Genomic DNA, 114651 nt, shown 5'->3' on the forward strand with positions numbered 1-114651 from the left:
CTGATGGGGTGGCCGAGCACACACCTCCGCGACATGTTTCGATTGTTCGCCAGCGGGTATCGAGTGAGACTAGGCTCGACTGCGGCTTCTCGACGGCAGCCACGCGCGAGCGACCCCGACGAACCGACCTCCCTTAGGAAAGGGGCACGAGTTTTCATGTCCGACGTGTCCATCGGCCTCTCTCCGGATTCGATACCGGCGGGTCCGGTCGAGAATCTCCTGCCGCAACTGGTCGAACATCTGCGCCAGAATCGCACTGAGCTACGTGAGGAATGGGCACGTCGTATCGGGGATGCCGCACTGCTGACCGCGATGACCCCGGAGGAGATCTTCTCCGAGGCCACCTCCATCTACGACAACTACGTCGAGGCACTGCAGACCGGTAGCGTCGAGGCGCTACAGGCTTACGCCCGCGACCTGTCCGAACGCATCATCCCGCGAGGCGTCGAAACCGACGAGGTCGTGGGTATCGTGCTGTTGCTGCGAGATGTGCTCGCGCGCAGCCTGTTCGAGAAGTACCAGTCCGACTTCGAACTGCTCAAGCGGGTGCTCGACGCCTACGAGCCCGCGGCCAACCGGATCGCCAACACCGTGGCCATCTCGTTCGTGCAGGAGCGCGAGCGCGTCATCCGCCAGCAGCAGGAAGCCATCCGCGAGCTGTCGACGCCGGTGCTGCAGGTGCGCGAGCAGCTGCTGATTCTGCCGATCATCGGCGTGCTGGACAGCCAGCGGGCCCGCCAGCTCACCGAACAGCTCCTGCGCGCGATCCGCGCCAACCGCGCCAAGGTGGTCGTCATCGACATCACCGGTGTCCCGATGATCGACTCCACGGTCGCCAACCACTTGGTACAGACCGTTGACGCGTCGAATCTGATGGGTGCCAACGTCATCATCACCGGCCTCTCGTCGGAGATCGCGCTCGCGCTGGTCACCATCGGCCTCGACCTGACGAAGATGAACGCGGTCGGTGACCTACAGGGTGGTATCGAGGAGGCGGAGCGATTGCTCGGCTACGAGATCTCGAGACTCACCGACCGCGACGGACGGTAGTCAAGGCGCCTCATGCCGGTACCCATTCTGAAGCAGGGCACCTACCTGATCGCGTCCGTGCAATCGGCTCTCACCGACGCCGATACCGAACGCCTGCAGGACGACTTGATGACCTACGTCAGCAAGTACCGTGCCCAGGGAATCATCGTCGACGTCACGGCCATCGACGTCATGGACTCCTTCGCCGCGCGCTCCCTGCGTACCATCGCGCACATGACCAAGCTGCGGGGTGCGGAGACGGTGATCGTCGGTCTGCAGCCCGAAGTGGCGTTCGCGATGGTCCAGCTGGGTCTGACCTTCGAAGGCATGCACACGGCTCTGGACCTCGAGGAGGGGCTGGCCTGGCTCAACAGACAGCTGCCCAACGGCCGGCGAAGCGGTCGGTGATCGTGGCCTCCGACAACGTGGTGATAGCGGTGAAGGTGTCGGGCGACATCGTGACCGCGCGACAGGCAGGGCGGGAGCTGGCTACCGAGCTGGGTTTCACGTTGACCGACATCACCATGATTTCCACGGCCATCTCCGAAATCGCCCGCAATATCACGAGTTACGCCGGAACCGGTGAGATCCGGGTCGCGGTGCAGGAGCGCGACGGCCGCCGGGCACTGGTCGTGCAGGCCCAGGACCAGGGGCCGGGTATCCGGGACATCCCCCGGGCGCTGGAGGACGGCTACTCCACCGGCCGCGGACTCGGGCTGGGATTACCCGGCGCGCGACGGCTGATGGACGGATTGATCGTGGAGTCGGCGCCCGGACAGGGAACGCTGGTGGAGATGTGGAAGTGGGTACCCACCGGTGCATGAGGACGGATCCGTCGGCACTGTCGAATGGGCGGTGGCGGGCCGCGCACTGCCGGGACAGCGCGTCTCCGGTGATCGGTCGGTCGTACTCGACGCCGGCGACGGTTCGGTGCTGTTCGCGGTGCTCGACGGGCTGGGGCACGGGGCCGCGGCCGCCGACGCCGCCGACCGGGCCGCGCAGGTCCTCGCCGACAATCGCGCCGAACCGCTCGACGTGCTGATGGTGCTGTGTCATCGCGCGATGGCCGACACCCGGGGTGCGGCGGTCTCGCTGGTGCTGTTCACCGGCGACGACGAACTGCAGTGGCTCGGGGTCGGCAACGTCGAATCCCGGGTGGTCGCCATCGGCCCCGGCAAACCCGCGGTGCGGGCGACAGCGCTGCTGACCGGGGGCATCGTCGGCTATCTGCTGCCGCCGAATCTGCAGACCCAAACCGTGGCGATCCGGCCCGGCGATGTGCTGGTGATGTCGACCGACGGGATCGTCAGCGATTTCGTCGACACCCTGGATCTGGCGCGGCCGACCACCGATATCGCCGACGACATCCTGCGCCATCACGTCAAGGACACCGACGACGCGCTGGTCTTGGCCGCGCGCCACCGCGGTCCGATCGCGGGTGCGTCGTGAGCCGGCCGAGCCGGCCGACGAGCGCACCACGGGTGCGGCCATGAGCGCGGTGCTGGCCGCATTCCGCGAGGCGTATGCGAATGCGCTTCGGCTGCACATGGATTCACCCACCCAGAACACCCTCGCCGAAGGGTACGAACTCGGCCGGCGCGCACTCGTCGAGGGCGTGAGCATTCTGGATCTGACCGAGCACCACTTCCGGTTGCTCGACGAACAAGGTCTGATCGCCGGCCCCGCGGCGCAGCACCTCGACGGTGATGCCGCGCAGCGCGCGCAGGCGGCGCTGGAATTCCTGCTACAAACTCTCGCCGCGCTCGATGTCGCGACCCGCGGATTTCTCGACAGCACCCGCAGCTACGAATTGCAGCGGTTGCGGGCCGAGGATCTCGAGGGCCGCGATGCCTTCCGCACCGCACTGGTGGAGTCGCTGCAGGACGGCTTCTTCGTCGCCGCCGACGACGGAACCATCACCGAGGTCAACTCGTCCTTCGGCGCGCTGACCGGATACGGGCCCGACTCCGCCCCCTATCCGCTGCCGCATCCATGGACCGACGACGATTCCGCGGCGGACCATCCTGCGCTGGGCACCGAGGCCGCGCGCTTCGTGATGCCGGCGCGCCACCGCGACGGGCGGCGGGTGTGGCTGGCGGTCAGCACCAACTCGTTGCGCAATCCGGAAGACGACGAGCGACTCTTCGTGGGCACCATCCGCGATGTGACCGCCGAACACGACGCACAGGCCCGCGACCAGGCGGTCTCGCGGCTGGCCACCGCCGTCGGCGCCGCCACCACGGTCGCCGAAGTGCTGTCGGTGGGTCTCGAGGAACTGCGCCGGGCCATCGGCGCGGAGACCGCCGTGGTGTCGATGTGGGCGAATCGCCAGACCGCGCCGGAGTTGTACGTCTCGGGCCCGGTGGCCGGCGGTGACGCCGTCTCCCGGCAGGTGATCGACGCGCGGCGCGGGCGCTGCTGGACCGGACCCGGATGCGGCCGCATCGCGCCATGTTCGCCATCCCCGAGGGCGCGGCGAGTTCCGAGGGCATCGTGGCGCCGCTGGGCGAAACCGGCGATGCCGCACTGTGGGTGCGCTTCGCCGCGCCGCGGGCGATCAGTTCCGGTGACTGGGCGCTGTTCTCACTGCTCGTCGGCCATCTCAGCCTGGCGGTGCAGCGCGCTCGCAACTTCGATCAGGCCCGCTCGACCTCGCTGACGCTGCAGCGCGCCATGCTGGGGCCGATCGAATTGCCGCCCGGTTTCGCGGTGCACTACGAACCGGCGCTGCCCCCGCTCGAGATCGGCGGCGACTGGTACGACGTGGTGCAGTTGCGCGACGGCACCCTGGGCATCGTGGTCGGCGACTGCGTCGGCCGCGGTCTGTCCGCGGCGGTGGTAATGGGCCAATTGCGCACCGCCGCACAGGCTTTGCTGCTGCGCGGCGCCGGGCCCGCTCAGTTGCTGGCCGAACTGGACGCGGTGGCCGCCCGCATTCCCGGCGGCATGTGCACGACAGTCTGCGCCGCCATCATCGATCCGGTGCGCGGCCTGGTGCGGTACTCGAGCGCCGGGCATATGCCGCCCGTGCTGGCGGCGCCCGGTCACACCGGCCGACTGCTCGAAGGCGGCCGCGCGGTACCGCTGGCCACCTTCGACATCCCGAACCGGCCCGAGGCGACCACCGCGCTCGAACCCGGCTCGACGCTGGTGTTGTTCACCGACGGCCTGGTCGAGCAGCGCGGCATCGATATCGACATCCGGTTCGACCAGATCGCCGACGAATTGTCCGGCGCCGCATCACAACTGCCGCGCGAGGTGGCCGACGCGGTGCTGTCGCGGCTGCGCCCCGACGCGGGCTACGACGACGATATCGCGATGGTGGTCTACCGCCAGCCGCCCCGGCCACTGCACCTGGACATACCCGCCGAACCCGCACGGCTCTCGGGTGCGCGCCGCGCGCTGACGTCGTGGCTGTCCGCAGCCGCCGTCGGTCACGACCTCGCCGCCGATCTGGTCGCCGCCGCCAACGAGGCCTGCACCAACAGCATCGAGCACGCCTATCCCCCGGGCACCTCCGGCCACGTGACAGTCACCGCCGCCCATGTGCGCGGCGCGGTCTGCCTGGAGATCGTCGATTCCGGGGCGTGGCGGCCGCAGCCCGAGGATCCGGGCACCCGCGGACGCGGCCTGTCGATGATGCGCGCTCTCGCCGACGACGTGGAGATCGAGCAGACCGAGTCGGGCACGCGAGTGCGGCTGACCGCGAAATTGCCCCTGGTGACGTTCTCGGCGGCGAGCAGGGTCTGAGCAGGCCGGTCCGCGGGCACCGACCGTGGCCGATCAGCCCATGGACCGCACCGCGTTCCACGTCTCGATACCGAGCAGGCCGAGGGCGAAATCCGCGTACTCGGTGGCGATCTGCTCGGGAGTGGCGGGCCCTTCGAGCCGGAACCATTGCGGCAGTGACGTACACATCGTGGCGATGGCGCGCCCGGCCACACGCGCGTGGGCGGCGGTCAGGTTCGCCTCCGCCAGCGCGGTATCGATGTCCTCGTCGAGGCGATACTGAATCTCGTTGCGGGAGGCGGCGATTCGACGGCGATTGTCCGGTGTGAGGCTGCGCATCTCGCTGGCACCGATGAAGGCCAGCTCGCGGCGATGGGTGTGGAACAGGGCGAGAGCCTCGACCACGCGGATCAGCCGCTCGCGGCCACCGATCGCCTCGCCGCGCGCCGCCCGTGTGCGCCAATGCAATTCGTCCATGGTGAGGTCGAGGGCGCGGACGAGAAGCTCCTGTTTGTCCCGGTAGTGGTGATAGACGCCGGGCACACTCATCCCGGCGCGGTGGGCGATCGACCGCATGGTCGCGCCGTGATATCCGGTCTCGACGAAGGAATCGATCGCGGCGGCCAAGACGGGATCGATGTCCAGCGGCGGGAACTCACGCCAGGCGCGAGGCGCATCCGTTTCGGAAACGCCGGCCGTGCGAACACGCGGGCGTGGCGGCGGCGCGGGAGTTTCGCCGATCAGCCACCCGACGGTGGTGTCGAGCGCCGCGGCCAGCGCGCGCAGCCGGGCGATCGAGACGCCCGTCTTGTCGTTTTCGACGGCGCTGAGCGTGGCCGGACTGACGCCGATCCGTTCCGCTGTCGCGCGCAACGAGAGCCCGGCAGCGGTTCTCGCCTGCCGCACGCGGCTGCCCACACCCTGTCGATCCTGCTCGGCACTATCCATGATGTTCAGGATATCTGAACATAGCGAGCGGGCGCAGAACACCGAATTGACAGGCTTTATCGTGTCATGCGAGTCTGCATGACAGGTGATTGCCGAGCGATCGTTCGGCGACTGAGATCGAGGAGTGGACCGTGGCGATCGAGCTGTCCCTGCCGCCCGAGGTACACGAGCTGGCCGAACGTACCCGCGCCTTCATCCGCGACCGGGTGCTGCCGCTCGAGGATGGGCACGACGGCGACATCACCGCCGCCGGTGGCGACACCTTCCGCGTCGAACTACAGAAAGCCGCCCGCGAGGCGGGTGTGTTCGCGCCGCACGCGCCGATCGAATACGGCGGCCACGGCCTCGGGATGTCGGACCGCGCACCGGTCTTCGAGGAGGCCGGCTATTCGCTGTTCGGCCCGACGGCGCTGAATATCGCCGCCCCCGACGAGGGCAATGTGCACATGCTCGCGCATATCGCGAACCCCGAGCAGAAGCAGCAGTACCTCGCGCCGCTCGCGCACGGCGACGTGCGCTCCGCCTTCGCGATGACCGAACCGGCGCCCGGCGCGGGCTCCGATCCGTCCGCGCTGGCCACCCGCGCGGTCCGCGCCGACGGCGGATGGCGGATCAACGGCCGCAAATGGTTCATCACAGGCGCCGACGGCGCGGGCTTCTTCATCATCATGGCCCGCACCTCGGGAGAGCCGGGCCAACGCGGCGGCGCGACCATGTTCCTGGCGCCGGCCGAGACTCCCGGCATCCGGGTCGGACGCCATCTCGACACACTGGATCGGTCGATGGTCGGCGGGCACTGCGAGGTGTTCTTCGACGATCTGCTGGTTCCCGAGGAGGCCGTCCTCGGCGAGGTCGACCGCGGCTTCGAATACGCTCAGGTCCGCCTCGGCCCGGCCCGCATGACGCATGTGATGCGCTGGCTCGGCGCCGCCCGCCGCGGACACGACGTCGCGGTAACGCACGTGGCCCGGCGCGAGGGCTTCGGCTCGCGACTGGGTGATCTCGGCATGGTACAGAAGATGATCGCCGACAACGAGATCGATATCGCCGCCACCCGCGCACTGCTCACCCGCGCGTGCTGGGAACTCGACCGCGGCGAACCGGCCGCCAACGCCACCTCGATCGCGAAAACCTTTGCGGCCGAGGCCATTTTCCGGATCGTCGACCGCAGTATGCAGATGTGCGGCGGTCTCGGCGTGTCGGGTGATCTCCCGCTGGCGCGGCTCTCGCGTGAGGTGCGTCCCTTCCGCATCTACGACGGACCATCCGAGGTCCACCGGTGGGCGATCGCGAAACGTGCGGTCGGCGCCGCGAAGCGGGCATTGCGAGCAGCCGAATGAGCCTGCCCGGAATGGATGTCGCCGCGCTCGACCGGTTCCTGCGCGAGCAGGGCGTCGACGTGCGCGGTGAGCTGCGTGTGGAGCTGATCAGCGGCGGCCGTTCGAATCTGACCTTCGTCGCCGCCGACGAGGCGTCGCGGTGGGTGGTGCGCCGCCCGCCGGTCGCGGGCCTCACCCCGTCCGCGCACGATATGGCCCGCGAGTTCACGGTGACCCACGCCCTGCGCGAATCGGCTGTGCCCGTGGCGAAGACGGTCGCCTTCGACGCCGACGGCGCCACACTCGGCGCGCCCATGACCGTCGTGGAATTCGTCGACGGCACCGTCATCCGCGATCAGGACGACCTCGCCGCCCTCACCGACACCCAGATCGACGCCGCCGTCGACGAGCTGGTGCGTGTACTGGCCGAGCTGCACGCCGTGGATCCGAACGCGGTCGGACTCGAGAAATTCGGTCGCCCGGACGGATTCGTCACCCGGCAGGTGAATCTGTGGGCCTCGCAGTGGGAACGGGTGAAGACCCGCGAACTTCCCGACGTCGCGGCCCTGCACACCGCGCTGGCCGCGGCGGTGCCCGGCCGGTCGGCGGCCTCGATCGTGCACGGCGACTTCCGCATCGACAACACCATTCTCGATATGCGGGATCCCGGGCGGGTCCGCGCCGTCGTCGACTGGGAGCTGTCCACCCTCGGCGATCCGCTGACCGATGTGGCGTTGATGTGCGTGTACCGGGCGCCGATCTTCGATCTGGTGCTCGGTTCGCCGGCCGCGTGGACCAGCGACCGTATGCCCGGCGCCGACGATCTCGCCCATGCCTATGCCCTCGCGTCGGGCCGCGATCTCGGGGACTGGGGCTTCTATCTCGCCCTGGCCAATTTCAAGCTCGGCGTTATCGGCGAAGGCATCACCCACCGCGCGCTGCGGGGCTCGGACGCCGGCTCCGCCGCCGAACGCGCGGCCGAGGCGACACCGGAATTCATGGCCGCCGGCCTGCGCGCACTGAAAGGAGTCCGGAAGTGACCGGAAATCGGAAGTCCGCCCTGATCAGCGGGGCGTCCCGCGGTATCGGGCTCGGCATCGCGAACAGGCTTGCCGAACAAGGCTATTCGCTCACCGTCACCGCGCGTGACGCCTCGCGCCTCGACGAGGTTGCCGCGCAGCTGCGGGCGGCCGGCGCCACCGACGTCGTCGCCGTGGCCGCCGATATGTCCGACACCGACGGCGTCGAGCGGGTGCTGGCCGAGCATGCGCACCGATTCGGCACCCTGTCGGCGCTGATTCTCAACGCGGGGGTCGGCACCGCCGGTCCGGTCGCCGACACGTCCATGCGGCGTTTCGACAAAACCCTCGCGGTCAATCTGCGTGCGCCGCTGCAACTCATCCAAGGCGCGTTGCCGATGCTGCGCGCCGCCGCCGCGGCCGCGCCCGACCGCGGCGCGAAAGTGATTGCGCTGTCGTCGATCACGGGTGTCTACGCCGAAGCCGGACTCGCCGTCTACGGCGCGGCCAAGGCGGCACTCATCTCCCTGATCGCCACCCTCAACGCCGAGGAATCGGGTAACGGCATCAGCGCTACCACCCTCGCCCCCGGCTATGTCGACACCGATATGAGCGCGTGGATCCACGACCGCATCCCGCCGGAGCGGATGCTCGCCGTCAGCGACATCGTCGAAATGGTCGATGCCCTGCTGCGGTTGTCGTCGCGAGCGGTGGTCCCGAACATCGTTGTGTCCCGCGCGGGAACCGACGCCTACCGCGCATAGCGACCTCGCTGCCGCCGGATTCCGGTCCGGCGGCAGAATCCGCGACTGCGGGTGGAAATCTTCGATATCGGCGCGGTCGTCTACTTTCTACGCAAGGTGATCTGGATCGTTCCGGATTCACCTCGCTCGTTCGCCGAGAATTAGCTGCCGCTACCCCCGCAAATCTCGACATTCCAGCGAGCAACGCGCCGACGATCGCCCTCAGAAGTGAGTACTCACTTCGCCTCGGGGGCGGACATGATGCGGCGATGTGGATGACCTCATCGCCCCTCTCGCGGGAACACGACAGACATCAAGATCATCTGAAAACCACCGACGACGTCGCCGAATCCCCCGCCGCACCCAGCAAACACCACCGGACGAGCGCGCCTGTCAACCCTCGGACACGGGTTTGCCCGCCCCGGAGTTCGGGAAATATCTTCTGAGTTTGCTAGGTATTCGCGGGTCTGTCCGCGAGAGGTACAGCGGCGGAACTAACCGGCACCAGCTCGCCGGTGGTTCCGATTGCGGACGACGCGAGGAGGACCGCCATGAGATTTCTGGCCCTCGGCTTTCTGCGCACGGAGGTGTCCCACCTGCAGCAGGAGTGGGATGCGGCGCAGATACGTTGTCTGGCAAGACGTTTGGGTTACACGCTGTCGGAAACGGTCGCTTTCGGCGATCGCACCGACAATCCGGTGCAGTTCCTGATCGGCGCGGCGATCTCCCACGATGCCGAAGCGGTGATCGTGCCCAGTCTCGAGCACTTTCCCGACGGCATCGTGCCCGCCGAACTCGTCGAGGTCACCGATGTGATCACCGTCAGGCCCGAGCGCACCTACGCGCGCCGGCCCCTCGGGGAGACGCCCGGCGCCGGCGGTGCGAACTGACTCGTCACGACCGCTTGCGCCGCATCAGCCAGACCGCGGCCACCGCGCCCGCCGCCGTCACGCCGATCGCCGGTAGCGGGATCTGCTTGACGACCTGCGCGGCCCGGTCCGCATTGTCCTGAGCGGACCGGGCACCGCGGTGCAGCCGCTCGCGGGTGCGACCGGGCACGTCGAGCTTGTCGCTCAGCGCCTGCACCGTTCGGCCCAGTTCCTCGCGCGTCAGATCCCGGTCGTAACGCAACGCTTCCGGATCGGAAGGGATGTTCATCGCCGAGTCCTCTCCTTGATGACGGCAACATCTTCCCGGACATTCGCGGCGGCATCCTCCGGTATCGGCGGACTCCCCTTGCGGATGCTCGTCCGCCCGAGGAGACCGAGGACGCCGGCGACCACGGCCAGCGCGCCGGCCACGATCAACGCGGCCGCCCATGCGGGCAACACCAGCGCCAGACCCAAGATCGCCGCCGCGACCAGCGCGCCGATGACCGCGAGCCCCAGCACCGCGGCGGCACCGACGAGTCCGGCGCCGGCTCCCAGCCGTTTGGCCTTGCCCTGCGCCTCGACGACGGCGAGTTTCGCCTCCTCACGGACCAGCCGGCTCAGTTGCTCCGAGGTGGTGCCGACCAATTCGGCCACCGACGCCGTCTCCGGCGCTCGGCCGTTCTCGATATGCGCCATGACCAACCACTCCTCCGGGCGCCGATCGAATCGGGCGACCTCGCTCCGCCCGCGAGCGAACCGCCTCTCCGGTTGTGCTCGCGATACCCGGGAAATCCGCGATGACACCTCCGGCGGGGCGCACGGGCGCGGGATTCCGCGTGCGTCGCGCGGTTAACTCCTTGCGCCGGAAAGCAATTGCCCGGCCGGAGAGAGCCTCGGGTACCCAGCAGGTAGATTGACAACCGTGACCAATACTTCCGGAGACGCGTATCCCCTCGCCGACGCGATGACCACCTCGGTCAGCGTGCACGACGATGCGACCGTGCTCACGGTGGCCGGCGAGGTCGACCTGGCGACCGCTCCCGCACTGGAGAGTGCGATCGAGGCGACCCTCGGCGGTAAACCCGCGGCGCTGATCATCGACCTGTTGCAGGTGAGTTTCCTGGCCTCGGCCGGTATGGCCGCGCTGGTGGCCGCTCATCAGCGGGCCGGCTCCGCCACGAGCATCGTCCTGGTCGCCGAGGGACCGGCCACCAGCAGACAGCTCAAACTGACCAATCTCGATCAGGTATTCGCCCTGCACCCCACCCTCGACGCCGCGCTCGCGGCGCTGCACCAGGGCTGATCCGGAGACCGAGTGCCCAGGGACCGAGTGCCCAGGGACCGAGTGCCCAGGGACCGAGTGCACAGGGACTGAGCGGCCAGGGCCGGCAGCCCGGAAGCGGACTGCCGGCCACGCCGGTCAGACCAGCTCGCGCAGCTGTTCGATCAGCTTCACCCGTTCCGGCGCGGTCGCGGCGAGCGGAACCACGTTCAGCACCGTGACCCCGGCCTCCCGGAACGCCGCCACCCGCTCCTTGACGAAGCCCGCCGAACCGATCAGCGAGATGTCGCGCACCAGATCGTCGGGCACGACCTTGGCGGCCTCGTCCTTCTTCCCGGCCAGATACAGCTCCTGGATGCGGTCGGCCTCGGCGCCGTAACCGTACTGAGTGGCCAGCGAGTGGTAGAAGTTCTTACTCTTGGCGCCCATCCCGCCGATGTAGAGGGCCAGATGCGGTTTGACGAACTCCCGCAGCGGCTCCACGTTGTCGCCGATCGCCAGCGCCGGTCCGGCATAGACGTCGAGGTCGCCGAGTTCCGGATCCCGTTTGGCCTTTCCGGCCGCCAGCGCCTCACCCCACACGTCGCCGGCCTTCTCCGGTAGGAAGAAGATCGGCTGCCAGCCCTCGGCCAGTTCGGCGGCCAACTGCACGTTCTTCGGGCCGAGCGCGGCCAGCAGCACCGGGATACGGTCGCGCACCGGGTGGTTGATCAGCTTCAGCGGCTTGCCCAGTCCGGTGCCGCGTTCGGCGGGCAGCGGGATCGTGTAGTACTTGCCCTGGTATTCCAGGCGTTCGCGCCGCCACACCTTGCGGCAGATCTCCACGACCTCGCGGGTGCGGCCGATCGGCGCGTCGTAGGGCACACCGTGGAACCCCTCGATGACCTGCGGTCCGGAGGCGCCCAGACCGAGGACGTAGCGGCCGTCGGAGACGTAGTCCAGACCCGCGGCGGTCATCGCGGTGAGCGTGGGCGTGCGGGTGTAGAGCTGCAGAATGCCCGAGGCCAGCTGCACCCGCTCGGTCTTGGCCGCCAGATATCCCAATCCGCTCACCGCGTCGTAGGAGTAGGCCTCGGGCACGAACACGATGTCCAGGCCGGCCCGTTCCAGATCGGCGACCTCGGCCGCGACCTCTTTGAAGCCCCCCGCATAGTTGATGCCCAACCCGATTCGCATCGTATGCAACTCCGTTCATATGCAACCAGTTGCAGTGAGGTTATCGCACTGCACCACCCGTCACAAACCGCGATCCGCCGCCGCGGCCGGGGTGGCCTCGGGCTCCATCCTGCACACCGCCCGTACGCCGTCCGCGACAGGGCGGTGCGGCCCGGTCGATGATCGGGCGCGCGGCCCGGTACGGTTATCGGCGTACCGCACGCCGATTCCTCGAAACGGGAGGCCCCGCAGCATGTCTCAGGACACCGCGTCGTCGCCGGACACCACGACGTTCGGAGAGTCGACGATCGGCCACTACCTGGACGATCTCGCCGCCAAGATCCCCGCGCCCGGCGGCGGTGCGGTCGCGGCGCTGCACGCCGCCCAGGGAGCCGCCCTGGTGGCGATGGTGGCCCGCTACACCACCCGCGCCAAGGACGCCGACAACCGCCCGGCGATCGATCGGATCATCGCGGCGGCCGACGCCGCCCGTGAGCGCGCGCTGGCCCTGGCCGACGCCGACGCCACCGCCTTCACCGCGGTCGGCGCCGCCTACAAGCTGCCCAAGGACACCGACGAGCAGGTCGCGGCCCGCAAGGAGGCGATCGCCTCGGCACTGCTGCAGGCCGCGCGGGTGCCCGCCGCGGTGGTCACCGAAGCCGACGAGGTGCTCTCCCTGGCCGCGGATCTGCTGCCGATCGGCAATCCGAACGTGGTCACCGACATCGGCGCCGCCGCCGACGCCGCGCGGGCCGCGGCCGCCAGTTCACAGTTGAATATCGCCATCAACGTCGGCTCGCTCGGCGACCACGAGACCGAGGAGTTCGCGCCCGCGCTGCAGCGCATCGAGGAGATCTTCGCTCGTGCGGATGCACTGCACACGGACGTTCTCGCTGCCGTCGTCGGCTGATCGCATTACCACACCCCTCGGCTAAACCTCGGTTTGCCACACCGTAACTGTCGTTACGAAGCGAAAACTATTCCGGCGACCATGATCATCCGGAACTAGGATCGAGGTCCTGATCCACACACCACCTGAGGGGGTGGAGCCATGAGGAACATGATGCGTCATGTATTCCTGGCGACAGTCATAGCAGTACTGGCCGCAGTCACCACGGGCACAGCGGCAGCGGTGCTGGTAACACCACAAACCACATCCGTGGCCTCGATTTCACCGAGCAACGGCGCCGTCGTCGGAATCGCCCATCCGGTCACCGTCCGGTTCACCGCACCCGTCACCGATCGCGCCCGCGCCGAACGATCCGTGCACGTCGGCGACCGGGCCGGGACGTTCTCCTGGGCCGACGACAAGGAACTGGTCTGGAACTCCCCCGGATACCTGCCGGCCGATGCGCGATTCACCGTGACCGCCGGCAACGTTCGATCCGAATTCCGGACCGACGGCGGGACCAGTGCCGATGCCGACATGTCGGCGCATACGTTCACCGTGTTCATTCCCGGGCAGGCGCCACGGGTCATGCCCGCCTCGATGGGTAAGCCCGGACGCGAGACTCCGGTGGGCACCTTCCCCGTGATGGAGAAGGACCGCACCATCATCTTCGATTCCCGCACCATCGGTATTCCGCTCGACGATCCGGAGGGCTACTACCTGACCGGCGAGTTCGCCGAACGGCTCACCTCGGGCGGCGTCTTCGTACATTCGGCGCCGTGGTCGGTCGGGCAGCAGGGTAATTCGAATGTCAGCCACGGCTGCATCAACCTGGCCCCCGCCGATGCCGAGTGGTACTACGACAACGTGAGTGTGGGCGATCCGGTGACCACCCACTGGTGATCAGCGTGCCGCTTCGGCCGCCTCCACGACGTGCCGCATCAGCAGCGCGGTGGTGACGGGTCCGACACCACCGGGAACCGGACTCAGTGCGGCCGCCCGGCCCTCGACCGAAGCGGCGTCCACATCGCCGACGATGCCACCGTCGGGTCCCTCGTTGGTACCCACGTCGATGACCACAGCGCCCTCGCGCACGTGGTCGCCACCGATCAGCCCGGCCCGCCCGGCCGCCGCGACCACGATATCGGCGGCCGAGGTGACCGCCGGCAGGTCCGTGGTGCGCGAATGGCACACCGTCACCGTGGCATTCTCGGCCAGCAGCAGCTGTGCCAGAGGTTTGCCCACCACATTCGACCGGCCGACGACCGCGACGTGCCGGCCCGCCAGCGCGATGTCGTGATGTTTGGCCAGCTCCACCACCGCCTGTGAGGTGGCGGGCGGGAATCCGGGCAGTCCGGCGGCGAGCAGTCCCAGCGACAGCGGGCTGACGCCGTCGACATCCTTGGCTGCGGCGATGGCCGAGCTGACGTCGTTGAGTTCCACGCCCGCGGGCAGCGGCGTCTGCAACATCACCGCGTGCACCGCCGGGTCCTCGCTGAGCTTCGCCAGCGCCTCGCGAATCTCCGCGGCACTCGCTTGCGCTCCGAGATCGATTGTCTCACAGTCGATTCCGAGTCGTCCGGCCGCGCGCTGCAACGAGTTGACATACCACCCGCTGGCCGGATCGTCGTTGGCCACCACCAGCACCAGGCGGGGGGCGGCCCCGCCTTCGGCCAGTGCGGCGGCGCGGTTCTTCGTCTCGGCGTTGAGGTCGGCTGCGAGTTGTTTGCCGGTCAGCGGTATGGTGTCCACCCGGCCACCTTATCGGGCCGCGTACCAGCGCCCACGGCCGCCGTCACCCGCGCGAATACCGACTCGAGCGGGAGTAAATCCGGGGCCCTCACCGATTCCGGTCGTATGGTGGGCACGGCTGTGCCCATGCCCCACCCACCCAAGCGGGATCCCGCTCGCCCGGAAAGGTGTCGACTGCAGTGAACATCGCCAGACGTGTCAAACATCTTCTCGTCGCGGCCTCGGCGGCCGCGCTGCTGGCCGGACCACTCACCACGACGGCCACGGCCGCCGACGGACCGGCGCCGCTCTACAACTCGGCTCAGGAGAACTTCGTCAACGGCAACGACGCCGCGGGTCTGGCCGACCTGCGCTCGCTGCTGGACGCCACACCCGACGACGCGCAGGCGCTGGCCCTGCAGGGTATCTGGTCGGACTACACCGGCGATCTGCTCACTCGCGAAGCCGCGTTCAACCGGCTGGCGGCCATCGACCCCGGCATGGCCCAGGGGGCCCGCAATCTCATCGGCGCCATCGGCGCGGCCGTGGGCACCCTGCCCAATCCGCTGCCGGCGCTGGTCGGCCCGCAGACCGGCATCGTGGTGCTCGGCTACGGGCTGCTGCCCGACGGCAGCCTGCGCCCCGAACTGGTCAACCGGCTCACCGCCGCGTGGTTGCAGGCGATCGCGGCGCCGATGTCGCCGATCGTGGTGACCGGCGGCAACCCGCAGAACGGAGTACCCGAAGCCGCCGCGATGGCGGGCTGGCTGATCGGCCACGGCATTCCGGCCTCCCGGGTGCTGGTCGAGGACCGCGCCACGTCGACCGTGCAGAACGCGCTGTTCAGCACCCGGATGCTTCAGGACGCCGGTGCGACCAGCGCGGTTGTGGTGACCTCGCCGAATCACATCCGCCGCGCGGTGGCCGATTTCATCGTCGCCGGCACCCGCGTGGTGGGGGCGATGACCTCGCTCGATCAGCTGGTGTCTCAACTGCCGCCGCCGAGCAAGGCCGCCCAGCGCGGCATCTATCTCGACGCCACCCGCACCTTCCTGCTGCCGTCGGCCCGCTAGCCGGCGCACGGAAGATTGTGGTTGACGCCGCGCCGACAATGATGGGGTGATCGACCCCGAATCCGACGAGTCCGCCACCGATACGATCGTGGCCGACCTGCGCCGCGCCGGATGCGTCTTCGCCGAGGAGGAAGCGGCCCTGCTCCGGCAGGCCGCCTCCTCCCCCCGCGAGCTCTCCGCACTCGTCGCACGCCGCGTCGACGGCATACCGCTCGAATATCTCCTGGGCTGGGCCGACTTTCGCGGCGTGCGGGTGGCGCTCGACGCCGGCGTATTCGTGCCCCGGCAACGCACCGCGTTTCTGATCGACGAGGCCCTCGAACGCACCGCCGCCCGGCCGGGCGATCGGCGCACCGTCGTCGACATGTGTTGCGGCTCGGGCGCGTTGGGCCTGGCCGCGACGACCGCGTTGCGCGCCGGCGGGGTGGAGGTCGAACTGGTCGCCGCCGATATCGACACCGCCGCGGTGGCGTGCGCGCGGCGCAATCTGGAACCGCTGGGCGCGCGGGTCTTCCGAGGTGACCTGTTCGCCGCGCTGCCCGGCGGACTGATCGGGCGCGTGGATCTGATTCTGGCCAACACCCCGTACGTGCCGACCGCGATGATCGCCCGGATGCCGCCGGAAGCCCGCGACCACGAACCCCGCACCGCCCTCGACGGCGGCGCCGACGGACTCGACGTGCTGCGCCGCGTGGCCGATGCCGCCGGGCGGTGGCTGACGGTCGGCGGCTGGGTACTGGTCGAGATCGGCACCGCCCAGATCGACACCGCCACAGCGATCGTCGCGGCCGCCGGACTGCGCCCCGCGATCGCGGAATCGTCCGACTACGGCGCTACGGTGGTATGCGGAACCCGGACGAGCGCCGGGGGCTAGCCGCCGATGCCGCGGCGGAGGTCGTCGGCCGTGCGCAACCGTTCCCGCACCCCCGCCAGGTCGGCCTCGAGTGCGCTGAGATCCGGTTGTGTTGCCGCCGTGGCATAGTCGGCGACTCCCGCTTCGACCGCCGCGACCGCGCGTTCGGCCTGTGCCAGCTGTGCCGTCCGCGCGTCGGAATGCAGCATCGAGATCGCGACCAGGTGGTCGTCGAGAGCCAGGGCGGACTGTTCCAGATCCGCGCGCAGAGTCACCGTTGCCGCCGTGTCGTAGGCCGTCACCGCGCGCAACGCCGTCATCGCATCGCGCAGGCGGCGGTGCAGGCGAGCCTCGGGGTCGTGGGAACGCGCCCAGGCGGTCGGCGCGCGAGTGGCCGTACCCGGGACCACCTGATTCTCGGCGGCGATGCGGCGGCGCTGATGGGCCAGGGCCACCGCCCCGATTGCGACGATCCCGCCCACGATCACCACGAGGGCGAGCACGAGCAGTAGCAGCACGATCATGTCATCTCCCGTGGTGGACGACGGTTGTGTGGCCGGTGCTGTGATGGTGGGTTCCGCCGCCGTGCCACATCGACAGCGCGACCACCGCGCCGATGATCAGCAGCGTGACGACCGTGACGAACGCGGCGAGTTTGACCTTGCTCCACGGCCGCTGCCCGACGACCTCACCGGTCAGGCCGTTGATGTAGACCCGGAACGGGGTGTTCGCGTAGACCACGGTCAACAGCCAGATCGGCAGCAGAATGTGCTTGTACGCCAGCGAGTTCCAGGTCGAACGCAGGTCGTGGATGTGCTGGCGGTCGCCGCCGATGTCCTCGCGCACGGTCTGCTCGATGACCTGTTCCATCCGCGTCCGGGCGACCGGGAACATCTCCTCGGCGTCGCGATCGTAGGTGCGGGCCAGGTGGCCGGCGACGTACTCGGGCGAATAACCGGTGGCCTCCGCGACCGGCCACGGTTCGAGTTCGGCGACGCGGGCGCTGTCGTCGATGTCGTTGGCGAGGATCGGCAGATCGTCGAAGCGGTTGCCGACCTCGCCCATCGCCGGATACCAGCGAATTTCGGTGCGGCTCTTCAGTTCCCCGTCGTCCCAGTACCGTTCCGTGTACTCCTCCCCGCGTTCGCCGCGGTACCACGTGTGCACGTCGGCGTCGTAGGTGAAGTAGGCGTGGTAGACGCTCGCCAGCGAACCGAGCCGCTTGTACTTCTTGAACGCGGTCGGCGCGAACCACCGTCCCGCGACCCACTTCTCGACGCGTTCGCGCGCCGCCTTCTCGTCGATGCGGAACGGGACCACACCGTCCACCGGCAACCGGGCCGGAGCGTTGTGCACATCGTCGCGCTGGATCGGCGTGGTGCAGTAGGGACAGCGTGTCGCGGTCAGACTGCCGACGAATGTGGTTGTGCCACCGCAATTCTGACACTTCACCTCGCGATCGCCGGTGATCTGCGGTCCGGCGGTCACGGCCTGCAGCGCGCGCAACTCCCCCATCGCCTGCCGCAGATCACGCGCGACGACCGGTGCCCGCGGCGCCGACAGCGGCGAGTAGTTTCCGCAACTGGGACACCGCAACTGCTGCGAGGCGATGTCGAACACAAGCTGGCCGCCGCACGCCGTACACGGATAGGTCCGGGTGAGCTCGGTCCGATGCAGCATGGCCGGATCCGCGGAACCGTGCGGGTTCGCAGGAGGTGGCGCCCCAGATTCGGAGCCGCCGGGTATGTCGTTCCCGCGACCGAACGGCGTCGTGCCCGGCGGCGGATGAAGCGCCGGGCCGCCGCCCACTCCCGGCCCGCGATTCGCGACCGGCGGCGGCCCGGGACGTCCGGCGACCGGCGCAGGATATTTCGCACCGACGCCCACCGGTGGCGGTGTCGTGCCGTCCTGCAGGCGGTAACCACCCGGCACGGGCGGCCGCAACGGAGGCGGCGTCATACCCTCCGCCTGGTGATAGCCGTCCAGCGCGGGTGGGCGCAGCGCAGGCGGCGTTACGCCCTCTGGTGCGCTATGGCTGCCCGGGATCGGCGGCACCGGATACGAGTTCGGTTGTGGGCGTGGGTCGTTCATCGGTCCCCCGGTTCGGCTGAGGTGGGGCTAGCCGGCGGGAGGTGGCGGGGGCGGGGTGCCGGGCAGCGGCGGCGGACCACCGAACAACGACTGCAGCGCGGGGACGGTCGAGGCCGCGGCCCATGCGGACATGCCGGTGGTCCAGACGTTGGTCTGCGGTGTGAGGCGCCCGGCGGCGACGAACTGGCGCAGCTGATCCACCGGGAACGGACCCGCCGCCTGCCCGTCCAGATCGATGTGGAACTGCTGCTGCACCGGAAGCGGCGGCGGCTGCTGCCCGTAACCCGGCTGGGCATAACCGGCGGCGGGCTGGGCGAAGGCGCCCTGCATCGCGCCCGCCATCTGCCCGCCGAGGGCCACGCCCATCCCGGCCTGCATCGCCGCGCCCATCGCCCCGCCGCCGGGATTCTGCGCGGCGGCGAGCATCGCGTCGGCCGCCTGGACCTGCTGATACCGGTTCGGATCGCGCACGTTGTCGGCGAAACCGCCGGCCTCGACACCGCGGGCCACGCCGCGGGTCATCGCCTGCTGGATCTCCTCCGGCAGCGAGATCGTCATGGTGACCGCGTCGACACCCAGTCCGAACGACGCCACCCGCTGCGCCACGAATTCGCGCAGCTTGTCGGACAATTCCACCTGACGACCCTGCAGATCGATCGCGCCGAGGCCGGTGGCGAGCACCATGTCGGAGAAGGCCAGCGCGACGGTGCGCCGCAGCAGATCGGTGATCTGCTCCATGTCGACCACGCTCTCGGTGCCGATCACCTGGCGCAGGAAGACGGCCGGGTCGACCACCTTCACGATGGTGGTGCCGTTGGCGCGGACCTGCACCATGCGGAAGTCGGGATCACGGACGGTCACCGGTTGCGGTGTGCCCCAGCGGAAATCGGTGACCGGCCGGGTGTTGACGAAGTACACCTCCGACCGGAACGGGCTGTTGAAGCCGTGTTTCCACCCCTGCAGGGTGGACATGATCGGCATGTTCTCCGTGGTCAGCGCGTAATGGCCGGGCTCGTAGCGGTCGGCGAGCTGCCCCCGGTAGACGAAGACGGCCTGCTGGCCCTCGCGCACGATCAGTTCGGCGCCGTTCTTGATCTCGTTGTCGTAGCGCGGGAACCGCCACGCCAGCGTGGAATTCGTATCGTCGAGCCATTCGATGATGTCGACGAATTCGCCACGGATCTTGTCCATCAGGCCCATGCGTACTTCCGTCCTCCCTCGGCGCATTCCGCCGCGCAGAGTATGGCACAAACGGATTCGCTTCGGCCGCTAGCATGGGGCGTTGTGGAGCAGCGATACGTGCGCAGGTCGGGACGGGTGATCCTCGCGGACGCCGACGACCGGATCCTGCTCATCGCCTATCGCGGCACGCTGGATCCGCTGTACTGGATCACGCCCGGCGGCGGCATCGACGCGGCGGAATCGCCGGCCGAGGCGGCGGCCCGGGAACTGGGTGAGGAGACCGGATTGCGAATCAGCGCAGCCGATCTCGGGCCGCAGGTGGCGGTGGCCACCGGGCATCTGGACATCCCGGGATGGCTGTCGGGTTTGTTCCGTGAGGACTATTTCTTCTACCGGCTGCCCAGCGGCGGCACCGATCCGGACACCAGCGGGCTGCTGAGCTACGAAAGCACCGCCATCGACGAATTCCGCTGGTGGAGTGCCGGCGAGCTCGCGAGCACCGACCAGCAGGTGTATCCGCTGGGTCTCGCCGGGCTCCTCGGCGAGCTGCTGGCGGGGCGGGTTCCGCCCGAGCCGGTCGCGCTGCCGTGGCGTGACCGGCGCGACGAAGCCTCGTGAATCGGCCGCGTCTCAGGACTTGCGACCGGTGAATTCGTCCATCGAGTGGTAGACGCCCACCTTGTTCAGGTAGAAGTCGCGCACCTTCAGCGGCAGCAGACCGGAGATGGCGCGGTTGAGCCGCGAGGTCCACGGCAGCACGACCAGCGCCGCACCGTTCTTCATCTCCCGCCACGCGGTGTCGACGACCTCTTCCTGCTCGAGGATCGGCGTGAACCAGAAACCCTTGGCGCCGTTGAACATTCCGGTGTTGATGTAGGTCGGGCACACCGTGGTGACCTTCACGTGCTCGTTGCCGGACTGCTCGAGTTCCAGGCGCACCGAATCCGACCAGCCCAGCGCCGCCCACTTGGACGCGGCGTAGACGCTCATGCGCGGATTGGACACCAGCGCCGCCGAGGAGGCGATGTTCAACACCCGCGCGGGGGTTTTACGCTGCACCATCGCGGGCAGGAATTCCAGCGCGATGTACATCGGCGCCAGCGAATTGATCGCCATCGTCTTGTCGATGTCGGCACGGTTCTCGGTTTCCCAGAAGTAGCCGTTGCCGCGCACGATGCCGGCGTTGTTGACCAGCACGTCGATATCGCCGACCTCCGAGCGCACCGCGGCCGCGGCGTCGATGATCGACTGCTGGTCGGAGACGTCGACCACGTAGTGGTGCACCCGGCTCACCGATCCGGAGGACAGTTCGGCCGCGGTCTGCTTCAGCGCGGTCTCGTTGACATCCCACAGCACCACGTCGGCGGCCTGTTCTCGCACCGCGCGCTGGGCGAAGGATTTGCCCAGGCCCATCGCCGCGCCGGTGATCAGTACCCGCTTGCCCGCGACCGTATCCATATCCGTTCCTCTTCCTGCGTACCCGAGTCCCTCGTGCCCGAAGTCCCCTCTGCCCGAATTCCCCTGTGCCCGAGGTCCTCTGTGCCCGAGCGGGCGAGATCATTTCTGCCGCAACGCCTTCATCACGCCGAAGTAGAGCGTCATGGTCTTCGCCCACAGCGCTTCCGACATGCCCGGCAGCGGCGCGAGCGGCAGCGCGCGCTGGACCGCGATGGTTTGGGTGTCGACGTATTTGAGCAGCCCCTCGGGACCGTGGCGGCGGCCGCTGCCGGAGATGCCGAGCCCGCCGGAGGGGGCCGCGACACTGCCCCACGCCGCGATGAAGCCTTCGTTCACGTTGACCGACCCGGCGTGGATGCGGGCGGCGATCTCGCGGGCGCGTGCGGTATCGCGGCTCCACACACTGGCATTGAGGCCGTAGGCGGTGTCGTTGGCCTGGTCGACGGCCTCGTCGTCGCTGTGCACGCGGTAGATCGAGACGACCGGACCGAAGGTCTCCTCGCGGTAGACCGTCATACCCGGGCGCACCCCGGCCAGCACCGTCGGCTCGTAGAAGTACGGGCCGAGGTCCGGGCGCGCGCGGCCGCCGGCCAGCACGGTCGCACCCTTGGCGACGGCGTCCTGCACGTGTTCGGTGACCGTGTCGAGCTGGCGCGCGAAGGTCAGCGACCCCATCTCGTAGGAGTAGTCCAGCGCCGAGCCCAGCCGCAAAGACTGTGTGGCGGAGGTGAATTCGCTGGCGAACCGGTCGTAGACACGGTCGTGCACATAGATGCGCTCGATGGATTCGCACAGCTGCCCGGCCGAGGCGAAACAGGCGCGCACCGCGATCTTGGCGGCCGCGCTCACGTCGGCGTCGGCGAGCACCAGCAGCGGATTCTTACCGCCCAGTTCGAGCGAGTAGCCGATCAGCCGCTCCCCCGCCTGCCGGGCGATGGTGCGGCCGGTGGCGCTGGAACCGGTGTAGTCGACGTAGTCGGCGCGCGCGATCACCTCGCCGCCGATCACCGAACCGCGGCCGAGCACCGCCTGCCACAGGCCCGCGGGCAGTCCGGCGCGTTCGGCGGCGTCGATCGCCCACAGGGCGGTGAGCGCGGTCTGGTTGTCCGGGCGCGCGACGACCGCGTTACCGGCCATCAGCGCGGGCAGTGCGTCGGAGGCCGCGAGAGCCAGCGGGTAGTTCCACGGCGAGATCACCGCGACCACACCCTTGGGCCGGTTGCGGACCTCGACCTTGGTCAGCACCGGCAGCACACCGCGCGGGGTGCGCGAGGCCAGCAGCCGTTCGGCCGCGGCGGCGTAGTAGCGGGCGTTGACCGCCACGTCACCCACCTCGTCGAAGGCGTGCACGCGGGACTTGCCGGCCTCGGTCTGGACGATGTCGAGGATGGTGTCCTGTTCGGCCAGGACCAGGTCGTGGAACCGGCGCAGCACCGCGGCGCGTTCGCGCACCGGAACCCGCGCCCACTGCTGCTGGGCGCTGCGGGCGGTCGCGAAGGCGGCGTCGATATCGGCGGTCGACGACTGCGGCAGATCGGCGATCTTCACGCCGGTGGCCGGGGCGAAGACCGCCACCGAGGGGGCGCCACCCGCGGTGGCGTGCGCGAGCAGGCGGTCCACCAGCTCCTGCGGCAGGGCCGGGGCGGCGGCGAGGTCTGGGGCGGTCGTCATTGTCGGCCCTCTCGGTCGGCAGGCGCTCAACAATTTGTTGAACACCAGTGTTAGATTAACACCGATGTTAGATTAATCGGGCGATGCCGGGCCATGTCAAGTCCGCACGACCGATCAGGGAGGTACCACGGGATGCCGCAGGACGGGGTGGTCACCACTCACAACGGCGCCGCTCGCCGGGGCCGGCCGCCACAGACGCGCGCGCAGGCCGACGAGGTCCGCTCTCGCATCGTCACCGCCACCGCAGCGGTGTTCACCGAATTCGGTTCGCGCGGACTGAGTGTCGCGCGGATCATCGACCAGGCCGGAATCTCGCGGCCCACCTTCTACCGCTATTTCGCCAACGCCACCGCGCCGCTCGATGTGGTACTCACGCAGTCCAACGAGGGCCTCGTGGGTGGCATCCGCAAGGCGTTGGAAGAGTCCGACGAGCCGGTGGCGCTCGGCATCGGCATCATCGACGCGTACCTGGACTGGGCCCGCGGACACGGGCCGATGCTGCGGCCGGTGTTCGCGGAACTGCACGATCCGGCCTCACCGGTCTCGGCATACCGGGAGCAGGCCTTCGACGACATCCGCGCGCTGGTGCGGGAGAAGTTCGCGGTGCTCGACCGGCAACTGCCGGCGCCGCTGGACCTCGACACCGCGCTGCAGGTCTGCGCATTCGTGGTCTACCAGGTGTCGCTGGCCACCGCGCCGGGCGCGGACCCGGATCCCGATGCGGTCGCCGAGGCCCGGCTGACGATGATTCGCACCGTTCTGGTCACCCTGGGGCGGCGCGAGGATGTCGAACTCGCCCTGACGATTCCGGGGATCTTCCTCCCCGTGCAGGGCTGACACCGGCAGGAGAGATCAGCCGCGCAACCCGCTCGCCCGCAGCACCCGCCGCGAGATCCCGGCCTCCAATGCCTCCGCCGTGCCGATGATGCGCACCCGCTGCCGGGCGCGAGTGATCGCGGTATAGAGCAGTTCACGGGTCAGCAGCGTCGACTCCGGGCCCGGCAGCACGATCGTCACCGCACCGTACTGGCTGCCCTGGCTGCGGTGGATGGTCATCGCGTACACCGTTGTCACACCCGGGAATTGGGTGGGATGCACCAGATACGGTTCGCTGCCGCGCTGCAGCGCGGCGCGCAGGCCACCGTCGGCGGACCGCACGATGACACCGGTGTCGCCGTTGTAGATGCGGGCCTCGTGGTCGTTGGCGGTCACCAGCAAAGGCTGGCCGGGAAACCATTGTCCGGCAGCGGATTCCGTCCCGATTCCGGCCGCGGCGACCCAGCCGCCGGCCATCCGGTCCCACCGTTCGACACCGAACGGCCCCTGCCGGTGCGCGCACAGCAGGCGATGCGATTCCATCGCCTGCAGCGCGGCCGCGGCGTCGCCCGCCTCGGCGGCGGTGGTGGATTCGCGGGCGGCGCGCACCACGTCGGCACGCACCTCGGCGATGTCGTCGGGTTCGTGCAGGGACAGTTCGGTACCGCCGTCGTGCAGCAGCGCCAGCGCCGTCTCGGCGTCCCCGGCGCGCACCGCCACCGCCAGATCGGCGATCCGGCCACCGAACCGGCGGCCACGGGTGAGTCGGATCATGCCGCCGCGCAAGCGGTTTCGTTCCCGTTCACCGAGATCTTCGGCGCCGGCCACCGGACCGGAACCGGTGTCCAGGATCCGCTCGAGGATCGGATTCGGCGGGCCGGCCACCGGTCCCGCGACCAGATCGGCGAGGACGGCACCGGCGTCGACCGAGGCCAGCTGGTCCGGGTCGCCGACGAGCACCAGCCGCGCGTCCGGGCGCACGGCGGGCAGCAGCCTGCTCATCATGGTCAGCGACACCATGGAGGTTTCGTCGACGACGATGACGTCGTAGGGCAGCCGGTTGTGGGCGTGGTGACGGAAGCGGGTGGTGCCGCCGCGCTGCCAGCCCAGCAGCCGGTGCACGGTCGCCGCGGTCAGTTCCGGGAGGTCGAGGTCGCCGGCCTGTTCGCGCACCGATTCCTGCAGGCGCGCAGCGGCTTTGCCGGTCGGGGCGGCCAGCGCGATGCGCAGGGGCGCGGTGTCGGCGACCGCGCGCTGGTGCGCGACCAGCAGGGCCAGGATGCGGGCGATGGTGTGGGTCTTACCGGTGCCGGGACCACCGGCGACCACCGTGGTCCAACTGGTGGCGGCGACGGCGGCGGCGATGCGCTGGCGGTCCGGGGCGGCGCCGGGTCCGCCCGTCCCCGGGAACAGCCGGTCCAGTTCGCGGCGCACGGTGTCCGGGTCGACGAGCGGATGCCTGTGCGCACGGTCCGCCAGCACCTCGCGGATCGTCTGCTCCTGCCGGTAGTAGCGGTCCAGATACAGCAGCGGCCCGCCCTCGGATTCGACCAGCCGCAGGGGGCACAGCGGGCCGGCGGGACTGCCGCACACCAGCGGGCTCGCGCGCAACTGACCGCACAGGCTGTCGACGTCCGGCCAGGGGAGCAAAGCGGGATCGACCGGTTCCGCCTCGCCGAGATCGAAACCCTCGCCGTCGACACCAATTTCGTGCATACGCCGCAATTCCAGGCACACCGATCCCGACCGCACCGCACGCACCGCGAGCGCGGCGGCCAGCAGGACCTGCTCCCCGGATTCACCGCCGAGCCGGCCCAGCCGCAGTGCCACGTGCACGTCGGCCGCCGACAACACCCCGGCGGTGTTGAAGGTCCGCAGCAGTCCGGTGGCGCGCTGCGCCACAGCGATCGCCGTCACCTGCTGTCCTTTCCGGCCAGCAGATCCGACAGCGCCACGATCAGCTCCGCCGGTGGGTCCCAGTCGAAGACGCCGTGGCCGGGCGGGGTCGCCGGGCCGATCATGCCGCGCACGAACAGATAGCGCACTCCTCCGAGGTGGCGAGCCGGATCGTAACCGGGCAACCGCCAGCGCAGATAGCGGTGCAGCGCCGCCGAATACAGCAGGGCCTGCAGCGGATAGTGCGAGCGCATCATCTCTTCGGCCATCCGGTCGCGCCGATAGTGCGCGACGGTCAGTTCACCGGTGCCGAGCCGGTTGGTCTTGTAGTCGACGACGAGGAAGCGGGGGCCGCCGGTCCGCAACACCGCGTCGATACTTCCGGTCAGATACCCGCGCAGCGGAACGTCGTCGAGCAGGTCGAGGGCATCGGCGTAGGTGGCGAACGGATCGTCGGACCGCAGATGTTCCCGCAGGAGAGCTCCGATGCGCCGGACGGTCACCCGCTGCGCCACCGGGTCGTCACCACCCGCGAGCGGCAGTTCGAATTCCAGTTCGTTCAACCGATCCCGGGAGCGGATATCGGCCAGCGCGACCGGATCGCACGGGGTGCGCAGCACCGCGACGAGCGCGTGGGCGAGTGCGCCGGGATCGATGTCGGCCATGAGTTGCTCGACGGCCTGTTCGCAGCGCAGCCGGACCTCGGCGGCCAGATCCGGCGCGTCGGTATCGACCAGCTCGAGCACACCGTGCACGAGGGTGCCGAATTCGGCGCCGTAGGGCAGATCGTTCATCAACGACGATGCCGCGCCGGCGAACTCGTCCTCGGCCCCGAGGCCGGGACCGAGTTCCGGCGCGGGCGTCAGCGGCTCGTCGGCGCCGCCCTCGGCTACCTCCGTAGCCACGAAATCCGTTGCACCATGGGCTGTTTCATGCGCCGACGCGGTGAGCGCCGAGTACGAGGTGCGGCGCCAGTCGTGGTCGACGGAGCGGGTGAATCGCGCGGCCTCGAGTGCCTTGTCACCGGTGTGGTCACGTTCGATGCGCAGCTGCGCCTCGACCGCCGCGCGGACGGGCTCGATCTCGATCAGGCCCGGACCGGCGGCCGCGGCCCAATCCCGCAACTGCTGCAGCACGATCGGATCCGCGGGCACCTCACTGCGCGCCGGCACGTCGGCGCTGCCAGGGACGCGGCCCAGGATCATCCGATGCAGCGGTGCGGCGGCCGTACCGTAGGCCGGCGCCCACCAGGCCACCACCTGGCACTGCGCCCGGGTCACCGCGACATACAGCAGCCGCAGCTCCTCCCCGGCTTCCTCGGCCTCGCAGCGGCGGCGGTGCTCGGCGTAACCGGGCGCTTCGGGGCCGCCGACGTCCAGGACCCGTTCGCCGCCGTCGTGGAACAACAGCGTCGACGGATTGGGGTTCTTCGCGCCGTCCCACGCGAAAGGCAAGTAGACGACAGGGAATTCCAGGCCCTTGCTGGCGTGCACCGTGGCGATCTGCACCGCGGCCGCGTCGCGGTCGAGGCGGCGGCTGCGTCCCGCGACCGCGCCCGAGGCCGGATCGCGCACCCGGTCGGCCAGCCAGCGGGTGAGCGCGGTAAGCCCGAGCGATTCCCGCGCGGCGACCTCGTCGAGCAGTTGCGCGATATGCCGCAGATCGGTCAGGCGCCGTTCGCCACCGCTCTGGGCCAGCAGTCGCGGCGCGGGCTGGGCCTGGGCGGACAGCCGGTCGAACACGGCCGCGAAACCCGAGCGTGCGAACAGCCGGGCCGCGTCGCGCAGCTGAGTGCTGAGCCGGCCCACCAGATCCGCGCCACCGGCGTCGATATCCGCGGCGGACAGGCCGAGCAGCGGGGTCGTTGCCGCCAGCCGCACTCGGTCGCCGCGATGCGGTTGTTCCAGCGCCCGCAGCACCCACAGCCAGTCGGTGGCGCTGCGGGTGGCGAAAACGCTGGCGCCGCCGGCGAGGACGGAGGCGACACCGGCGCGGTCCAGCTCCGCGCGCACCAGGTCGATCTGCGCGCGGGTGCGGACCAGCACGGCGATATCACCGGGGCCGAGCGCGCGGTCGCCGATCCGCGCCCCGGATTCGAGGGTCCGGACGATATCGGCGGCGAGGTCGGTGGCCACGCGATCGCGCTGGCGGCCCACCACCGGGAATCCGCTGCCGTTCAACGCTCCGGCGCCCTGGCGGGGAAAACACCTGAGCCGCAACGGAACCGCCGCACCCTCGGGCCCGGTGAGCCGGCTCTGCGGCCGGACCGCCGTGACCGGCGGCACCGTGATCTGCGCATGTCCCAGGGCCGCGCCGCCCAGCAGGTGATGCAGCGCCGCCAGCAGACCGGCATCGCTGCGGCGGTTGGTGTCCAGTTCGCGACGGGTCTCGGCGTGGGCGACCGCGTCCAGATAACTGAGGACCTCGGCGCCCCGGAAGGCGTAGATCGCCTGTTTCGGATCGCCGACCAGCACCAGGGTGGTGTGGTCGTGGAAGACGCGCCGCAGAATGTCCCACTGCAGTGGGTCGGTGTCCTGGAATTCGTCCACCAGCGTCACCCGGAAGCGGTCGCGGATGCGGCGGCAGGCACGCTCGCCGTGGACCGGGTCGGCGAGCACGTCGTGCAGCAACACCAGCTGATCGTCGAAGTCGCGGATGCCCGAAAGCCGTTTGCGCCGATCGACTTCCGCGCGTACCGCGGCCGCGAACGCCGCCGCCTCGGCCGCGGGGTGATCGCCGAGCTCCTCTCCTGGAACCAGCCGCGCGCGCCGGTCCGCCACCGCGGCCGCCGCCAGCGACAGCGCCTGCCGCACCGGCATCGGGGCACCGCCACGGGCGTAGCGGGCCAGATACAGATCCTCGGCGACCGTGCTCACCAGTTCCTCGATGCCCTCGACCAGCCGCACCCGCGGATCGTGTTCGCCCGCGATGCCGAGTTCGTCGAGCATGCGCTGACAGAACCCGTGCGTGGTGGAGATGGTGCCGGCATCGAAATCCGACAGCGCGGCGACCAGCCGCCGGCGCCGCCGCGCCACCTCGGCCGGGTCGGCATCGGCCAGATGCGCGATCAGCTCGTCGGCTCCGGCGCGCGCGGCCGCCGGATCGTCGAGGGCCGCCGCGACCGTGACGAACCGCTCCCGCGTGCGTTCCCGCAACTCCTGGGTCGCCGCCCGGCTGAAGGTCACCAGCAGCAACTGCGAGATGTCGACCAGCCCCTCGGCGACGAACCGCACCGCCAGCCCGACGATGGCGTAGGTCTTCCCGGTCCCCGCGCTCGCCTCGAGCACGGTTGTCCCCGTGGGCAGGTCACCGCACAGGTCGAATTGGCCGAACGGTGCGGAGCCACCTGGACGGACGCCCCTCGAACGCAGAGCGTCGCCGATGCGCCCGGGATCGGAGGATGCACCGTCTCCGCGGTTGGACGACGCGTGGACGGGCGCCGGTTCGGATTCCACGCCGGCGAAGCGCGCGGCCACACGTCCGTCCGCATGTCGGGCCTCATCCGCCTGAGGCGCAGGACTGTGATTCTCCGCCCCGTCGCCGGACTGCACCTCATCCACGGCGAAAAGCTCTCCGGCGTCGACTGTTTCGTTCGGGGTACGAGTGTGCCGGCGGTGGGTGGCGGCGTGCGCCGCCGCTTCCGGGGTGCGCAGATCGGCGACGGGGAACAGTTCCTCGGTCATGGCTGCCCCTGGGATTCGTTGGCCAGCAGCGGATTCCACAGTCGCCGGGCCACCGAACCGAATGTGGTGGTTTCGCCGTACCGGTCCGGTTCGGGCAGCGAGGTTTCCAGTTGCTCGAAGGCCGGTTCGGGTCCCCAGATGTAGGTCAGGTAGCGGTCGGTGTGGTCGCCGAACGGGCGCGGCCCCTTCGGTCCGCCGTAGAACTCCTCCTCCGCGGCGGCGCGGGCAGAGTCGAGATCGGCTCCGCGGCAGCGGCGTTCGGCATAGACCGCCGATGCCGACGGCGCGAACGACAGCGGTTCGGCCAGGCCCTCCTCGCGCAGATCGGCCAGCTCGCGCAGCAGGTCCGCCGCGAGCGCGGGGGCCGGTGCGGTCAGCGACGAACGCCAGGCCGGGCGGCCGAATTTACCGCGCCCGATGCTCACGGCCTGCCAGCTCTGATGGCGTTCGGTGGCGGCCAGCGCCAGCAGCCGCACCCACGCCGCCATCCGATGTTTGGGCGCGAGGCGGGAATAGGTGGCGCGCACGACCGCGTCGTCGTGCACATCGGCGACCGTCCCGGTGAGCCGCCGCCCCGATCCCAGATCCACCGCGATATCGATGGTGCGTGCCGGCGCCTGCTGCAGTGGCGCGGCGACCTGCACCAGCCGGTCGACCGTGGATTCCACCTCGGCCAGCACCGCCGCGCCGAGGCCGAAGGGCGGCAGGGTTCCGCGCCGCCATTCCGCGGCGCGCAGGGCAGCCGGATCCGCGCCGGTGAGCCGGGCCGCCAGCATGCGCTCGCCGATATTCCAGGTGGCCAGCCCGGTCAGTTCGATGGGCAGGCGTTCGTCGATGTCCTCGTCCTCCTCCGGCACCCGGATGCCCAGGCGCTGCCACAGGAAGGCCCGGATCGGATGTTCGGCGAACGAGACCAGTTCCGCCAGTTCGACATCCGTGCGCGCCACGGCGGGCAGCGGGCCGGGCAGCCACGGCGGACTCGGTTGCGCGGGGCGCGCCGCGGCGCGGGCGGCGGCCAGCGCGAGAGTGTCGAAACCGAACGGGGCGCGCGCGTCGAAGTTGCTGCCGTCGTAAGCCTGCAGCGGATGACGGCGCACCACGTCGCCGGTGCCGCGGTGAGCGCGCACCACATCGATCAGTTCCGCGAGCGGCGTGACCGGCGGCCGGGGCGTTCCGGTCACCGGATCGGCCCCGGTGTAGAGCACGACGAGACGGTCTTCGGCGGCGAGGACGGCATCGAGTAGCAGTCCGCGGTCCTCGCTGCGCGAATCGCGTTCGCCGACAAGCGGTTCCCGCGCGGTGACGTCGTCGCCGTCGATGCCGCCGGTGCGCGGGAACACCTCGTCGTCGAGCCCGAGCAGCACCACCACCCGGTGCGGGACCGACCGCATCGGCGCCAGGCCGCAGACGGTGAGCTCGCCGGTGCGGTAGTTCGAGCGCGGAGCCCGGGCCCGCGACCGCGCCCGCAGGGCGGCGATCACATCGGGCAGCCGCAATTCGGCCGCGTCCGCGTGTTCGAAGGCGGCGGCGAGTTCGCGCCGCGCCTGCACGCCCTGCCAGCCCGCGGCGACCGGCAGATCGGTGAGCAGATCGAGCGCGCGGTGCAGGATCTGCAACCACTGCCGCGCGGGTCGCGGTGTGCCGGCGGGTTCGGCCGGGGTGGGTCCGCTCAGATCGCGCACACAGACAGCGAGCCGGTCGACGAATTCGGCGAACCGCCCGGCCAGGTCGACATCGCCGGAGTCGACGTCCTCCAGCGGCAAAGCCAGATCCAGCCAGTCCTCGCCCGATTCCCCGGCGGCGACGCCGAGCAGAATCCGGTCGACGGCCGCGTTGAGGGTGTTCTGGCCGAATTCGGCGAGGCCGAATGCCTGCCGCTGCCGTTGCCCGATCCCCCAGCGGGCGCCGGTTTCGGCGGCCCATTCGCGCAGCCGCTCGATATCGTCGTCGTCGAATCCGCAGCGGTACCGGACGGGTTCGGTCGCGGCGAGGTCGAGCACCTGGGTGACACCGACGCGTCCCTCGGCCAGAGCGAGCAGGTCCTCCAGCACCGCGAGCACCGAATTCGCCGCGCCCGCGCTGCGCTCGGCGGGCCGCACCCGCAATCCGTGCGCGGGATTGGCGTCGGTATCGTCGAAAGCGGCGGGCCCCTGGCCGAAGGCGGCCCGCACCAGCGGCGCATAGCCCTCTGGATCGGGGCACAGCACGATCACGTCGCGCGGTTCGAGGGTGGCATCGCGCTGGAAGAGCCCGAGCAGGACGTCACGCAACACCTCCACCTGCCGGGCCGGGCCGTGGCAGGCGTGGATCTGCACGGTGTCGTCGCCTGTGCGCGCCACCGGCACCGGCGGCCAGCAGTCCGCGCGGACAGCGTCCTGCAGCTCGGAAAGCACTGTGCCCGAACGATTCCCGGCGTCGATGCGATCGGGCTCGGGCGCATGATGCCGATCGGCGAAGTCGACGGTCGCCAGCCGGTTCTGGACTTCCCGCACGTCGCGACCCAGCGCTCCCAGCAGCGGGTGGCGGGCGATCGGTTCGGCGACCACGCGCCGGGGAGCGGCGGGACGGGTTCGCACGATCGTCGCCGCACCCGCGGGCCCCGCACTACCTTCCGCGATCGCGGCGGGTCCGGCCGGACGGGCGAGTTCGGCACCCTCGGGGTCGGACGCGCGCAGCCGCTCCCACAGCGCCGGGCTGGGATGGACGAGCCAAATGTGCACATCCCGGTGTTCTGCCACCGCCTCCAGCACCGCGAGTTGCGCGGCCGGAATCCGGGGCAGCCCGAAGATCGAAAGCCGCTGCGGCAGATCGATACTCGCGGGATCGGTGCGCAACCGGCGGCAGACGGTGTCGAGCCGCTGTGCCGGTGCGGGGACGCCGATCGCCTCGCGCACCCGCCGCCACAGGCGCGGCTGCCACAGTAGGTCCTCCGGCAGGTCGGCGCCGCGGCCGTCGGTATCGGCGCCGTCGCCCCAGTCGGTGATCAGGGTCGGGCGGGTGGCGCCGTAGGTGTCGAACAGGGTCGCGATATGGGTCGCGGTGCCCAGCCGCCGGCCCGCCCGGTACGCCTCGGCCGGGCCGGCGCCCACCCCCAGATGCCGGGCCAGGACCGCCGCCCAGGGTTCGCCGATCGCGGCGTCCATCGCCGCCAGCACCGGCCACACCAGCCGGTCGGGTGCCCACGGGTCGGCGTCGGCGGCGATATCGGAGGCCGCGGCCGAGATGTCGGCGACCAGCGCCGCCGGGCTCGGATAGTCGATGTTGGCGGCCACGCCGTCGCCCGCCCCCGCGCCCAGCGTCACCGCGAGCCGCTGGTTGAGCCAGCGTTGGACGCCGTGCGCGCCGACCGCGACGACCTCGGCGGCGAAGGGGTCCGGCAGCGGGTGCGACAGCATCGCGGCGAGCGCGTCGGCCAGCGTGCGCGCCGACTCGGCCCGATGGATGTGCAGCACCTGCGCACCGCCTCTCTGTCCCTCGCGCGCGATCCGTTGTCGCGGTGATGCGGCGCGCCCGATCCTACAAACCCGGCCACCGCCCCCGGCGGCACCGACCCGTCTCGGTGCGCCGCGCCCGGCGAACGCCGTGGGACGAGCCCTCCGCAACCGACCGGGCAACGCCCGTTACCACCGGTTTGCCGCCCTTCGCAGCATCCCACCAAACATTCGGCAACACAATCGAATCCGGCCATCATGACCATTCGGCTATTGCGAACGCAATTCGCCACCGCGTGTCACCCGCACACCGGGTCCGTCGTGTGCCACAGTGCTCTGCGGGGAGGTTTTCGGGAGAAGCGGTATCGAAAGGCTGGTTCGATTCATGTCTGCGACGGTGGTCCCTCTCGTACCCAGATCCGGGTTCACGGTACGGCGATCGGGCGAGACGTGGGAACTGATCAACTCCCGGCACTACGGCCGCGGCGTGGTGCTGCACAGCTGGGCCCGCGACCGGCATTCCGAGGCCTTCGAGCACTGCTATCGGCTCAACGGCCGCAGCGTCGAGGAATTGCTCGCGGCATTCCGCTGACCTGCGCCGTTGCGCTCGACATGGCCGAAATGCGCTGGCCTGCAACGATCTCCGTGGAGCTACCACATCCGCAGGTCGAGCTCAAGACGTGCGTGATCGGCGGATTTGTGGCTATTGTGGCTCACCGTGCGTTATCCCCGGACCGCGTCCCGCGGCATTCGAACCACCCGCCTGGCCGCCGGTGCCTGCGTCGTCGCCGCCGCACTGATCGCGGGCACCCCCGTACTGGATCCCGCTCCGGCCGCCGCCGTCCCGCTGCGTATGCAGGGCTGCCGCGACGGCTTCGACTGCGATATGAGCAGCCGGATCGCGGCGGTCGACAACTACCTGGCCTCCCGGCCCGGTGTCACCGGCTACGTGGTGCGCGACCGGGTCACCGGCGGCACCTATGCCAACGGCAGTGCCGACACCCTGTTCTGGACCGCCTCCACGATCAAGCTGGCCATCGCCGAGGATCTGCTCAACCGGGCACGCGTCGGCGCGATCACGCTGACGCCCGAGGACCGCACCCAGATGGAGTCCATGCTGGCGACCTCCAACGACGCCGCGGCGGACTTCCTGTGGAACAAGTACGCGGGCCCGGACCGGCAGGCGTTCAACAACGCCTTCCGGGCCAACGGGATGACCGGCCTGGTGCCGCGCCCGACCAACGGCAACGGACATCTGTTCCCGGACTGGGGTTTTCAGCAGTGCGCGCCGGCCGATCTGGACCGGCTGATGAACAACGTGCTCGACCACATGCACCCGGACGACCGCGGCTACCTGCTCGACCGGATGCGCAAGGTCGACACCAATCAGCACTGGGGCGTGTGGGGCGCGGGCGATGCCCTGCACCCCGGCCTGAAGAACGGCTGGTCCGACGAGAACGGCGGCTGGGTGGTCAACTCGGTCGGCTTCGCCGGGCCCGGTGAGCGCTACACCCTCGCGGTGATGAATTCCCTCGGCGACCAGGGCGGCTACACCGACGGCGAGGAGACCACCACGCATGTCGCGCAGCTGCTGTTCGCCGGACGGTGAGCAGGGCGGTCACCGCCGCGACAGCGCGCTGATCGGCTACCGCCGCGACAGCGCGCTGATCGGTTCCGACGCGGCAGCGCGCCGATCGGCTACCGCCGCGACAGCCGCATCGGCGCCCCGTCGCGCGGGAACGGGATGGTGTTGAAACCCCACGGCATCAGGTAGTCGTCGGGGATGTGCCAGCGGTAGGCACGCACCATCGCCGCGATGACGACCTTCACCTCCAGGGTGCCGAAATGCATGCCGATGCATTTGTGCGCCCCCGCGCCGAACGGCATCCACGCCAGCCGGTGCGATTTGTCCTCGCGCCGGTCCTCGGCGAACCGTTGCGGATCGAAACGTGCCGGCTGCGACCACAATTCGGGCAGCAGGTGGTTGACCCCGTAGGCGACGTCGACGTGGGTGCCGGCCGGAATGTAGTGACCGGCCACCTCGGTGTCGCGCACAGCGCGGCGCACCAGGCCCGGAACCGGCGGCACCAGCCGCAGGCTCTCCTTGATCACCAGGTCCAGATCGCGCAGGCGGTCCAGATCGGCGATCGTCGGCGGCGCACCGTCGAGTTCGTCGAACAGCGCCTGCGCCTCGGCGCGCACTCGCTGCTGCCAGTCCGGGTGGCGGCCCAGGTAGTAGGCGACCGAGGTCGCGGTGGTGGTGGTCGTGTCGTGGGCGGCCATGATCAGGAAGATCATGTGGTTGACCACGTCGGCGTCGGAGAAGGTCGCCCCGTCCTCGGCGCGGGCGTGACACAGCGCGGAGAAGAAGTCCGCACCCTCTTCGCTGCGCTTGTGCGGCACCATCGCGGTGAAGTACTCCTCGAGCGTCTTGCGCCCGCGCAGGCCGGCGCGCCACGCACCGCCGGGCACCGGATAGCGCACCAGCGCCAGCGGCGCGTGGGTGCAATCGAGGAAGGCCTGTCCGAGCCGGTGGCGTTGCGGTCCGGCGTCGACCCCCATGAAGGTTTCGGTGGCGATCTCGAGGGTGAGATCTTTCACCGTCGGATATAGCCGCAGGGTGCGCGCACCGGCCGGGCTCCAGCGTTCGACCGCGGCCTGGACCACCGGGCTCAATTGCGCCAGATGCGATTCCAGCCGTTCGCGGGTGAACGCCTGCTGCATGATGCGCCGGTGGAACATGTGCTCGGAGAATTCCAGCAGCAGTAGTCCGCGGCGGAAGAACGAGCCGATCAGGAAGTCCCAGCCCTGCCCGAAATCGTTGCGGCGCTTGCCGAGTACCTCGTCGACGGCCTGCGGACCGGCGATCAGGACGCGGTCGACGCCGAAGGATTTGTTGTAGCTCACCGGGCCGTAGCGGCGGTATCGGTCGTACATCTCGGCCGGGCCCCAGCGCAGATACTGCAGCGAGCGGCCCAGTACCGGCAGTCCGGCGTCACCGCGCACGGCCGCCGCCGCGCTGGCTCGCGGCGGTGTCGCCAGCACCTGCTCCCGGGCCGGTAATCGGTGCAGCAGCCGGTCGATCGGATGACTGTCCGGAATTTCGATGAAGCCGATGTTCTCCCGGTCGGCTTCGGAGGGACGCGGGTCGACGCTGACCATGACTGATGCCTCCCGAACACAGCAGCCGCGCAACGCCGCCCGGCCGCAAGAAAAGTACACCTCGTACATTAGAGGTAGGATCGCGCTGTGACAAGGGACACAGAAATTCGGCGTCCGGGCCGGCCGCCCGGGCCGCCCCGGGATCCGGACCGCCGGCGTGCGGAAATCCTCGACGCGGCCGAGCGGGTGGTGGCCGGCTCCGGAGCTCGGATGACGATCGCGCAGGTCGCCGCCGAGGCCGGATACGCGCGCACCGCCGTATACGCGGTGTTCCCGGATCTGTCGGCGCTGATCGACGCCCTTGCCGAGCGTCATATGAACGCGATCATCGCCGCCGCCGACGATCTGCTGGCCCAGCCGCTGCCCGCCCGGCAACTACTGCGCGCGGTGGTGACCCTGATCTGCGATTTCGTCGACGCCAACCCCAATCTGCACCACGTCATGATGCAGCGGCTGGAGCGCGGCGATGCCGAGCACCGGCCCTTCTTCACCCGCGTATCCGATTGGGCGACATCGATTTTCGACATCATCCTGCGCCGCCTCGACGCCGACCCGGCGCTGGCGCGGATCTGGGCGACCGCCACCGTCGGCGCCATTCTGATGTCGGCCGAGGCCTGGATGCAGCAGCCGACGCGCTCGCGCGCAGAATTCGTCGACCAGCTCGCGGCTTTTCTGTGGCCGACCGTGGAGAGCATCGGCGGCGACCGCCTCGTCGGGCCGCTGACGGTCGCCGCGGAGCCGGTGCCGAAGTGATCGCATACCCGCCCTCCGGGTGCCGAAACTCGGGCTCGGGGTGCGGACGCGCCGACATTCGGTGCTCGTCGTGACTGCCTCCGGGCAGCCGACTACCGTTGAGCCTGTCGTAGACCGAACGTCCGGCGAGGAGCGCTGATGGGAACCGAAACTGTCGAGAACCGACGCCACCGCGTGGTGGTGATCGGATCCGGCTTCGGCGGCTTGTTCGCGTGCAAACATCTCGAGCACGACAACGTCGATGTCGTACTGATCTCCAAGACCTCCACGCACCTGTTCCAACCGCTGCTCTACCAGGTCGCCACCGGCATCCTGTCCACCGGCGAGATCGCTCCCGCCACCCGCATCGTGCTGCGCAAGCACCACAACACGCGGGTGATCCTGGGCGAGGTCCACGATATCGACCTGGTGAACAAGACCGTGACGTCGAAACTGCTCAACCAGGACACCGTCACCTCCTTCGACAGCCTGATCGTCGCGACCGGCGCTCAGCAGTCCTATTTCGGCAACGATCGGTTCGCCACCTACGCGCCGGGGATGAAGACCATCGACGACGCGCTGGAACTGCGCGCCCGCATCCTCGGCTCGTTCGAGGAGGCCGAACTGGCCAAGACCCAGGAGGAACGCGACCGGTTCCTGACGTTCGTCGTGGTCGGGGCGGGCCCCACCGGCGTCGAACTGGCCGGTCAGATCGCCGAACTCGCCGACCGTACCCTGGTCGGCACCTTCCGCAACATCGATCCGCGCGACGCCCGTGTGCTGCTGGTCGAAGGCGCCGGCGCGGTGCTCGCGCCGATGGGCCCCAAGCTCGGCGGCAAGGCCCAGCGCCGCCTCGAGAAAATGGGCGTGGAGATCCAGCTCAACGCGATGGTCACCGATGTCGACGCTCGTGGTGTGACGGTCAAGGACAAGGACGGCACCGAGCGGCGCATCGAATCGGCGTGCAAGGTGTGGTCGGCCGGCGTGCAGGCCAGCGAACTGGGCAAGATGCTGGCCGAACGGTCCAAGGGCACCGAAACCGACCGGGCCGGGCGGGTCGTGGTCGAACCGGATCTGACGATCAAGGGCTATCCGAACGTCTTCGTCGTCGGCGACCTGATGGCCGTGCCCGGTGTGCCCGGTCAGGCGCAGGGCGCCATTCAGGGCGCCACCTATGCCGCCAAGCAGATCAAGGCCGAGGTCGCCGGGAAGCAGACCCCCGATCAGCGCAAGCCGTTCAAGTACTTCAACAAGGGCAGTATGGCGACGGTCTCGCGGTTCAACGCCGTCTGCCAGATCGGCAAGCTGGAGTTCTCCGGCTTCTTCGCCTGGCTCATCTGGCTGGTACTGCACCTGTACTACCTGATCGGCTACCGCAGCCGGACCGTCACGGTGTTCCAGTGGTTCGTCGCCTTCCTCGGCCGCAATCGCGGGCAGATGGCGGCCACCGAACAGTGGGTCTTCGCCCGGCTCGCGCTCGAGGCCATGAACGGCAACGAGACCGACGCCCGGGAGGTGGAGGCCGAGGTCGGCAACACGACGCCTCCCGCCGCACCGGGCGAACCGCCGGCGAAGTCGGCGGCCCCGACTCCGGACGGCGAAAAGGCCTCGGGCACAAGCGAATCCGCCGGTCCGAGCGAGTCCTCCGCCAGCGAGTCGACTGCCTCCGGCTCGTCGCAGCCGAAGGCGGGCTGACGACTCGGCCTGATCGCCACAGCACTACCGAGGGCCGCAAGCCGATGTGCTTGCGGCCCTTGTGTATTCACGCCGGCCGCAGAGCACGCTCGACTGCCCTGCCCGAGGGCCGAGCCCGACGTCTCCGCTCACCCCGCCGCGGCGGCTCGACGGCGAAGGTTCGCGGGGGTTTCGGACAGCCGCGCACCCGTCCATGTCGAGAGCGAACCCCCGGCGGCCAGCGGCAGCACCGCGGCGGCCATACCGATGGTCGAGGCGGGGCTGTCGTCGGGGTAGCGCAGCTCACTGGACAGCGCGCGGTGGGCCGACAGTAAATCGTCGGCCGCGGTGCCGGCACCGAGTTCGAGGCGATGGCGCAGCAACGGCAGGGCGGACGTGTCGGCGACGAGGTCGCCACGCCAGCGGCCGTGATCCTCGCCGGTGCGGCCGATCTGCACGCGTTCGCGGAGGCGGATCCGGGCATCGGCGGCCAGCCGAACGGTGGTGACCGCACGATGGTCGGCTCCCCCGGCGACGACCGTCGGTTCCGGATCGAAGTCCAGTTCACCGCCCGCGCCGATGTCGAAGGTCCATGATGCCGTCGATATCGGAGTCGTGCGGCCGGGGAGCACGATCGTGGCGGCCACGGAGCGAACCGTCAGGCGTGAACCGGGCTCCACCACGATGTGGATGTCGAGTTGGTCCCCGCCGAGCGGTGTGGCCGCGGCACCGATCAGATGCACCGTATCCGGCCCGGTGGAGCGCACCGCCAGCGCGCCGGTGGCCGCGGTCTGCGGCCGGGCCCCGGCGCGGGCGACGATGCGAATCTCAGTGCGCAACAGCGCTTTCCCCAGCGGCATCGGCGGCCGCCGCCGCGCGCAGCTGATCGCGCACCCACGCCAGCACCGGTGTCGCGGCCGGATCCTCGGTCAGCGAACTGAAGACGAACGGGCGACCCGCGCGCACCGCCGCGGAATCGCGCCGCATCACCTCGAGGTCGGCGCCGACCATCGGCGCCAGATCGGTCTTGTTGATCACCAGCAGATCCGAGAACGTCACGCCCGGACCACCTTTGCGCGGCACCTTGTCGCCGCCGGCCACGTCGACGACGAAGATCTGCACATCGATCAGGCCCGCTGAGAAGGTGGCGGTGAGGTTGTCGCCGCCGGATTCGACCAGAATCAGATCCAGCGGCGGATTCGCCTCGATCAGATCGTCGATCGCGTCGAGGTTGGCGGTGATGTCGTCGCGAATCGCGGTGTGCGGACAACCACCGGTCTGCACCGCGCTGATCCGTTCGTCGGGCAGAACCGCGTGCCGGCGCAGGAAGTCGGCGTCCTCGGTGGTGTAGATGTCGTTGGTCAGCACCGCCAGCGACAGTTCCGCGCGCAACTGCCGGCACAGCGCCGCGACCAGCGCCGTCTTCCCCGATCCGACCGGTCCGCCGATCCCGATGCGCACCGGCTCCCCCGGCGTCCGCACCCGCCTGGGGCGGTCATGGGCGTGATCGTGCGGTTCGCCATCGATCAGATGCGGCGGCATGAGCTCTCCTTCGGGCCTCGATTCTCGACGATCATCGTGGCCGATTCATGTGAACCCGGTGTTACCTCGCCCGACATGCGCACGGGTGCGCCGACATCCGGGCGACCCCCGCCTAGCTCCGCAACTCGGCCGACTCGTCGGCACCGGCGGGCTGTATGGACCGCAGCGCCGCCATCCATATCACGGTGAGCTCGTCGACGAGTTCCTCACCGGTCAGCACCAGCCGCTCGGACAGCACCGCCTCTATCACGTCGAACGCGCCGCCGAGCAGGAACAGGGCCAGTGCGTGCGTGGACGGTTGTGACGACCTCGGCAGCGGCAGGGTATCGGTGATGATCTGGGCGAATTCGACCAGCAGCGTATGTCGTCGATCGCGCAGCGGGCCGTGTCCGGCCGCGCAGATCAGGATCGCGGTGGCCTTTCGCCGATCCTCGGCCACGACACCGTAACCGGCGGCGATCGCGCCCCGCACCCGTTGTTCGATGCTCTCCCCCGCTGCCACGGCCGCCACGCCGCGCGCCACGATCTCCTCCGCGACCGTGTCCACGACCGCGCACAGCAGCGCATCGAGATCGGTGAAGCTCTCGTAGAAGTAACGCGGAGTCAATTGGGCACGGCTGCATACGGATCGGACGCTGATCCCGGCCAGACCGTCCTCGTGCAGGCAGTCCAAACCGGTCTCGATCAGCACCTGCCGCCGCTGTTCACGCCGGACATGCCCGGGAACGCCCCGGTAGGTACCTGCCACAATCGCCTCCACATATTGACAACGACAACGACCGTTATCAGACTACCCGGTGACACGGGACACACACACCTGGGAGACGACGATGACTCTGCTGATGCACGACCGCGCCGGCGTGCCCGGCATGCCGGGCGATTCCGGACTGCCGCTGATCGGATACACCTTGCAGCTGGCACAGGGCACGATCCTGACCGGCGAAAGCCGCTACCGGCGGCACGGTCCGGTGTCGTGGTCGCGCGCCCTCGGCATGACATCGGTGCAGGCGATGGGCCCCGACGCCTGCGGCGAGGTGCTGCGCAATCGGGACCAGGCGTATGCGAACGGTCCCGGCTGGTCGACGTTGATCGGCCCGTTCTTCCACGGCGGTCTGATGCTCATGGATTTCGATGAGCATCATCGCCACCGCCGCATCATGCAGTCGGCGTTCACACCCCAGCGCCTGGCGGGCTATCTCGGTCCGATGAACGAGACCATCGCGGCCGGGCTGCGGCGCTGGCCCAGCTCCGGCACCCTGCGCTTCCATCCGCTGATCAAGCAGCTCACCCTCGACGTTGCGACCCGCACGTTCACCGGGACGCCGCTGGGTCCCGAGACCGACCGGGTCAATACCGCGTTCACCGATACCGTCGCCGCCACCACCGCGGCGCTCCGGCTTCCCGTGCCCGGAACACGCTGGTCGCGGGGACTGAGCGGGCGGCGGGTGCTGGAGCGGTATCTGGCCCCGAGGCTCGCGGACAAACGCGCCGGCGACGGCAACGATCTGTTCAGCGCGTTGTGTCATGCGGTCGGCCCGGACGGGGAGCGGTTCACCGACAGCGAGATCGTCGACCACATGGTCTTCCTGCTGATGGCCGCGCACGACACCGCGACGGCGACAATGACCACGATGGCCTACTACCTGGCTCGCCATCCGGAGTGGCAGGAGCGGTGCCGGGAGGAGTCGCGCGCCCTCGGGGTGGACGCGATCGACTACGCGGATCTGGACCGGCTGGAATCCCTCGACCTGGTGATGAAGGAGGCGATGCGCATCATCACCCCCGTGCCCACCGTGATCCGCAAGACCGTGCGGGAGACCGAATTGCTGGGCTACCGCATTCCCGCCGACACCCTGGTCGGGGTCATGCTCTGGCATCTGCACCACATGCCGGAACTGTGGCCCGAGCCCGACCGGTTCGATCCGGAGCGTTTCGCCGAACCGCGGCGCGAAGACAAATCACATCGCTACGCCTATCTGCCCTTCGGGCACGGAGTGCACAAATGCATCGGCATGTACTTCGGCGGGATGGAGGTCAAGGCAGCGATGCATCAACTGCTGCTCCGGCAACGATGGAGCGTCGATCCGGACTACCGCATGCCCGTACTGCTGCGCCCGCTGCCGAAACCCGGTGACGGCCTGCCCATCCGGGTGTCTCCCGCCTGATCGTCTTCGACGGGCCGGTCGCAGCCACCGCGTGGGCTAGGACGCGAACAGCGGCATCTCGCGGCCGAGGTGGCGCTGAGCGAGCACGTCACCGAGCGGATCGGAGAGGGCGGCCGGGCCGATCGTGGCCGCGCGCGCGGTCTCGTCGCACAGTGCGGCCAGTTCCAGCGTGATCGCCGCGACGGCCGCCGGGTCGAGTGCGAGCAGCCGTTGCGCCGCGGTGGCGGCTCCGGTCATCGTCGTATAGACCACGACCCCGGCGATCTCCACCGGTCGCACCGCCGCGGCCTGCCCCACCACACCGAAGACCGTCGACAGATGCGGCCGCGCGCCCGAGCTCGACCAATCATGGTGCGGCCATACCTGTTTCGCGAGCCGAAGCAGTCCGCGCCCCTGCGCCCGCGAGGCCGTGCGCGCCGCCGGCGCCGGGGTGCGGGCGTCGGCTTCCGCCTCGGCCGACGAGGGAGTCAGGGTTCCCGCACAGACGGCCGCCGACAGCGAGGCCGAGACCAGGCCCGTGGTGCGGATCCGCCGGCGCAGATACGCCGCTACCGTGTCGAGGTCGCGCACGAGCCCGGAGGCGACCGCCTCCTCGACACCGCCCGAATGCACATGCCCGCCGATGGGCAGCCGCGAATCGGCGAGCGACATCACCATCGCGAGACTCATGGGCATCTCCTGCGGCCGGGCACGATCTCCGATCCTAGAACCGCGCGGTCAGCCGGCCGCCGCGAAGTCCGCGGCGGCGCTCACCGCGGCCCACTTCTCGGTTTCGTCGCCCCGGGCCTGCCCGGCCGCCCGCGCCGCCGCCAAGGCGTCGCTGCCCAGCAGCAGGCGGCGAGGCGGCTCCTCGGAGTCGGCCACCTCGACGATGATGCGGGCGGCGCGCGCGGGGTCGCCCGGCTGGGATCCGTCGTTGTCGCGGCGGAAGCGGTGGACGGCGCCCACCGTCGCCTCGTAGTCGGCACCCACCGGATGGATGGTCATCGAGGCGCCCTGCCAGTCGGTGCGGAAGGCGCCCGGCTCGACGATCACCACCCGCACCCCGAACGGGGCGACCTCGCTCGCGAGCACTTCGGAGAATCCCTCGACCGCGAATTTCGCCGTCTGATAGGCGCCCAGTCCGGGCGAACCACCGACTCGGCCGCCGATCGAGGAGATCTGGACGAAGGTTCCCGATCGCTGGGTCCGCAGCACCGGTAGCGCCGCGCGGGTGACGTGCACGACGCCGAACAGGTTGGTCTCGACCTGCGCCCGGAAATCGTCGGCGGCCATCTCCTCGATCGGTGCGCTGTCGGCGTATCCGGCGTTGTTGACCACGACGTCGAGCGAACCGAAGGTCTCCACGGCCGCGCGTACAGCCGCCTCGGCCGCCTCCGGGTCGGTGACGTCCAGCGGCACCGGCAGGATGTGCGAACCGTAGCGCCGCACCACATCGTCGAGCTGTTCGGGGCCTCGCGCACCGGCGACGACCCGGTGCCCGGCGGCCAGCGCCGCCTCGGTCAGCTCCCGTCCCAGGCCCCGCGACGCACCGGTGATCAGCCATGTTCCGGCCATAGTCGTTCCTCCGTCCCTCGTCCGGTCGCGCTCGAAGCGACCCGACTTCTTCAACTTCTACACCAATGTAGCACTTACTCCTGTTTCGGCTACTACATTGCAGCGATTCTGCTGCTATCTGCTTCTCGCATGGGTACATTGAAACCGTGAGAGCTGACGCCGCCCGCAATATCGAACTGGTGCTGACCACCGGAGCCCGGCTGCTCGCCGACGATCCGTCGGCGAGCCTGTCGGCCATCGCCGCCGCCGCCGGCGTCGACAGACGCACCGTCTACCGCCGCTTCGCCTCCCGCGACGACCTCCTCGCGGCCGTCTATCAGGCTCGATACGACGCGGTCGAGGAAGCCATCGCGAGCGCCCGGCTCCGGGAGGCGCCGGTCGCGGTCGCCCTGCACCGGTACGTCGAAGCGATCATCGGCGTCAATCGCCGCTGGCCGGTGCAGACGGCGAGATTGGTGGCCGACGAGACCATTCGCGGTCGGCGCGAACCGCTGATCGCCGAGGTCGACACCTTCCTGCGCCGAGCAACCGACGAAGGCCTGCTCCGGCCCGGCCTCCCCGCGGGCTGGGTGTCGACGCTGCTGGCACAGCTGATGGTCGACGCCGCCGAGAACCTCCCCCAGTTCGATCCCGCCCGCGCGGCGGACATCGTGGTCGACACACTCCTGCACGGCGTGGGCTCCGGACCGGACAGTTCCGCGCGCGCTTGACGTCAACAATGGTCGAGGTTGCAGGCTGAGCTCATGAAAGCGATACGCCTGCGCGAATTCGGCCCGGCCGAGAACCTGCGCTACGAGACCGTCCCCGATCCGCGGCCGGCGGCCGGACAAGTTCGAATTACCGTGGCCGCGGCGGGAATTCACCTGGTCGACACGCATCTGCGCCGAGGCCTGCCGGGCCCTTATCCGGTGCCGCCGTTGCCGACGATCCCCGGCCGGGAGGTCGCGGGCGTCGTCGACTCGGTGGGCTCAGGTGTCGACGCGGATCTGCTGGGCGCTCGGGTCGTCACCCACCTCGGCGCAGCGCCGGGCGGTTATGCCGAACTGGCGGTCGCGGATGCCCAACGGCTGCACCGGATTCCGGACGCACTGGATCCGGGCGCGGCGGTGGCGATGATCGGCACGGGGCGAACCACCCTGGGCATTCTGGGATTCGCCGAGCTCGAGCCGGGACAGCTCGCGGTGGTGCCGGCCGCGGCGGGCGGGATCGGAACGCTGCTCGTGCAATATCTGCGCGGCGCCGGGCTCACCGTCGTCGGACTGGCCGGTGGTCCGGCCAAGGTCGCCACGGTGGCGGCCAACGGCGCCGATCTCGCCCTCGACTACACCAACCCGAGCTGGCCCGACGCGGTGCGCGCACGCTTCGGCGAACGGCCCGCGCACTGGATCTTCGACGGCGTCGGCGGCGCAGCGGGCCGCGCGGCGGTCGAACTGCTCGCGCCCGGCGGCGCCCATCTCGTCTTCGGCTGGAGCGATAGCGCGCTGGAACTCGACCCCGATGAACTCGCCGCCCGCGGTATCACCTCACGGTCGGTTCTGGGCCCGGACATGCTTGCACGCGGCGGCGGAATCGCGGCCCTGGAGACGCGCGCGCTGGCCGCGGCCGGATCAGGGCGGCTGCGCCCGGCGGTGCACCGTTTCGCCCTCGGCGACGCCGCGGCCGCACACCGGGCCCTCGAGGACCGCGCGACCGTCGGCAAGGTCGTCCTCGAGCCGTGAGCAGTCGATAGCTGCTCAATTGCTGACGTAACCGATTCGTAGCCCCTCCCCTCGGCCGCGGACCCTACGCTGGAGGTCGCGTCTCGTTCTCACGGCCCGCGACCGAGGCCGGCGGGCGCACGCGGAGGAGGTTCGTCCATGCCTGTGTGCACAACGCGTGACGAGGTCGACATCTACTACAAGGACTGGGGTTCGGGCCGCCCCGTGGTCTTCATCCACGGCTGGCCGCTCAACGCCGACGCCTGGGACGATCAGCTGAAACACGTGGCGGACAACGGCTTTCGCGGTATCGCACACGACCGCCGCGGTCACGGGCGCTCGGCACAGCCGTGGGGCGGATACGACTTCGACACCTTCGCCGACGATCTGAACGATCTGCTCACCCGGCTCGACCTGCGCGATGTCACGCTGGTGGCACATTCCATGGGCGGTGGCGAACTGGCCCGCTACATCGGCCGCCACGGCAACGGCCGGGTGCGCTCGGCGGTGTTGCTGTCGGCTATCCCGCCACTGATGGTGCGCACCGAGGGCAACCCGGAAGGCGTGCCCGACGAGGTGTTCGATCAGATCAAGAAGGGCATTCTGACCGAACGCTCGCAATTCTGGCGCGACACCTCCGAGGGCTTCTTCGGCGCCAACCGGCCGGGCACCAAGGCCACCCAGGGCAATCGCGACGCGTTCTGGTTCATGGCGATGCACGAGTCGATCGAGGCCGGGGTGCGCTGTGTCGACGCCTTCGGATACACCGACTTCACCGCCGACCTGGAGAAGTTCGACGTGCCGACACTCATCGTGCACGGCGACGACGATCAGATCGTGCCGATCGACGCGACGGCCCGCAAGGCGGCGAAGATCATCCCGAACGCCACGCTCACCGTCTACGAGGGCGGTTCGCACGGTATCGCGCTGGTCCCCGGCGACAAGGAACGTTTCAACGCCGATCTGCTGGCGTTCCTGCAGAGCTGACCCAATCCCGAGTGCTCGCGCGAATCCGGTTGTCGCGCACGGCCGTCGGCCACTGTCCACGCACGCGGTTCAGGTAAATCGGATGCTGCGGGCCATCAGCCGCTGCATCGGGCCGCGGGTCAGATCCGTCCACGCCTGCAGGGGACCGCTCCACCACGGTGAGATCTCCACCGGTTTCGCGACGACGGCATGACACACCAGATCGGCGGCCTCCGCGGCGGTCAGCCCCGGCATGGAACCGAAATCGGTGGGCGCGCTCATGCGGGTGTGCACCAGCGGCATGTAGATCGAGGTGGTGGTGACGCCGTCGGCCGCCACCTCGGTCGCCACCGTGCGCAACCACTGGTCGAACGCCGCCTTCGACGCACCGTAAGCGGCCCATCGCGGCGCCGGCGGCATGCGCAGCCCCCAGGTGGAGATGTTGACGATATGTCCGCGACCGCGCTCCCGCATCGCCGGGAGCAGGGCCAGCAGCAATCGCACGGGGCCGAGGTAGTTGATATCGATGGTCCGGGTGAAATCGTGAAAGCGATCGTAGGACTCGTCGATCGAGCGGCGAATCGATCGGCCCGCGTTGTTGATCACCACATCCACCCGCCCGTGCGTGGCGAGGATGTCGCGGGCCAATGCGTCCACCGCCTCCATATCGGTCAGGTCGGTGCTGTACGTGTGCGCGATGCCGCCGGCCGCGGTGATGTCGTCGGCCGCGGCGTCGAGTTCCGCCGCCGAGCGCGCGACCATGATCACGACGGCTCCGGCGGCGGCGAATTTGGCGGCGGTGACCTTTCCGATGCCGTGCGAGGCGCCGGTCACCAGCACGACCCGGCCCGAGACGGCCTCGCGCAGCGCCGCGTCCTGGGGCCGCGACGTGGGATACAACAAGCGCGTCGCGACCCGTTCGGCCAGCGGGCGGCCCGGTGAAGCGGTATCTGTCACAGCCGAAACTGTATTGGGCCGCCTCCACCGGCGGGCCGGAATCGTCACCGCCGACCGGGAACCGGTCAGCGCGTTCCCGCCGCGGCGGACGCGGCATCCACCGCGGTCGCGCGCCGACGCCGGCGACCCGAGGTCGCCGCGGCCGCCACCGCCATCATGATCAGCAGTGCCGCACCGACCACCAGCGCGGTGTGCATGCCGGTGACGAACGAGCTCTGCGCGGCATGGACCACGGCCGCATCGCCGCGATGGAGCACGAGCGTCTCGCCTAGCGTGTCGGCGAAATCGCCACCGGACCGGAACACCAGTGCCGCCAGCGAACCCAGCAGCGACAACCCGAGGGCGTTACCCAGTTCGAAACTCGTCTCGGAGATGCCGACCGCCGATCCCGCCCGCTCGGCCGGAACCGAGGAGACCGCGACCTCCGACACCAGGGTGAACACGATGCCGTAGCCGAGGCCCGCGATCGTGGAACCCGCGATGTACCAGCCGATTCCGCCATCGACGCCGATGCCGAGCAGCAGCAGATTGCCGACCGCGGCGGCGCTCAGCGCCAGCACGAACGATCCGCGGGTGCCGAGCCGGCGCGCCACCCGGGCGCCACCCATCGAGCAGATGAACACCGCGATCGCCGCCGGAATACCCAGCAGCGCCGCGCCCAGGACGTCGCGCCCGGCAACTGACTGCAGATACATGCTGGTCAGATAGCTCATGCCGGCCAGCGACATCATGCCCACGGTGGACGACCCGATCGCCACCCGGAACAGGCCGCGCCGGAACAGGCTCAGATCCAGCAGCGGTTCGGCCAGGGTGCGCTGGCGCCGCACGAATGCCACCAGCACCGCGACACCGGCGAGGCCGAGCACCACCGAGATCGCGTCGACGCCCTCGGCCGCGGCCCGTTTCACCGCGTACACCAGCGGCAGGATGCCGCCGATGGACATGATCACGCTCACCGGATCCAGCGGTCCGCGACCGGCGGAGCGGTGTTCGGGCAGCAGCAGCGGTCCCAGCGCCAGCAGCACCAGCAACACCGGCGTGTTGATCAGGAAGATCGAGCCCCACCAGAACTTGTGCAGCAGCAAGCCGCCGATCACCGGCCCCACCGCGGACCCACCCGCGAAGAACGCCGTCCAGACGCCGATGGCGGTGCCGCGGGCCCGGGCGTCGGGGAACAGACTCGAGATCAGCGCCAGGCTCGACGGCAGCAGCGTCGCACCGCCGACACCCATCAGCGCGCGCGCCGCGATCAGCACGCCGGCGCTGGGCGCGAAGGCCGCCAGCAGAGAGGCGATGCCGAAAACCGTTGCGCCGGCGAGCAATATGTTGCGCCGCCCGATGCGGTCACCGAGATTGCCCATGGTGATAAGCAGTCCGGCGATCATGAATCCGTAGATGTCGAGAATCCACAGCTGCTGTTCGGCCGAGGGGTCCAGATGCTCGGTCAGCGTCGGCATCGCCAGATACAGCACCGACATATCCATCGACACCAGCAGCACCGGCAGGATCAACACCGCCAGACCCAGCCACGCCCGCCGGGGGGTTGCGCTCGGCGCGGTATGGGCCGCCGCCGAGGTCTCAATGCCGACCATCACCTATCCTTCATCTCGTGCGTACGTCGTACGCGACCGGGGTACAGCGTACGCATCCGGCCGCAGAAAGGAAAGCGAGTTTCGATGCCGAAACCTTCCCACCCACCCTCACCTGCGACGCCAGGCTCTTCGAGCCGGTCGCAGCCCGAGCGGCTGACGCGAGCGGCGATCGTCGACACCGCCATCGCGCTGGCGGACGCGGACGGCATCGACGGATTGTCCATGCGCCGCATCGCCGAGCGGATGGGCGTGGGCGCGATGTCGCTGTATCGGCACGTGCCGAACAAGGACGCACTGCTGGCCGATATGACCGACGAGGTCGCGCGGCGCTATCCGTATCCGGCGCCGGAAGCGGACTGGACCTGGCGCGACCGGGTGCGCGCGGCCGCCGATATCGACTGGCAGCTCTACCGGCTGCATCCGTGGGTGCTGTTCACCTTCGCGGTGCCGCGCTACAACTTCGGCCCGCACAGCCTGGCGTGCCTGGGCTGGCTGACCGAAGGTTTCCTCGAGCTGACCGATGATCGCCGCGAGGCCACCGCGATGGCGCTCGAGGTCTGGAGTTACATCGCCGGCATCGCCCTCCAGCAGGTCAGCGCCACCATCCTGGCCGCCCGCGAGGACGAGCACGACGAATCCTCCGGGCTGACAGCACTTCTGGAAGGCACCCCGCGCTGGCCGAGCCCGCCCGCGCTGGCGCCCCTCGAAGGCACCGGACTCGGCGATCTGCTCGATCCGGTGCGGCAATTGCATTCGGGCCTGTCGGCGCTGTGCGACGGTTTCGCCGCACGCCACGGCTGACCGGCGGTCAGTAGTACGAACGGCCCTGCGTGCCACCGGAGACCGACCACACCTCCACGATCAACCCCTCCTCGACGCGCAGGATATCGGTGCCGCTCACCGCGATCTCACCGTCCGCCACCGGACGACGCGAACCGTAGGGCCGCGCCACGATCCCGGTACGGCGGTCGTCGATCTCGACGACCGCCTCGCCCTGGGTTTCGAATCGCTGCCCGGGCGCGGCCGCGCGGAAGGCCGCGATCTGCCGCGCGAACGTCTCCGGGTCGTGAATGCTGTCGTAGGCCTCGGCGCCCGGCTGGGCGTAGCGAAGTGTGAAGTGCGGGGCCATGATTCGGTTCGCGAGTTCCAGCTCCCCGTTCCACATCGCCGTCCATCGGTCGAACAGTTCGATGCCGTATGCGCGCATGTCCACTCCAATAGTCTCATGGATACGGTATGACGGATATGAAGCTATAGTCTCAGTGAGACCGTGTCAAATGCCGTGCCGAACCGAGACGTGCCGAACCGAAAGCTGACGACCATGCCGGATCTGGGAGCGCAGGACCATATCGTGCTCGGGCTCATCGCCCGGCACGGACCGCTCACCCCCTACGAGCTCAAAGCGCGCATGGAGGAGAGCGTCGACTACTTCTGGCCGGTGCCGCATGCGCAGCTCTACCGCATTCCGGCCCGGCTGGCCGAGCGCGGCCTGCTGCACGAGGACGCCGAGGAGACCGGCCGCCGGCGCCGGGTTTTCCAGCTCACCGACGCCGGACGCGAGGCGTTACGCGCGTGGCTGGCCGACCCGCAGTGCGCGCCGCCGGAGACGCGCGATCCGGCGCAGGTGAAATTGTTCTTCGCCGACCTCGGCGCACCCGAGGACGTGGTCGCCCTCGCCCGCCGCCAGGCAGCCGAGCACCGCCGCTGGCTCGACCGCTACCGCGCCATGCACGCCGAGATCGATCCGGCCGATACGGTGCGCGCCCAATCCCGTTCCCGCATCTTGGAACTGGGGATCGGCCACGAACAGGCGTACGTGGACTTCTGGACCGAACTCGCCGACCACCCCGACCGGATCGGGCACGGCGATTCGGCACCGGTCAACCGGTGACCACGGCGTAGGCGAAGCCGTCCCAGCCTTTGCTGCCCACGGTCTGCAGCACGGTGGCCTCGAGCCGCGGCTCGTCGGCGAGCAGTCGCAGCGCTTCCCGGGCCCCGCGGACCGCGGGGTCGCCGGGGTCGCCGTCGGCCAGGGCGCCGCGGCGCACGACATTGTCGACGATGATCACCGAACCGGGGTGGGTCAGCCGCAGCGCCCACTGCACATAGTTGGCGTTGTTGACCTTGTCGGCGTCGATGAAGACCAGGTCGAAGGGCTCGCCGTGGTCCTCGGCGACTCCGGGCAGGGTGTCCAGCGCGGCGCCGACCCGGATCTCCACTCGTTCCCCCACCCCCTTGCGATCGAGGTTGGCGCGGGCCACCTCGGCGTGGTGCGGATCGTATTCCAGCGTCACGACGCGCCCCTGAGAGCCCACCGCACGCGCCAGCCACAGCGTGCTGAACCCGCCGAGCGTCCCGATCTCGAGCACACGCCGCGCCCCGGCCGAGAGCGCGAGCAGATACAGGAATTTGCCCTGCGCCGGCGAGACGTCGATGGGCGGCAGGCCCGCCTCGGAATTCGCCTGCGCCACATCGGAATCGGCGTCACCGATCAACGTGTCCACGACGTAGCGGTCGACCTCGCCCCATGCGGCATTCGTCATATCGGCCAGTGTGCCACCGCGACCGCACCGGCGCAGCGCCGCCGACGGGCCCGGCGCCGGGGCAAGGTTCAGAACAGGAAGTAGCGCTGCGCCATCGGCAACTCCGTGGCGGGCTGCTGGTCCCACACCTCGCCGTCGATGCGCACAGTGAAGGTGTCGGGTTCCACCTCGATACGCGGCATCGCGTCGTTGAGCGGCAGATCGCTCTTGGTGCGGCGGCGTACATCGGCCACCGGCACCAGTTTCCGGCGCACCTGCAGCCGCTCGGCCAGCCCGTCCTCGACCGCCTGCGGGGAGACGAAATGCAGCGACGCGCCCGCCGCCACCACGGGTGCGGCGCCGAACATGGGCCGCGGCAGCACCGGCTGCGGTGTCGGAATCGAGGCGTTGGCATCGCCCATCGCCGCCCAGGCGATCGCGCCGCCCTTGAGCACCGCATGCGGGCGGACACCGAAGAAGGCCGGCTCCCACAGCACCAGATCGGCCAGTTTGCCGACTTCGACCGACCCGATCTCGTGGTCCAGGCCGTGCGTCACCGCCGGGCAGATCGTGTATTTCGCGACGTAGCGGCGCACCCGGTGGTTGTCGGCGGCCCCGTCACCGGGCAGCGCGCCGCGGCGGCGCTTCATCATGTGCGCGGTCTGCCAGGTCCGCATCACCACCTCCCCGATGCGGCCCATCGCCTGCGAATCCGAGCCGATCATGGAGATCGCGCCCAGATCATGCAGCAGATCCTCGGCCGCGATGGTCGAGGGCCGGATCCGGCTCTCGGCGAAAGCGAGATCCTCGGGCACGGCCGGATTGAGGTGGTGGCACACCATCAACATGTCCAAATGCTCGTCGAGGGTGTTGACCGTATGCGGGCGAGTCGGATTGGTGGAGCTGGGCATCACATTCGGGTGCGAGGCGACGGTGATGATGTCCGGCGCGTGCCCGCCGCCGGCGCCCTCGGTGTGATACGAGTGGATGGCCCGCCCGGCGATCGCGGCGAGGGTGTCCTCGACGAATCCGGCCTCGTTGAGCGTATCCGAATGCAGCGCGACCTGAACCCCCGCGGCGTCGGCCACCCGCAGGCAGGCGTCGATCGCCGCCGGGGTGGTCCCCCAGTCCTCGTGCAGCTTGAATCCGCCCGCGCCACCGCGCAATTGCTCCCACATCGCCTCGGGGCGCACGGTGTTGCCCTTGCCCAGCAGCAGGATGTTGACCGGCCAGCCGTCGGTGGCCTCGAGCATGCGGCCCAGATGCCAGGCGCCGGGAGTGACGGTGGTGGCCTTGGAGCCCTCGGCCGGTCCGGTTCCGCCCCCGATCAGGGTGGTGATACCGCCGCCGAGCGCCTCGTCGAGCAACTGCGGGCAGATGAAGTGCACGTGGCAGTCGATCGCGCCGGCGGTGAGGATGCGGCCGTTGCCGGCGATGATCTCCGTCGACGGACCCACCACCAGATCCGGATGCACACCGTCCATGGTCTCCGGATTACCGGCCTTGCCGATCGCGCAGATGCGGCCGTCGCGAATGCCGATGTCGGCCTTGACGATTCCCCAGTAGTCGACGATCACGGCCCCGGTGATCACGGTGTCCGGGGTGCCCTCGGCGCGGGTGGCGCGGGCCTGGCCCATCGATTCGCGCAGCACCTTGCCGCCACCGAAGACGGCCTCGTCACCGGCCAGGCCGGGTCCGCCGCAGCGGTCTTCGGTGATCTCGATCAGAAGATCGGTGTCGGCGAGGCGAATTCGATCGCCGACCGTGGGGCCGAACAGCGTGGCGTAGCGGGCGCGGGACAGTTCCGCCATCAGTCGACCGGCCTTCCGTCTGTCTCGTCGGACCGGTTCGCCACCGGGCCGAGCGGTCCCGGCGCATCCGGGCCGATCCCGTACACCTCGCGGCTACCGCCCAGCGGCACCAGCGAAACACGCTGCGCCAGGCCGGGTTCGAAGCGCACGGCGGTACCGGCCGGGATGTCGAGGCGGCGGCCGTGCGCCACGGCCCGGTCGAAGTCGAGGGCCGTGTTGGCCTGTGGGAAGTACACGTGACTGCCCACCTGCACCGGCCGGTCGCCGGTATTGACCACCTCGAGTTCGATCCGGTCGGCGCCGGCATTGATCTCGATGAGGCCGGCGGCGAGCAGATACTCACCCGGCACCGGGCCGGAGCCGCTCTCGGCGGATATCGCGCTCATCGGTGCCCCTCAGCCGATCGGGTGATGCACGGTCACCAGTTTCGTGCCGTCGGGAAAGGTGGCCTCGACCTGCACGTCGGCGATCATCTCGGGAACACCCGCCATGACGTCGTCGCGGGTGAGCACGGTGCGGCCCGAGGACATCAGCTCGGCGACGGTGCGGCCGTCCCGGGCGCCCTCGAGGACGTGGTCGGTGATGATCGCGACCGCCTCGGGATGGTTGAGTTTCAGCCCCCGAGCCTGCCGCCGGCGCGCCAGTTCGGCCGCGTAGCTGAGCATCAGCCGTTCCTGCTCGTGCGGTGACAGACGCACATCGACTCCTCGGCTGCTCGGGCGTACGGTGCTCGATATCTTGGCACGGCCGTACCGAGTACGCGCGCCGGGACGGGCGCTCGACTCGGCGGCGTCAGGCCTTGGCCGCCCCGTCCGCGGTGAGGTTCTGCAGCCGCACCTGGCCGCGCGCGACCACCCGGTCCTGCTCGTCGGTGATCTGCACCTGCCACAGCTGCTGCGAGCGACCCTGGTGAATCGGGGTGGCGACACCGCGCAGGCTGCCCTCGCGAACCGCGCGCAGGAAGTCGGTGTTGTTGTTGACGCCGACCACATGACCGCGGTCACCGAACCACACGCCGCCGCCGACACTGGCCAGGGTTTCGATGATCGTGCAGTACACCCCGCCGTTGACGATGCCCGCGGGCTGATGCAGCTGCGGCGAGACCACCCACTCCCCGACCACACGATCGGGCCCGACCTCGGTGTACTTCAGACCGATGAGGTCGGTGAAGGTCCCCTCGCTGTAGCGGGTCATCTGCTCGGGCGTGACATCCGCCAGGGAGCGAGCCTCGAATCGGTCGTGCTGTGTCATAGAAAAACACTTACACCACCTGAGTACCGGCCGGTACGGCGGTGCCGCGCGCGCCCGGCCACCCAGGTGCCGGGTAATCGAGCAGCACACCGGCGGCACAATGTGAAAATCGTTGTACCGCAGCGGCATACGCACTCACGGCGATCCGGCTACGGTTGCGATCACGGCGAGCGCAACCCTCGCTCCGGCCCCCGCGCCGCCCTACCGTGGCGGCCATGACAGCCGCATCGGACACTCCGCTCAACGACATCGTCGACGCCACCGCACAGGCCGTGGCCGGCGATCCGGCGAAGGCGCAGGTCCTGTTTTCCGCTGCCGGAGTCGCGGAGGGTGCCGTCGGCAGCGCCGTCACGGTCGGCACGTACACGGTCCGGGTGGACGAGCCGGCCGCGCTGGGCGGCGCGGGCACCGCGCCGAATCCGGTCGAGTTCTATCTGGCGGCACTGATCTCGTGTCAGGTGGTGACCTACCGGTTCTGGGCGCAACGTCTCGGCATCGTCGTCGACGATCTGCGCATCGAGGCCGAGGGCGACCTCGACGTGCGCGGCTTCTTCGGACTCGACGACAGCGTGCGCGCCGGGTTCCAGCAGGTCCGGGTGAATGTGCACATTCGTGGTCCGGAGCCGGCGCAGCGCTACGCTGAACTGCAGGCCGCCGTGGACGCTCACTGCCCGGTTCTCGATATCTCCACCGGGCCGACGCCCGTGCTGACCACACTGATCACATCGGAGTTGGAAAACTCCGCAGTTCCCGCCTGATTCTTCACGAATCGGGCATTCTGGGGCGGCGCACCGCCGCCTCGTGCGCGACGATCCATCCCATCTACACATTTTGGAGCTGAAACCCATGACCGACTCCGTCGAGCCGAACGATCCGGCGCAGAACTGGAGCTTCGAGACCAAGCAGGTCCACGTCGGCCAGATTCCCGACGGCACCACCAACGCTCGCGCGCTGCCGATCTACCAGACCACCTCCTACACCTTCCGCGATACCGATCACGCGGCGGCGCTGTTCGGTCTGGCCGAGCCCGGCAACATCTACACGCGCATCATGAACCCCACCCAGGACGCGGTCGAGCAGCGCATCGCCGCCCTCGAGGGTGGTGTGGCGGCGCTGCTGCTCTCCTCGGGCCAGGCCGCCGAAACCTTCGCGATCCTCAACATCGCGGGCGCCGGTGACCACATCGTGTCGAGTCCGCGCCTCTACGGCGGCACCTACAACCTGTTCCACTACACGCTGCCGAAGCTGGGCATCGAGGTGTCGTTCGTCGAAGATCCCGACGATCTGGACCAGTGGCGCGCCGCGATCCGCCCGAACACCAAAGCGATCTACGGCGAGACCGTGTCCAACCCGCAGAACCACATCCTGGACCTGCCGGGCCTGGCCGAGGTCGCCCACACCGCCGGTGTGCCGTTCATCGTGGACAACACGGTGCCGACCCCGTACCTGATCCAGCCGCTGAAGCACGGCGCCGACATCGTCGTGCACTCGGCGACGAAGTACCTCGGCGGCCACGGCGCCGCGATCGCCGGTGTGATCGTCGACGGCGGCACCTTCGACTGGACGGTGACCGACGAGCAGGGCAACTCGCGCTTCCCCGGCTTCACCACCCCGGATCCCAGCTACCACGGCGCGGTGTTCGCCGATCTGGGTGCGCCGGCCTACGCGCTGAAGGCACGCGTGCAGTTGCTGCGTGACCTCGGCTCCGCGGTGGCCCCGTTCAACGCGTTCCTGATCGCCCAAGGCCTCGAGACGCTGAGCCTGCGGGTGGAACGGCATGTCGCCAACGCGCAGGCGGTGGCGGAGTTCCTCACCGAGCGGCCCGAGGTGACCAGCGTCTTCTACGCGGGCCTGCCGTCGTCGCCGTGGTACGAGCGCGGCCGGGAACTGGCCCCGAAGGGCACCAGCGCGATCGTCGGCTTCGAGCTGGCGGGCGGTGTGGACGCGGGTAAGCGGTTCGTCGACGCGCTGACCCTGCACAGCCATGTCGCCAATATCGGCGATGTGCGTTCGCTGGTCATTCACCCGGCCTCGACCACGCATTCGCAGCTGACGCCCGAGGAGCAGCTGGCCGCGGGTGTGACGCCGGGCCTGGTCCGGCTCGCGGTGGGCATCGAGGGGATCGAGGACATCCTCGCCGACCTGCGGACCGGTTTCGCCGCCACGCACTAGTTCTCGCCGATGCCCGGTTCGCCGCCACCCGGCGGCGGGCCGGGCAGCGTCGTGTCAGCGAAACACGCACCGGCACTTCGGGATTCGGGCGCGGGAGCTCGGAAACGACGCGGCGGGCCCTTCGTGACGAAGGGCCCGCCGCGGGCAGTGGACCGGGGAGTCGACCGCAGCCCTCGGGACTCTCGCTCGATCCGGACGCCGAGTCGAGTGTAGGTCAGGCTTACCTAACCAAGCAAGAGCGACGCACCGGCAACCCGCGATCGGCCAATGCCAGCAGCAACGCCTGCCCCCGCTCGATCCCCGCATCCGCGCCGGTCCGCGCCAGTTCCGGAACATAAGTGGCCGCGCCCACGACGGTTTCGCCCACGAGATTCCAGAATCGCGCCCGGCTCAGCCCCGCGCAGCGCTGCAGGCTCTCACACACCAAGGTCAGCGCCGCCTCGCAGCGATGCGCCAGCCACACCGACAGCGCCCGATCACACGGCAGCGTCACCACACCCGGCCGCGCTGCAAGCGGATCACCCGCCACCACGCGAATCGTCGTGTCCGACAGGCCCGCCCAGTCCAGCCCGCCGTCGTTGTCGCTGTGCACCCACAGATTCTCGAGCCCCGGATCCCAGGCGCGGTTGTCGCAGACCATCAGCGCGACCACCCGGCCGACCACGGCATGGATCAGCGCGGTGGCGACCACCTCGGCGGCGATCTCGGCGCTGACCATCTCCGCCGCATGCCGGCGATACATCAGCTCGATGCGACCTTCACGCACCCCGTCGGCCAGTCGCCACCACCGCCGACGGCCCTGTTCGGCCATCGCCGCCATGGCGTAGACGCGCGGATGCCCGGGCTGCAACGCGCGCAGCCGGACACAGATCTGTTCGAACGCCGGCTCCGGACGGCGAGCCGGGAAAATCGTCACTGGTTCGGACATCGAACCCCCTCAACGTTCGGCATTGCGGTCGGCAACGAAAGATAGGTTAGGCTTACCAGAGTTGTACGGCGACAGGTCGCTGCGCAAGTGTTCGATCGCCATGAAACGCGTCACCCAGGAGTCGTTCGCCGCCGTGTCCGCCGCAGTCATCACCCCCCGTCGCCGTGCGACCGGCCTGGCACTCCTGGCCGGGGTGCTGCTGCTCGCGGTCGTCGCCGGACTCGCCGTCGGCGCGAAATCCCTGTCCCCGGCCGAGATCTGGCACGCCGTCTCCTGTCCGGACGGCGTGCCGTTCACCTGTCCCGCGGACGGGCAGGCCGACCGGATCGTGCGCGAATTGCGCCTGCCCCGAACGGTTCTCGCACTGCTCACCGGCGCCGCACTCGGTATCGCCGGTGCGCTGATCCAGGGCTACACGCGCAATCCGCTCGCCGATGCTGGATTGCTGGGTCTCAACGCGGGTGCGGCGTTCCTGGCCGCGCTCGGCATCCATCTGTTCGCGCTCACCCAGCCGAGCCAGTACATCTGGTTCGCCTTCGCCGGAGCACTGGCGGCCGGGGTGGTGGTGTTCGGCGCATCGGCGAGCGGCGGCAGCCGATCCACCCCGTTGACGCTGGTCCTGGCCGGTGCAGCGGTCACTGCGCTGCTGCAGGCGCTGACCAACGCGGTGATCCTGCTCGATCCGGCCGCGCTGGACACCTACCGCTTCTGGGTGGTCGGCACTCCCGCCGGACACGAACCCGCGGTCGCGGCCCAGGTGGTGCCGTTCATCCTGGCGGGAACGGTGCTGGCGATCCTGGCCGCGCCCGGGCTCAACGCGATCGGACTCGGCGAAGATGTCGCGCGCGGGCTCGGGGTGAACATAGCGCGCAACCGCGCGATCGGGCTCACCGCGGTGGTGCTGCTGACCGGCGCCGCGACGGCCGCGGTCGGCCCGATCGCCTTTCTCGGATTGGTCGTTCCGCACCTGGGCCGCATGATCACCGGCCCGGATCACCGCTGGCTGATTCCGTATTCGGCGCTGCTCGGGGCGATCGTGCTGCTGCTGGCCGATGTCGTCGGCCGGGTGATCGCGCCGCCCGGCGAGTTGCAGGCCGGTATCGTGCTGGCCGCGATCGGCGCACCCTGTTTCATCGCCCTGGTGCGCCGGCGGAAGGTGGCCGAATTGTGAACGCGCGCAGCGATATCCGCACCTCCGGGGCCGGCACGGAACCGGGTACCGAGCAAGGGGACGGAGACCGACGGGCCGGGGGCGAAGCTACGGCCGGGTTGGTCGGCGATTCGACGAGCGCTCCCGGCGTGGACCGATCCGGCGTGGCGCTGGCACGGGTCCGGCAGGCCGTCCGGGTCGCCGGAATGTCTGCGGTCCTTCGTCTTTCGATGCTGCTGACGTTGCTGGCCCTCGCCGCCGCGATCGTGGTGCTGTGCGTAGTGGACATCTCCGTCGGCGACTATCACATCGCCCTCGCGCGGGTGCTGGACGTGCTGACCGGCGGCGGCACCCGTTCGCAACGCTACGTCGTCATGGAATCGCGGCTGCCACGCGCGGTGACCGCGCTGGTGGCCGGAGCGGCGCTCGGCATCGCGGGCGCGATCACGCAGTCGATCCTGCACAATCCGCTCGCGAGCCCCGACGTCCTCGGCATCACATCCGGGGCGAGCTTCGCCGCGGTCGCCGTGCTGGCCGGTGCGGGCGGCACCGCCACCGGAATCGTCGCGTTGCTGGGCGTTCCGCTCGCGGCACTCGCGGGTGGACTGGCCACTGCCGCATTGATCGGCGTCCTGGCGCTGGGCCGCAACAGCGGCGGCGACACCGGACTGAGCGGAATGCGGTTCATCCTCATCGGGATCGGGGTCAACGCGCTGCTGCTGGCCGGTATCAACTGGCTTGTCACGCGGGCGAGTCTCGACGACGCCGCCCGGGCGCAACTGTGGCTCACCGGCTCGCTCAACGGCGCGGACTGGAACCGGACGAGTGCGGCGGCGGCCGGACTCGTCGTCGTGGTTCTCATCGCGGCGGGTTCGGCGCGCACCCTGGCCGCACTGCGCTTCGGCTCCGACACCACTCGCGCGCTCGGTGTGCGCGTACAGACCCAGCAGTTGGTGCTGATCGGCGCCGCGGTGGCGGCGGCTGCCCTGGCCACCGCGGCGGTCGGCCCGCTGGCCTTCGTCGGGCTGGCCGCGCCGCAGATCGCCCGCCGGCTGCTGCGCACCCCCGGGGAGCCGGTCATCGGCTCGGCGCTGACCGGGGCGCTGATCGTGATCGCCGCCGATGTCGCGGCCCGAACCGTCGTACCGGTCGACTTGCCGGTCGGCCTGGTCACCGCCGCGTTCGGCGGACCGTTCCTGCTGTTGCTGCTGATACGCGTGAACCGGAAGGCGACATTGTGAGCACCCGAACCCCGCACCGGAACACCGGCAACGACGCCCACCGCCTCGCCGCGGAGAACATCACCCTCGGCTACGGCGGCCGTGTCATCGTCGACGGCCTCAGCGTCGATATCGAACCCGGCCTCATCACCACGGTGATCGGCCCGAACGGCTGCGGCAAATCCACACTGCTGCGCGGATTGGGCCGGCTGCTGCGGCCGAACGCGGGCCGAGTCCTGTTGGACGGCAAGGCGATCGCCACCATGAAGACCCGCGACGTCGCCCGCATCGTCGGCATGCTGCCGCAGGCACCGGTCGCGCCGGAGGGCCTGACCGTGGCCGATCTGGTCGCGCGCGGCCGCCACCCGCATCAGTCCTGGCTGCGCCAATGGTCGGCCGACGACGAAACCGAGGTCGCGCACGCCCTCGCCCAGACCGGCGTGTCGGAACTGGCCGACCGCACCCTCGACGAACTGTCGGGCGGGCAGCGCCAGCGGGCGTGGATTTCCATGGCACTGGCCCAGGGCACCGACATTCTGCTGCTCGACGAGCCCACCACCTATCTGGATCTGGCCCACTCGCTGGAAGTGCTCGACCTCGTCGACCGGCTGCACGACGATCTGGGCCGGACCGTGGTCATGGTGTTGCACGATCTGAATCTGGCCATCCGCTACAGCGACCGGCTGATCGTCATGCGTGAGGGCCGCATCGTCGCCCAGGGCGCGCCGAGCGAGGTGATCGACACCGAACTGTTGCGGACGGTCTTCGGCCTGCGTGCCGAGGTGCACACCGATCCGGTGTCGGAGCGCCCGATGATCGTGCCCATCGGCGCGCGGCACGTCGTCGGCGCCGTCGGCGGACCGCGCCCGGACGATGCCGCAACGAGTTCCCCGACCGGTTTATGAAAAATCCCACATAGCTACCGACCGGTTACGACGAACTGTAGTACGCATTTGTGTCGTTGCCTCCGTAAGCTGGAGGGATGGCAGGTCTTGGTGAACTCGAGAAAGCGGTCATGGACCAGTTGTGGTCGGCCGATGAACCGCAGACGGTACGGCAGGTCCATGAAGCCCTCGCCGCGCGCCGCGAGCTCGCGTACACCACGGTGATGACGGTGCTACAGCGACTGGCGAAGAAGAATCTGGTCGTGCAACAGCGCGACGACCGGGCACATCGGTACGCGCCCGTGCACACGCGCGACGAACTCGTGGCCAGTCTGATGGTCGACGCGCTGCAGCAGGCCGACGAAGTCGGGTCCCGCCGCGCCGCGCTCGTGCACTTCGTCGAACAGGTCGGAAAGGATGAGGCTGCCGCACTCCGCGATGCACTCGCTAAGCTCGAAGCAACCGAGACCGCGCGCAACCCGTCCGAGGACGAGAACACCGCATCCGACGACAACGGAGTCGCCCCGCCGCAGTAGCTGCGTGGTGCTCTCCGGCGCCGCGATCTCGGGCCCTGGCCCCACAACGCAGTGAGCTGAGTATGAACGCAACAGCGCCGGTCTTCGCCGGTCTCGCCTTGCTTCTCGCGGGACCGGTCCCGGCTCTGCTCAGCCGAGCCACCTGGCCGTACCGGACTCCCCGCGCGGCGCTGGTGTTGTGGCAGGCGGTCGCGCTGGCAGCGGTGTTGTCGGCGTTCGGATCCGGGCTGGCCATCGCCAGTCTGCTGCTGGTCCCGGGACCCGACGGTCGCCCCACCACCTCCCCGACCAAGGAGATCGACGCGCTCGGCCTGGGCCTCTGGCTGATCTACGTCGTGGTCTTCGCGCTGACCCTGCTGGTCGGCGCGCGCCTGATCTACGCCGCGATCCGGGTCGGCGTGCACACCCGCCGCCGCCGGGCCCGGCACCGGATGCTGGTCGACCTGCTCGACCAGGGCGGCGACATCGGGCACGGCGATCTGATCGCGGCCTCGCCGCTGGCCGGTACCCGTGCCGCGGATATCCGCGTCCTCGCCGCCGCCGAGCCCATCGCCTATTGCCTGCCCGGTCTGCGCCAGCGCGTGGTGCTCAGCCAGGGAACGTTCGCGAACCTGTCGAAATCCGAACTGACCGCGATCGTCAGCCACGAGCGTTCGCATCTGCGGGCGCGCCACGACCTGGTGCTGGAGGCGTTCACCGCCGCGCACGAGGCATTCCCGCGGGTGGTACGCAGCAAATCCGCGCTGGATTCGGTGAAGCTGCTGATCGAACTGCTCGCCGACGATTCCGCCGTCAAGGTCACCGGACCCACCCCGCTGGCCCGCGCGCTGGTGACGTGCTCGAATTCCACCGCCCCGCAGGGAGCCATGGCCGCCGGCGGGCCCACCACACTCATCCGCATCCAGCGCCTGACCGGTCCGCTCGGCGATCTGCGCATCGCGACCGCGGCCTACGCGACGGCCGCCGCGATCCTGGTGGTGCCGACCCTCGCGGTGGCGATTCCGTGGCTGGTCGAATTGAACCGGTTGCTGAGTGCCTGAGCGGCGGCGTTCCCCGGGAGCTCACGGTCGGCACGCGAACAATCGCGGGGACAAGCCTTTCGGACGCGGCGGCCCCCGGGGCGCGCGAACCTCGGAAGCTTCCGGGCGGGCCGGGTCCGGCCGGCCGGTGGGCGAGCGCACGGGACGATCGGACCGCACACCGGATGCCGGAGACCGGGCACCGAAGGACCGTCGCCGAGCCGGGCGCTCCGAACTCTCGACCTCATCGCCGGGCGGCGAAGCTTCTCGCGGTCCGGCCTCGGCCGCGGGGCCCGGATTCGCGGAACTCGGCCTGCCGGTCGAACTGGTGCAGGCGTTGCGGCGGGAGCGCCTCGAGACCGCATTTCCCATTCAGGCGGCGGCGATTCCGGATGTGCTCGCCGGTCGCGATGTGCTGGGACGCGCGGCCACCGGTTCCGGCAAGACCCTCGCCTTCGGCCTGCCGATACTGGTCCGGCTGCGGCGCGGCGCGTCCGCACCGCGCCGCCCCCGTGCGCTCGTCCTCGCCCCGACCCGCGAGTTGGCCCTGCAGATCGAGACGGCCCTCGACGAGACCGCGCTGTCGCTGGGCCTGCGGGTGGCGACGGCCGTCGGCGGTGTGCCGATCAAACGGCAGGCCGATCGCCTGAGCCGCGGCGTGGACCTGCTGGTAGCGACCCCCGGCCGGCTCACCGACCTCATCGACCAGGACAAGGTCGGCCTGGACGCGATCCGCGTGGTCGCGATCGACGAGGCCGACCACATGGCCGAACTGGGCTTCGTCGACCAGATCCGCACGATCCTCGACCGCTTGCCCGCCGGCACTCAGCACCTGCTCTTCTCCGCGACCTTGGATGCCGCCGTCGACACGCTGGTGCACACCTATCTGAACGACCCCGTCCATCACGACGTCACGACCACCGCGGGAACGCGGGCGCCTTCCGCCGGGCACGCCGAGGCCCGCCCGGGCTCGCAGGCAACCGATTCGGTGGACGCCCCGGAGACGACCGATGCTCCCGCTGCCACCGCAGCCGGAGCGCCCCCGGACCGCAAAGCCGCTGAAAGACAAGAGAATTCACCGCCCCCGGCTGCCGAGACCGGCCGGGAATCCCGGCCGCAGGTGCCGAGCTCGCCGACGACGTCGACTGTCGAACCCACTCCCGCCGATGGGATCGGCAGGCCGCCCACCGGAAATGATCTCAGGGGGCTCTCCCCTTCCGGTACGGCGAAGGTATCCCACTACCTCCTCCAGATACGAGCGACCGACAAGCGCGCAGTGGTCGCGGAGATCGCAGCGCGCGACGGGCGCACTCTGCTGTTCGTGCGCACCCAGTACGGTGCGGACAAACTCGCCGGGCGGCTGCGGGAAGCGGGCGTCGGCGCCGTCGCGCTGCACGGCGGGCTGAGCCAAGCGCAGCGTACGCGCACCTTAGCCGCGTTCTCCTCCGGTGCGGCACCGGTTCTCGTCGCCACCGACGTGGCCGCACGCGGCATCCACGTCGACGACGTCACGCTGGTGGTCCACGTCGATCCCGCCGCCGATGCCAAGGACTATCTGCACCGCTCCGGCCGCACGGGCCGCGCGGGCGCGAGCGGCACCGTCGTCACGATCGGCACCGATGCGAGCGCGGACACCGTACTCCGCGACGCCGCGGTGGTATTCGAGCACGTGCGCATCCGACCGGGCGACCCCCGGCTCACCGCCTTGGCCGGGGCCCGCCCGCCGACCGGACGCCCGGTCCCGGATCCGGCCGCCGCCCCGCCTCGGACGGTCGACACGCAAGAAGCCGACACACGCGCAAGGCCCCGGCGAAACACCCGGCCGCCACACTCCCGCAACCGCCGCGCCAACTGAATCACCTACCGGGACAACCCAACCCCGTCGACGCGGCAGCGTGCCGGCCACCGACGTCGGTCCCGGTTTCCGACTGCGAACCGTTGATTCGGCCTACCGTGCCATCATCACCGACCACGCCCCTCGTCCCCCGCGCCCGCATCCGCACCGGACGGAACCGGCGAGAAGGTCACGGTTCGCTCCTACCGCACCTCTCGGTATGGCGCACTTTCGACCGTGCAGCGCCGCTTTCGCTGTCAGCGCTCCGGAATGGCTTCCACCACAGTGGTTTTCACCGCATCGGCGGCAGACCCGTCCTTCAGGTCCACGCCGGATCGTCCCAGTGCACGCGCACCCGCTACCAGACCCGCGACGACGGCGGCGGCCTGGCGATACCCCAGGCCCTCGGGCGGGTGAATATTCGACACGCAGTTGCGTTCGGCGTCGGTGCGGCCCGGTCGGGGGCGGTGGGTGAGGTAGATGCCGAGACTGTCGGCCACCGACAGACCGGGGCGTTCGCCGATCAGCACCAGCACGGTGCGCACGCCGAGCGCGGCGCCGAGATGGTCACCGATCGCCACCCGCGCCTGCGTCGCGATCACCGGCGGGGCCAGCGTGTAGTGCGGGGCGAGTTCGTCGACCAGGGCCGCGAGCAGATCCGGTCCGTGTGTCGCGAGCGCACTCGGGGACAAACCGTCGGCCAGAACGATTCCCACATCGAAAGCACTGGGCGACAGAGGCTTTCGTAGCGCCGAGGAGTCCTCGGGTTCTCGTCCGAGATCGGGCCGGCGCAGATACTCCGCGCGGTCTCGGGCCCGGCTGCGTACCCGGATCGGCGTCCCGACGTCCAGCGCGGCGACCCGTTCGCACAGCGCATCCACGTCCACGCAGGTGTGCACCGCGTCGCGCGCCGCCGCATGCGCGGCCCGGAATTCCAATACGCGCGCGGTGGGCAGTGCGTCACCGGTTCGCCCGAGCCCGATCCGCGCCTGCGTCGTCCCACGCAATTCCCGCCAGAACAACTCGCTGTCCGCACCTGATCGACGCGCATCGCGCGCCTGTCCGGCTCCGGCCGGATTCGTCCCGGTGGCGCTCATCGCGGCCCCGCCAATTCCCGCAGCGGCGAGGTCAGCGGTTCCACCGCGGCGATACCGCCCGCGGCGTCGAGCATGCCCAGTCGCGCCAGCCACTGCTCGAACTCCGGCGCGGGCGCCAGGCCCAGAAGGCGGCGCACGTACAGCGCGTCGTGGAAACTGAGGCTCTGGTAGCCGAGCATCACGTCGTCGGCCCCCGGCACCGCGATAACGAAGGCGACACCGGCCGCGCCGAGCAGCGTCAGCAGGGTGTCCATATCGTCCTGATCGGCCTCGGCGTGGTTGGTGTAGCAGACGTCGACGCCCATCGGCAGGCCGAGCAGTTTGCCGCAGAAGTGATCCTCCAGCCCCGCCCGGACGATCTGTTTGCCGTCGTACAGATATTCCGGGCCGATGAAGCCGACGACCGTGTTGACCAGTAACGGCTCCAGTTCGCGTGCGACGGCGTACGCACGCGCCTCGAGCGTCTGCTGATCGACGGGCCTGCCGCCGGTACCGAAATGCGCGCCCGCCGACAGCGCCGAGCCCTGCCCGGTTTCCAGATACATCACGTTGTTCCCGACGGTTCCGCGCCCCAACGATCGTCCGGCCTCGTTGGCCTCGCGCAGCAGCGACAGATTCACCCCGAAGCTCGCATTCGCCGCTTCCGTCCCGGCGACGGACTGAAAGACGAGATCCACCGGCGCCCCCGCCTCGATCAACCCCAGCGTCGTGGTCACATGGGCGAGCACACAGGACTGGACCGGAATGTCGAATCGGGTCCGCACCTCGTCGAGCAGCGTCAGCAGCTCGGCGGCGGCCCGCGGCGAGTCGGTGGCCGGATTCACGCCGATCACCGCATCCCCGCAGCCGAGCAGCAATCCGTCGAGCACCGCCGCGGCGATACCGCGCGGATCGTCGGTGGGGTGATTCGGCTGCAGCCGGGTGGCCAGCCGGCCCGGCAGTCCGATGGTGGTGCGGAAACCGGAGCGCACCTCGGCGGCCCGCGCGACCGCGATCAGATCCTGATTGCGCATCAGTTTACTCACCGCCGCGACCATCTCCGGCGTCAAACCCGATGCCACGGAACGCAATACCGCTGCCGGTGGCTCCGCCTCCGATCCGGCGGCCACCGCGAGCAGCCAGTCCCGCAGGCCGCCGACCGACAGCTGCGCGATCGGTGCGAAGGTCGCGCGATCATGCGTGTCGAGAATCAGCCGGGTGACCTCGTCGGTCTCGTAGGGCACCACCGGGTCGTTCAGGAAGTCGCGCAGCGGCACCTCGGCCAGCGCCCACTGCGCCGCGGCGCGCTCCGCGTCCGAACTCGCCGCGCACCCGGCGAGTTCGTCACCGCTGCGCAGCGGTGTCGCCTTGGCCAGCAGGTCGGCCAGCCCGTCGAAGGCGTAGGTCCGGCCGTGGAGGGTCTGCTGATACCGCGTCATCGGTCTCCTCCGGATCGGCGTCCTGTCCACCCTCACCGCCGGTGGTGGCTGCCAGCGTACCGCCGCACCCACACCCCTCGATGTCCGTTATGTCCCAACGCGTTACGATCGGGTAAGCACTCCGGCACTGCGAGGAGGCGCACTTGACCGAACGCAAACCGGCCGGCATGGGTTTCGAATCCTGGATCGACAAGCAGATCCGCGAGGCCACCGAACGCGGTGAATTCGACAATCTGGCCGGAACCGGCAAACCGCTGCCCGGCGTGGGCGAGCCCTACGACGAGAACTGGTGGCTGAACAACTACCTGCGCCGCGAAGGTGTGGGCGGCGAGGCGCTGCTGCCGACCTCATTGGTGCTGCGCCGCGATCTGGAGCGGTTACCCGAGCGGGTCGCGGAGATGGATTCCGAGGCCGAGGTCCGCGCCTATGTGTCCGATCTCAACATCCGCATCGTGGAATGGATCCGGATGCCGCACGGCCCCCACGTCCGCCTCGCACCCGCCCGAGCCGACGAGGTCGTGGCGCGCTGGCGCGCCGACCGGCACACCCGGCAACGAACGGCCGCCCCCAGCGGAAAAGACTCTCTCGCAACCACTTCCACGCGACACCGGGACGGCCGCCCGCGGTGGTGGCGCCGACTGCTTCGCCGCGACCGCCCCGGCGCCGCCTAGTCCTGAGACGGCGGGAATCCACCGGTGGCGACCGGCCCCCACCGCTCGACCTCGATGCGGATCAGCGATTTGTTCTGCCGCGCCATCGCCGCGCGGTAGTCCTCCCAATCGGGATGCTCGCCCGCGATACAGCGGTAGTAGTCCACCAGTCCGTCCAGCGCTTCCGGCATGTCGAGTACCTCGGCACGCCCGTCGATCTGGACGTACGGACCGTCCCAGTCGTCGGACAGCACACAGATCGACACCTGCGGATCGCGGCGCGCGTTGCGGGTCTTGGCCCGTCCGGGGTAGGTGGAGATCACGATCCGGCCCGCCTCGTCGACGCCGCAGGTCACCGGCGACATCTGCGGGGCGCCGTCGGCGCGCGTGGTGACCAGGACACCGCGATGACGCTGGCGGGCGAAGTCGAGCAGTTCGGTCCGGTCGACCTCCGTGGCGGTCGCGATCCTTGGCATGGGCGATCCTTTCTCGACGGTCCTCTCGCAACCACCCTGCCATGATCGATTCCCCTACAATGGCCGGAGTGCAGTTTCTCCCAGGACACACGCCGCCGTACGACCTCACCTACGACGATCTGTTCCTCGTGCCCAATCGCACCGATGTGTCGTCGCGGTTCGATGTGGACCTGTCCACCAGCGATGGAACCGGCACTACCATCCCCATCGTGGTCGCGAACATGACCGCGGTCGCCGGACGCCGCATGGCCGAAACGGTCGCGCGCCGCGGCGGCATCGTGGTGCTGCCGCAGGATCTGCCGATCAGCGCGGCCTCCGACACCATTTCCTTCGTCAAGAGCCGTTCCCTCACCGCCGACACCCCGGTCACCCTCGGGCCGGATCATTCGGTGTCGGACGCGTTGGCCCTGATCCACAAGCGCGCCCATCGCGCCGTGGTCATCGTCGAGAACGACAAGCCGGTCGGCGTCGTCACCGAATCCGCCTGTGCCGATGTCGACCGATTCGCGCGGTTGCGCACGGTCGCCGACGCCGATTTCGTCAGCGCCGCCGCGACCACCTCCCCGCGCGAGATCTTCGGCCTGCTCGAGGCGGCGCACGCGACCCTCGCGGTGCTGGTCCACGACGACGGCACCCTGGCCGGTGTCATGACGCACACCGGCGCGGTCCGCGACGGCATCTACACCCCGGCCGTGGACCGGAACGGCACGCTGCGCATCGCGGCCGCGGTCGGTGTGAACGGCGATATCCCGGGCAAGGCGAAGGCGCTGGTCGACGCCGGCGCAGACGTCCTGGTCATCGATACCGCCCACGGCCACCAGGAGAAGATGCTCGAGTCCCTGCGCGCGGTGGCGGACCTGAAACTGGGCGTGCCGCTGGTGGCGGGCAATGTGGTCTCCGCGGCCGGAACCCGCGATCTGGCCGAGGCCGGGGCCGACATCGTCAAGGTCGGCGTGGGCCCGGGCGCCATGTGCACCACCCGCATGATGACCGGTGTCGGCCGCCCGCAGTTTTCCGCGGTCGCCGAATGTGCCACGGCCGCAAAGGATCTCGGCGTGCACATCTGGGCCGACGGCGGAGTCCGCCATCCCCGCGACGTGGCGCTGGCGCTGGCCGCGGGCGCGTCGAACGTGATGATCGGCTCCTGGTTCGCCGGTACCTATGAATCGCCCGGTGATCTGCGCATGGACCGCGACGGCAACGCCTACAAGGAGAGCTTCGGCATGGCCTCCAAGCGCGCCGTGGCCGCCCGCACCGCCGCCGACAGTGGATTCGATCGCGCCCGCAAGGCGCTGTTCGAAGAGGGCATCTCCTCCTCCCGGATGCGACTGGACCCGGAACGTCCCGGCGTCGAGGACCTCATCGACCACATCTGCTCGGGTGTGCGCAGCGCCTGCACCTACGCCGGGGCCCGCACGCTCGCCGAACTGCACGAGAAGGCGGTCCTCGGCGTGCAGTCGGCCGCCGGTTTCGCGGAAGGACGCCCGCTGCCCTCGGGGTGGTGAGGCTCACCACACTCGGCGCGGCTCGCGGAGGGCGATCCGGCAGGATCCGGCACACACCGGGCGTCTCCGCGTTCGCCGCGAGCCCGATCCGCCCCACCGGAGGGGTCGCGGCGCGCCGCGCCGCTCGGTCGCCGCGAAGATCCCGGTAACATAGGCTGTGCCGACCGGCGGACCTCCGCCGACCGGCATTGCGTTTAGTTCGGCTCGTCCACTTGCGAAAGGAACCAGTTGTCACCCGCGTCCGAGGGCGCCACACAGGAGGGCTCCTCTACCGAGCCGGGTGACCAACCCGGCGCCTCCGTCTCCGCAGATCCTCCGTTACCCGGTGGGCGGTGCCGATCGTGTCCGTAGTGCTCACCATCGTCAGCCTGCTGGGATTCATCGCGCTCACCGCGGGCACGGCGATCTTCGTCGCTGCCGAATTCTCGCTCACCGCACTCGAGCGCAGCACCGTCGAAGCGCACGCCCGCGAGGGCGATCGTCGCGCGCGCCAGGTCCGCCACGCGCACCGCACCCTGTCGTTCCAGCTGTCGGGCTCCCAGCTCGGCATCACCATCACCACCCTGGTCACCGGTTATATCGCCGAACCGGTGCTGGCCCGGCTCATCGAGCCGATCTGCACCGCGCTCGGCGCGGGCCCCGGGACCGCGCAGGGCGTTTCCCTGTTCATCGCGCTGGTGCTGGCGACCTCGCTGTCGATGACCTATGGCGAGCTGGTCCCCAAGAACATCGCGATCGCCAAACCGCTGACGACCGCGCGCTGGACGGCCGGTCCGATGATCGTGTTCACCACGGTCTTCTCCTGGCTGATCAAACTGCTCAACGGCGCCGCGAACTGGGCGGTGCGCCGGCTGGGCATCGAACCGGCCGAGGAACTGCGGTCGGCACGCTCGCCGCAGGAGCTGGGTTCGCTGGTGCGCACCTCCGCGATGCGGGGCTCGCTCGATCAGCGCACCGCCCTCGTGGTGGACCGCTCGCTGCTGTTCGGTGAGCGCAGCGCCGAGGATCTGATGACGCCGCGGGTGAAGATCGAAACACTGGATCAGAACGACACCATCAGCGACCTCATCGCCGCCGCCGGCCGCACCGGCCTGTCCCGTTTCCCGGTCATCGACGGCGATCTGGACAACACCCTCGGCATCGTGCACGTCAAACAGACATTCCTGTATCCGGTCGCGCAGCGCGGCACCATCGCGCTGTCCTCGATCGCGCGGCCGGTGCCGATCGTGCCCGCCAGCCTCGACGGCGACACCGTGCTGGAACGGGTACGGGCGGACGGCATGCAGCTCGCGCTGGTCGTCGACGAATACGGCGGCACCGCGGGCCTGGTGACCATGGAGGACATCATCGAGGAGATCCTCGGCGACGTCCGCGACGAGCACGACGAGGAGGAACTCGACGTGCGCCGCACCGCCCTGGGCTGGAACTGTTCCGGGCTGCTGCGCATCGACGAGGTGTCCCGGGCCACCGGATACGACGCGCCCGAGGGCGAATACGACACCCTCGGCGGACTGGTCCTGACCACCCTGGGCCGGATTCCGCTGGCCGGCGACGAGGTGCTGCTGCCCACCCCGAGCGCAACCAACGGGCACGCGATGCAGCCGCACACCCACGGCGGCTGGCTGGCCCGGGTGGAACGCATGGACGGACGACGCATCGACCGGGTGCTGCTGCAGCCGGTGGACGCCGATGCGGTGACGACGTGGGAGCTCAGCCATGGGTGATCTGTTCGGACTGATGCTGACCGTCGTTCTGCTCGGCGCCAACGCCTTCTTCGTCGGCGCGGAGTTCGCGCTCATCTCCGCCCGCCGTGACCGGCTGGAAACCCTTGCCGCCCAAGGTAAACGGGGAGCCGGCACGGTGATCGGCGCGGCCGAGCATCTGTCGATGATGCTGGCCGCCGCCCAGCTGGGCATCACCATCTGTTCGCTGCTGCTGGGCCGCATCGGCGAACCGGCGATCGCGCATCTGCTCGAGCGCCCGTTCGACCTGGTCGGCGTGCCGGATCAGCTGCTGCATCCGGTGGGATTCGCGCTGGCCCTGGGCCTCGTGGTGATCCTGCACATGCTGATGGGCGAGATGATTCCGAAGAACATCGCCCTGGCCGGGCCGGAGCGGGTGGCGTTGCTGCTGGTGCCGATCATGCTGTGGTGGTTGCGCCTGGCCCGTCCCCTGATCGGCCTGTACAACCTGGCGGCCAATCTCACCCTGCGCGCGCTGCGCATCGAGCCCAAGGACGAGCTCGACGCGACCGTGTCGTCGGTGGAGCTGGCGGAGATGATCGGCGAATCCCGCTCGGAAGGTCTCATCGACGAGGAAGAGCATCGCCGTCTCACCCAGGCGCTGGGCACCACCGACCGCATCGTCGCCGATGTGATGGTGCCGCTGGCCACGACGCGCTGCGTGCCGCTGCGCGGCGACGGCACCACCCTGGGCGATATCGAAGCCGCGGTCGCCGAGACCGGCTTCTCCCGTTATCCGGTGCGCGCCGGCGACGGCTCCCTGGTGGGCTATCTGCACGTCAAGGACGTGCTGGACAAGGTGGCCGACGATTCGGCCGGGCCGTCGACCCCGATCCCGCGCACCGATATCCGGCCGCTGCCGACGCTGAGCATGGGCACCACGCTCTACGAGGCGCTGGCCCGGTTGCGCCGCACCAACAGCCATCTGGGCCGGGTCATCGACACCCGCGGCAATACCGTCGGCATCGTCGCCCTCGAGGATCTGGTGGAAGAGTTCGTGGGCACCGTGCGCGATGCCACCCACCGGGTGGCGGAATGACCGTGGACGCGACACCGGCTGCGGCGCAGGACCTTCGGGTGCTGCCGCCGACGCAGTGGCGGAACCGGGCGCAGGCGCATCGGGACCGGGTCGACGAGATGGTCGGCCCGTACCTGCGGCAACGCGCCGACGGCCGCAAACATCCGGTGATCGACTTCCTGTTCACCTATTACGGGCACAAACCGGCCCAGTTGCGCCGCTGGCATCCGGGTTTCGGCGTGGCTCTGGCCGATGCCGAGGAGTACGCGCAGCGCCGCGGCTATCACCGCGTCGAGACGGCCGCCGGCCCGGTCCATACCGCCGACCCGGCCTTTCTCGACCGCCGCCGCGACACCGTCGAATTCGTCACGGCCCTGCTGGCAGCCACCGCAGCACGGCCGGCGCAACTGTCCTGCTTCGGATTACACGAATGGGCGATGGTCTACCGCAGCGACGATGTGCGCCACCGGCAGGTCCCGCTGCGGCTCGGCCGTGCCGGCACCGACGCCGTGGTCGATTCGATGTCGTTGCGCTGCACGCACTTCGACGCCTTCCGCTTCTTCACCCCCGAGGCGGCGCCGCGTAATATCGAACAACTCACCCGCGACGTCCAGATCCGCCGGGAACAGCCCGGCTGCCTGCACGCGGGAATGGATCTGTACAAGTGGGCATTCAAGCTGGTCCCGCTGATCGATTCGGATCTGCTGCTGGACTGCTTCGCCCTGGCCTGCGCCGCCCGCGAAATCGATATGCGCGCCAGCCCGTACGACCTCACCGACTACGGCTACCGGCCGATCGCCATCGAAACCCCCGGCGGCCGTGCCGAATACGTTCGCGCCCAGTCCGAGCTGGCCCGGCGGGCGGAGCCGTTGCGCACCGAACTGCTCGGCCGTTGCCGGGCACTGCTCGGGCCGTCCTGAGCGGACGGCGCCGAGCGGCTCAGTTCGCGCGGCGGATACTCAATTCCGCCGTGGCGTCGTAGATCCACGACATATCCGCCGCCGCGAAATCCGCCAGCCACGTGGGCGGCGCTGCCGCGGTGAGGGTTTCGAAGTTCCAGTAGTCCTTCCACAGCGAGACGCGCCCGTCGCGGACCCGGTGCACGGAGACGAACGGCAACTCGGCGCGCTCGCCCGTCGGCCACACCCAGGTTTCGGAGTGCTCGTAGATCACGTCCGGGCCGTCGGCGACCAGCAGCCCGTCGTGATTGGTGTATTCGGACAGCCCGGCCAGTCCGATGCGCAGGCGTTTGACGGTATCGGCCGGCCCCTTCGCGGCCAGCGTGGGACCGGTCGGCACGTCGAGGTAGATGCAGTCCTCGGTGAGCGATGCGGCCACCGCGTCCCAGTCGCGCCGGGCCAGCGCCGCCCACAGCCGCCGCACGACCGCGCGCGGATCATCGTTGTCGGACATACCTTTTCCTCGCTCTCCGGATTTTCGGTTGCTTTCCGGTCCCGCGCCGCGCGCGGTTACACCACCGGGTCGATGGTGGCGTTGATGGTGTGAATGGTGCCGTCGGGAATGACGAAGGTTTCGGTGATGTCGACGGTCATCAACCGCACCCCGGCGACACCGGAGTCGAGCAGATAGCGCGCGGTCACCACATCACCGCATTCGGTCATCCGCAGATCGCGAATGTCCTGAATCACCGAATACTGGACGCCGTGATTCAGTTCCTGTGTCAATTGCGGGCCCGAATAGCCCGTCTTCAACCCGGCTTCGACACGGGTGGCGTCCGGCGCGAACGGCACCGCGCTCGCATCGTGTGAGACCAGCGCATCGATATACGCGCGGGCGACGGCCTGCCGGGGCGTATCGGCCGGATTCGGTGCTGCCGCAGCCATTCCCACTCCAGCGTTCAACGCGGCAGCCACCGCACCCGATATGACTGCAACGTGTTTCATTCCCATTCGCAGAGTTTGTCTCACGTGTTGCTGTGGCGCAACAGCTCGGTGGCCCCGGACGGCTTTCCCCGAAAACAGACCCGATGAGAAGGTGGGTGGGTTACCGTTTCGATGCATTGCCCGCAACCGGCGGTACCGACTACCTCCGCGCGCGGGACGCGTAACCCGTTTCACTGTGGAAGGTGGGGGTCCCGCAATGGCGCGGAGGTCGAGCAGGCGCACGCCCAAACCACTCATCGCCGCGGCCGCGGCCCTACTCGCGGCCGCGATTCTGCCGGTCGGCGGCGCGTCGGCGGATCTGCAATCCGATATCGCCACCCAGGTGCAGCAATTCCTCGATATCGGCAAGGTCGCGGTGCCCCCGGCCGACTGCGGCCCGGGCTCGCGACCGGAAACCGGTATGCAGGGCGATGTTCCGGCCGCCGACCGCGCCTCCGGCCGCAGCACACAGGGCTACAGCTGCAATATGTCGTTCGTCGGCGGATATGCCGGCCACGGCGCCGGCATCACCTCGACCACCTACGACCACTGCTCCTACACCGGCTCGTTCTTCCCCGGCGATCTGCTCGGTCCCGCCCAGGGCGTGCAGGTGATCGACGCCTCCGATCCGGCGCATCCGGTGTTGAGCACCACCCTCACCGAACCGGCGATGATGGCCGGAACCTGGGAGAGCCTGAAGGTCAACACCGCGCGAAAACTGCTGGTGGGCACCGGAGTTCCGTTCCTGGAGGGTACCGGCTACCTGTCGGTCTACGACATCTCCGACTGCGCGCATCCGCGGCTGCTCAATCCGGGGCCGGGCACCAACCTGGCCATGCCCCTGCCCATCACCACTCACGAGGGCGGCTTCTCCCCCGACGGCCGGACCTATTGGGCCTCGGGCATCGCACCCGGCTTCGTCAGCGCGGTCGACCTCACCGATCCGGCGAATCCGCACGTGATCTGGCAGGGGCTCACCGGCATCGAGGCGCACGGCTTCGGCATCAGTCCCGACGGCAACCGCATGTATCTGTCGGCGCTGGGCGGATTCACGGTGCTCGATATCAGCGCGGTTCAGCGGCGCGATCCGAATCCGCAGGTCAACCACATCGGCCGGGTGTTCTGGACCGACGGCTGGGCAACCCAGCACAGCGTGCCGGTGAGCTACGACGGCACACCGTATCTGTTCACCGTCGACGAGGCGGGAGCTGGCGGGGTGAAACTGGTCGACATCTCCGACGAGAACAACCCCAAGGTGGTCGAGAAGATCAAGTTGCGGATCGATCTGCCGGAGAATCAGGACAGCATGCTCGCCTCCTCGATGGGCGGTTCGGTGTTCTCCTACGACCCGCACTACTGCGCGGCCGACCGTCCCGAGAATCCGACGGCACTGGCCTGCGGGTGGGAATCGTCCGGCATCCGGGTGTTCGATGTGCGCGATCCGTTCCAGGTGCACGAGATCGCCTACTTCAATCCGCCCGCCCGCACCGGACAGAATCTGCAACTGTGGAACTCGCCGCACGCACTGGGTTCGCTGATCGGACCACCGGCGCTGGAAGGCTTTTCGGTGGCGCGCGCCATTCTGGACGGGAAATTCGATCCGGCCCAGGCCCTGTCACCGCGCACCGGGATGCTGGCCTTCGGTGACGTGTCCTCCGACTGGTGTTTCGCGCCTCCGGAATGGCACGGCAGCCAGTTGTGGACCTCCTGCAACGACAACGGATTCATGGTGTTGCAGCTGGACAACGACGTGTATTCACCACCGGCCGACCAGCATTCGATCGTGGGGTCCTAGATGTCGCGGTGGCTGCGCTGGGGCTCCTCTGCGGCGGCGGCGTTGATCCTGTTGGTGATCGGCGCCGCGCTGCGGCCGATCGTCCTGCCCGAGAACCACACCGCCGCACCGGTTCTCGACGCCACCGAAATCGGATTCGCCCAGGATATGACCGCTCACCATCAGCAGGCGATCCAGATGGTGCAGCGTCTGGACCCCGGGGTCGACCCACAGGTACTGCGGCTGGCACAGCAGATCGACCAGTCGCAGCGGGTGGAGATCGGCACGATGCTCGGATGGCTGCGCCTGGCGAACGCCGCCCCGATGTCGGATCACCCGATGGCATGGATGAGCGCGGATACGGTTTCCGCACACCATCACGCGGCGAGCGGGCCCGCCACCACCGCGTCGGCGGCCGGCATGCCGGGAATGGCGAGCACGGCCGAACTGGACCGGCTCTCGGCCGCCCGGGGGCGTGACGCGGAAATCCTTTTCCTGCAACTGATGTACCGCCATCACGAGGGCGGCATCGCGATGGCTCGCGCCGCCGACCGGCAGATCGCCTCCGGCCCGGTGAAGGAGCAGGCCCGGGCCATGCTCGTCGCCCAGAGCCAGGAGACCGGGTTGATCGCGCTGATGCTGAACCAGCGCGGGGCGCAACCACTCCCCTAGGCCGATTCCGGCGGCCATGGTCGACCACTTCCTTGTCCGCAGGTTCGGCGGCCGCGGCGAGAGGGCCGGTCCGGTGCGGATCGTCCGGCGGACCCGAGGATGTCGGTGGGTGCCGCTATGGTCCCTGGGTCGGCACACAATCGAGAGGTTCGGACGCGGATGACTGTCGGTACGGCGATCACCATTCCCACGCATATCCACGGTTATCCGGATCTGGCGTTCGGCGGCTACGTGGCGGGCATGCTCGCCGATCGCGTCGGCGGTGAGGTGCGCGTCGACTTCCGGCGCGGTGTTCCGGTGCGCACCCCGGTCCTGATCACCGATTCCGAATCCGGCAGTGTGCTCACCGATTCCGACGGCACAATCCTCGCCGAGGCGAGCCCGGGTTCGGTGGAATTGGCCGTCACCCCGCCACCCGCATGGGAAGAGGCGGTTGTCGCATCTCGCGACTCGTTCGCCGCGGGCCGGCCCATTCCCGACTGCTACGGCTGCGGCACCGCGAATGCACCGGGCCGGGGCCTGCGACTGTATCCCTGGCGGATGCGCGACCACGATCTCGTCGCGGCCGCCTGGGTTCCCGATGCCGAATTGGCCGGGCCCGGAGGGCATCTGACCACGGAGAACATCTGGTCGGCCGTCGACTGCCCCGGCGGCTGGGCAGCCATCGAACTGTCCGGAATGCGCCCCGGGGGCGTCACGGCCGCCCTCACCACCCGTCGCATCGGACCGGTTCGCGCCGGGGAGAAGTACCTGGTCTGGTCCTGGCCGATCGCCGCCTCCGGGCGCAAACACACTGTCGGCGTGGCCATTTCGACGCTGAAGGGCGATCTGCGGGTCCTGGCCGAAGCGCTGTGGGTCGAGCCCCGGCGGTAATCTCCCCTGCCGGTCAGTCCGGCAACTCCTGGCTGCCCGACGGCAGTGGTCAGCTTCCCGCCTGACCCGAAACCCGGCGGCTCACGATGGCATGCCGCGAGCTCCCGGCACCGTGCCGACGAATCTCACGATCGGTTCGCCTACTCTCCGGCGCCCGCCAGACTGCGATAGGCGGCAGCGTAGGAATCCGGGCGTACGTCGCCCATCAACAGGTACTGCTGCAGGAAGCCCATCATCGCGCCGAGCATGACCTGGGCGAGCGCGTCGATATCGGCTGCGGCGGAGAGCAATCCGGCCTCACGGGCGCGCAGGAGCAATTCCCGCCAGGCGTCCCGGACTTGAGCCAGGCGTTCACGGACGATCCCGGCCACCACCTCGTCCCGCCCGGCCTCCGCCCACGCCTGCACCGCGACGCGCGGAATGTCACCGTCGCGAGCCAGATCCGCGATCTGCCCGAGCACCGACTCCAGCGCATCGATCGGCGCCACCGGCGTCGCCCCCTCGGTGAGCCGAGCCAGATTCGCCGTCATCCGGCCGAGCACGGAGTCGGCGATCGCGCGGATGATGTCGTTCTTGGATGCGAAATAGCCGTAGACCGCCCCCGCCGACATCCCCGATTCGGCGATCACCGCCGACATCGTCGTCTTGTGGAATCCCTCCCGGGCCACACAGCGCACGGCGGCAGCGATCAGCTGGTCTCGCCGGGCGGTGCGACGCTGTTCGGTCAGTCGCGGCATGTCCGCATCATAAAAAGAACGTTCGTTCTTGACAATCTCCCAGCCGCGGGCGCATGCTCGAAATACAAAAAGAACGTTCCTTCTCTTTGGAGTTGCGATGCGACCGTCGCCCGCCACCGTTCTCGGACCGGCTCTGGCCCTGTCCGCCCTGATCACCGTGCTGGTCATGGCCTTCGCCTGGCCGACCTCCAACCTGGCCCCACGTCACCTCCCGGTCGGGCTGGCCGGCCCGGCCCCCGCCGTCGAACAGGTGCGCCAGGGTCTCGGCGCGCTCGGCGATTCGGCGATCGACACGACGACGTATCCCGACCGCACGACGGCCGTTCAGGCCATCGAGGATCGCGATATCTACGGCGCCATCGTGATCGGCGCGAACGGACCGGAGGTGTTGACCGCCTCCGCAGCCGGCCCGGCCGTCGCCCAAGCCCTGACCGATGCCGCCCGGAGCATGAGCCGATCCGCTGCGCCGCAGACGAATTCCGGGCAGTCGCCGCAGCCCGGTAGTCCTGCCGCGGGCCAACCCGCACCCAGCACCCCGATGCCGCAACAGCTTTCGCCGGCGCCGGTGGTCACCGATGTCGTCGCCACGCCTGCCGCCGACCCGCACGGCGCGGTATTCGGCCTCACTCTGGTCCCCATGGTCATCGGCGGCCTGTTGACCGGCGCCGCCCTGTCGCTGCCGGCGCTGGGCCGCACCGCCCGGATCGGCGCGGCCGTGGCCGTCGCGCTCATCGCCGGATTCGCCGTCACCGCCGTACTGCACACCTGGCTCGACGTGCTGACCGGAAATTACCTCGCCAACGCGGGAGTGGTCGCCCTGGCCATCGGCGCGATCGCACTCGCACTCCTCGGCCTGCGCGCCGTGCTCGGCCTCGCCGGACTCGGCGTGGGCGCGGCAACCTTTGTCGCACTGGGTATTCCACTCTCCGGCGCCATGTCCGCACCGGAACTGCTGCCGACCGGCTGGGGCACCCTGGGAACACTGCTGCCGCCCGGCGCGGCCGCCACCGCGCTGCGCTCGACCGCCTATTTCGGCGGTGCGGGCTCGGCAGCGGCACTGGCGGTGCTGAGCTGCTGGGCCGTAGGCGGCTTGTTGCTGGCGACTGTCCCCCGGGGCACCCGCCACCTTCCCGATCCCGCGCACGACACCGAACCCGCACACCTCGCCCGGACGGCCTGATCGCCCCCGGAGACGACCCGGGGCAGCCGACCGCAGTTGTGGCCCACGATACAATCGGGCCTGCTCAATCGATGCCGACCGCGACCACGCAACTACCCATGGGTAACATGACAGGCGTACTTTTTCCATCCGGCTTTCTCGAAATGAGGCAGTAGATGACAGAGCGGATTCAGGTCGGCGGGCTCCAGGTGGCCAAGGTTCTTCACGATTTCGTGGAGAACGAGGCGCTCCCCGGCTCCGGCGTAGATTCCGCCGCGTTCTGGACCGGTGCGGAGAGCGTCATCAATGACCTCGCTCCCCGCAACCGCGCCCTGCTGGCCGAACGCGACGAGATCCAGGGCAAACTCGACGCCTGGCACGCCGAGAACCCGGGCAAGGGCTACGACAAGGCCGCCTACAAGAAGTTCCTCGCCGAGATCGGCTACCTGCGCGAAGAGCCCGCCGATTTCGCCATCGGCACCCAGAACGTCGACGACGAGATCGCGACCACCGCCGGCCCGCAACTGGTCGTGCCGGTGAGCAACGCGCGCTTCGCCATCAACGCCGCCAACGCGCGCTGGGGCTCGCTCTACGACGCGCTCTACGGCACCGACGCCATCTCCGAGGCCAACGGCGCGGAGAAGGGCACCAGCTACAACAAGGTCCGCGGCGACAAGGTCATCGAGTGGGCGCGCAACTTCCTCGACGACGCCGTGCCGCTGATCACCGGCTCGCACGTCGGCTCCAAGGCCTACAAGATCGTCGACGGTGAACTCGAGGTCACCCTCGAGGACGGCACCGACATCGGGCTGGCCGATTCCTCGGCCCTGGTCGGCTACCTGGGCGATCCGTCCGCGCCGAGCTCGATCCTGCTGCGCCACAACGGTTTGCACATCGACATCCAGATCGACCCGGAATCACCGATCGGCAAGACCGACGACGCGGGCGTCAAGGACGTCGTGCTCGAGTCCGCGGTCACCACGATCATGGACTTCGAGGACTCGGTCGCCGCGGTCGACGCCGAGGACAAGGTGCTCTGCTACCACAACTGGCTGGGCCTGATGAAGGGCGATCTGGCCGAAGAGGTCAGCAAGGGCGGCAAGACCTTCACCCGCACCATGAACCCGGACCGGGTGTACACCGGCCTCGACGGCAACGACGTGGTCCTGCACGGCCGCTCGCTGCTGTTCGTCCGCAACGTGGGCCACCTGATGACCTCCGACGCGATCCTCGACGCGCAGGGCAACGAGGTGCCCGAGGGCATCCTCGACGGCCTGATCACCTCGCTGATCGCGGTGCACTCGCTCAACGGCAACGCCAAGGTCAGCAACTCGCGCACCGGTTCGGTGTACATCGTGAAGCCGAAGATGCACGGCCCCGACGAGGTCGCCTTCGCCAACGAGCTGTTCGGCCGGGTCGAGGATGTGCTGGGCCTGCCCCACAACACCCTCAAGGTCGGCATCATGGACGAGGAGCGCCGCACCACCGTCAACCTCAAGGCCTGCATCGCGGCCGCGAAGGACCGCGTGGTCTTCATCAACACCGGCTTCCTGGACCGCACCGGCGACGAGATCCACACCTCCATGGAGGCCGGCGCGATGATCCGCAAGGCCGAGATGAAGAAGCAGCAGTGGATCCTGGCCTACGAGGACTGGAACGTCGACACGGGCCTGGCCACCGGCCTGCCGCACAAGGCGCAGATCGGTAAGGGCATGTGGGCCATGCCGGATCTGATGCACGACATGCTCGAGCAGAAGATCGGCCACCCGCGCGCCGGCGCCACCACCGCCTGGGTGCCCTCTCCGACCGCCGCCACCCTGCACGCCACCCACTACCACCTGGTGGACGTGTTCAAGCGGCAGGCCGAGATCGCCAAGGGCGGCACGCGGGCCACCGTCGACCAGATCCTGGAGATCCCGCTGGCCGCCGACACCAACTGGTCGGCCGAGGAGATCCGCAACGAGCTGGACAACAACTCGCAGTCCATCCTGGGCTACGTGGTCCGCTGGATCGATCAGGGCGTCGGCTGCTCCAAGGTGCCCGACATCAACGATGTCGCGCTCATGGAAGACCGTGCGACCCTGCGCATTTCGAGCCAGCTGATGGCGAACTGGCTGCGCCACGGCATCGTCACCGAGGAGCAGATCGTCGAGAGCCTGGAGCGCATGGCGCCCGTCGTCGACCGGCAGAACGCCGGTGACGCCGCCTACAAGCCGATGGCCCCCGACTTCGCCGGCAGTGTCGCCTTCCAGGCCGCCAAGGAACTGATCCTCGAAGGTGCCTGCCAGCCCAACGGCTACACCGAGCCCATCCTGCACCGCCGCCGCCGTGAGGCGAAGGCGCTCGCCGCGAAGGGCTGATCCGACACTCGTCGCGACCTGTCGCGGCGAACGGCTGACGTCGCAGCCCCGGTCGTATCGAACGACCGGGGCTGCTTCGCGTTCGAACGCGTCGCTACCGGCGTGCGCCCGGGTTCGCCACGTTGGGCCCGTCGACCGCACGCGCCGACGGTCACCGGCCGGCGAAGGCCTCGATCAGTACGCCGGTCGCGTCGTCCAGCGCCGTGCCGGCGGAGTCGGCATCGCAGTTGGTCGCCGTCGCGAAGGCGACGTCGCGCGCCGGCCCCAACCACGTGGTCGCCAGCCACAGCGTATTGCTCCCGGTATGGGTCAGCGCGACACCGCCTGCCCAGTCCCTGGTCACGACGCCCCAGCCGGCGGCGTAGTCGCCACCCGGTGGCGGTTGATGCAGACGCGCCATCGTCGCCGCGGATAGCAGGGTCGGCTCACCCCGAGCACCCCGGACGTGCATGGTGAGGAATTTCCCCCAGTCCACGAGACCGACATGGACCCGTCCGGCCGGTCCGTAGGCCGGCGGGTTGTCCGCGCGCGGATCCGCGGGTGCGATAGGTACGAGCGGGTTCCCAGCATTCGTATGACCCCACGGCTGATCGACGGCGTCGCCGTTGCCGGGCGGTCCGAAGCCGGCCGACGTCATGCCGAGCTTCGCGAACAGCTCGGTCCGAATCATGTTCTCCCACGGCATCTTCGCGATCCGTTCCAGCACTGTGCCGAGGATCAGATAGCCGGCGTTCGCATAGGCGTACGTGCCGGGCGCCTGCGCGGGTGGGCGGCTCAGCAGCGACCGCACGGCTCGGATCCGGGCGTCGGGGGCATCGCCATCGGACCACATCCGCTGCCGGATGTCGGCGGGCATGGTGGCCGGAGCGCCGCCGCGATGCTGGAGCAGCTGTTCGATGGTGGTGGCGCGATAACCGGGGTCGATCGTCTCACCGGCGAGCACGGTGTCGAGGCGATCGGAGAAAGCGAGTTGTCCGCGATCGACGAGGAGACCGATCAACGTCGCGGTCATCGCCTTGGTGTCGGACCCCAGATGCCATTCGTCGGCCGTCGTCACCGGCGTCGGATCTCCCAGTTTCCGCACCCCGCTCGCCCATGAGCCGATCAGGGTGCCCTCGCGCCACACCGCCGCCGCGAGCGCGGGAAGACCCGCCTCGGCACGAATGGCCTCCAGCTTGCCGGCGACAGCGCTGGAAGGCGCGAATGCGCCCTCCCCGCCCGTCACGGTGGCGGTCTCCAAGTTTTCGAGCACTCGTCGATCTGTCGACATATCACTCCCCCAAGATGTCGTGACGGAGATCTGCGGCGACCCCTCGGCCACAGAGTATCAGCACGCCCGCTCCCACAATTCGATTGCCGCGCAATATTTTTCAACCAGTTTGTCACGCAAATCTCACATTCCGGTCCTGTCGGCGACACATCCGGGCGCTCGGGCGCGGGAATGCGCGGCGGTATCGAACCGTTGTCGCCACATATGCGAATTCTGATCGTGTATGCGCATCCCGAACCCGATTCGCTCACCGGAGCTCTCAAAGATGTTGCGGTGGAACACCTTCGCGGCGCCGGACAAGAGGTCGTGGTCAGCGATCTGTATGCGATGGGCTGGAAGGCGCAGGCCGATACCGCCGATTTCGGTGAGTCCGGTACGGGCACCTTCATGCAGGCCTCCGGCGAGGCGTACAGCAACGGCACGCTGGCCGCCGATATCAACTCTGAACAGGACAAACTGCGGTGGACCGACGCGGTGCTGCTGCACTTTCCGCTGTGGCGGTACTCGATGCCCGCCATCCTCGAGGACTGGGTGGACCGGGTGTTCACCAACGGCTTCGCCTACGGATCCGGCAGCACGGCGCTGCCCCGATACGGTGCGGGCGCGCTGAGCGGGCGGCGGGCCATGCTGGTGGTCTCCATCGGCGGACGGGAGCCGGCCTACTCCGAACGCGGCATCAACGGTCACATCGACGACCTGCTCTTTCCCATCCACCACGGCATCCTCTACTACCCCGGCATGGATGTGCTGCCCCCGTTCCTCGTCCACGGCACCATCCGGGTCGACTCCGAACGTTTCTCCGCCATCGCCGACGACCTGCGGGCGCGATTGTCGCGGATCGACGCGATCGAGCCGATCCCGTACCGCACCCAGGCCGGCGGCGATTACGACCGCAGCCTGCGACTGCGGGACGGCTTGGGCTGCGAAGCGACCGGATTCGGGCTACACCGCGCAGGCTGAGATGCGCACCAGGCTGAAGACCGAACCCACCGATCCGATCCCCCTGCGCCGGTCGCCGCATGGCCGAACACACACACGACTCCGCGAGGTCAGGGAATAGTTCGAACACCCCCAGCGCTGTAACTGCGGCAAGGGGGGTTCGCGTCGCCCACCGGATCGGTTGCGGCGACGAAAAAATGACCCGACAACGGCGGTAACGCTGTGTCACCATGACAACGATGATCAACCGGTCCCGCCGCACGGCGGGGCCACTCGACGAGTAACGGGAAGGAGGAGGTGGCCGATGTATCCGAAGAGTATGCGCGACGAGATGAACGATCTTGCCGGGCAGCGACATTCGACCGGCGTCGAGCAGTCGCAGAGCATTCTGCGGCAAGCCGAGCGGGAATCCGGTCGCCTCTTCCGGCAGGCCTGATCGGCTCCCCCCTCTCCTCGTTCCACTTTTTCACGAAACATGGTGACCCCCATGCTGTCTCGTCACGCCGAAAGAACCCTCGCTCCCGACAACTGGATACACGCCCAGGTACTGGTCCTCAACGCGTCCTACGAGGCGCTGACCGATATCGGCGCGGATCGCGCGGTCGTGCTGGTGATCAGCGGGACCGCCGAGACCGTGGCCGAGCGGCAACCGCATTTCCCGATTCGGTCCAAGCATCTGGAAATCGCTCTGCCACAGACGATCAGGTTGCTGCGCTACGTCTATCTCGAGCACAGCGTGCTCGTGCACGACGAGAGCCGGGCCACTCTCGCGGGTGTGCTGCGGCGGGACCGTCACCGGTGCGGATACTGCGCCGGCTGGGCCCGCACCGTCGACCACATCCGCCCGCGCAGCCGGGGCGGACCCAATACCTGGAACAACCTGGTCGCCGCCTGCGGACCGTGCAACACCCGCAAGGCCGACCGCACCCCGGACGAGGCCGGGATGCGACTGCTCTGGGAACCCAAGGCGCCCACCGACATGCAGCGGCGGCAACGGCGGATCTGGAAGGACCTCGTCGCCACGGGCGCACAGTGAACAGCCACCGGCGCACAGTGAACACCCGCATATCCCGAGGAAGGAGGGATCCGATATGACAACTACGACTCCGGCACTCACCCTGGTGGATCTGCTCCCGGTCTCGGATACACAGAGCTGGGACCAGGCCGCATGCAAGGGTGACCCGAACCACGATGCCTGGTTCCCGTACCCGTCGCAGGACTTCGACTACGCGCGCGGAATCTGCGCCGGCTGCCCCATTCGCCGGCAGTGCGCGGAGTTCGCGGCCGGCACCGGCCAGTCCGGTGTGTGGGGCGGTCACGAATTCGACCGCGGCAAGCTGATCCGCGACTGAGAACGACACGTGCGAGTGGTCCGCGTCACTCGCACGATCCGAGCCCGGCGCTCGACCGATCCTGGTCGAGCGCCGGTTTTCGCGTGACCATACACTGGAAAATCGTGGGCACACATCGCAGCGCGGACGGAACACGGGGCGTCAGCAAAGGTTTGGTTATCACCGTGGTGGCGGCCCTGCTGCTGATCGTGGCGGTCGCCGGTTGGTTCTGGCTCAGCAATCGTTCGGCATCGGAGAACCGCAGCGCCGCCGGCCAGTGCATCGAGGGCCCGGTGACGCTCGCGGTCACCGTCGATCCCGATATCGCCGCTCCCGTGCGCGCCGCCGCCGACCGCTACAACGCCACCCACCCCCAGGTCCGCGATCACTGCGCGAAGGTCTCCGTCACCGAACGGACCACCGCCGCGATGGTGACCGGGCTCACCGCCCCGAACTGGGACGCCAAGCTCGGCCCACAACCCGGTCTCTGGATTCCGAGTTCTTCGCGGGCGGTCGAGCAGATGCGGGTTCCGGGACTGGTGCAGGGCACGCCCGCCTCGATCGCCGTCAGCCCGATCGCGGTGGCCGCCCCCGGCCCCCTGGCGCAAGCGATGGAGAAGGCCAACCTCAGCTGGTCGGATCTGGCGCGCCTGCAGCGCGGGTCGCTCGGCGATATCGGCCTCGGCAGCTGGGGTCCGCTGCGGGTGGCGATGCCACCGGGTGACGATTCGCTGGCCGCCGCGGTCGCGGTCGGGTCGGCCGTCTCCGGCTCCGATCCGCTGACCGATGAATCCGCCGCGTCCGGTCAGGTCATCGCCGCCATCTCCGGATTGGCCGCCGACGCACCGGAATCCGGGGATACCGCCTCCGCGCTGGCGGCGGTCGCCGATTCCGCGCAAGGCCCCAACTCCCCGATCCACGCGGTAGCAGTTACCGAGCAGCAAGCCAAAACCCGGCCGAGCGTCGCGCTGTTCCATCCGACCGGTGCCGCGCCGGTCGCCGATCATCCCGCCGCGATGCTCACCGGAAGCTGGGTCGACAAGACCCAGAACCTGGCGGCCGGCATGTTCGCCGACTTCCTGCGCGCTCCCGAACAACAGAAGCTGTTCACCGACAACGGATTCGGCGCCGCGGCCGCCACACCCACCGCGGTGCCGGCGAAGTCGGTCCTCGATCGGGTGCAGTCGGTGCTCGCCCATCCGGTCCTGGGCGTGCAGGCCACCATTCTCATCGACACCTCGGCGTCGATGGCACCCAGCGACGGTTCGATGTCGCGGTTGAACAACGCTCTCGCCGCGGTCCAGTCGACCCTCGACACGATGCCGCCGGATTTCGGTGCCGGCGCCTGGATCTACGCCAATCAATTGACCGACGGCAATCCCTATCGAATGGTCGCGCCCACCCAGGCGCTCACACCGCAACACCGCTCCGAATTGTCCACGGCCCTGGGCAACGTCACGCTGGCCGGTTCGAGCACCGACCGCACTTACCCGTCGCTCGAGGCCGCCTACCGCAGCGCGGTGAAGAACTATTCCCCGGGTAAGACGAATTCGGTGCTGCTCATCACCGGCGGCCCCAACGACAATTCCTCGGTGACCGGGGATCAGCTGATCACCGATATCACCGGCGTCGCCGATGCCGCGCATCCGGTACGGGTGGATGTGATCGTCGTGGGCGGCCAGGGCGCGCAGACCCTGCAGAATCTGGCTCAGAAGACCGGCGGCACCTACACCAAGGTCAGCACCTCCGACGACATGACCTTCGGCACCGCGGTCAACCACGCGCTGACCACGCCGTAGGGCCGTTCGCCGCCGGCTTCACCAGCCAGCGGATCTCGGGCACCGTCACAGCCGCTAGTGCTAGTAAGATGCAAGCAGTTGGCGAAGGAGGCGTGGTGTCCGAGGAACAGCTTTCGGAACAGCGGTCGGGCTGTCCGATCAACGCCGCCGTCGAGGTGGTCGGCGATCGGTGGACGATGCTGGTGCTGCGCGACATCATGTTCGGCGACCGCCGTCATTTCCGGCAGCTGCAGTCCCGGTCGGAGGAGGGCATCGCCTCCAATATCCTCGCCGACCGGCTCAAAACCCTCGTCGACGCCGGACTGCTGACCCGCGACGAGGTCCGCCGCGGACAGCGCGCCACCTACAGCCTCACCGAACCCGCGATCCAGCTGGTTCCGGTCTTGGCCGCCCTCTCCTCCTGGGGCCTGCGACACCGTCCGACAACCCCCGGATTGCGCGTCCGCGCGGAACTGCTCGAGGCCGGCGGCCCGCAACTGTGGGCGGAATTCATGGACGAGCTGCGCGAACGCCACCTCGGCATCGCGCGCCCGGATACCGGCAAGCCGACTGCCACCGAACGCCTCGCCGAGGCCTACGCGCAGGCGGTCGCCGCCGAAGCGTGAGCGCCTGCGCTCGGCCGAGAACTCAGTCGGTGTAGGCCTCGAGCGGCGGGCACGAGCACACCAGATTGCGGTCCCCGAAGGCTCCGTCGATGCGCCGGACCGCGGGCCACACCTTGGCCCGGCCGGAGTGCACACCCAGCGGGTAGACGGCGGTCTCCCGGCTGTAGGGATAGTTCCACTCGCCGACGAGCGAAGCGGCGGTATGCGGGGCGCCGCGCAGCGGGCTCTGCTCGACCGGCCAGGTGCCGGCGGCAACCTCGTCGATCTCACCCTTGATCGCGATCATCGCGTCGGCGAAGGCGTCGAGCTCTTCGAGGTTCTCACTTTCGGTGGGCTCGACCATCAGCGTCCCGGCGACCGGGAAACTCATGGTCGGGGCGTGGAATCCGTAGTCGGCCAGGCGTTTTGCCACATCGTCGACGGTCACGCCGGTGCGCTTGGTGATCTCGCGCAGATCCAGGATGCACTCGTGGGCGACCATGCCGTTCTCCCCGGTGTAGAGCACCGGGAAATGCGAATCCAGCCGCCGCGCAAGGTAATTGGCCGAGGCGATCGCGGTCAGCGTGGCCCGGCGCAGGCCGTCGGCGCCCATCATCCGGATATAGGCCCAGGTGATCGGCAGGATCGAGGCCGAACCGTACCGCGCCGCGGACACCGCGTGCGAATCCGGCTGCAGCGGATCGCCCGGGAGGTAGGGCGCCAGATGTTCGCGCACCGCGACCGGGCCCACGCCGGGACCTCCGCCGCCGTGCGGGATACAGAAGGTCTTGTGCAGGTTCAGGTGCGAGACGTCGCCGCCGAAGCGCCCCGGGCGGGCAAGTCCCACAAGAGCATTCAGATTCGCGCCGTCGACGTACACCTGTCCGCCCGCATCGTGCACAAGCGCGCACAACTCGGCCACCTCGTGTTCGTACACGCCGTGGGTGGACGGATAGGTGATCATGATGCAGGCCAGCCGATCGGCGTGATCGGCGATCTTGGCGCGCAGATCGTCCAGATCGACGTCGCCGTTGTCCCGGCATTTCACGACCTCCACCCGCAGCCCGGCCATCGCCGCCGACGCGGCGTTGGTGCCGTGCGCACTGGAGGGAATCAGGCAGGTGTCGCGGTGGGTGTCGCCGCGGTCGAGGTGATAGCGGCGGATCGCGAGCAATCCCGCGTACTCGCCCTGACTACCGGCATTGGGCTGCAGGCTCACCCGGTCGTACCCGGTGACCGCGGCCAGCCAGTGCTCGAGATCCTCGATCACCCGCAGCATGCCGGGCGCGTCCTCCAGCGGCGCGTACGGGTGCAGGCGCGCGAAACCGGGCCAGGTGATGGGCTCCATCTCGGCGGTGGCGTTGAGCTTCATGGTGCACGAACCGAGCGGAATCATGCTGCGGTCCAAGGCGATATCCTTGTCCGACAGCTGCCGCAGATACCGCAGCATCGCGGTTTCGGTGTGATAACGGGTGAACGCCGGATGCGTCAGATAGGCCGAGGTCCGGGTTTCGATCGAGGGCAGCGTGGCCGTCTCCGGCACCCCGTCGGCGCCGAAACATTCCAGCACGATCGCCACTTGGGCCTCGGTGGTCGCCTCGTCACAGGCCACCGCCACATGGTCGGCGTCGACGAGACGCAGGTTGATACCGCGCCCCTTCGCCTTGGCGACCACGGCCTCGGCGCCACCGGGCACCGACACCAGGACGGTGTCGAAGAAGCGTTCGTGCACGACCGCGTCGCCGAGCCCGGTGGCGAGCCGCTCGGCGTGACCGTGCACCCGCCGCGCGATCGCGCGCAGCCCGTCGGCGCCGTGGTAGGAGGCATACATCGCGGCCACGATCGCGAGCAGCACCTGCGCGGTGCAGATGTTCGAGGTCGCCTTCTCGCGACGGATGTGCTGTTCGCGGGTCTGCAGCGCGAGCCGGTAGGCGCGGTCCCCGTCGGCGTCGACCGAAACGCCGACCAGCCGGCCGGGCAGTTGCCGCGCGTGTGCGGTGCGCACCGCGAGATATCCGGCGTGCGGACCGCCGAAGCCGAGCGGGACACCGAACCGCTGGGTGGTGCCGAAGCATACGTCGGCGCCCTGCTCCCCGGGCGGGGCGATGAGCGTCAGCGCCAGCAGATCGGCGCCGACCGCGACCAGCGCACCCCGCGCGTGCGCTGCGGCGATCACCGCGGTCGGGTCCGCGATCCGGCCGGAGGCGCCCGGCGTCTGCAGGACCACGCCGAAGAAGTCGCCCTCGGGCAGTTCGCCGGAACTCAGATCCGCCTCGACCAGCGTGATGCCGAGCGGTTCGGCCCGGGTGGTCAGCACGGTTCGGGTCTGCGGGAACAGGTCGGCATCGATGAGCAGGCGCTGGGAGGTGCTCTTGCGGTTGGCGCGCTGCAGCAGCGTCATCGCCTCGGCGGCGGCGGTGGCCTCGTCCAGCATGGAGGCGTTGGCCACCTCCATCGCGGTCAGATCGGAGACCATGGTCTGGAAGTTCAGCAGCGCTTCGAGCCGGCCCTGGCTGATCTCGGGCTGATACGGCGTGTACGCGGTGTACCAGGCGGGGTTTTCCAGCAGGTTGCGGACCAGCACCGGCGGGGTCAGGGTGTCGTAGTAACCGAGGCCGATCATCGACGTGGCGACGGTGTTCGAATGCGCCAGCGCCGCAAGTTCGGTGAGAGCGTCGTGTTCGGAGACCGCGGCCGGCAGCGCGTCCAGTCCGGTCTCGCCGGCGGCGTCCAGAATGCTCGCGGGCACGGCACGTGCGGCGAGTTCGTCCATCGACCCGACGCCGACGGTATCGAGGAGCCGATCCAGTTCGGTGGTGTCGGGTCCGATGTGGCGGTCGGCGAAACTACGGGTCACGGCAGCTCCAAGGCTCGGGCGGGTCGACCGGCACCCCGGGTGCCACCGTCGACGACTGTCGGCCCTCCCCCTCTGTCGTGGCGCCTGAGAGATTCGGGGTCGCGCGCGATCCCTTTCCCCATGGGCGGGCGGCCCGCATTGTGTGCGGCCGCCGCTTTCCAGAGGCGTCGAACTCCGTACGGTCCCTGATGCCTGAGAGATTGACGGGGAGGTGCTGCTCCTTCGGCGTCCGGGACGAAACCCGGAACTCTCCCGCACGGCGGCGACGCACCCTCAGTCTAAGCGGTGCGCGGTAAACGCCATGTTTCCGACCCAGCTCGGCACGCAGTCGGCTGCATCACATTCGGCGAGCGACGACTATCCGGTCTTGCGGTTCTCGCGCGCCTTGCGCCGGTAGGCCAATTCGTCCTCGGGCCGGTCGCTCGCCTCGTGGGTCTCGGCGCGTTCGGCCGGGAAGTTGGCGATCGCGCCGGTCAGCTCGCGCATGGCCCCGCTGACGGCGATACCGAAGACGCCCTGACCGCCCTGCAGTAAATCGACGACCTCTTCCGGCGAGGAACATTCGTAGACGGTGGTGCCGTCGGAGAACAGCGTGATCCCGGCCAGATCCTCGACCCCGCGGCTGCGCAGATGATCGACGGCGATGCGGATGTTCTGCAGTGAGATCCCGGCGTCGAGCAGCCGCTTGACGATCTTGAGAACCAGGATGTCCTTGAAGGAGTACAGGCGCTGACTGCCGGAACCGGTGGCGCTGCGAATCGAGGGGACGACGAGCCCGGTGCGGGCCCAGTAGTCGAGCTGCCGGTAGGTGATACCGGCCACCTGGCAGGCGCTGGGAACGCGGTAACCGACCAGCTCGTCGGGCACCGTGTCGTCAGGGAACAGCCCTGGCTGCACGACCGCGGTGGGCCGCGGGTCGGGTGCTGGTTGCTGCGGTCGGTCTCCCACTGCTACTCCCTCACTGCATCGCCGAAGAAGAACAACGGCCTAACTGTCGAGGCTACTCTGTCGATTGTCTCGGCAGCACGGGCATGGAGCCAAACTCCGCGTGCGGCGTGTTTCTCACCCTCTACGTGAGGTATAGAGCACAGTCGAGATCACCTGACCGCCATACGCGGTCGCCGGTAACCCGGGCGAGAAGCTCAGCTGTCGGTGTCTTCCAAGACAGCTCAGCTGTCGTGCCTTCGAAGTCAGCTCAGCTGTCGGTGGCCTTGAAATCGTCCGGTGACACCGACTCCAGGAACTCCTTGAACTTCTCCACCTCGTCCTCGCGTTCGTCGGGCATCACCAGCCCGGCTTCCTCGAGGACCGGTTCCTCCGCGTAGATCGGGCAACCGACCCGCAAGGCGATAGCTATCGAATCCGACGGACGTGCGGAGATCCGCACGTCGTTGTCGAAGACGAGGTCGGCGTAGAAGGTTCCCTCCTGCAAATCCACGATTCGCACCTCTTTCAAGGTGTGGCCGAGGTCGTGGATCAGGATCTTGATCAGGTCGTGGGTCAGGGGCCGGATCGGGGTCACCCCCTCCTGCTCGAGCACGATGGCGGTCGCCTCGGCCTGACCGATCCAAATGGGCAGATAACGGTCGCCCGACTCTTCACGCAGCAGCAACACGGGCTGGTTCTGGGGCTGCTCGACCCGGATGCCGATCACACGCATTTCACTCATCGCACTGGCCTCCCATACTCGCCGGCCGCCCGCACGAGCCCAGCTGGGCAGGCCGTATCACCGAGTCTAGGCGAAGAATTCAGCCGCCGAGGGAAGCCCGCACCGACGTCTTCACCAAGCTGGTATGCAGCGTCAGCGACAACGCCGCCAACTCGCGTACGGTCTCCTCGGCGCGGGCCCGGGCATCGGCGTCGCGGCTCTTGGCTATCGGCGCGGCGATCTGGGCGATCATGGCCGCCTCCCGGTCCGCTGCCAGCTTGAACGCCCGCAGATGCCGTGCCTCCAAACCGAATTCGCTCATCGCCTGGGCGGTGCGAGCCAAGGTGACGGCCTCGGCGTCGAAGAATCCGGCAGCGCCGGGCGTGATGAGCCCGGCACGTATCAGTTCGGTGAGAAATTTCTCATCTATCCCGGCCTGCTCCAGCAGATCGGCACGCGTGACGCGCATTTCGTGATCGAGACGCAATTCGTCCGGCGACACCTCGCCGGGCACCACACCCAGCCGCCGGGGCGCCGCGGGGGCGCCCACCGTGCGGGTGGACTCGGGCGCACGCCCCGAGCCGTCCACACCGGCGCCGTCGGCCCGGGCCCGCGCCTCGCGCACACCCAGGGTCGCCGCGCCGCGGTCGATCGCTTCGAGCTGCTCCTTGATCACCTTCAGCGGCAGATACTGATCCCGCTGCGCGGTCAGCACGAATTTCAGCCGCTCGACATCGGCGACCGAGAATCTGCGATATCCCGAAGGCGTGCGCTCCGGGCGGATCAGCCCCTCCGATTCGAGGAAGCGGATCTTGGAAATGGTGATGTCCGGAAAATCCGGACGCAGCAGGTCCAGCACGGAGCCGATCGACATTCCTCCGCGTGTCCATTGCGCTGCGCCAGTCATCAGTGGAATCCGCCTCGGCCGTTATGCGCTCGGCTCGTTGACCTGCGGTCGCGGTCCGGTCAGGAAGACCAGCCGGAACTTGCCGATCTGCACCTCGTCACCATTCTGCAGCTCCGAGGAATCCACCGGCTCCCGGTTGACGTAGGTGCCGTTCAGGCTGCCCACGTCGACGACCTGGAAGGTGTCCTCGTCCTGCCGGAACTCCGCGTGTCGACGGGACACGGTGACATCGTCGAGAAAGATGTCGCTGTCGGGGTGACGGCCCGCCGACGTGGTGGGCTGATCCAACAGGAACCGCGACCCCGCGTTGGGACCGCGCTTGACCACCAGCAGGGCAGCACCCGCGGGCAGCCCCTCGACCCCTTGCACCGGCTGCTCGCCGGTCTGCTCACCGGAGCGCGACGCGTCGACCTCGTTGAGGAAGTCAGCGCGGAACACCGAAGTCGTTTCGGCCGCGCTCTCCCCGTATCCCGGGTCTTTGTTCTCGCTCACCCTTGCTCTCCTCCTCGAACCGATTTTCCGTACCGGTATCCGGCGCCGATTCCGAGCGCACTGCCCTCACCGTCGCCACCCATCGCGACCGGCTGTCGCGCTGTCAGGTGTCACCGGCAAGTTCCGGCAGAGTTCCCGGCACCGGCCGCCGGCACATCTGTTGGCATTGACCGTACCCTGCTGGGCCGCACCCGTGCAGGTAGAACTGGGAAGGCTGACTCAGCCCTCGATAACTCCTTGGTAACCTGCGGCATCGAGCAATGCACCGAGGGCGGTATCGAGTGCCTCGGCGTCGTCGATCTGCAGCTCGAACATCCATCCGTCGCCGTAGGGATCGGTGTTCAGCGATTCCGGCTCGGAGTCGAGATCTTCGTTCGCCGCAACGACTTTCGCGTTCAGCGGAGCGTAGATCTCCGAGACGCTCTTGGTCGATTCGACCTCGGCGATCGCCTCGCCGGCCGACACCACGGTGTCGACTGCCGGCAGCTGCACGAACACCACATCACCGAGCTGCGACTGCGCGAAATCGGTGATACCGACCCGCACGCGGTTCGGCGCGATCCGCTGCACCCACTCGTGTTCCTCGGTGTAGCGAAGGTCCTCGGGAAGGTTGGTCACAGGCTGATTCCTCTCACGGGGCGTCCTTTCACGGATGTCGGCCGACCGGCGTTCGGCACAACTCTATCGACCCGTGCCGACACGTCGGATCGCCACACCCGCTACGAAGTTGCTCGCGGCGCAACAGGTATGGTCCGGGCGACGGCGAAGGCCTTGCGCAGATACAGCAGACCCGTCCACACGTAGACCGCCGTACCCCACCACAGCAGCGCCCAGCCGAAGGCCCGGCCGAAACCGGCCGCCGCCCAATCCATCTGGCCGGCCAGCAGCCACGGCAGCGCCGACATCAGCGCGAAGGTGGCCGCCTTGCCGAGGTAGATGACCTCCGGCGGATCGAGGTTGCGGCGGCGATAGATCGGCAGCGTCGCGCTCAGGATCAGGTCGCGGCCGATCAATACGACAACGAACGGCCACGGCAGGATTCCGCGCACCAGCAGGCCGAGCACGGTGGCGATGAGATACAACCGATCCACCAACGGGTCCAGCAGCGCGCCCAGCCGCGAGTACTGATCGAGCAGCCGCGCCAGCTTTCCGTCGAGGTAGTCGGTGACGCCACTGGCGACCAACAGCGCGAACGCCCAGCCGTCGGCATGCAGGACCAGCAGCAGCCAGAGGAAGACCGGCACGCCGATCAGCCGCAGCACACTCAGCACGTTCGGCACGGTGAGAATGCGGTCGGTCTCCGTGCCTACCACAGCGTCCGCGGATTCGCGCGCGGGCTCCGGGGGCTCGGAGGCCTGATGGTCGGGGCCGGACCCGCCGGCCGGTCGGTTGCTCACGCCTGTTGCTTACCCGAACCGATCCCGCCGCGCCATTCGGGCACGCCGCGACGGGTACGGCGGCACGATAGGTTTACCGGTCGCATCCGCCCGGATGGCACACTAGCGAGTGACACAATGAGTCGTAAACCGTTTCATTGTGAACGCGGTGACGAGAGGAAGACATGCCCGACTTCGACTACGACGTGGTGGTGATCGGCTCCGGCTTCGGTGGCAGCGTCAGTGCGCTGCGCCTCACCGAGAAGGGCTATCGGGTGGCCGTTCTGGAATCCGGCCGGCGCTGGCCCGCGGAGGCCATTCCGAATTCGAATTGGAATGTGCGCAAGTCGATCTGGGCGCCGCGCCTGGGCCTGACCGGGCCGCAGCGGATCAGCGTGCTCGGCAAGTGCGCGGTGTTCTCCGCCGCCGGTGTGGGCGGTGGCTCGCTGATCTACGGCAACACCCTCTACGAACCGCTGCCGAACTTCTACACCGACAAGCAGTGGGCCCATATCGCCGACTGGCGCAGTGAACTGTCCCCCTACTACGACCAGGCCAAGCGGATGCTGGGCGTGGCGCCCAATCCGCGCGTCACGCCCGCCGACGAGGTGATCCGTTCCATCGCAGACGATCTCGGCGTGGGTGATACCTATCACCCCACCAACGTCGGCGTGTTCTTCAACGAGGAGCAGCCCGGCGTCGAGGTCGACGACCCCTACTTCGGCGGCGCCGGCCCGCGCCGCAGCGGCTGCATCCACTGCGCGCGCTGCTTCACCGGCTGCCCGCACAACGCCAAGAACACCACCCCCACCAACTACCTGTACCTCGCCGAACAGGCCGGTGCGAAGGTGTTCGAACTGACCACGGCGACGCGCGTGCGTCCGATGGTGGGCGGCGGCTACGCCATCGAGACGCAGCGCTCGGATCGCTGGGTTCGCAAGGGCCGCAAGACTTTCACCGCCGAACAGGTCGTCTTCGCCGCCGCGGCGCTGGGCACCCAGAAGCTGTTGCACAAGATGCGCGACGACAAGGTGCTGCCGAACCTGTCGCCCCGGCTGGGCGAGCTGACCCGCAGCAACTCCGAGGCCATTCTCAATGTGGTCAGCCGGCAGCGCAGCGATTTCGCCGAGGGCATCGCCATCACGTCCTCGATCCATCCCGAACCCGACACTCACGTCGAGGTCTGCCACTACGGCAAGGGGCAGAACGCGCTGTTCCCGATGTCGGTGCCGATCGTCGACGGCGGCGCGTTCCGGTTCCTGCGCTTCCTGCTGGCCATCGTGCTGCACCCGCTGGTGTTCGCGCGCAGCCTCAACGCCCGTCACGCCTCGGAGAAGTCGGTGATCCTGCTGGTGATGCAGTCGCTGGACAATTCGCTGACCTCGTTCCGCCGCTGGGGGCAACTGAAGACCAGACAGGGCACCGGACAACCGAATCCGACCTGGATTCCGCTGGCCCACGAGGTCGGCCGCCGGTTCGGGGAGAAGGTTGACGGCGACGTGCACGGCCTGGTCATGGACGTGTTCAACATCCCCGCCACCGCGCACTACATCGGCGGCTGCGTGATCGGCGAAGGACCCGAAAGCGGTGTGGTGGACCCGTATCAGCGCGTATTCGGCCATCCCGGACTGCATATCGCCGACGGATCCGCGGTCACCGCGAACCTCGGGGTGAACCCGTCGCTGACGATCACCGCGCAGGCCGAACGCGCGATGGCGTTCTGGCCCAACAAGGGTGAACCCGATCCGCGGCCGGAACTGGGCGCGGGCTACCGCCGCATCGACCCGGTCGCCCCCCACTACGCCACCGTGCCCGATACCGCGCCCGGAGCGCTGCGGCTGCCCATCGCGCCGATCGATCCCGCGCCCGCCCAGCACTGACGGTCTGCATACCGGGCGCCTTCGCCACTGCCCCGACGGGCGGCGAAGGCACGCGATATGCCGACACCGGCGCGTCGAAGTCTCCCCCGGACCCGTAGTGCCCCTTATGCTTTCCGGTATCGAGTGTCGACGGAAGGGCGGTCGCCAATGCTCGTGCGAGTGCAGAACGCGGCCGGGACCCTGGCCGAGCGGGTCCTCATCGACTGGTTGCGTACCTGGAAGGGGCCGGGTGACCCGCAGGGTGTGGCAACGGTCAACTGCAGTCTGTTCTACGCCGACCGGCTGCATCAGTTCGATGCGGTGATCTGGACGCCGACCACCTGCGTGGTGATCGAGGCCGAGGCCTTGGTCGAGCGGGTGAGCGGCGACCTCGAGGTCCCGTTGAACGGGCCGTGGCGGGTCGGCGGGCACGTGGTGAGTTTCGAGGGCGGCGATCGCGGCACACCGCTGGACCGCTCCCGCGAGCACACCCACGCCCTGCAGAACTGGCTGGCCGAACGCGGCCTGGGCCAGCGCGTGGTGCAGGGCGTGGTCGTGGTGGTGCCGCCACACGGGGCCCAGCCGACGATCCGCCAGTTGTGGAACGATCCCGGCTTCCAGGTGGTGCTCGGCGACGATCCCCGGCGGCTGGCCGATTGCCTGACCGCGCTCACCTCGCAGGGCCGGGCGCAGTGGACGGTCAACGAGGTCGCGCTGACCTTCCGCGGATTGGGCATCCTGCCGTATCTGCCCGCCCCGCAGGATCTCGTCGCCGAGGGTTTCGGCGGACCGGTGGACACCACGCTGTGGTACGGCGGCCCGCAACAGGCGCAGGCGGAAGCGTTTCTGGAGGAACAGGCCCACGCCGATCAGTCCTACGGGCGCCCCGTCGCGATCACGATGCCCTGGTACAGCCCGTGGAACCTGTATCCGAAGGAGGCGGACCGCATCGATCCCGGCCGGGCGGTGCTGCGCATCCTGCTCGCGATCGGCATGCTCGTCGGCGCCGCCTGGGTGGTATGGTTCGTGATCTCGCTGGTCCTGAACTTCGGCCCCGGCTGAGCCGGACCGGCGGCGCCCGCCGCGGGCATCCCTCAGGCCGCGGGCGTGCCCGCCGTACGATCGCTGTCCCCTGCGGCATCCTCGCCCGACTCCGCCTGTGCGCCGGCGCCGGCGGCCTCCGCCCGAAGCGGCCGGGTCTCGAACCGCATGCGCAGTGCCGTCGTCACCGCCCAGCAGGCGGTCACCGCCGCGACGGCGAACGCGGTGCCGCCGACGACATCGGTCGGATAGTGATAGCCGAGACCCACCATGCCCACCGCCACGGCCGCCAGCGCGAGTGCGGCGACCATGCCGAGGACGAGGCGCAAGCGCACGGTGGCGGCGACGAGCAGCAAACCCGTTGCGATGGCGACGAATTGGACCGTGTGCCCACTCGGGTAGGCGAGATAGTGCTGTAAATGCCTGTCCCACAGCGGTTTCAAAGCCCAGGTGTTGATCGCGACCACCAGCTCCGGGACGAGCACCAGAAATCCGGCACCCCACCGGTCGCGCCGGCGGGCACAGTAGAGCACACCGATCAGCAACAGCGGCAACACGATATAGGCGTCGCTCGGCACCACCAGCGCGTCGTAGACGCCACGATGCGCGTCCAACCCCTCGTGCACGCGATCGCCGATCGCGCGATCGAACGCCGTCGGCCCCCCGCCGGCGGGGAAGCTCAGCGGAACAGTCACGGTGATCAGCAGGCCGATCAGGGTGACGGCGGCGGCAACGACATGCGCTCGATTTCGAGCGACCGGCGGTGGAGCGGGCACCTGTCGACCATAGCCGCGTCCGGCTACCGCCCCACCGTCGCCGGCCCGCCGATATCGAGCGTGGGTTCACGCGCCCTGATGCACGCTCGCGTCGTCGAGCATCGCCGCGCGCAGCATGGCCTCGGGCACGCCGAGCGCTTCGACGAGTGTGGCCGACTCCGGCCGCAACCGGTCCACTAGTTCGTTGACACCGCGGCGCACCGACTTGGCCCGATCCACCGACATGAAGCGGTGCATGATGTACCAGGCCTGATTCTGTTCGATGGTGGAGTACACGAACAGATCGCAGACGGTGTCGGCCAGCGCTCGCGCGTCGGGATCCTCGATATCGGCGATGCCCTCGATGAACGCCTCCAGCACCAGCCGGTCGATATGCGCCTCACCGGCGGCGAGGATGTGGTCCTGTGCGTTGTTGAACGCCTCGAACGGCCCGGTCTCCTCGGCCCGCGCGCGCAGCCGGTGCGCGGCGGTGCGGGTCAGATAGTCCTCGCGGTCGGCGAACAGCTGCAGCTGCACCGAACGCCGGGACAGATCGCCCTCGTCGACGCCGTCGTCGGAGCGGTCGCGCAGGCGCTGGATGAGCTGGCGCACACCCGAGGTCTCACGCACCACGTCGCGGGCCATGGTGGCCGCGAATTTCACCCAGCCGAGCGCGTCGAGATCGCGCACCTCGTCGGAGTAGGCGGTGAGCAGCTCCTTGGCCACCAGCTGGGTCAGCACCACGTTGTCACCTTCGAAGGTGGTGAACACGTCGGTGTCGGCCTTCAGGGTGACCAGCCGGTTCTCGGTGAGATAGCCTGCGCCGCCGCAGCATTCGCGACTTTCCTGGATGGATCGGGTGGCGTGGCGGGTCTGGGCGACCTTCAGGCCGGCGGCCCGCTTCTCCAGCGCGCGCTGCGCCTCCGGGTCCAGATTCTGCCCGGTCTGCACCAGGTGCATGCGCCGCACCAGATCGTTCTGGGCGAACGCCAGCGCGAACGCGCGCGCGACATGCGGGAACAGCCGGCGCTGATGGCTGCGATAGTCCAGCAGCAGGGTTTCGCTGCCGTCGTCCGGGTCGGAGAACTGGCGGCGCTTGTCGCCGTAGCGCAGCGCGATACTCAACGCCACCCGCGCACCCGCGGCGGCCGCGCCGCCGACACTGATCCGTCCGCGCACCAGTGTGCCCAGCGTGGTGAAGAACCGGCGGCTCGGGTTCTCGATATCGGAGCGGTAGGTCCCGTCGGGTTCGACGTCGGCGTAGCGGTTGAGCAGGTTCTCCCGCGGGATCCGGACGTGGTCGAATTCGATGCGACCGTTGTCGACGCCGGGCAGACCGCCCTTGAGACCGCAGTCCGAGGTGGTCACCCCCGGCAGGTCGTTGCCCTCCTCGTCGCGGATCGGGACGAGGAAGCAGTGCACGCCCTTGCTCTCGCCGCCGGTGATCAGCTGGGCGAAGACGGCCGCCATCCGGGCGTGTTCGGCGGCGCCGCCGATGTAGTCCTTGCGGGCGGAGGCGGTCGGGCTGTGCACCACGAACTCACCGGTCGCCGGGTCGTAGGTGGCGGTGGTCTCCAGATTCGCCACGTCGCTGCCGTGCCCGGATTCGGTCATCGCGAAACAGCCGAGCAGATCCAGCGACAGCAGCCGTTTGACGATGTCGGTGTGGCGGTCGGTGCCGAGGTTTTCCACCGCGCCGCCGAACAGACCCCACTGCACGCCGGCCTTCACCCACAGCGACAGATCGGTGTAGGCGAGCATCTCCAGGCCGGTGACGGCCCCGCCGGGATCGCCGGTGCCACCGTGCTCCAGACTGAAACCTTTTTCCGCATAACCGAATTCGGCGATGAGGCGCATCTGGTCCAGTACTCGCGCGCGAGCCTGGCGGTAGTCGAGGTAGGGATCACCGAACAACCGGTCGTCGACCAGCTGCCTTCGCGCCTGTTCACGGACCTCGCGCCACGGGCCGTCGAGCGCGGCCCGCAGATGGTCGGCGGTCGACTTCCCGTTCTTCGATGTCCCGGTGCTCGATGTGCCGGCCTCCGACTGCGCGGAGTCCGATCTCACGGAATCTGCTGCTTCAGTACCCGTAGCCGTATCGGTGCCCATGGTTATCGACTGTAGCGGGACTGGGAAGCACCGACGATAACCAGTGGTTTGCTCTATTCGCCGCTTCCGGCGGCGTGAGGGAGCTGACCCCGGGCCGCGCGACGACTCCGGCTACCGTGTGCAGTGTGACAGATGAGTTGGAGCCCGAACTCGTCCGCACGGGGCCGGAAACCCGGCCGAGTTCGTTGTGGCATCGGGCGATGGGAGCGGTAACCGATCGGCTGGTCGCCCAGCGGCGCGCCACGGTGGACTCGGTGGTCGAGGCACCGGCCCCGCTGAAGCCGATCGATCTCACCGACGACGCCGCGGTAACCGAGGTGCTCGACCTGGCCGAGCGAGTCGGCGAGGTGGTGCTCGCGTCGGGCACCGCCGTGACAGACACCAGCACACAGGTCGAATTCATCGCCGCGACATACGGTTTGGCGCAGTGCGATATCGATGTGACCTACAACTCGATTCGCATCTCCGCCGATCGGGGTCCGTCGCTGCCGCCCGCCAGCACCATGCGGGTGGTGCAGTACCGCTCGCTGGACTTCACTCGCCTGTCGGCCGTCGACCGCCTCACCCGGCGGATCCGCCGCGAGGTGGTGCCGCCTCAGGAGGCGCACGCCGCCCTCGACGCGATCACCACCGCCCCGCACCCCTACAACCGGTGGGTCGCCACCTTCGGCTGGTCGTTGCTGGCCGCGTCCATCGCGCTGTTGCTGGGTGGTGGCGTGCTGGTCGCGGCCGTGAGTTTCGCCACGACGTTGCTGATCGACCGATGCAACCGCGAGCTGAACAAGCGCGGCCTGCCCTTCTTCTTCCAGAACATGATGGGCGGCATCATCGCGACCCTGCCCGCGATACTGCTGCAGACCTTCGCCGAGGGGTTGGAGACCAATCCCAGCGTGATCGTCGCGGCCGGGATCACCGTGCTGCTCAGTGGTTTACAGCTGGTCGGTGCGGTCGAGGACGCGATCACCGGCGCACCGATCACGGCCGCCGCCCGCATGCTGGAAGTGCTGGTCATGACCGGTGCGATCATCGGCGGGGTCGGTTTGGCACTGCGCGGAGCGCAAGCCTTCGGCGCCCAGGTGCCGCCGATCGACATGTCGCCGTCCTACGACATCACCAATCTGCCGTTGAAGATCACCGCCGGTGCGGTGGCGGCGGCGGCGTTCGCGCTCGCCTGTTATGCCGAGCGCCGGGCCCTCGCCGTCGCCGCCATCAGCGGTGCGGGGATCACCGTGTGCTACCTGTTCGTGCAGCACGCCGGTTTCGGGCCGGTGATCGCGGCCGCGGTCTCGGCGACCGCGATCGGTCTCGCCGGTGGTCTGCTGGCCCGCCGCGCGGTGACGCCCCCGCTGGTCGTCGCCATCGCGGGCATCACTCCGCTGCTTCCTGGTCTCAAGGTCTATCGCGGCCTGTTCGCCCTGATCAACGACGATCTGCTGGTCGGGCTGAATCAGATGTTCGCCGCGCTGGTGGTCGGCTGTGCCCTCGGCGGCGGCATCACGCTCGGCGAGTGGTTCGCCCGGTGGCTGCGCCGGCCGCGGATCCTGCGGCGGGTCACCGGGGTGCGCCCCGACGACTTCACCTGAGACCGCCGGGTTCGCGGCCCGGGATGCCTCAGGCCGCGAACCCGATGGAGCGGGCCAGATCGGCCAGCGTCGCATCGAACAGCGCATCAGGGTTGCCGACCGGCATCGGGTAGTTGCCGAAGACTTCGAGGGTGACATGCCCGTACAGCCGAGCCCAGAACTGGATCATCAGATAGGTGACACCCAGGTCCAGCTTCTCGGCCGGGAATTTCTGCCCCGATTCGGCGAGCACGGTGAGCAGTTCGGTCTGGAATCCGATGAGGTCTTCGCGCAGCGCGTGCGGGATCACATCGGTCGGCGGGGTGACGATGTCGTAGGTGGTCAGCAGCCGGCCCGCGGCCTCCAGGAAGATGCGGCCGAACGGTTCGTCGAATTGCCGCATGGCGCTGGCCGACCCCCCGGCCGGCGAGGCGAAGACGAGCGTGAACTCGTGGGCGTGAGCCAGGGCCCACTGCCGGAAACCCTTGCAGATGGCGAACAGCTGGACCATGCCGTCCTCGGGCAACTCGGCCACCTGTTCGGCGAGCTCCTGGGCCAGGTCGGCGCAGATATCGCTGCGCAGCGCACCCACCAGGTCGTCGCGGGAGGCGTAGTACCGATACAACGCGGGTGCGGTGATACCCAGCTCACGCGCGATGGCGCGCAGGGTCACCGCCTCGGGTCCCTGCTCCACCAGGAGCGTGCGGGCCACGCGCCGGATGTCGGCGTCGCTGACCGCGGGCATCCGGCCCCGTCGTGCGGCTGTCATGCGTCGTCCTTCGTCGCATGCGCACCGGCCCCGACGTCACGGGTACGTCGAGGCCGGTACGCACGCTGTGTCCTGGGCCGCCGGAGACCGGGGACGCCGAGGGCGCTGCCCCGGCGGCCGCGGCGCTCACTCGTAGGCGACCTGCCAGCTCTTGATTCCGTTCAACCAGCCCGAGCGTAGCCGGACCGGCTCGGAAACCTCACGCAGGTTGGGCATCACGTCGGCGATCGCGTTGAAGATCAGATCCAGCTGCAGCCGGGCCAGGTTGGCGCCGACGCAGTAGTGGGTGCCGGTGCCGCCGAAACCCACGTGCGGGTTCGGGTTTCGCATGATGTCGAAGTCGAACGGCTTGTCGAAACGTTCCTCGTCGAAGTTCGCCGAGGAGTAGAACAGGCCGACCCGCTGGCCCTTCTTGATGGCCTGACCGCCGATTTCGGTGTCCGACAACGCGGTTCGCTGGAACGCGATGACCGGGGTCGCCCAGCGCACGATCTCGTCGGGCGCGGTGCGCGGCCGCTCGGCCTTGTAGAGCTCCCACTGCGCCGGGTTGTCCACGAAGGCCTTCATGCCGTGGGTGGTGGCGTTGCGCGTGGTCTCGTTACCGGCCACGGCCAGCAGGATGACGAACCACGCGAACTCCTCCGAGCCCAGCGCCTCACCCTCGATATCGGCGTTGAGCAGCTGGGAGACGATGTCGTCGGCCGGGCATTTGCGCTTCTCCTCGGCGAGGTTCCACGCGTAGCCCATGACCTGGGCGTTGGCCATCTTGTAGCTGTCGGCGTACTCGGGGTCGTCGTAGCCCATCATCTGGTTGGACCACTCGAACAGCTTGACGCGATCCTCCTGCGGCACGCCGAGCAGTTCGGCGATGGCCTGCAGCGGCAGCTCACAGGCCACCTGCTGGACGAAGTCGCCGCCGCCGGTCTTCTTCGCCTCGTGCACGATCCGCTCGGCCCGCTCGCGCAGCGCGGCCCGCAGGCTCTCCACCGCACGCGGGGTGAAGCCGCGCGAAATGATGCGGCGCAGCTTGTCGTGCGCCGGCGGATCGGTGTTCACCAGCATGGCCCGCTGGATCTCGATCTCCTCGCGGGTGATGTCGCCCTTGAAGCGGATCACCGCGGTGTTCTCGTGGGTGGAGAAGACCTCGGAGTTCTTCGAGATCTCCTTGATGTCGTCGAGCCGGCTCACCACCCAGTAGCCGCCGTCGTCGAATCCACTCACTCCGTTGGGCTGGTCGACCCACCACACCGGGGCGGTGCGGCGCAGTTCGGCCCATTCGGCCACGGGCAAGCGCTGCGACAGCAGATCGGGGTCGGTGAAATCGAAATCGTGACTGATGGACGGCAGAGACGGCGCGGACACGGTACCTCCTTTGGAACACGTTCCTATGGAGTGAACCACACCACATCCGTTTTGTGAACACCTATTAGTAAATAATGTTCACGTGCTTGTTCCGGCGCGCGAGCAAATCTCTGGCAAGTTATTTGACCAGCGCGGACAGCGTCCGGGCCGGCTCCGACGGGGGACGGGGCCGGCCCGGACGAGCGCTCAATCCAGCTGCAGTTGCGGAGAATACAGCTCCAGCCAGGTGTGCAGATCGATGATGCGGTCCAATCCGGCGCGCACGGCGCTGTCGATGCCCGCCGGGTCGAGGGCAACCGCCCGCTGCAGCCACTGCCGGTCGATGAGGTCGAACAGCCGTGAATCACTCTCGGCGAGAACATGTTTCGCCTGCTGCTGCAGCACCGACGCGTAGCCCGGATCCTGCGTCGACGGGTACGGGCTCTTGACGCGCCGCACGACCGATTCCGGCAGCACATGCTCGGCCGCATGCCGCAGCAGGCTCTTCTCCCGGCCGTCGAACGTCTTCAGCGACCACGGGGTGTTGTAGACGTATTCGACCAGGCGGTGGTCGCAGAACGGCACCCGTACCTCGAGGCCGACCGCCATCGACGCGCGGTCCTTGCGGTCGAGCAACGTGCGCACGAAACGGGTCAGGTGCAGGTGGCAGACGGTCCGCATCCGGTGCTCGACCTCGGATTCGCCGTCGAGGTGCTCGACCTCGGCCACCGCCGCGCTGTACTGGTCGGCGACGAACTCCTCGAGCCGGAGCCGTTCACGCAGGGCCGGGTTCAGGATCTGCCAGCGGGAGTCGCCGGTCAGGGCGCTGTTGAACGCGAGCCACGGAAAGTTGTCCTCCTTCAGCGCCACCTCGTCGTGGAACCAGCGATACCCGCCGAACACCTCGTCGGCCGACTCCCCCGACAGCGCCACGGTCGATTGCTGCCGGATCGCCGCGAACAGCAGATACAGCGAGGTGTCCATATCGCCGAAACCGACAGGGATGTCGCGGGCGGTGACGACCGCGCGCCGCGCCGCCGGATCGGCCAGATCCGCCGGATTCAACATCACATCGCGGTGGGCCGAGCGCACAAGGGCTGCCACCTCCCGCACGAACGGCGAATCCGGGGTGTCGCGCATCTCGTCGGGAACGAAGTTCTGCTCCTGGTTGGCGAAATCCACCGAGAAGGTGCGCAATTGCTCGCCGTCGCGGGCGAGCCGGGCCGCGGCCAGGCCGGTGATCGCGCTCGAGTCCAGTCCGCCCGAGAGCAGCACGCAGCGCGGCACATCGGAGATGAGCTGGCGATCGACGATGTCGGTCAGCAGCTCACGCACCCGGGCGACGGTCCGTTCCTGGCTGTCGGTGTGCTCGACGGCATGCAGCCGCCAGTAGGTGCGGGTGCGAATTCCGTTGCGGTCCACCGTGACCAGCGTGCCCGGCAGCACCTCTTCCATCCCCTTCCACAGCGACCAGCCGGGCTGTTTGGTCATGGCGAACAGCTCGCGCAGACCGTCCAGGTCGACGGTCGCGGCCGCCAGCGGGTTGGCGAGGATGGCCTTCGGCTCGGAACCGAACAGCACACCGTCGGGGGTCGGGTAGTAGTAGAACGGTTTGATCCCCATCCGGTCGCGCACCATCACCAGCTTCTGGTCGCGCTCGTCCCAGATCGCGAAGGCGTACATGCCGTTGAGGTGGTCGACGACGGACTCACCCCATTGCAGATAGCCGTGCAACACCACCTCGGTGTCGCTGTCGGTGTCGAAGCGGTGCCCGAGTCCGCGCAACTCCTCGCGCAGTTCACGGAAGTTGTAGGCCTCCCCCGAGTACACCATCGCGACGTCGCCGGCCGGGGTCGGCACGGTCATCGGCTGCGTCCCGCCCGGCAGGTCGATGATGGCCAGCCGTCGGTGCCCCAGTGCCGCGTGTGTACGAACGAAGGTGCCCCGCCCGTCCGGCCCGCGACAGGCCATGGTTTCGGTCATCGCGTCGACAACCCCCTGCTGCCGGGTGAGGTCGTCCGAGAACGCCACCCAGCCCGCGATTCCGCACATTCCGCCGCCTCTCAATAATTAATTAGCTTAGGGAACTATCCGTAAAATCGTTGTAACACAAGGAGTCTCGCGCGCGCCACCATGCGTCCGACTTGTCCGAGCTTGTCCGAACTCGTCGCTTTCGCCCGAATAGTTCGGTTCGCCCGCGGCGGGCGAACGCCCGGAAACCGCTCGTTTCGCCGCACCGGACCACTCCGATCGAAACGCGCCACCCCCCCTATCGTCACCCCGCCCCCACAACGGCTCTCAGCCGGGTTGCCCACCGGTAGCCCACCGTGCGAACGACAACCGCGGATTCACGGTCTCGACGTCGGCGACGGCCATCACAGAATTCAGGGCGAGAAAGTCGAAATGCTCTGTCGACGGCGCAATTACGACGTCGGCACCGGCCGCTCGAACCTGGTCGGCGAGCGGTATCCGACTCGTCTCCGGCGCCCACACCAGCCGATAGCCCAGCCGCACCGCCAGCCGCCGTACCTGAGCGATATCCCAGTCGAGACACGGCGACTCCGGATGCACCCACCCCAGCGCGACCGGGCGCGCATCCCTCACGACCGCCGATCCCGGCGACGCACCTCGCCGCGCAGCGGAAGGCGCACCAGCACGACAGTCAACACGAGCAACCCCACGGTGAGCAGGAACAACACCCACATCGCACACACCCCTCGCTGTTCGGTTCGGAATCCCGCGGCGCCCGGAACCGAAGCTCCCGCCGCCGGAACTACGGACAGATTCGCGCGGACCACCGCCGCCGGGCGACGACGAAAACGGCGTCAATCGGCACACAAACGGGGCGACATTCAGGCGTCATTGCTCTACGGTGGGCGCATGGGAACGCCGAACGTCGCCTTGCGCGCCGCCCGCACGGCACGACTGCTGAGCCAGCACGATCTCGCCCGCATGCTGCGTGAGGCCGGATGCGTCAGCGCGACGAAACGACTCGTCCAGCGATGGGAATCCGGCGCGACCGCCAACCCCCGCCCGTCGCATGCGCGCGCCTTGGAACAGGTGATGCGCCTGCCGATCGAAAGCCTCGGATTCGGCGCGGTGATGGCCGGGCGCAGCCTGTCCGGCGACGACACGGCCGGCCACGAAGTCCACTCGGCCATCGGTGACGTCCCCCGGGAACGCCATCCCGGCCAGGCCGCACCGCAGCCCAATTCCGGCACATACTCCGGAATCTGGTTGTCCCGCTACGAGTTCTACTCCTCCGGCCGCGAACAGACTTTCACCTCGTCGCATTACGTGGTCGTGCTTCAGCACGAACAGCGGCTCACCGTCCGCAGCCTGCCGAAGTCCGCGGCGGGCACACTCGAACTCGACCTGACCCTCGACGGGCATATCGCGACGGGCACCTGGTCGGAAACTACTGCACCGAGCGGCTACTACAAAGGCGCACGGTATTTCGGGGCGATCCAGCTGCTGTCGGAACTCACCGCCACCCGGCTGGCGGGCAAGTGGGTCGGCTTCGGCAAGAACTTCGACGTGAACGTGGGGCCGTGGGAGCTGGTCCTGCAAGACCGATCCACATCGAAAGCCACGATCGAGAAGTATGATCGCCCACCCCGAAGCGATTGATCCGCAAGGGTTCTGCCGCATTACCGGCATCGCATACTCGCCCTGCTGTGGCGGGAAGACCGCGCCCACGAACTATGTGCGCGGCCGGCACCGAACGTCGATCCGCAGGGAGAACACGGTCGCAGGCGGTTGTGCCGAACTTTTCGTGCAAACCTCCGCGAAAATGCCGGAAAACTCGCAAAGGCGGTGAAGTTTGCACGATTTGTTCACTCGTCCGCCGTCGGCGACAAAAGGGCAGTTCATCGGCGGCCGCCGTCGCCGCGCACACTGCCGCGCGGGTTTCTCGTCCGAAAGTTTGATTCCGTCCCGCTTGTCGACCGGTATCGTCGGAGGCGAAGTTAGGTTACCCATACTTGTCGCCCCACGAAGCGAGGAAATCTCCGATCATGCCGGACGCCACCTCCACCGAGCAGCCCGTGCCGTTCTCCGCGCAGATCCGCTCCGCCACCGCCGAACAGCACGAACGCGCCGAGAACTCCACCTTCATGAGCGACATGCTGGGCGGCGCCCTGAACGTCCGGGCGTTCTATCGCTACACCGGCCAGCTCTGGCACATCTACCGGGCGCTCGAGGCGCACTGGGACACCCTCGCCGGCGATCGGGTCGCCGGTCCGTTCATCCGGCCCGAACTCGCGCGCCTGGCGCATCTCGAGGACGATCTGGCGCATCTGGGCGGGCCGCAGTGGCGCGACGACATCGACGCCCTGCCCGCGACCGCCGAGTACGCCACCCGCATCACCGAGTGCGCACAGACCTGGCCCGCGGGCTATGTGGCCCATCACTACACCCGCTATCTGGGCGATCTGTCCGGCGGTCAGGTCATTCGCGGCACCGCGGCGAAGCTGTGGCAGCTGCCCAAGCGTGGCGACGGGGTGCGCTTCTACGTGTTCGATCAGATCGCGAACCCGGCCGCATTCAAGCGCGGCTATCGCACCCTGCTCGACGAACTGGCCGTCGACGATCTGGAGAAGCAGCGGGTGCTCGGCGAGTGCCGGCGCGCCTTCGATCTCAACAGTGCCGTATTCGCGGATCTGGCAAGCGAATTCCCGGTCCGCCGCGAAGGCTGAACCGACCTCCGACGCTCTTGGACAATCGACCGGAAGGTTGCCAATAAGTAGCCGGATGCGTCTCCGAGTTACATCAAAATCGTTGTTACACATACCGATCGGCGCTCCCACGTGGTGACAAGTCCCACACCACAGGGGGCGCCGTTTGGTTGCGGGCACAACTCGCCGCCAGCTAAAGTTACTCACCAGTTAGGCACGCAGGGGTTCCTACAGCGACCTCGATTCTGATAGAGGCCGATTCGTTCAGTCCGCATCCACCGACGCATGTCGGACGAACAACGTTGTGCGACAACATGTTCGACATGCAAGGAGGGGTTATGGCCACCTATATCGTGACCGGTGGAACGGGTTTTCTGGGACGTCGCGTGGTGGAGGGATTGCTCACCTCCGATTCCGACGCCGTGGTGCACGTGCTCGTACGCGAGGCCTCGGCGGCCAAACTGGCCGAACTCGCGGCCCGATGGAATGCCACCGACCGGGTGTTTCCGCTGATCGGAGACCTGACGGCCGAGGGACTGGGGCTGGTGGACGAACCGCCGGCCGCACAGCATGTGGTGCATCTGGGCGCGGTCTACGACATGACCGCCGATGAGGAATCCGCCTACGCGGCGAATGTGAACGGCACCCGCGCGGTGATCGCGCTCGCCACCGAACTGGATGCGATGCTGCACCACGTGTCGTCGGTGGCGGTGGCCGGTGACCATCGCGGCAAATTCTTCGAAGACGATTTCGACCTCGGCCAGAATCTCGAATCTCCTTACCACCGAACGAAATTCGCCGCCGAGCGACTGGTCCGCGAAAGCGCGGGGCTGCGCTGGCGGGTGTATCGCCCGGCCATCGTGGTCGGCGATTCCCGCACCGGCGAGATGGACAAGATCGACGGTCCGTACTACTTCTTCCCCGCGATCGCGCGGCTGGCCGCGCTCCCGGGCGGGCTGCCGCTGCCGCTGCCGGATCTCGGCGCGACCAATATCGTCCCGGTCGACTACGTCGCCCAGGCCATGGTCGAGCTCATCGGCCGCCCGGGGCTGAACAAGCGCACCTTCCACCTGGTCAACCCGCGTCCGCAGCCGTTCACCGAAATCTACGGCGCGCTGTCGCGAGCAGCCGGCGCACCCGGCGGCATGGGCCCGGTGCCGGGCAGCCACACCGCAATGGCAACGCTGAACCGGCTGCCCGGTGTCACCGCGGCGCGCGATTTCCTGTTGGGCCAGTTCGGCATTCCCGCCGAGGTCGCCCCGCACACCTCGTTCGCGTCGGAATTCGTTTCCGATTCCACCCGGGCGCTGCTGCGCCGCACCGATCTCGAGGTCCCCGCCTTCGACACCTACGCCGAGAATCTGTGGCGGTACTGGCGCGCCCACCTGGATCCCGACCGGGCGCGCCGCCACGGCGGCGGCGACCGGCTGCGCGACCGCATCGTGCTCATCACCGGCGCCTCCTCCGGGATCGGCCTGGCGACCGCGCACGCGGTGGCGCAGCGCGGCGCGACGGTGCTGATGGTGGCGCGCGGGGTCGACGAGCTCGAGGCGGCGGCCGCCCAGGTGCGCGAGCAGGGCGGCGACGCCTACAGCTATTCGTGCGACATCACCGACGAGAAGGCGGTCGAACTGCTGGTCAAGCAGGTGCTCGCCGACCATCACCATGTCGACTACGTGGTGAACAACGCCGGGCGTTCGATCCGCCGCTCGGTGCTGAACTCCACCGACCGCATGCACGACTTCGAGCGGACGATGGCCGTCAACTACTTCGGAGCGGTGCGGCTGATCCTGGCGCTGCTGCCGGCCATGCGGGAGCGCCGATTCGGCCACGTGGTCAACATCTCCTCGATCGCGGTACAGACCAAACTGCCGCGCTTCGCCGCCTACGTGGCGAGCAAATCGGCCCTGGACACCTTCAGCGAGATCGCGGCGGTCGAGAACGCCGACGCCGGCATCACCTTCACCTCGGTGCGGATGCCGCTGGTGCGGACGCCGATGATCGCGCCGACCGAGATGTACCGGTCACTGCCGGTGCACAGCCCTGAACAGGCGGCGGCGATCGTGGTGCGCGCACTCGAGGAGCGGCCCGCGCGCATCGACACTCCGATCGGCACCTTCGCCCAGGTCATCGACACGGTCATGCCCTCGGTGAAGAAGGCCATTCTGCACCAAGGCTTCCGGCGGACGGGCGAATCCACCGCGGCCAAGCACGGCCGCGCCGCCGCCGATACGGGCGAGACCGGCGGCCGCAGTCCGCTGCTCGCGCTCGCGCCGGTGGTGCAGCCGCTGATGGGTTTGCCCACCCCCGCGGCTCGTATCGTCAACCGGCTGCCCGGCCTGCACTGGTGATCCGCACCTACCACCGGACCCGGTGTCCGGTGGTAGGTTTCGCCGGTGAAACGCAGGCTTCTGCTCGGCGGCGCGATCGTCGTCGTCCTCGCGGCAGTGCTGTCGATCGGCACCTACGTCCTGATGAATTCGCGGACCTTCCAGGTCGCCGGCCGCTTGGTCCACCGCGTCGACACCAGCGAAAAGGTCGTCGCGCTGACCATCGACGACGGCCCCACCGACCGCACCCCCGCGATCCTTGAAACTCTTGCCGCCGAACATGTTCCGGCCACGTTCTACCTCGTCGGCCGCGACCTGGCGGCCCATCGCGACTACGGGGCGCAGATCGCGGCGGCCGGGCACGAGCTCGGTAACCACAGCTACACCCACCGGCGGCTGGTCTTCGTCACCCCGGCCACGGTCCGCGACGAGGTCGAGCGCACCGACGCCGAAATCGAGCGCACCGGATACCACGGCCCGGTGACCTTCCGCCCGCCCTACGGAAAGAAGCTGGTCGCACTCCCGTGGTATCTGTCGCACCACGACCGCACCACCGTGATGTGGGATGTCGAATCCGATTCCGCCGGTGGGGCGAGCACCGATGCCATAGTCTCGAAGACGGTGAACCGCGCCCGGCCGGGTTCGATCATTCTGTTGCATGCGATGTACCAGTCGGCCGCGGCGGCAGCGATTCCGCGCATCGTCGCGGAACTCCGTTCGCGCGGTTACGGTTTCGTGACCGTCTCGCAACTGATCGCTGGCACGAAACCCACCGGAATGTGACCGAACTCCCCGGCCGTTTCGGCCAAAACTAGAACGTGTTCTAATAGTCTGTAGGTATGGAGCGACTGACCGGGCTGGATGCCAGCTTTCTGTACCTGGAGACCGACACCCAACTACTGCACGTGTGCGCGCTGCTGATTCTCGACCCGCCCGCCGACGGGACCGACTACGAATTCACCGCGCTGAAGGAGGAACTGGGCCGCCGCCTGCACCTGATCCCCTCCATGCGCCGCCGCGTCCATCGGGTCCCGTTCGACCTCGACCACCCGGTCTGGGTCACCGATAACGACTTCGACCTCGACCGGCACGTCCGCCGCCTCGGGCTGCCCTCCCCCGGCGGCCCGAAGGAACTGGCCGAACTCGTCGGCGACATCGCCGCGCAGCCGATGGACCGCGCCCGGCCGCTGTGGGAGATGTGGGTGATCGAGGGCCTGGCCGACGGCAAGGTCGCCGTGGTGTCGAAATACCATCACGCCGCCGTCGACGGCGTCACCGGCGCCAACATGATGGCCTATCTGTGCGATGCCGAGCCGGGTGTGCACTACCCCGATCCGCCGGCCGAGACCGACACGAAGTCCGCCGAACCCAACGATCTCGCCCTCGCGGCCGAAGGGCTGGTGCGGATGCCGGCGAAACTCGGCGTGGTCGGCATGGTGCCCAAGACGCTGGGCAAGCTCGGCGGGATGGTGCAGCGCAGGCGTGCCGACAAACAGGGCATGGCAATTCCGTTCACCGCGCCGCGCACGCCGTTCAACCGCACCATCACCCGTCATCGCAGCGTCGCCTTCACCACCGCCCCGCTCGCCGATATCAAGGAGATCCGGGCGGCGTTCGGCGTGAAGATCAACGATGTCGTCCTCACCGTCATCGCGGGAGCGCTCCGGCAATACCTGAGCGAACACGACGAATTACCGGACACCTCGCTGATCGCCTCGGTGCCCGTCTCCACCCACGAGACGACACGGCACGAACGCGGCGTCAACAAGGTGTCGACGCTGTTCGCCCAGCTCTACACCGACGTCGAGGATCCGGTGGAACGGCTGCGGCTCATCGCGGAGGCCAACGTCGGCGCCAAGGAGGAACACGAAGTCCTGGGCGCGGACTTCCTGCAGGATTGGGCCGAATACGCGCCGCCGAACACCTTCCGGATCGCGGTGCGCGCCTATTCGTCGTTCAAACTCGCCGAACGGCATCCGGTGGTGCACAACCTGGTGATCTCCAATGTGCCCGGACCGCAGCAGCCGCTGTACTTCCTCGGCTACCGCATCGACGCGCTGTTCCCGTTCGGCCCGGTCTTCCACGGCGCCGGCCTCAACGTCACGGTGCTGTCGGCCAACGGCGATCTCGATTTCGGCTTCATTGCCTGCCGTGAACTGGTTCCCGATCCGGACCGGATGGCCGACGCCGTACACGACAGCATCTCCGCGCTACTGAAGGCGGCTCAGACCCAGCGCTGAGCGCCTCAGCTCTCCCGCCGAGCGGCCACCGCCGCGCAGGCCTCGAGGAGCACAGGGACAAAGGCGTCCGCCTCGAGTACACATGCCGCATGTCCGGCCGATACGAGGAAAATCTCCGCGCCGGCGATCATTGTCGCCATCTCCAGCTGCCGATAGACCGGCAGCGCCCGGTCGTGTGTCGTGATCACCACGCCCGTGGGCACCCGCAGGCTCGACAGCCACGGCGAGGAATCGAAGCGCCCCAATTCGGCGATCGCCTGAGTCATCGCCCACCCGCTGGTAGTGCGCAGCTCCGCCAGCGCCCAGCGATCCATTCGCCCTGTCTCCCAGGATATTTCGGGCACATGCGGCAGTTTGGTCGCCGCCTCCGCCACTCTACGACCCGCCGTCTCGGTCATCACCCCGGCGAGCAGCGCCATCCCGCCGTGGAACAGCCGTTCCCGCCATTTCTCCCGGAAACGGTAGGTCGTCGCGCACAGCACCAGGCCGCCGACGAGGTCCGGGCGCCGGTGCGCGACCGTTTGGGCGACGATGCCGCCCATGGAGTACCCCGCCAGGATCGGCCGGTCCACGCCGGTCACCTCCGCGACAGCGACGACGTCATCGGCCAGTTCGTCGAGATCGAAACGCGGCGAACGGATTCCGTGCCCGTGCCAGCGTTGGTCGAACAGCACCACCCGATAGTGCTCGGACAACTCCGCCAGGGCCGGAAACCAGTTCAGCATCGCCGTGGTCACCAGACCGTGCAACAGGATCACCGTCGGTGCGCCCTCGGGCCCCGGAATATCGACCAGATAGGTCCGCCCGCGCCCGGGCAGATCCACCATTCGCCCCGCGGGCACCGAGGTCGTGCCCGATACGCGCGTACCGAAGCGCCCGCCGGCCGCCCCGCGACCATTGCCCGCCGTCTGCCGCTCCGCCGCCATCGCAACCTCCTGCACCGCCGGCCCGGTCATGAATTAGAACGCGTTCCAATTCGATGGTACCGGGTGCGGTCAGCGGGCTCCGGGCAGCAGCACAGCCGCCCCGGCGAATCGGCCGTGTGCCAGGTCGGCCAGGGCCCGGTCGGCGGATTCGAGCGGATAGGGGTTGATGCGAACCTGCATCCGGTGCCGAGCGCAGAATTCCAGGAATTCGCGGCCGTCCGCGCGCGTGTTGGCC

At 69.0% G+C, this 114651-nt stretch carries 108 protein-coding genes, 2 pseudogenes and 1 riboswitch (2 of these 111 running past the window's edge); of the genes and pseudogenes, 60 read left to right on the plus strand and 50 right to left on the minus strand.

All coding sequences use genetic code 11. The features are described from left to right. The 6 genes and pseudogenes from ACPCUW_RS15365 to ACPCUW_RS15390 all read left to right on the plus strand — a co-directional run. Positions 1–4: the 3' portion of a MarR family winged helix-turn-helix transcriptional regulator gene (locus ACPCUW_RS15365; RefSeq protein WP_063015808.1), read on the plus strand. The gene continues 524 nt to the left of window position 1, outside the view; only the last 4 of its 528 coding nucleotides appear in the window; its start codon lies beyond the left edge, outside the window; the stop codon is at positions 2–4. 152 nt (positions 5–156) lie between these two features. Continuing rightward, on the plus strand, positions 157–1050 hold the full coding sequence (locus tag ACPCUW_RS15370; RefSeq protein ID WP_030518330.1) for an STAS domain-containing protein: 894 nt from the start codon (positions 157–159) through the stop codon (positions 1048–1050). 12 nt (positions 1051–1062) lie between these two features. After that, entirely contained in the window at positions 1063–1437 is a 375-nt protein-coding gene (locus ACPCUW_RS15375; protein ID WP_030518329.1) for an STAS domain-containing protein, read from the plus strand. Beyond that, entirely contained in the window at positions 1437–1853 is a 417-nt protein-coding gene (locus ACPCUW_RS15380; RefSeq protein ID WP_369801617.1) for an ATP-binding protein, read from the plus strand. The genes ACPCUW_RS15375 and ACPCUW_RS15380 overlap by 1 nt, the downstream gene beginning before the upstream one ends. Next, positions 1846–2478, plus strand: coding sequence for a SpoIIE family protein phosphatase (locus tag ACPCUW_RS15385; protein WP_030518327.1), 633 nt, complete (start codon positions 1846–1848; stop codon positions 2476–2478). Before ACPCUW_RS15380 ends, ACPCUW_RS15385 begins: the two co-directional genes overlap by 8 nt. A gap of 40 nt (positions 2479–2518) precedes the next feature. Continuing rightward, positions 2519–4779 (plus strand): annotated as a pseudogene (locus tag ACPCUW_RS15390) (SpoIIE family protein phosphatase). 33 nt (positions 4780–4812) lie between these two features. Here ACPCUW_RS15390 and ACPCUW_RS15395 read toward each other — a convergent pair. Continuing rightward, the gene (locus ACPCUW_RS15395) at positions 4813–5706 is read right to left on the minus strand and encodes a TetR family transcriptional regulator (RefSeq protein WP_423425516.1); all 894 of its coding nucleotides are present in this window, start codon (positions 5704–5706) and stop codon (positions 4813–4815) included. Between the two features lie 131 nt (positions 5707–5837). On the opposite strand from ACPCUW_RS15395, the gene ACPCUW_RS15400 reads away from it, so the two are divergent. From ACPCUW_RS15400 to ACPCUW_RS15420, 5 genes and pseudogenes are all read left to right on the plus strand, one after another. Further along, the gene (locus ACPCUW_RS15400) at positions 5838–7046 is read left to right on the plus strand and encodes an acyl-CoA dehydrogenase family protein (RefSeq protein ID WP_423425518.1); all 1209 of its coding nucleotides are present in this window, start codon (positions 5838–5840) and stop codon (positions 7044–7046) included. Continuing rightward, positions 7043–8065 (plus strand): phosphotransferase family protein, encoded by a 1023-nt coding sequence (locus tag ACPCUW_RS15405; protein ID WP_423425519.1) that lies wholly within the window; start codon positions 7043–7045, stop codon positions 8063–8065. The genes ACPCUW_RS15400 and ACPCUW_RS15405 overlap by 4 nt, the downstream gene beginning before the upstream one ends. Beyond that, on the plus strand, positions 8062–8808 hold the full coding sequence (locus ACPCUW_RS15410; protein ID WP_423425520.1) for an SDR family NAD(P)-dependent oxidoreductase: 747 nt from the start codon (positions 8062–8064) through the stop codon (positions 8806–8808). The genes ACPCUW_RS15405 and ACPCUW_RS15410 overlap by 4 nt, the downstream gene beginning before the upstream one ends. 33 nt (positions 8809–8841) lie before the next feature. Then, positions 8842–8925: pseudogene (locus tag ACPCUW_RS15415) on the plus strand (SAM-dependent methyltransferase); the annotation flags it as partial. A 413-nt stretch (positions 8926–9338) separates the two neighbouring features. Next, positions 9339–9677: a hypothetical protein gene (locus ACPCUW_RS15420; RefSeq protein WP_423425521.1), complete on the plus strand. Its 339-nt coding sequence runs from the start codon at positions 9339–9341 to the stop codon at positions 9675–9677. A 4-nt stretch (positions 9678–9681) separates the two neighbouring features. Here ACPCUW_RS15420 and ACPCUW_RS15425 read toward each other — a convergent pair whose 3' ends face one another. Then, the gene (locus ACPCUW_RS15425; protein ID WP_423425523.1) at positions 9682–9945 is read right to left on the minus strand and encodes a DUF3618 domain-containing protein; all 264 of its coding nucleotides are present in this window, start codon (positions 9943–9945) and stop codon (positions 9682–9684) included. After that, positions 9942–10355 (minus strand): phage holin family protein, encoded by a 414-nt coding sequence (locus ACPCUW_RS15430; RefSeq protein WP_423425525.1) that lies wholly within the window; start codon positions 10353–10355, stop codon positions 9942–9944. Before ACPCUW_RS15430 ends, ACPCUW_RS15425 begins: the two co-directional genes overlap by 4 nt. A 268-nt stretch (positions 10356–10623) precedes the next feature. On the opposite strand from ACPCUW_RS15430, the gene ACPCUW_RS15435 reads away from it, so the two are divergent. After that, entirely contained in the window at positions 10624–10962 is a 339-nt protein-coding gene (locus ACPCUW_RS15435) for an STAS domain-containing protein (protein WP_030517651.1), read from the plus strand. Between the two features lie 117 nt (positions 10963–11079). Here ACPCUW_RS15435 and ACPCUW_RS15440 read toward each other — a convergent pair whose 3' ends face one another. After that, positions 11080–12117, minus strand: a complete 1038-nt coding sequence (locus tag ACPCUW_RS15440; protein WP_063015814.1) for an LLM class F420-dependent oxidoreductase — start codon at positions 12115–12117, stop codon at positions 11080–11082. Positions 12118–12349: 232 nt separating this feature from the next. Here ACPCUW_RS15440 and ACPCUW_RS15445 point away from each other — a divergent pair, with 232 nt between their 5' ends. Next, complete coding sequence (locus ACPCUW_RS15445; protein ID WP_423425526.1) at positions 12350–13006, plus strand: cyclodeaminase/cyclohydrolase family protein; 657 nt, start codon at positions 12350–12352, stop codon at positions 13004–13006. A 141-nt stretch (positions 13007–13147) separates the two neighbouring features. After that, positions 13148–13888, plus strand: coding sequence for a L,D-transpeptidase (locus ACPCUW_RS15450; protein WP_423425527.1), 741 nt, complete (start codon positions 13148–13150; stop codon positions 13886–13888). Here the strand turns inward: ACPCUW_RS15450 and ACPCUW_RS15455 are convergent, their stop codons facing one another. After that, positions 13889–14737, minus strand: a complete 849-nt coding sequence (locus ACPCUW_RS15455; RefSeq protein WP_423425529.1) for a bifunctional 5,10-methylenetetrahydrofolate dehydrogenase/5,10-methenyltetrahydrofolate cyclohydrolase — start codon at positions 14735–14737, stop codon at positions 13889–13891. It lies immediately after the preceding gene. Between the two features lie 179 nt (positions 14738–14916). Here ACPCUW_RS15455 and ACPCUW_RS15460 point away from each other — a divergent pair, with 179 nt between their 5' ends. Together ACPCUW_RS15460 and ACPCUW_RS15465 are read left to right on the plus strand one after the other, a co-directional pair. Then, positions 14917–15789, plus strand: a complete 873-nt coding sequence (locus tag ACPCUW_RS15460; RefSeq protein ID WP_063015818.1) for a YdcF family protein — start codon at positions 14917–14919, stop codon at positions 15787–15789. Positions 15790–15838: 49 nt separating this feature from the next. Next, complete coding sequence (locus tag ACPCUW_RS15465) at positions 15839–16663, plus strand: putative protein N(5)-glutamine methyltransferase (protein WP_423425654.1); 825 nt, start codon at positions 15839–15841, stop codon at positions 16661–16663. On the opposite strand, the gene ACPCUW_RS15470 is transcribed toward ACPCUW_RS15465, so the two are convergent. From ACPCUW_RS15470 to ACPCUW_RS15480, 3 genes are all read right to left on the minus strand, one after another. Further along, positions 16660–17166: a hypothetical protein gene (locus ACPCUW_RS15470; protein ID WP_423425530.1), complete on the minus strand. Its 507-nt coding sequence runs from the start codon at positions 17164–17166 to the stop codon at positions 16660–16662. The two genes, ACPCUW_RS15465 and ACPCUW_RS15470, sit on opposite strands and share 4 nt — an antisense overlap. A gap of 1 nt (position 17167) precedes the next feature. Next, the gene (locus tag ACPCUW_RS15475; protein WP_181063970.1) at positions 17168–18322 is read right to left on the minus strand and encodes a hypothetical protein; all 1155 of its coding nucleotides are present in this window, start codon (positions 18320–18322) and stop codon (positions 17168–17170) included. A gap of 438 nt (positions 18323–18760) precedes the next feature. Continuing rightward, complete coding sequence (locus ACPCUW_RS15480; protein ID WP_423425532.1) at positions 18761–19933, minus strand: SPFH domain-containing protein; 1173 nt, start codon at positions 19931–19933, stop codon at positions 18761–18763. Positions 19934–20017: 84 nt separating this feature from the next. Between ACPCUW_RS15480 and ACPCUW_RS15485 the strand changes: the two genes are divergently transcribed. After that, complete coding sequence (locus ACPCUW_RS15485; protein WP_423425534.1) at positions 20018–20533, plus strand: NUDIX domain-containing protein; 516 nt, start codon at positions 20018–20020, stop codon at positions 20531–20533. Positions 20534–20545: 12 nt separating this feature from the next. On the opposite strand, the gene ACPCUW_RS15490 is transcribed toward ACPCUW_RS15485, so the two are convergent. Both ACPCUW_RS15490 and ACPCUW_RS15495 read right to left on the minus strand, forming a co-directional pair. Beyond that, positions 20546–21373 (minus strand): SDR family NAD(P)-dependent oxidoreductase, encoded by an 828-nt coding sequence (locus ACPCUW_RS15490; protein ID WP_064906818.1) that lies wholly within the window; start codon positions 21371–21373, stop codon positions 20546–20548. A 99-nt stretch (positions 21374–21472) separates the two neighbouring features. Beyond that, positions 21473–23044: a succinic semialdehyde dehydrogenase gene (locus tag ACPCUW_RS15495; protein WP_423425536.1), complete on the minus strand. Its 1572-nt coding sequence runs from the start codon at positions 23042–23044 to the stop codon at positions 21473–21475. Positions 23045–23176: 132 nt separating this feature from the next. Between ACPCUW_RS15495 and ACPCUW_RS15500 the strand changes: the two genes are divergently transcribed. Next, positions 23177–23881 (plus strand): TetR/AcrR family transcriptional regulator, encoded by a 705-nt coding sequence (locus ACPCUW_RS15500; protein ID WP_030517664.1) that lies wholly within the window; start codon positions 23177–23179, stop codon positions 23879–23881. A 15-nt stretch (positions 23882–23896) separates the two neighbouring features. Here ACPCUW_RS15500 and recD read toward each other — a convergent pair whose 3' ends face one another. From recD to recC, 3 genes are all read right to left on the minus strand, one after another. Next, the gene (gene recD, locus ACPCUW_RS15505; protein ID WP_423425538.1) at positions 23897–25777 is read right to left on the minus strand and encodes an exodeoxyribonuclease V subunit alpha; all 1881 of its coding nucleotides are present in this window, start codon (positions 25775–25777) and stop codon (positions 23897–23899) included. Further along, complete coding sequence (locus ACPCUW_RS15510; protein WP_423425656.1) at positions 25774–29139, minus strand: UvrD-helicase domain-containing protein; 3366 nt, start codon at positions 29137–29139, stop codon at positions 25774–25776. The genes recD and ACPCUW_RS15510 overlap by 4 nt, the downstream gene beginning before the upstream one ends. Positions 29140–29435: 296 nt before the next feature. Beyond that, entirely contained in the window at positions 29436–32891 is a 3456-nt protein-coding gene (gene recC / locus ACPCUW_RS15515; RefSeq protein WP_423425540.1) for an exodeoxyribonuclease V subunit gamma, read from the minus strand. A gap of 364 nt (positions 32892–33255) precedes the next feature. Here recC and ACPCUW_RS15520 point away from each other — a divergent pair, with 364 nt between their 5' ends. Together ACPCUW_RS15520 and ACPCUW_RS15525 are read left to right on the plus strand one after the other, a co-directional pair. Beyond that, on the plus strand, positions 33256–33462 hold the full coding sequence (locus tag ACPCUW_RS15520; protein WP_062965071.1) for a hypothetical protein: 207 nt from the start codon (positions 33256–33258) through the stop codon (positions 33460–33462). A 126-nt stretch (positions 33463–33588) separates the two neighbouring features. After that, positions 33589–34479: a tat pathway signal sequence gene (locus tag ACPCUW_RS15525; RefSeq protein ID WP_082857486.1), complete on the plus strand. Its 891-nt coding sequence runs from the start codon at positions 33589–33591 to the stop codon at positions 34477–34479. Between the two features lie 89 nt (positions 34480–34568). Here the strand turns inward: ACPCUW_RS15525 and ACPCUW_RS15530 are convergent, their stop codons facing one another. Further along, the gene (locus ACPCUW_RS15530) at positions 34569–36032 is read right to left on the minus strand and encodes a cytochrome P450 (RefSeq protein ID WP_423425542.1); all 1464 of its coding nucleotides are present in this window, start codon (positions 36030–36032) and stop codon (positions 34569–34571) included. An 87-nt stretch (positions 36033–36119) separates the two neighbouring features. Between ACPCUW_RS15530 and ACPCUW_RS15535 the strand changes: the two genes are divergently transcribed. Both ACPCUW_RS15535 and ACPCUW_RS15540 read left to right on the plus strand, forming a co-directional pair. Next, positions 36120–36785 (plus strand): TetR/AcrR family transcriptional regulator, encoded by a 666-nt coding sequence (locus ACPCUW_RS15535; protein WP_146098586.1) that lies wholly within the window; start codon positions 36120–36122, stop codon positions 36783–36785. A 138-nt stretch (positions 36786–36923) separates the two neighbouring features. Beyond that, positions 36924–38459 carry an NAD(P)/FAD-dependent oxidoreductase gene (locus tag ACPCUW_RS15540; protein WP_423425544.1) on the plus strand — a complete coding sequence of 512 codons (1536 nt, stop codon included), beginning with the start codon at positions 36924–36926 and terminating at the stop codon, positions 38457–38459. A 128-nt stretch (positions 38460–38587) separates the two neighbouring features. Here the strand turns inward: ACPCUW_RS15540 and ACPCUW_RS15545 are convergent, their stop codons facing one another. The 3 genes from ACPCUW_RS15545 to ACPCUW_RS15555 all read right to left on the minus strand — a co-directional run bounded on the left by ACPCUW_RS15545 (position 38588) and on the right by ACPCUW_RS15555 (position 40728). Beyond that, positions 38588–39277, minus strand: a complete 690-nt coding sequence (locus ACPCUW_RS15545) for an urease accessory protein UreD (protein ID WP_423425546.1) — start codon at positions 39275–39277, stop codon at positions 38588–38590. Beyond that, positions 39267–39980 (minus strand): urease accessory protein UreG, encoded by a 714-nt coding sequence (gene ureG / locus ACPCUW_RS15550; RefSeq protein WP_195075720.1) that lies wholly within the window; start codon positions 39978–39980, stop codon positions 39267–39269. Before ureG ends, ACPCUW_RS15545 begins: the two co-directional genes overlap by 11 nt. Positions 39981–40092: 112 nt before the next feature. Next, positions 40093–40728 carry a TetR/AcrR family transcriptional regulator gene (locus ACPCUW_RS15555; protein WP_156055771.1) on the minus strand — a complete coding sequence of 212 codons (636 nt, stop codon included), beginning with the start codon at positions 40726–40728 and terminating at the stop codon, positions 40093–40095. Between the two features lie 49 nt (positions 40729–40777). Between ACPCUW_RS15555 and ACPCUW_RS15560 the strand changes: the two genes are divergently transcribed. After that, on the plus strand, positions 40778–42145 hold the full coding sequence (locus tag ACPCUW_RS15560; protein WP_342749123.1) for a cytochrome P450: 1368 nt from the start codon (positions 40778–40780) through the stop codon (positions 42143–42145). A gap of 36 nt (positions 42146–42181) precedes the next feature. On the opposite strand, the gene ACPCUW_RS15565 is transcribed toward ACPCUW_RS15560, so the two are convergent. Continuing rightward, positions 42182–42814, minus strand: a complete 633-nt coding sequence (locus ACPCUW_RS15565) for an urease accessory protein UreF (protein ID WP_423425548.1) — start codon at positions 42812–42814, stop codon at positions 42182–42184. Between the two features lie 48 nt (positions 42815–42862). After that, positions 42863–43702: an oxidoreductase gene (locus tag ACPCUW_RS15570; protein WP_423425549.1), complete on the minus strand. Its 840-nt coding sequence runs from the start codon at positions 43700–43702 to the stop codon at positions 42863–42865. A gap of 146 nt (positions 43703–43848) precedes the next feature. Between ACPCUW_RS15570 and ACPCUW_RS15575 the strand changes: the two genes are divergently transcribed. From ACPCUW_RS15575 to ACPCUW_RS15585, 3 genes are all read left to right on the plus strand, one after another. Further along, positions 43849–44412 (plus strand): TetR/AcrR family transcriptional regulator, encoded by a 564-nt coding sequence (locus tag ACPCUW_RS15575; protein ID WP_181064721.1) that lies wholly within the window; start codon positions 43849–43851, stop codon positions 44410–44412. A 33-nt stretch (positions 44413–44445) separates the two neighbouring features. Further along, positions 44446–45420: a zinc-binding dehydrogenase gene (locus ACPCUW_RS15580; protein WP_423425551.1), complete on the plus strand. Its 975-nt coding sequence runs from the start codon at positions 44446–44448 to the stop codon at positions 45418–45420. Between the two features lie 138 nt (positions 45421–45558). Then, the gene (locus tag ACPCUW_RS15585) at positions 45559–46386 is read left to right on the plus strand and encodes an alpha/beta fold hydrolase (RefSeq protein ID WP_063018821.1); all 828 of its coding nucleotides are present in this window, start codon (positions 45559–45561) and stop codon (positions 46384–46386) included. 69 nt (positions 46387–46455) lie between these two features. Here ACPCUW_RS15585 and ACPCUW_RS15590 read toward each other — a convergent pair whose 3' ends face one another. Further along, the gene (locus ACPCUW_RS15590; protein WP_423425552.1) at positions 46456–47322 is read right to left on the minus strand and encodes an SDR family NAD(P)-dependent oxidoreductase; all 867 of its coding nucleotides are present in this window, start codon (positions 47320–47322) and stop codon (positions 46456–46458) included. A 65-nt stretch (positions 47323–47387) separates the two neighbouring features. Further along, positions 47388–48914, minus strand: coding sequence for an MFS transporter (locus tag ACPCUW_RS15595; RefSeq protein ID WP_423425553.1), 1527 nt, complete (start codon positions 48912–48914; stop codon positions 47388–47390). Positions 48915–48998: 84 nt separating this feature from the next. Between ACPCUW_RS15595 and ACPCUW_RS15600 the strand changes: the two genes are divergently transcribed. Continuing rightward, positions 48999–49715: a TetR/AcrR family transcriptional regulator gene (locus ACPCUW_RS15600; protein WP_082940701.1), complete on the plus strand. Its 717-nt coding sequence runs from the start codon at positions 48999–49001 to the stop codon at positions 49713–49715. A 7-nt stretch (positions 49716–49722) separates the two neighbouring features. Here the strand turns inward: ACPCUW_RS15600 and ACPCUW_RS15605 are convergent, their stop codons facing one another. After that, positions 49723–50121 (minus strand): nuclear transport factor 2 family protein, encoded by a 399-nt coding sequence (locus tag ACPCUW_RS15605; RefSeq protein WP_231982863.1) that lies wholly within the window; start codon positions 50119–50121, stop codon positions 49723–49725. A gap of 114 nt (positions 50122–50235) precedes the next feature. On the opposite strand from ACPCUW_RS15605, the gene ACPCUW_RS15610 reads away from it, so the two are divergent. Then, on the plus strand, positions 50236–50805 hold the full coding sequence (locus ACPCUW_RS15610) for a PadR family transcriptional regulator (RefSeq protein WP_104406190.1): 570 nt from the start codon (positions 50236–50238) through the stop codon (positions 50803–50805). On the opposite strand, the gene ACPCUW_RS15615 is transcribed toward ACPCUW_RS15610, so the two are convergent. The 5 genes from ACPCUW_RS15615 to ACPCUW_RS15635 all read right to left on the minus strand — a co-directional run bounded on the left by ACPCUW_RS15615 (position 50795) and on the right by ACPCUW_RS15635 (position 54498). Next, positions 50795–51457, minus strand: a complete 663-nt coding sequence (locus ACPCUW_RS15615) for an O-methyltransferase (RefSeq protein ID WP_423425554.1) — start codon at positions 51455–51457, stop codon at positions 50795–50797. The two genes, ACPCUW_RS15610 and ACPCUW_RS15615, sit on opposite strands and share 11 nt — an antisense overlap. Positions 51458–51525: 68 nt before the next feature. Then, complete coding sequence (locus tag ACPCUW_RS15620) at positions 51526–53247, minus strand: urease subunit alpha (protein ID WP_423425555.1); 1722 nt, start codon at positions 53245–53247, stop codon at positions 51526–51528. Continuing rightward, positions 53247–53633, minus strand: coding sequence for an urease subunit beta (locus tag ACPCUW_RS15625; RefSeq protein ID WP_423425557.1), 387 nt, complete (start codon positions 53631–53633; stop codon positions 53247–53249). Before ACPCUW_RS15625 ends, ACPCUW_RS15620 begins: the two co-directional genes overlap by 1 nt. Before the next feature lie 9 nt (positions 53634–53642). Next, positions 53643–53945: an urease subunit gamma gene (locus ACPCUW_RS15630; RefSeq protein ID WP_030517690.1), complete on the minus strand. Its 303-nt coding sequence runs from the start codon at positions 53943–53945 to the stop codon at positions 53643–53645. A gap of 94 nt (positions 53946–54039) precedes the next feature. Beyond that, positions 54040–54498, minus strand: a complete 459-nt coding sequence (locus ACPCUW_RS15635) for a PaaI family thioesterase (RefSeq protein WP_197039928.1) — start codon at positions 54496–54498, stop codon at positions 54040–54042. 215 nt (positions 54499–54713) lie between these two features. On the opposite strand from ACPCUW_RS15635, the gene ACPCUW_RS15640 reads away from it, so the two are divergent. Then, positions 54714–55256: an OsmC family protein gene (locus tag ACPCUW_RS15640; protein ID WP_423425560.1), complete on the plus strand. Its 543-nt coding sequence runs from the start codon at positions 54714–54716 to the stop codon at positions 55254–55256. Positions 55257–55344: 88 nt separating this feature from the next. Beyond that, entirely contained in the window at positions 55345–56670 is a 1326-nt protein-coding gene (locus ACPCUW_RS15645; RefSeq protein ID WP_063018859.1) for a bifunctional o-acetylhomoserine/o-acetylserine sulfhydrylase, read from the plus strand. 220 nt (positions 56671–56890) lie between these two features. On the opposite strand, the gene ACPCUW_RS15650 is transcribed toward ACPCUW_RS15645, so the two are convergent. Next, positions 56891–57598, minus strand: coding sequence for a hypothetical protein (locus tag ACPCUW_RS15650; protein WP_423425561.1), 708 nt, complete (start codon positions 57596–57598; stop codon positions 56891–56893). 100 nt (positions 57599–57698) lie between these two features. Between ACPCUW_RS15650 and ACPCUW_RS15655 the strand changes: the two genes are divergently transcribed. From ACPCUW_RS15655 to ACPCUW_RS15680, 6 genes are all read left to right on the plus strand, one after another. Further along, positions 57699–58769, plus strand: coding sequence for a FecCD family ABC transporter permease (locus ACPCUW_RS15655; protein ID WP_064906825.1), 1071 nt, complete (start codon positions 57699–57701; stop codon positions 58767–58769). A gap of 185 nt (positions 58770–58954) precedes the next feature. Beyond that, complete coding sequence (locus ACPCUW_RS15660) at positions 58955–59989, plus strand: FecCD family ABC transporter permease (RefSeq protein WP_423425658.1); 1035 nt, start codon at positions 58955–58957, stop codon at positions 59987–59989. Beyond that, on the plus strand, positions 59986–60873 hold the full coding sequence (locus tag ACPCUW_RS15665) for an ABC transporter ATP-binding protein (protein ID WP_104363532.1): 888 nt from the start codon (positions 59986–59988) through the stop codon (positions 60871–60873). Before ACPCUW_RS15660 ends, ACPCUW_RS15665 begins: the two co-directional genes overlap by 4 nt. Before the next feature lie 77 nt (positions 60874–60950). Beyond that, positions 60951–61388, plus strand: a complete 438-nt coding sequence (locus ACPCUW_RS15670) for a BlaI/MecI/CopY family transcriptional regulator (protein ID WP_051024559.1) — start codon at positions 60951–60953, stop codon at positions 61386–61388. Positions 61389–61450: 62 nt separating this feature from the next. Next, the gene (locus ACPCUW_RS15675) at positions 61451–62428 is read left to right on the plus strand and encodes a M56 family metallopeptidase (RefSeq protein ID WP_063013103.1); all 978 of its coding nucleotides are present in this window, start codon (positions 61451–61453) and stop codon (positions 62426–62428) included. Positions 62429–62735: 307 nt separating this feature from the next. Further along, complete coding sequence (locus ACPCUW_RS15680) at positions 62736–64262, plus strand: DEAD/DEAH box helicase (RefSeq protein ID WP_423425659.1); 1527 nt, start codon at positions 62736–62738, stop codon at positions 64260–64262. A 236-nt stretch (positions 64263–64498) separates the two neighbouring features. On the opposite strand, the gene eutC is transcribed toward ACPCUW_RS15680, so the two are convergent. Both eutC and ACPCUW_RS15690 read right to left on the minus strand, forming a co-directional pair. Continuing rightward, entirely contained in the window at positions 64499–65338 is an 840-nt protein-coding gene (gene eutC, locus ACPCUW_RS15685; RefSeq protein WP_423425562.1) for an ethanolamine ammonia-lyase subunit EutC, read from the minus strand. Further along, positions 65335–66756, minus strand: a complete 1422-nt coding sequence (locus ACPCUW_RS15690) for an ethanolamine ammonia-lyase subunit EutB (RefSeq protein WP_104363534.1) — start codon at positions 66754–66756, stop codon at positions 65335–65337. The genes eutC and ACPCUW_RS15690 overlap by 4 nt, the downstream gene beginning before the upstream one ends. A 143-nt stretch (positions 66757–66899) precedes the next feature. Here ACPCUW_RS15690 and ACPCUW_RS15695 point away from each other — a divergent pair, with 143 nt between their 5' ends. Continuing rightward, the gene (locus tag ACPCUW_RS15695; protein ID WP_423425564.1) at positions 66900–67427 is read left to right on the plus strand and encodes a DUF1992 domain-containing protein; all 528 of its coding nucleotides are present in this window, start codon (positions 66900–66902) and stop codon (positions 67425–67427) included. Here the strand turns inward: ACPCUW_RS15695 and ACPCUW_RS15700 are convergent. Next, positions 67424–67882 (minus strand): PPOX class F420-dependent oxidoreductase, encoded by a 459-nt coding sequence (locus ACPCUW_RS15700; protein WP_030517704.1) that lies wholly within the window; start codon positions 67880–67882, stop codon positions 67424–67426. The two genes, ACPCUW_RS15695 and ACPCUW_RS15700, sit on opposite strands and share 4 nt — an antisense overlap. 68 nt (positions 67883–67950) lie before the next feature. On the opposite strand from ACPCUW_RS15700, the gene ACPCUW_RS15705 reads away from it, so the two are divergent. The 4 genes from ACPCUW_RS15705 to ACPCUW_RS15720 all read left to right on the plus strand — a co-directional run bounded on the left by ACPCUW_RS15705 (position 67951) and on the right by ACPCUW_RS15720 (position 73067). Beyond that, positions 67951–69387, plus strand: coding sequence for a GuaB1 family IMP dehydrogenase-related protein (locus ACPCUW_RS15705; RefSeq protein ID WP_423425566.1), 1437 nt, complete (start codon positions 67951–67953; stop codon positions 69385–69387). A 341-nt stretch (positions 69388–69728) separates the two neighbouring features. Continuing rightward, a complete protein-coding gene (locus tag ACPCUW_RS15710) occupies positions 69729–71111 on the plus strand; it encodes a hemolysin family protein (protein WP_064906822.1) in 1383 nt (460 codons plus the stop codon). Next, positions 71104–72168, plus strand: a complete 1065-nt coding sequence (locus tag ACPCUW_RS15715) for a hemolysin family protein (protein WP_423425568.1) — start codon at positions 71104–71106, stop codon at positions 72166–72168. Before ACPCUW_RS15710 ends, ACPCUW_RS15715 begins: the two co-directional genes overlap by 8 nt. Continuing rightward, positions 72165–73067: a 3-methyladenine DNA glycosylase gene (locus ACPCUW_RS15720; RefSeq protein WP_423425569.1), complete on the plus strand. Its 903-nt coding sequence runs from the start codon at positions 72165–72167 to the stop codon at positions 73065–73067. The genes ACPCUW_RS15715 and ACPCUW_RS15720 overlap by 4 nt, the downstream gene beginning before the upstream one ends. Positions 73068–73086: 19 nt before the next feature. Here ACPCUW_RS15720 and ACPCUW_RS15725 read toward each other — a convergent pair whose 3' ends face one another. Together ACPCUW_RS15725 and ACPCUW_RS15730 are read right to left on the minus strand one after the other, a co-directional pair. Continuing rightward, the gene (locus ACPCUW_RS15725; protein WP_030517709.1) at positions 73087–73560 is read right to left on the minus strand and encodes a nuclear transport factor 2 family protein; all 474 of its coding nucleotides are present in this window, start codon (positions 73558–73560) and stop codon (positions 73087–73089) included. A gap of 56 nt (positions 73561–73616) precedes the next feature. After that, the gene (locus ACPCUW_RS15730) at positions 73617–73991 is read right to left on the minus strand and encodes a hypothetical protein (protein ID WP_227463122.1); all 375 of its coding nucleotides are present in this window, start codon (positions 73989–73991) and stop codon (positions 73617–73619) included. Positions 73992–74247: 256 nt separating this feature from the next. On the opposite strand from ACPCUW_RS15730, the gene ACPCUW_RS15735 reads away from it, so the two are divergent. The 3 genes from ACPCUW_RS15735 to ACPCUW_RS15745 all read left to right on the plus strand — a co-directional run bounded on the left by ACPCUW_RS15735 (position 74248) and on the right by ACPCUW_RS15745 (position 77349). Continuing rightward, positions 74248–75825, plus strand: coding sequence for an LVIVD repeat-containing protein (locus tag ACPCUW_RS15735; RefSeq protein WP_030517711.1), 1578 nt, complete (start codon positions 74248–74250; stop codon positions 75823–75825). Continuing rightward, positions 75826–76476, plus strand: a complete 651-nt coding sequence (locus ACPCUW_RS15740; RefSeq protein WP_423425571.1) for a DUF305 domain-containing protein — start codon at positions 75826–75828, stop codon at positions 76474–76476. Between the two features lie 159 nt (positions 76477–76635). Then, the gene (locus tag ACPCUW_RS15745) at positions 76636–77349 is read left to right on the plus strand and encodes a hypothetical protein (protein ID WP_423425572.1); all 714 of its coding nucleotides are present in this window, start codon (positions 76636–76638) and stop codon (positions 77347–77349) included. A 140-nt stretch (positions 77350–77489) separates the two neighbouring features. On the opposite strand, the gene ACPCUW_RS15750 is transcribed toward ACPCUW_RS15745, so the two are convergent. After that, on the minus strand, positions 77490–78086 hold the full coding sequence (locus tag ACPCUW_RS15750) for a TetR/AcrR family transcriptional regulator (protein WP_423425574.1): 597 nt from the start codon (positions 78084–78086) through the stop codon (positions 77490–77492). 97 nt (positions 78087–78183) lie between these two features. Here ACPCUW_RS15750 and ACPCUW_RS15755 point away from each other — a divergent pair, with 97 nt between their 5' ends. Beyond that, on the plus strand, positions 78184–79266 hold the full coding sequence (locus ACPCUW_RS15755) for a hypothetical protein (RefSeq protein WP_423425575.1): 1083 nt from the start codon (positions 78184–78186) through the stop codon (positions 79264–79266). 155 nt (positions 79267–79421) lie between these two features. Then, entirely contained in the window at positions 79422–81605 is a 2184-nt protein-coding gene (locus tag ACPCUW_RS15760) for a malate synthase G (protein WP_423425576.1), read from the plus strand. 151 nt (positions 81606–81756) lie between these two features. On the opposite strand, the gene ACPCUW_RS15765 is transcribed toward ACPCUW_RS15760, so the two are convergent. Then, positions 81757–82875: a serine hydrolase domain-containing protein gene (locus ACPCUW_RS15765; RefSeq protein ID WP_423425578.1), complete on the minus strand. Its 1119-nt coding sequence runs from the start codon at positions 82873–82875 to the stop codon at positions 81757–81759. A 204-nt stretch (positions 82876–83079) separates the two neighbouring features. Between ACPCUW_RS15765 and ACPCUW_RS15770 the strand changes: the two genes are divergently transcribed. The 6 genes from ACPCUW_RS15770 to ACPCUW_RS15795 all read left to right on the plus strand — a co-directional run bounded on the left by ACPCUW_RS15770 (position 83080) and on the right by ACPCUW_RS15795 (position 87549). Then, positions 83080–83835, plus strand: coding sequence for an NAD(P)H-dependent oxidoreductase (locus ACPCUW_RS15770; protein ID WP_423425579.1), 756 nt, complete (start codon positions 83080–83082; stop codon positions 83833–83835). A gap of 283 nt (positions 83836–84118) precedes the next feature. Continuing rightward, complete coding sequence (locus tag ACPCUW_RS15775; RefSeq protein WP_255401986.1) at positions 84119–84250, plus strand: hypothetical protein; 132 nt, start codon at positions 84119–84121, stop codon at positions 84248–84250. A gap of 51 nt (positions 84251–84301) precedes the next feature. After that, the gene (locus ACPCUW_RS15780; RefSeq protein ID WP_063013127.1) at positions 84302–84850 is read left to right on the plus strand and encodes an HNH endonuclease; all 549 of its coding nucleotides are present in this window, start codon (positions 84302–84304) and stop codon (positions 84848–84850) included. A 55-nt stretch (positions 84851–84905) separates the two neighbouring features. Beyond that, on the plus strand, positions 84906–85166 hold the full coding sequence (locus ACPCUW_RS15785; protein WP_030517719.1) for a WhiB family transcriptional regulator: 261 nt from the start codon (positions 84906–84908) through the stop codon (positions 85164–85166). 104 nt (positions 85167–85270) lie between these two features. Further along, positions 85271–86944, plus strand: coding sequence for a substrate-binding domain-containing protein (locus ACPCUW_RS15790; RefSeq protein WP_423425582.1), 1674 nt, complete (start codon positions 85271–85273; stop codon positions 86942–86944). Positions 86945–87039: 95 nt separating this feature from the next. Further along, complete coding sequence (locus ACPCUW_RS15795) at positions 87040–87549, plus strand: winged helix-turn-helix transcriptional regulator (RefSeq protein ID WP_227463143.1); 510 nt, start codon at positions 87040–87042, stop codon at positions 87547–87549. A gap of 22 nt (positions 87550–87571) precedes the next feature. Here ACPCUW_RS15795 and gcvP read toward each other — a convergent pair whose 3' ends face one another. From gcvP to ACPCUW_RS15830, 7 genes are all read right to left on the minus strand, one after another. Continuing rightward, entirely contained in the window at positions 87572–90385 is a 2814-nt protein-coding gene (gene gcvP / locus ACPCUW_RS15800; RefSeq protein WP_423425583.1) for an aminomethyl-transferring glycine dehydrogenase, read from the minus strand. Between the two features lie 169 nt (positions 90386–90554). Beyond that, positions 90555–90650: riboswitch (glycine riboswitch) on the minus strand. Between the two features lie 92 nt (positions 90651–90742). Next, positions 90743–91333, minus strand: a complete 591-nt coding sequence (locus ACPCUW_RS15805) for a MerR family transcriptional regulator (RefSeq protein ID WP_051024556.1) — start codon at positions 91331–91333, stop codon at positions 90743–90745. 247 nt (positions 91334–91580) lie between these two features. Continuing rightward, on the minus strand, positions 91581–92054 hold the full coding sequence (locus ACPCUW_RS15810) for a bifunctional nuclease family protein (RefSeq protein ID WP_030517724.1): 474 nt from the start codon (positions 92052–92054) through the stop codon (positions 91581–91583). Between the two features lie 79 nt (positions 92055–92133). After that, positions 92134–92907, minus strand: coding sequence for a MerR family transcriptional regulator (locus ACPCUW_RS15815; protein WP_104363541.1), 774 nt, complete (start codon positions 92905–92907; stop codon positions 92134–92136). Between the two features lie 54 nt (positions 92908–92961). Then, positions 92962–93432 carry an oxoglutarate dehydrogenase inhibitor Odhl gene (gene odhI / locus ACPCUW_RS15820; protein WP_036500944.1) on the minus strand — a complete coding sequence of 157 codons (471 nt, stop codon included), beginning with the start codon at positions 93430–93432 and terminating at the stop codon, positions 92962–92964. Positions 93433–93651: 219 nt separating this feature from the next. Continuing rightward, a complete protein-coding gene (gcvH, locus tag ACPCUW_RS15825) occupies positions 93652–94050 on the minus strand; it encodes a glycine cleavage system protein GcvH (protein ID WP_063013135.1) in 399 nt (132 codons plus the stop codon). 101 nt (positions 94051–94151) lie between these two features. Then, positions 94152–94745, minus strand: coding sequence for a CDP-alcohol phosphatidyltransferase family protein (locus ACPCUW_RS15830; RefSeq protein WP_423425661.1), 594 nt, complete (start codon positions 94743–94745; stop codon positions 94152–94154). 248 nt (positions 94746–94993) lie between these two features. Here ACPCUW_RS15830 and ACPCUW_RS15835 point away from each other — a divergent pair, with 248 nt between their 5' ends. Then, positions 94994–96688, plus strand: a complete 1695-nt coding sequence (locus ACPCUW_RS15835; protein ID WP_423425586.1) for a GMC oxidoreductase — start codon at positions 94994–94996, stop codon at positions 96686–96688. 147 nt (positions 96689–96835) lie between these two features. Then, positions 96836–97729, plus strand: coding sequence for a nuclease-related domain-containing protein (locus ACPCUW_RS15840; RefSeq protein ID WP_030517729.1), 894 nt, complete (start codon positions 96836–96838; stop codon positions 97727–97729). Positions 97730–97761: 32 nt separating this feature from the next. Here the strand turns inward: ACPCUW_RS15840 and ACPCUW_RS15845 are convergent, their stop codons facing one another. Both ACPCUW_RS15845 and ACPCUW_RS15850 read right to left on the minus strand, forming a co-directional pair. Further along, the gene (locus ACPCUW_RS15845; RefSeq protein WP_423425587.1) at positions 97762–98484 is read right to left on the minus strand and encodes a phosphatase PAP2 family protein; all 723 of its coding nucleotides are present in this window, start codon (positions 98482–98484) and stop codon (positions 97762–97764) included. A 66-nt stretch (positions 98485–98550) separates the two neighbouring features. Further along, positions 98551–100572 (minus strand): acyl-CoA dehydrogenase, encoded by a 2022-nt coding sequence (locus ACPCUW_RS15850; RefSeq protein ID WP_423425588.1) that lies wholly within the window; start codon positions 100570–100572, stop codon positions 98551–98553. 200 nt (positions 100573–100772) lie between these two features. Here ACPCUW_RS15850 and ACPCUW_RS15855 point away from each other — a divergent pair, with 200 nt between their 5' ends. Further along, on the plus strand, positions 100773–102155 hold the full coding sequence (locus ACPCUW_RS15855; protein WP_063013138.1) for a threonine/serine ThrE exporter family protein: 1383 nt from the start codon (positions 100773–100775) through the stop codon (positions 102153–102155). A 28-nt stretch (positions 102156–102183) separates the two neighbouring features. Here ACPCUW_RS15855 and ACPCUW_RS15860 read toward each other — a convergent pair whose 3' ends face one another. The 4 genes from ACPCUW_RS15860 to ACPCUW_RS15875 form a co-directional block, all read right to left on the minus strand. Continuing rightward, positions 102184–102903, minus strand: a complete 720-nt coding sequence (locus ACPCUW_RS15860) for a TetR/AcrR family transcriptional regulator (protein ID WP_030517733.1) — start codon at positions 102901–102903, stop codon at positions 102184–102186. 126 nt (positions 102904–103029) lie between these two features. Beyond that, a complete protein-coding gene (locus ACPCUW_RS15865) occupies positions 103030–104265 on the minus strand; it encodes a cytochrome P450 (protein WP_063013140.1) in 1236 nt (411 codons plus the stop codon). A gap of 186 nt (positions 104266–104451) precedes the next feature. Beyond that, entirely contained in the window at positions 104452–106296 is a 1845-nt protein-coding gene (asnB, locus tag ACPCUW_RS15870; RefSeq protein WP_423425591.1) for an asparagine synthase (glutamine-hydrolyzing), read from the minus strand. A 246-nt stretch (positions 106297–106542) separates the two neighbouring features. After that, positions 106543–106848 (minus strand): hypothetical protein, encoded by a 306-nt coding sequence (locus ACPCUW_RS15875; protein WP_423425593.1) that lies wholly within the window; start codon positions 106846–106848, stop codon positions 106543–106545. Between the two features lie 276 nt (positions 106849–107124). On the opposite strand from ACPCUW_RS15875, the gene ACPCUW_RS15880 reads away from it, so the two are divergent. The 5 genes from ACPCUW_RS15880 (at position 107125) to ACPCUW_RS15900 (ending at position 113490) form a co-directional block, all read left to right on the plus strand. Further along, the gene (locus ACPCUW_RS15880) at positions 107125–107874 is read left to right on the plus strand and encodes a helix-turn-helix domain-containing protein (RefSeq protein WP_423425594.1); all 750 of its coding nucleotides are present in this window, start codon (positions 107125–107127) and stop codon (positions 107872–107874) included. Between the two features lie 386 nt (positions 107875–108260). Then, positions 108261–108941, plus strand: coding sequence for a heme oxygenase (biliverdin-producing) (locus ACPCUW_RS15885; RefSeq protein ID WP_423425595.1), 681 nt, complete (start codon positions 108261–108263; stop codon positions 108939–108941). A gap of 317 nt (positions 108942–109258) precedes the next feature. Continuing rightward, positions 109259–111271: an SDR family oxidoreductase gene (locus ACPCUW_RS15890; RefSeq protein ID WP_423425596.1), complete on the plus strand. Its 2013-nt coding sequence runs from the start codon at positions 109259–109261 to the stop codon at positions 111269–111271. Between the two features lie 45 nt (positions 111272–111316). Then, the gene (locus ACPCUW_RS15895) at positions 111317–112033 is read left to right on the plus strand and encodes a polysaccharide deacetylase family protein (protein WP_423425597.1); all 717 of its coding nucleotides are present in this window, start codon (positions 111317–111319) and stop codon (positions 112031–112033) included. Positions 112034–112089: 56 nt separating this feature from the next. Beyond that, positions 112090–113490 (plus strand): WS/DGAT/MGAT family O-acyltransferase, encoded by a 1401-nt coding sequence (locus ACPCUW_RS15900; protein WP_063013152.1) that lies wholly within the window; start codon positions 112090–112092, stop codon positions 113488–113490. A gap of 5 nt (positions 113491–113495) precedes the next feature. Here ACPCUW_RS15900 and ACPCUW_RS15905 read toward each other — a convergent pair whose 3' ends face one another. Both ACPCUW_RS15905 and ACPCUW_RS15910 read right to left on the minus strand, forming a co-directional pair. Next, positions 113496–114416 carry an alpha/beta fold hydrolase gene (locus tag ACPCUW_RS15905; RefSeq protein WP_082856940.1) on the minus strand — a complete coding sequence of 307 codons (921 nt, stop codon included), beginning with the start codon at positions 114414–114416 and terminating at the stop codon, positions 113496–113498. Between the two features lie 69 nt (positions 114417–114485). Further along, positions 114486–114651, minus strand: the 3' end of a protein-coding gene (locus ACPCUW_RS15910; protein ID WP_423425662.1) for a zinc-binding alcohol dehydrogenase family protein. It continues 842 nt past the right edge of the window; the window shows 166 of its 1008 coding nt (coding positions 843–1008); its start codon lies beyond the right edge, outside the window — the gene reads right to left on this strand; it ends in the stop codon at positions 114486–114488.

The organism is Nocardia sp. AB354 (assembly GCF_049538315.1).
Taxonomy (GTDB): domain Bacteria; phylum Actinomycetota; class Actinomycetes; order Mycobacteriales; family Mycobacteriaceae; genus Nocardia; species Nocardia nova.

Coding starts and splice junctions, on each gene's coding strand:
- ACPCUW_RS15450 (WP_423425527.1), top strand. CDS start 13,148: ATGAGGAACATGATGCGTCATGTATTCCTGGCGACAGTCATAGCAGTA.
- ACPCUW_RS15580 (WP_423425551.1), top strand. CDS start 44,446: ATGAAAGCGATACGCCTGCGCGAATTCGGCCCGGCCGAGAACCTGCGC.
- ACPCUW_RS15745 (WP_423425572.1), top strand. CDS start 76,636: ATGACTGTCGGTACGGCGATCACCATTCCCACGCATATCCACGGTTAT.
- ACPCUW_RS15480 (WP_423425532.1), bottom strand. CDS start 19,933: ATGGGCCTGATGGACAAGATCCGTGGCGAATTCGTCGACATCATCGAA.
- ACPCUW_RS15735 (WP_030517711.1), top strand. CDS start 74,248: ATGGCGCGGAGGTCGAGCAGGCGCACGCCCAAACCACTCATCGCCGCG.
- ACPCUW_RS15880 (WP_423425594.1), top strand. CDS start 107,125: ATGGGAACGCCGAACGTCGCCTTGCGCGCCGCCCGCACGGCACGACTG.
- ACPCUW_RS15620 (WP_423425555.1), bottom strand. CDS start 53,247: ATGGCGGAACTGTCCCGCGCCCGCTACGCCACGCTGTTCGGCCCCACG.
- ACPCUW_RS15765 (WP_423425578.1), bottom strand. CDS start 82,875: ATGTCGACAGATCGACGAGTGCTCGAAAACTTGGAGACCGCCACCGTG.
- ACPCUW_RS15645 (WP_063018859.1), top strand. CDS start 55,345: ATGACCGACTCCGTCGAGCCGAACGATCCGGCGCAGAACTGGAGCTTC.
- ACPCUW_RS15440 (WP_063015814.1), bottom strand. CDS start 12,117: ATGCGAATCGGGTTGGGCATCAACTATGCGGGGGGCTTCAAAGAGGTC.
- ACPCUW_RS15375 (WP_030518329.1), top strand. CDS start 1,063: ATGCCGGTACCCATTCTGAAGCAGGGCACCTACCTGATCGCGTCCGTG.
- ACPCUW_RS15625 (WP_423425557.1), bottom strand. CDS start 53,633: ATGAGCGCGATATCCGCCGAGAGCGGCTCCGGCCCGGTGCCGGGTGAG.
- eutC (WP_423425562.1), bottom strand. CDS start 65,338: ATGAGCGCCACCGGGACGAATCCGGCCGGAGCCGGACAGGCGCGCGAT.
- ACPCUW_RS15565 (WP_423425548.1), bottom strand. CDS start 42,814: ATGAGTCTCGCGATGGTGATGTCGCTCGCCGATTCGCGGCTGCCCATC.
- ACPCUW_RS15475 (WP_181063970.1), bottom strand. CDS start 18,322: ATGCTGCATCGGACCGAGCTCACCCGGACCTATCCGTGTACGGCGTGC.
- ACPCUW_RS15595 (WP_423425553.1), bottom strand. CDS start 48,914: ATGGTCGGCATTGAGACCTCGGCGGCGGCCCATACCGCGCCGAGCGCA.
- ACPCUW_RS15655 (WP_064906825.1), top strand. CDS start 57,699: ATGAAACGCGTCACCCAGGAGTCGTTCGCCGCCGTGTCCGCCGCAGTC.
- ACPCUW_RS15435 (WP_030517651.1), top strand. CDS start 10,624: ATGACCACCTCGGTCAGCGTGCACGACGATGCGACCGTGCTCACGGTG.
- ACPCUW_RS15420 (WP_423425521.1), top strand. CDS start 9,339: ATGAGATTTCTGGCCCTCGGCTTTCTGCGCACGGAGGTGTCCCACCTG.
- ACPCUW_RS15490 (WP_064906818.1), bottom strand. CDS start 21,373: ATGGATACGGTCGCGGGCAAGCGGGTACTGATCACCGGCGCGGCGATG.
- ACPCUW_RS15610 (WP_104406190.1), top strand. CDS start 50,236: ATGCCGGATCTGGGAGCGCAGGACCATATCGTGCTCGGGCTCATCGCC.
- ACPCUW_RS15470 (WP_423425530.1), bottom strand. CDS start 17,166: ATGATCGTGCTGCTACTGCTCGTGCTCGCCCTCGTGGTGATCGTGGGC.
- ACPCUW_RS15670 (WP_051024559.1), top strand. CDS start 60,951: ATGGCAGGTCTTGGTGAACTCGAGAAAGCGGTCATGGACCAGTTGTGG.
- ACPCUW_RS15785 (WP_030517719.1), top strand. CDS start 84,906: ATGACAACTACGACTCCGGCACTCACCCTGGTGGATCTGCTCCCGGTC.
- ACPCUW_RS15890 (WP_423425596.1), top strand. CDS start 109,259: ATGGCCACCTATATCGTGACCGGTGGAACGGGTTTTCTGGGACGTCGC.
- ACPCUW_RS15815 (WP_104363541.1), bottom strand. CDS start 92,907: ATGTCGATCGGCTCCGTGCTGGACCTGCTGCGTCCGGATTTTCCGGAC.
- ACPCUW_RS15775 (WP_255401986.1), top strand. CDS start 84,119: ATGTATCCGAAGAGTATGCGCGACGAGATGAACGATCTTGCCGGGCAG.
- ACPCUW_RS15640 (WP_423425560.1), top strand. CDS start 54,714: ATGACAGCCGCATCGGACACTCCGCTCAACGACATCGTCGACGCCACC.
- ACPCUW_RS15725 (WP_030517709.1), bottom strand. CDS start 73,560: ATGTCCGACAACGATGATCCGCGCGCGGTCGTGCGGCGGCTGTGGGCG.
- ACPCUW_RS15615 (WP_423425554.1), bottom strand. CDS start 51,457: ATGACGAATGCCGCATGGGGCGAGGTCGACCGCTACGTCGTGGACACG.
- ACPCUW_RS15660 (WP_423425658.1), top strand. CDS start 58,955: ATGTCTGCGGTCCTTCGTCTTTCGATGCTGCTGACGTTGCTGGCCCTC.
- ACPCUW_RS15840 (WP_030517729.1), top strand. CDS start 96,836: ATGCTCGTGCGAGTGCAGAACGCGGCCGGGACCCTGGCCGAGCGGGTC.
- ACPCUW_RS15755 (WP_423425575.1), top strand. CDS start 78,184: ATGCGACCGTCGCCCGCCACCGTTCTCGGACCGGCTCTGGCCCTGTCC.
- ACPCUW_RS15860 (WP_030517733.1), bottom strand. CDS start 102,903: ATGACAGCCGCACGACGGGGCCGGATGCCCGCGGTCAGCGACGCCGAC.
- ACPCUW_RS15405 (WP_423425519.1), top strand. CDS start 7,043: ATGAGCCTGCCCGGAATGGATGTCGCCGCGCTCGACCGGTTCCTGCGC.
- ACPCUW_RS15750 (WP_423425574.1), bottom strand. CDS start 78,086: ATGCCGCGACTGACCGAACAGCGTCGCACCGCCCGGCGAGACCAGCTG.
- ACPCUW_RS15530 (WP_423425542.1), bottom strand. CDS start 36,032: ATGGTCAGCGTCGACCCGCGTCCCTCCGAAGCCGACCGGGAGAACATC.
- ACPCUW_RS15495 (WP_423425536.1), bottom strand. CDS start 23,044: ATGACGACCGCCCCAGACCTCGCCGCCGCCCCGGCCCTGCCGCAGGAG.
- ACPCUW_RS15850 (WP_423425588.1), bottom strand. CDS start 100,572: ATGGGCACCGATACGGCTACGGGTACTGAAGCAGCAGATTCCGTGAGA.
- ACPCUW_RS15635 (WP_197039928.1), bottom strand. CDS start 54,498: ATGACACAGCACGACCGATTCGAGGCTCGCTCCCTGGCGGATGTCACG.
- ACPCUW_RS15900 (WP_063013152.1), top strand. CDS start 112,090: ATGGAGCGACTGACCGGGCTGGATGCCAGCTTTCTGTACCTGGAGACC.
- ACPCUW_RS15520 (WP_062965071.1), top strand. CDS start 33,256: ATGTCTGCGACGGTGGTCCCTCTCGTACCCAGATCCGGGTTCACGGTA.
- ACPCUW_RS15740 (WP_423425571.1), top strand. CDS start 75,826: ATGTCGCGGTGGCTGCGCTGGGGCTCCTCTGCGGCGGCGGCGTTGATC.
- ACPCUW_RS15395 (WP_423425516.1), bottom strand. CDS start 5,706: ATGGATAGTGCCGAGCAGGATCGACAGGGTGTGGGCAGCCGCGTGCGG.
- ACPCUW_RS15855 (WP_063013138.1), top strand. CDS start 100,773: ATGGGAGCGGTAACCGATCGGCTGGTCGCCCAGCGGCGCGCCACGGTG.
- ACPCUW_RS15585 (WP_063018821.1), top strand. CDS start 45,559: ATGCCTGTGTGCACAACGCGTGACGAGGTCGACATCTACTACAAGGAC.
- ACPCUW_RS15700 (WP_030517704.1), bottom strand. CDS start 67,882: ATGCCAAGGATCGCGACCGCCACGGAGGTCGACCGGACCGAACTGCTC.
- ACPCUW_RS15810 (WP_030517724.1), bottom strand. CDS start 92,054: ATGAGTGAAATGCGTGTGATCGGCATCCGGGTCGAGCAGCCCCAGAAC.
- ACPCUW_RS15780 (WP_063013127.1), top strand. CDS start 84,302: ATGCTGTCTCGTCACGCCGAAAGAACCCTCGCTCCCGACAACTGGATA.
- ACPCUW_RS15835 (WP_423425586.1), top strand. CDS start 94,994: ATGCCCGACTTCGACTACGACGTGGTGGTGATCGGCTCCGGCTTCGGT.
- ACPCUW_RS15905 (WP_082856940.1), bottom strand. CDS start 114,416: ATGGCGGCGGAGCGGCAGACGGCGGGCAATGGTCGCGGGGCGGCCGGC.
- ACPCUW_RS15760 (WP_423425576.1), top strand. CDS start 79,422: ATGACAGAGCGGATTCAGGTCGGCGGGCTCCAGGTGGCCAAGGTTCTT.
- ACPCUW_RS15445 (WP_423425526.1), top strand. CDS start 12,350: ATGTCTCAGGACACCGCGTCGTCGCCGGACACCACGACGTTCGGAGAG.
- ACPCUW_RS15885 (WP_423425595.1), top strand. CDS start 108,261: ATGCCGGACGCCACCTCCACCGAGCAGCCCGTGCCGTTCTCCGCGCAG.
- ACPCUW_RS15690 (WP_104363534.1), bottom strand. CDS start 66,756: ATGACGCGGTATCAGCAGACCCTCCACGGCCGGACCTACGCCTTCGAC.
- ACPCUW_RS15770 (WP_423425579.1), top strand. CDS start 83,080: ATGCGAATTCTGATCGTGTATGCGCATCCCGAACCCGATTCGCTCACC.
- ACPCUW_RS15730 (WP_227463122.1), bottom strand. CDS start 73,991: ATGGCTGCGGCAGCACCGAATCCGGCCGATACGCCCCGGCAGGCCGTC.
- ACPCUW_RS15425 (WP_423425523.1), bottom strand. CDS start 9,945: ATGAACATCCCTTCCGATCCGGAAGCGTTGCGTTACGACCGGGATCTG.
- ACPCUW_RS15715 (WP_423425568.1), top strand. CDS start 71,104: ATGGGTGATCTGTTCGGACTGATGCTGACCGTCGTTCTGCTCGGCGCC.
- ureG (WP_195075720.1), bottom strand. CDS start 39,980: ATGCCGCCGCATCTGATCGATGGCGAACCGCACGATCACGCCCATGAC.
- ACPCUW_RS15675 (WP_063013103.1), top strand. CDS start 61,451: ATGAACGCAACAGCGCCGGTCTTCGCCGGTCTCGCCTTGCTTCTCGCG.
- ACPCUW_RS15605 (WP_231982863.1), bottom strand. CDS start 50,121: ATGCGCGCATACGGCATCGAACTGTTCGACCGATGGACGGCGATGTGG.
- ACPCUW_RS15600 (WP_082940701.1), top strand. CDS start 48,999: ATGCCGAAACCTTCCCACCCACCCTCACCTGCGACGCCAGGCTCTTCG.
- ACPCUW_RS15540 (WP_423425544.1), top strand. CDS start 36,924: ATGGGAACCGAAACTGTCGAGAACCGACGCCACCGCGTGGTGGTGATC.
- ACPCUW_RS15500 (WP_030517664.1), top strand. CDS start 23,177: ATGCCGCAGGACGGGGTGGTCACCACTCACAACGGCGCCGCTCGCCGG.
- ACPCUW_RS15650 (WP_423425561.1), bottom strand. CDS start 57,598: ATGTCCGAACCAGTGACGATTTTCCCGGCTCGCCGTCCGGAGCCGGCG.
- ACPCUW_RS15570 (WP_423425549.1), bottom strand. CDS start 43,702: ATGGCCGGAACATGGCTGATCACCGGTGCGTCGCGGGGCCTGGGACGG.
- ACPCUW_RS15370 (WP_030518330.1), top strand. CDS start 157: ATGTCCGACGTGTCCATCGGCCTCTCTCCGGATTCGATACCGGCGGGT.
- asnB (WP_423425591.1), bottom strand. CDS start 106,296: ATGTGCGGAATCGCGGGCTGGGTGGCGTTCTCGGACGACCTCACCCGG.
- ACPCUW_RS15430 (WP_423425525.1), bottom strand. CDS start 10,355: ATGGCGCATATCGAGAACGGCCGAGCGCCGGAGACGGCGTCGGTGGCC.
- ACPCUW_RS15720 (WP_423425569.1), top strand. CDS start 72,165: ATGACCGTGGACGCGACACCGGCTGCGGCGCAGGACCTTCGGGTGCTG.